Origin of the sequence: Bradyrhizobium sp. 141 (assembly GCF_023074055.1) — a bacterium.
Classification (GTDB): domain Bacteria; phylum Pseudomonadota; class Alphaproteobacteria; order Rhizobiales; family Xanthobacteraceae; genus Bradyrhizobium.
Genome location: NZ_JADPKR010000013.1, coordinates 401,426 through 514,415, shown reverse-complemented (window position 1 = coordinate 514,415; position 112,990 = coordinate 401,426). Strand labels below are relative to the sequence as shown.

Genomic DNA, 112,990 nt, shown 5'->3' with positions numbered 1-112,990 from the left:
GAGGCGCCGCTCGAATGCGCGATGGAGCAGAACGCGGTGCTGACCAAGACCGGCCAGACCATCGTCCTCGTCAACATCCGCATCGCGCCCGACACCCGCACGCCGGTTGCATTGCTGCAATTGCCGCTCGGCCTCAATCTTCCCGTCGGCGCCAAGCTTCAGGTCGACGAAGGCAAGACGGTCGATCTCCAGATCCAGACCTGCGAGAACCGCGGTTGTTACGCCTCGACCCCGATCGCGGCCGACCTGCTCGCGGCCTTGCGATCGGGCAAGCAGCTCAAGGTCTCCTTCCAGAACATGGCCAAGGAGATCATCGCGATCCCGATGCCGCTGGGTGATTTCGCGGCAGCTTACGACAAGATCAAGTAACAAGCTTCCAGCTACTGCCGCGCCATCCCGCTGTCAGCCGATGACGTCGTTTGCCCGGAGCAGCGTCGTGAAGCCGCCATAGATCATGCGCTTGCCGTCGAACGGCATGCCCTCCATCTTCAGCCGCGGGTCTGCCATCACCTTCTTGTTGACGGCATCGCGGGTCTCCCGGTCGCGGTAGACGATCCAGGCGAACACCACGACCTCGTCCTCCTTCGCCATCACCGCGCGCGGAAACGACGTCAGCTCTCCATAGGGAACGTCGTCAGCGATGCATTCGACATAATCGAGCGCACCGTGCTCCATCCAGAGCGCGCAGGCGGCCGTCGCCAGCGACTTGTAGGCATCGACCTTGTCCTTCGGCACGGCCAGAACGAAACCATCGACATAGGGCATCACGGATCTCCTTGGGTTGATGGCCCAAGGACGATGGAGCGCACAGCGATCCGACGGCGAGATGCGATTTTCAGATGAGGCAAACCGTCGCGAGCGGCGCCGCGACCAACGGACCTCATCCTATCGAACGGCATACCGAGGGAACTGCGACCCGTGCAAAAGTGCCCGGAACTGGCTGGGGAACCTGGATTCGAACCAAGACAAACAGAGTCAGAGTCTGTTGTGCTACCGTTACACCATTCCCCACCGAAGCGCTTGAAATCACTAAGCTTTCTTCGGAAGTTCTGCGAGGCAGGCTGAAAGTTTTGCAAATCAGCGGCTTGCAGGCCGCTGATATAGCCGCGCTGATCTTCGCGGTCCAGTCCTTCTGTGCACATCGTCAGCTTGTTCTTGCTGCGTTCGCATCAACCCTTCCCGACAGCTTCACGCCGGTCCAATTGCCATGAGGAATCCAGTGGCGCTTTGCGGTTGTAGAAGAGCGAGCGGCGCGCCCGATCAATCCACCGCTGGACCGTGAATTCGAATGCGAGCGCGACGACTGTGGATGCGAGCAGGATGCCCAAAGTCTGAAACAGAATTCGCCAATGGCTCACAATGTGCGGATTGGTCAGCGTGATCGGATCAAACAGCTGCAAATTGATCGCGATCTGTATGAAGAGAAAATGCGAGAGATAGACGCCGTAGGAGGCGTCGCCCAATGCGGTCGACAGCGGTCCGTTGACCCTCGCGAAGAGCGTCGGAATCACGATGCTGGTTGCGACAACCAGCATCACGCCCTGAACGATGCCCCCGTGATAGTCGACGTCGGCATACACGTCGCCCAGGAGATAGAGGCTGTAGAGGCCGGCGAGCCAGTAGCCCACACGCGTCGACCATGTCAGGCGATCCCGCAACGAGAAAAGCACAACCCCAGTGCCGAAATAGCCGATCTGGCTGTAAAACGGGAAGTAAGCCCATTTCCATTCGCAGAAGTGAAGAATGACCAGCTTGATCGCGAAGGCAGCGACCACCAACCCGGCGAGCCGTTTTCTGTTGAGTAGGAGCAAGGCTGGCAGTAGCGCGTAGAAGACGATCTCCGCGCTGATCGACCATGCTTGAGGAACCAAGAGATATGTGGTGCTGTGCATGGCCGAATAGAGATCGAGACCCACCAGCGACAGGTTGATCACATAGGGCCGCTCATCCGTTCGCAGAGAATCGAAGATGCCGCTCTCGTTCGCCGGGTTCCACAAATGCAGTGCGAACGTAGCGATCAGGACAGTCAGGTAGAACGGGTAGAGCCTCGCAAAGCGGCTGGCCATGAACGCAGCAGGCCGCCCCGGATAGTGCCGCTCATAGGCGGCGGCCATGTAGAAGCCACTGATGATGTAGAAGACCTCTACCGCGGCCAGGCCCCCGATTGTTTGGTGGATGACGCCAAACTGGCAATGAAATCCAACGACGATCGCCGCCAGCAGAAAACGAACTGTCCCCATCAGCCCCGCACCCGTTGGCCTGCGAACCTAGACCTGCAATCGACACTGAACAAGCGGCCCTCGAAGGCGCGACTAGATCACAACGTGATCGAAGTCGGCGGCGATCCGGGTGTTCGGAAAGATCCTCGACGCCTCGGCCAGGATATCGTCGTCCTCGTATCGTCCCGACATATGGGTGAGCACGAGCTGACGGACGTTGTTCGCGGCAGCAAAGGCGGCCGCTTCCGCCGCGGTGAGATGGCCGTAATCCCGCGCGGTTGCGGCGTCGCGATCGAGGAAGGTCGCCTCGATCACCAGCATATCGGCGTCAGCAACGTAACTGGACAATCCGTCGGTGGTTTCGGTGTCACCGATCACGACGAGCCTCTTGCCGCCGCTCGGCGGGCTTAGGACGTCTTCCGGATCGATCGTTCGATCGGCGATCACGACCGGCCGTCCTGCAGCCAGTTCGCCGCGCATGGGACCATCCGGGACGCCAAAGGCCGCAAGGCGATCGGGCCGAAGGTGGCGACGTGCAGGACTTTGAAACACGAAGCCAAAGCTGTCGGTGTCGCGGTGGCGGACCGCAAAGCAGGCGATGGTGTAGTCGCCGGCGTCGATGACCTGTCCTTCGCTCAGGGCAGCGAACTCGACCGCGATCGGCGCCCTGCCCGCACCCCACAAGCCTGCGAGCATCCGGATGACGAGGTCGAGCGTGCCCTGCCCGCCATGAATTGTCATCATTTCGGCGCTCTGCCGCAAGCCCAGGGTCGAAAACAGTCCGGGGATGCCCAGCACGTGATCGAGATGAGCGTGCGTCAGCAGCACGCGGTCGAGCCGCCGAAAGCCGGCGCCGCTGCGCAGCAGTTGGCGCTGCGTGCCCTCGCCGCAATCGACCAGGATGCGCTTGCCCGCGGCTTCCACCAAGAGCGCCGGATGGTTGCGCTCCACTGAGGGAACGCTGGCCGAGGTTCCGAGAAATGTCAGGGCGAACATGGTCGTTACGTGTCCGGCGGTGGACGGTCTCACCGCCCCCAATGCCACGCGAGCAGCAGCGCGTACAGACCCATCGACGCCGCATAGAGCGCGGCAAGCAGTGCATATCCCGCGATCTGGCGACTGATCGCCGCCTTCGGCCTGACCCACCAGTCGAGTGCCCTGAAGGCGGCAGGCACCAACCACCAGCCGAGCAACTGGGTGCTGACGAGATTGCCGACGAAGAGCGATAGCCAGACCGGCACGCCGTGACTGTCGATCAGCGGCCCGCTGACAAAATAGCCCCAGAGGTAGACCACGGGATAGAGCACCAGCAGCACAATGAGGTTGCTCTTCCAGATCAGGCTTGGGCTTTGCTCCGGAGCCTGGGCCTTGCCGGCAGGGAACCAGAAATTGAAGCCGTAGCTCGCCCGCTTCACGTTCATGCCCGCGTTGAAGCGCTCACCTTCCCTCAGCAGCGTCTGCCGCAACGGCGAGTCGAGCCATGCGTTGAGGTTGGCATCGCTGTCGAACGTCAGGATGACGATCCACTCGTCGTGAAGGCCCGGAATCGGCCGCTCGATCTTGTGGCGCAAGAACCCCTTGAACTCGGCCTCCGCAGCCTGGATGCGCTGCTGCCATTTGAGGAACGCGTCTTCGAGTCCATCCGGCACATTGAAGGAGATGACGGCGGAGACCGCATTGTCACGCTGGACGCCGCTGTCGGGCAGGATATGGACGTCCTCCGAACCGACGAAGAAGCGCTGCACCTCGCCGATCAGCCGCGTCCGCTCCTCGCTTTGAAGCCAGGCGCGCGCTGCAGCCGGGCTTGCGAAACGCAGGACCGTCACCCAATCAACATGGGCCGGCGGCCGCGGCGGCACGACCTCCTGGCCCAGGAATCCGGGCCAGGCCTTGAGTGCCTCGCCGACTTCGCCATTCCAGCGCGCGAACGCGGCAAAGCCGTCATCGGCAATGCGGCGCTGGATGACGAGGGCGACCGGCTGTCCGGACGTATCAGGAGATGCGCTCATCGGCGGCCGTCCGCTTCAGTTCTTCTTGTAGAGACGCTTGCCCATCACCCAGGTCTCGTCGACGCAGCGATCGTCGCCGACCATCATGACGGCGAACAGCATGCTCGCGGCCTCGTCCATCGTACGCGGGCCGGCGCCATCGGCGATCAGCGACTGGTGCCACGCTTGCGCGACTTGCCCACCGTTCGGATCGAGCGCCACGAAATCGGCCTCCTTGCCGGGCTCGAAATTGCCGAGCTTGTCGTCGATATAGAGGCCTTCGGCGCCGCCGAGCGTGATCGACCAGAAGCCACGATAGGGCGAGAGCTTGTTGCGCTCGGCCTCGGCGAGGTCCTTGCGGCTCGGATCAATGCTGCCGTCGAGCAGCGTGTTGTTGCACATGCCGACCTTGTAGGCGTCGTCGAGCACGGAGATCATCGAGAAGCGATTGCCGCCGCCGACATCGGTGCCGAACGACATCTTCACGCGGTGCTCCGGATCGGTGGCGCGGCCGAGGCGGAACAGGCCGCTGCCGAGGAACAGGTTCGAGCACGGGCAGAACACCACCGCGGCGCCCTTCTTCGACATGCGGCGAAACTCGTTGTTCGAGAGATAGACGCCGTGACCACCGGAGAATTTCGGACCGACCAGGTCGAACTTCTCGTAGACGCCGAGATAGTCCTGGCAGTCGGGATGCTCGACCAGCACGCCGCTGCATTCGGCCGGGTTCTCGGAGATGTGGGTGTTGACCCAGCAGTCCGGATGCTCATGCTTGAGGCGCTGGCACGCCTTGAGCAGCTCCGGCGAGGCGCCGAAGGCGAAGCGCGGCGTGATGGCGTAGAGGTTGCGGCCCTTGTTGTGGTACTGCGCGATCAGCCGCTTGCTGTCGCGATAGAAATTCTCGGGGGTATCGATGAAATCCGCCGGCGCGTTGCGATCGATGCCGGTGAGGCCCGCGATGACGCGCATGTTGCGGCGGGCCGCTTCCTCGAACAATTCCTCGGTTGAAACAGGCGAAGAGCTCGTGAAGGCCTGGCAGGTGGTGGTGCCGGACGCCAGCAGCGCGTCGAGGAAACGCTTCACGCCCTCGCGCGCGTAGTTGCGATCTCGATATTTGAGCTCTTCCGGATAGACCCACTTCTGGAGCCACGGCAGGAGCTGCTCGCCATAGGCCCCTAACACGCGGGTCTGTGGCAGATGGATGTGACCGTCGATGAAGCCGGGGACGATGATGCGGTCCTCGATATGAGTGATCTCTACGCCGGGATGGGCAGCGACGATCTTGTCATGGGGACCGAACGCCTTGATCACGCCGTCGGTGACGACCATGAGGCCGTCCTGGTGAAAGCGCGCGGCGGCCTGCTCGTTGCCGACGTGCTTCCAGGGATCGTCGACGAAGTCGAAGAACGTGCCGCGAATACCGACAGTGGTCATGAATTGGTTCCTTCCTCAGGTCTGTGTGGCGTGGCGCACTGACGGCAGCGAGATCGCAAGCAGCGTGCCCGCAACAGCGCAGAGGCCGAGATAGAGCCATCCGATCGGCGCCTGCGTCGCCTCGGGCAATACCGCCGTGATCGCCATGGCGCCGCTGACGGCGAGATAGCAGAGCGCGCTGATGAGACCGCCGATCAGGCCGTGGTCACGCTCGAACAGGCCGAGCGCCATGCCGTACATCATCGGACACAGCACGCCGCAGCCGCCAAGCACCAGCGCGCCGCCGATCGTGATCGACGCAAAGTCGAGGCCGAAGATCATGCCTGTTACGGTCAGGACCACTGATCCGGCAAGAAATAGCGCGAATGCGCCGAACCCCAGCATGCGCGCCGGCATGAAGCGCGCAAAATGCGCGCACCCGAGCTCGCCGGCGAGATTGACGCCGCCAAGGCCGAGCGCGATGAGGCCGTAGATGGCCGCGGAATAGCCGAGGCCGGTCTGGTAGAAGAACGTCGCGACGACGCCGAATGCCAGCTGCGCGCTCGCTGCTGCGGCAAACACCAGCACAAAAGCCAGGAAGCCCGGACGCAGCAGCGCATCGCGCAGGATGCCGGCCGTGCGGCGCGGATCGAACGGTGCCCGCCGATCAACGGGCAGCGTCTCGGGCAGAAGACATACGACGATGGCGGCAACGATCGCCGCGGCAACGGCGATGATGACGAAGACGCCACGCCATGACGTCAGCTCGACGATGAAGCCGCCGGCCGCGGGCGCAAGCACCGGCGCGAGCCCCCACGCGGCGCCAAGCAGGCCGGAGATCGCCGTGAGCTCGCGTCCGCGAAAGCAGTCGGCCGCAACGGCATAGGCGACGACGAGACAGGTGCAGCCGCCGACGCCTTGCAGGAAGCGCAAGCCAAGCAGCAGCCAGGCGCTGGTGGCGAGCGCACAGGCGATGCTCATCGCGATGAGCACGGACAGGCCTGCGAGCAGAACGTTGCGGCGGCCGAGTGTGTCGGAGGCGATGCCGACCGGCACCAGCGCCAGACTCATGCCGAGCATATAGGCGGTGACGGTGTTCTGCATCGAGGCCGCGTCCGTGGCGAGATCCACCACCATCTGCGGCAGGCCGGGCGTGTAGGCATCGAGCGGAATCTGGCTGAACGGCACGACGCACAACAGGATCGGCACGATCCCACCCTTCAGGCGACCGGCGTCCGAAGCGAGTGCAGTCATGGATTACGCCCCTCGGTTCCCGCGGGCCCCGTCTTTTCGTACGCGCAATAAGAGGCGGCGATGCGGGTGGCGGACATTGTCGCGCGGAAGGTGCCAGAACTGTGTGTAAGAATTCTTAGGAGCGCTCGTATCGACACGGCCTCTGACGGCTGGTGCTCCGGCCCGGGGGACCTCCAAACAAAAAACGCGAAAACAACCCCATGCAAAGTACAAATCATCGAAGAATCTCGCGCCGCACGGCGCGTGGCCTGCCCGCGCGGACGTTTGACACGTCGGGCAAAGCAGGCGCAGATTTGCATGATGGCCGATCGTCAGTTCCGCCGTCGCGCCGATCCGTTAACGGGTCGGAAGGCATAGCTGCTTTGAAGCCCGGCCTCCGCATCGGTGCCACCGGCAAGCAGATCTGGTGCCCATTGCGCCGCCTCCTCATCCGGCTTTCAAAATTGCATGTTCGGTGCCCGGATCGGTTTGCATCGGGAAGTCTCGACACAGCGATGTGACAATGGAATTCGTGATGACCGCAGATGGCGTTGCGTGGGATTACGGCTCGATCAGCACACTTCTGGGCGCCCTGCAGGCGCGCAAGATCTCGGCGTCGGAGCTGCTCGAACATACGATTGCGCGCATCGAGGCGCTGGACGGGCGGATCAACGCCGTCATCGTTCGCGATTTCGACCGCGCGAGAGACGCTGCGCGCGTCGCCGATGCCGCGCTTGAGCGCGGCGAGCGCCAGCCGCTGCTCGGCATTCCCGTGACCCTCAAGGAGCCGTTCAACGTTGCCGGCCTGCCGACCACCTGGGGCTTTCCGCATTTCAGGGATTTTCAACCGGCGGAAGATGCCCTCGTGGTCTCGCGGTTGAAGGCGGCGGGCGCCGTCATCATCGGCAAGACCAACATCCCGATCGGGCTGCGGGATTTCCAGAGCTATAACGAAATCTACGGAACGACGAACAATCCGTGGGACCTCCGCCGGTCGCCCGGCGGCTCATCGGGCGGATCGGGCGCGGCGCTGGCCGCAGGCTTCGGTCCACTCTCGATCGGCTCGGATATCGGCGGCTCGATCCGGGTCCCCGCGCATTTCTGCGGTGTGTTCGGGCACAAGCCGAGCCTCGGCCTGGTCCCGCTGCGCGGATACAGCCTGCCGCCGGCACCGCCCGTCCCCGGCCAGGGCGATCTGGCTGTCGTTGGGCCAATGACGCGTACGGCCTCGGATCTCGCATTATCGCTCGACGTCATTGCCGGCCCCGACGAGACGCGCGAGGGGATCGGCTACCGCCTTGAGCTGCCCGCCCCGCGGCATGACAATCTCAGGGATTTCAGGATCCTCGTGATCGATACCCATCCGCTGATGCCGACGGGTGACGCCGTACGTTCTGCCATTGGGCGATTGGCCGACCGGCTCGACAGATCGGGCGCACGGGTCGCGCGCGCGAGCACGTCGCTGCCCGACCTCGCCGACTCCGCGCGGCTCTACATGAAACTGTTGAACGGAGCGCGGAGTCCGCGGCTGACACCGGCCGCGCTCGCAGAGGCGCAAGAAGTTGCCGCAGCACTGGTGCCCAACGACCGCAGTCTGCAAGCCGAACGCGCCCGCGGCTGGGGCATGCTGCATCGTGAATGGCTCGCGACCGATGCGGCCCGCCTGCAGCTGCAGCGGCGGTGGCAGCTTCTATTCCGCGAGTTCGACGCGGTGATCTACCCGTGCGCAGCGGTGCCGGCCTTTCCGCAGGACCAGTCCGAGCCGTTCGACGCGCGACAGCTCGACATCGACGGCAAGCACTACAATTACGCCGATGCGTGCTTCATCTGGGCGGATCCCGCCTCGACCTGCGGACTTCCTGCAACTGCCGTTCCGATCGAGCGCACGCCTTCGGGTTTGCCAATAGGCGTCCAGATCATCGGCCCCTATCTCGAGGACCACACGACGATCGCGCTCGCCGCGCTGATCGAACGCGAGTTCGGCGGTTTCGTCCCGCCGCCGGGGCTGCCTGCAATGCAATCCGCGAGATGACGGAGATCGATTACGTTCTGTCGGCCGACTGCGCCTCGACCGCCTGCACGGCGACGCTCGCCACCTGCCGCAGCGCTTCGCGATCCGCGCCGGATGACGCCATCACGCCCATGCCGACTGACACGGCCAAGACATAACGCGCGAGCGCGGCGGGATCGGAGCTCGGCTTCAGATCGCCTTCGGCCTTCGCGCGGATGAAGCGGTCGCGGAGCTGGTCTTCGTTCTGGGCGCGGCGGGCGGCGAGCTCGAACGGGACATTCTCGGAGCCGGTGCCGCAGGCGATGCCGCCCTGCACGAGCAGGCAACCGGGCGGATTGGCGGGATCGGTCTGCTTGTCGGCGATGCCCATCAGCATCCGCTCGGCGACGTCGCGGGCGGTGGCGGCTGCGACCACCTCCTCCATCCAGACACCGCGCAGCTTGCTGTAACGATCGAGCGCGGCTTTGAGCAGGCCTTCCTTGTTGCCGAAACAGGCATAGAGGCTCGGGGGATTGATGCCCATGGCCTCGGTCAGCTGCGCGATGGTGGCGCCCTCATAGCCATGGCGCCAAAACACTTCCATCGCCTGGTCCAACGCCATTTCGGCGTCGAATTCGCGGGGGCGTCCCATGCCCATGTGCCTATCTCCTCGGAATCGGCGTCCCATGTCAGCTAACGCCGGATCCTATCTATTTGTTCTGGCTTTCTTTTTCTTGTGTCTTCCCATTGTCGCGGTATCGGCGTACAATTTTCTTAGTGAATGTTACATAAGTATCTTGCATTGCGATATCCAGCTCCACATCTGTAGTGAACACTACATATCTGGAGCGCGCAAATGCACCCCACTCAAAATACCTCCTCTGCCGGCCGCCTTCGCCGCCTCCTCGGCGGCGTCGCCATCGTTGGCGTCCTTGCCGTGGCCGGTACGATCGCGGCCAGCCACTATTTTCGGCCCGCCCAGGCAACCGCAACGGCCGCCGCGGCTGAACAGGCGGTGCCCGTCACTGTCGCCATGATCGAGCCGCGGCAGACTGCGCTGTGGGACGACTTCTCCGGCCGATTGGAGGCCATCAACCGCGTCGAGCTCCGCCCTCGCGTCGCCGGCGCGATTCTTGCGACCAAGTTCACTGAAGGCGCACTGGTGAAGGCCGGCGACGTCCTGTTCAAGATCGACCCGGCGCCTTACGCGGCAGAGGTCGACAAGGCCAACGCTCAGCTCGAGGCGGCGAAGGCGCGCGTGGTGTTCACCACCAGCGAGGTCGAACGCGGCGCGCAGCTCGTCGGCAACGCGGTCGTGACACGCCGCGATTTCGATCAGCGCGAGAACGCCAACCGCGAAGCGATCGCCAACGTGAAGGCGGCCGAGGCAACGCTCCAGACCGCAAAGCTCAATCTCGATTACACCGAGGTGCGCGCGCCCGTGGACGGCCGCGTCGGCAAGATCGAGGTCACCGTCGGCAATCTCGTCGCCGCCGGCACCGCCTCCCCGGTGCTGACCTCGCTGGTCTCGGTCAATCCGATCTATGCGTCGTTCGATGCGGATGAGGAGGTCGTGCTGCGTGCGCTGAACTCGATCGCGGATGCCAAGGGCCAGCGCGGCAAGCTCGACCAGATTCCGGTGGAGATGACGACCTCCGGCGGTCTCTCGGCGAAAGGCCATATCCAGCTGATCGACAACCAGGTCAACGGCCAGAGCGGCACGATCCGTGTCCGCGCGGTCTTCCAGAACGAGGACGGGCGTCTCATCCCCGGCCAGTTCGCCCGCGTGCGCATGGGTCAGCCGAAGCAGCAGACGCTGGTGATGATCGACGAGCGCGCGATCGGCACCGACCAGGACAAGAAATTCGTGATGGCGGTCGGGGACGACAGCCGGGCGGTCTACCGGCCGGTCACGCTCGGCGGCGCCGTGGACGGATTGCGCATCGTGACCGAGGGGTTGAAGTCCGGCGACCGCATCGTCGTCAACGGCTTGCAGCGTGTGCGTCCAGGCGCCTTGCTCAAGACCGAGGTCGCCGCAATGGGTGCGCGTGGGCCACAGCAGGCTTCCAACCACAGCAACCAGGACGTGGTGCAACGCTAGCGTTCTCCGTCATTCCGGGGCGCGCGGGCAGCGCGACCCCGGAGTGACGCAGTCATAGAACACCAAGACATCACTTCTGGATTCCGGGTTCGCGGGCTTCGCCCACGCCCCGGAATGACGGGAGAGCTGTCTCTCGCGCAGGGGCAAAGCCATGAATCTCTCAAAATTCTTCATTGATCGTCCGATTTTTGCAGGCGTTCTCTCGGTCCTGATCTTCCTTGCCGGCCTGATCTCGCTGTTCGCGATGCCGATCTCGGAATATCCCGACGTGGTGCCGCCGTCCGTCGTGGTACGCGCCACCTATCCCGGCGCCAATCCCAAGGTGATCGCGGAGACGGTGGCAACGCCGATCGAGGAGCAGATCAACGGCGTCGAGAACATGCTCTACATGTCGAGCCAGGCGACCACTGACGGCGCCATGACGCTCACGGTGACGTTCCGGCTCGGCACCGACCCCGACAAGGCCACCCAGCTGGTACAGAACCGCGTGCAGCAGGCCGAGCCGCGCCTGCCCGCCGTGGTGCGCCAGCTCGGCATCATCACCAAGAAGTCGTCGCCCGATCTCACCATGGTCGTTCACCTGCTGTCGCCGAACGGCCGCTACGACATGACGTATTTGCGCAACTACGCCGTGCTCAACGTCAAGGATCGGTTGGCGCGGATCGACGGCGTCGGCGACGTGCAGCTCTATGGCGCCGGCGACTATTCGATGCGGGTCTGGGTCGATCCGCAGAAAGCCGCCGAGCATGGACTGACCGCGAGCGACATCGTGCGGGCGATCCAGGCGCAGAACGTCGAGGCCGCCGCCGGCGTGGTCGGCTCCTCCCCGAACGTTGCGGGCATCGATCTCCAGCTCTCCGTCAACGCGGAAGGCCGGCTTGCGAACGAGGAACAATTCGGCGACATCGTGGTCAAGACCGGTGCACGCGGCGAAGTGGTGCGGCTGCGCGATGTCGCGCGCATCGAGTTAGGGGCCTCCGAATACGGCCTGCGCTCGCTACTCGACAACAAGCAGGCGGTGGCGATCCCGATCTTCCAGGCGCCGGGCTCCAACGCGCTGCAGATCTCCGACAACGTCCGCGCCACCATGGCGGAGATCAAGAAGAACATGCCCGAGGGCGTGTCCTACCAGATCGTCTACGATCCCACCCAGTTCGTGCGCTCCTCGATCGAGGCGGTGATCCACACGCTGCTCGAGGCGATCGCGCTGGTGGTGCTGGTCGTGATCTTGTTCCTGCAGACCTGGCGCGCATCGATCATCCCGCTGCTGGCCGTGCCGGTGTCGATCGTCGGCACGTTTGCCGTGATGCACGTGTTCGGCTTCTCCATCAATGCGCTGAGCCTGTTCGGCCTTGTGCTTGCGATCGGCATCGTCGTCGACGACGCCATCGTCGTAGTCGAGAACGTCGAGCGCAACATCGAGGCCGGGCTGTCGCCGCGCGATGCCACTTATCAGGCGATGCGCGAGGTCTCGGGGCCGATCATCGCGATCGCCATGGTGCTGATCGCGGTGTTCGTGCCGCTCGCCTTCATCTCCGGCCTCACCGGGCAGTTCTACAAGCAGTTTGCGCTGACGATCGCGATCTCGACCGTAATCTCCGCCGTCAACTCGCTGACGCTGTCGCCGGCCCTGTCGGCGCTGCTTCTCAAGGGCCACAACGAACCGAAGGACAGGCTGACGCTCATCATGGAAAAGAGCCTTGGTTGGTTCTTCCGCGCATTCAACAAGGCTTTTACGCGCTCCTCGGAAAATTACGGCGGCAGCGTCACCAGGGTGATCTCGGGCAAGGCCGCCGTGATGGGCCTCTACGCGGTTCTGGTCGGCCTCACCGCTCTCCTGTTCCAGCAGGTGCCGAGCGGCTTCGTGCCGGGCCAGGACAAGCAATATCTGGTTGGCTTTGCCCGCCTGCCCGATGGTGCCACGCTCGACCGTAGCGAAGAGGTCATCCGCAAGATGAGCGACATCGCGCTGACCCAGCCCGGTGTCGAGAGCTCGGTCGCCTTCCCCGGCCTGTCGATCTCCGGCTTCACCAACTCGTCCAACGCCGGCATCGTGTTCTCGACATTGAAACCGTTCGACGAGCGCAAGAGCCCGGCCCTGAGCGGGAATGCAATTGCGGCCGATCTGAACAAGAAATATGCCGGCATCCAGGAAGCCTTCATCGCCATGTTCCCGCCGCCGCCGGTCAACGGCCTCGGCACGATCGGCGGCTTCAAGCTGCAGATCGAGGACCGCGCCGGTCTCGGCTATGAGGCGCTGAACGAGGCGACCAAGGCGTTCATGGCGGCGATGCAGAAGGCGCCGGAGATCGCCGGCGTGTTCTCGAGCTTCCAGGTCAACGTGCCCCAGCTGTTCGCCGACATCGATCGCACCAAGGCGCTGCAGTTAGGGGTGCCCGTGCCGGAAGTGTTCAATACGCTCCAGATTTACCTCGGCTCCTACTACGTCAACGACTTCAACAAGTTTGGCCGCACCTATTCCGTTCGCGTCCAGGCTGACGCACCGTTCCGCGCCCGTGCCGACGACATCAGGCAGCTGAAGGTACGCTCGTCCTCCGGCGACATGGTGCCGTTGTCGGCGCTACTCACAATCCGCCAGAGCGCGGGGCCGGAGCGCGCGATCCGCTACAACGGGTTCCTGTCGTCCGACATCAACGCGGCAGCGGCACCTGGTTTTTCATCGGGCCAGGCGCAGGAGGCGGCGACGCGGATTGCGGCGGAGGTGCTCCCGCCCGGCTTTGCCTTCGAATGGACCGACCTGACCTATCAGGAGTTCATCGCCGGCAATTCCGGCCTCTGGGTGTTCCCGCTGGCGATCCTGCTGGTGTTCCTGGTGCTGGCCGCGCTCTACGAGAGCCTGACCTTGCCGCTCTCGATCATCATGATCGTGCCGATGGGCCTGCTCGCTGCCATGTTCGGCGTCTGGATCTCCAAAGGAGACAACAACGTCTTCACCCAGATCGGGCTTATCGTCCTCGTAGGACTCTCGGCCAAGAACGCGATCCTGATCGTCGAATTCGCGCGCGAGCTCGAATTCGCAGGACGCACGCCGATCCGGGCTGCGATCGAGGCGAGCCGCTTAAGGCTGCGCCCGATCCTGATGACGTCGATGGCGTTCATCATGGGCGTGCTGCCGCTGGTGCTCTCGACTGGTGCGGGCTCGGAGATGCGGCGCGCCATGGGTGTCGCCGTGTTCTCCGGCATGATCGGCGTCACCGTGTTCGGCCTGTTCCTGACGCCGGTGTTCTACGTGCTGCTGCGGACCGTCACTGGCATGAAGCCGCTGACGCACCACGGCAGCGACACCAGCGCGGCGCCGGTCCAGACTGTGGGTCACTAGACCAGGGAAATCCCTGAGAGCAGCAACAGAACGAGCACGGTCTTGCGAAAGACCGTCTCGTTGACGCGGTGGAAGGCGATCACGCCGAGCGCTGATCCGGCAAACAGCGCCGGCAGGCTGACCGCGAGGTCGACGAAGACTTTTGACGACAGGTCCTGGTGTCCGACCAGCAGGACGATCGCGAAGAGCTGCATCGCGGCGATGAAAGGCTGCACCAGGCCGCGCTGCTCGCTCTTGGGCATGCCGCGCATGTCACACCAGATCGTCGGGATTGCACCCGGCATCGCCGTCAGCCCGCCGACAAGCCCTCCTCCGAACCCGATCAGCGCGACCCAGTGCCGGCCGACCGTCTCACCGGCCGTCACCAGCGTCGGGCGCAGCAGCATGTAGGCCGCATAGAGCGCGACGATGATGCCGAATCCGCGCCTGAGCAGATGAGTATCCGCGCTCTGCAACAGCGACACAGCGATGGGTACGCCGATCAATCCGCCGACGATCAGCAGCAGACTGCCCTCCCAGCGGATGCTGCGTCGGAGCGCCCACAGATTGGTTGCCTGCACGCCGATGCTGCACGCCATCATCAGCGGCACGGCTTCGAGCGGCTGAAACACCCGCAGCAGGATCGCACCCGCGACGGCCGAAAACGCGAAACCGGAGAGCCCAGAAACGAAGGCGCCGGCGAATACGGCAACGCTAAGCAGAATCAGAGTCGTGACATCAGGCACGGACCGTCCTCCGGTCAATCGTAGGGGATCTGCGGGACAACAGGATCGGGACTCTCGGTGCAGACGGCCGCCTCGCGCGGAAACGACACGTGCATCGCGTGCGCGTGGGATCGTTCCAGAAGCGCCAGTCCGACCAGCTGAAGTGCAACAAGCGCCGCGGTCAGCACGATCGCGACGATGTTGAAATTACGCGCGCTCGAATGCAGCTTGGCTGGCGTCGCGCTCGCGCGCATCAAATCCGTAGGCATTTCCTGAAACATCCTCTTCCTTGCCGGCCGGAATGATTTCGTTCAAAGGCAATGCTTCGTCCGGCTGCGCCAGCAGATGGTGATAGCGCTGCAATGCGCGCCGCGCGTCGATCTTACGCTGCTCGCGAAGCACGGCCACGACGCGAGCGACGATGTCACGGAACTGGTCGGCCATCGCAAGTGACGTCCTTCGCATGACGACCTCATCTCAACCTGTACGAGAGAATGATGGACTTCACACCAACCTGCTGTGAGTTGCTTCACACAAACTCTGATACGCCAGAACAAGTAATCGTGTGACGTGTCTCTAGAAGAGAACGCAAAAAATCGCGTCATTCGATCGAATGACGCGCGATAACTTTCTAATGATGTCTATGTTTGAACCTGCCGCGAGCTGCAGCGATCAGTCCGCGACGCGCGTGCGCGTCAGTGCAGAAGCGGATTGGAAAATCCCGCCGCAAGCTTGACAAGATCGGCCTGACGGGAAACGCCGGTCTTGGCGAAGACACGATGCAGATGCGTCTTCACCGTCGTCTCGGCGATCCCCAGTGCAGCCGCGGTCTCCGGCACACCGCCGACCTCGACGATTGACTGCAGAACGCGCAGTTCCGCAGGCGTCAATTCGAACGTGCGGTCGATCAGGCCTGCACATGAGCGACTGTCGAGTTCCGCTTTCCAGACAAGCAAGGCCCCTACGGCCGACGTGCGCTCCGTCGCACCATCGCGCAGCAGCGAGGGCAGCGCAATCACGTGTGCGACGTAGTGCGATCCGTCATGCGACGTCAGAGGGATCTTTCGGCCGTCAGCCGCCGCCACGGCAACCTCTCCCGGATCACGGAAGATATTGCGCAGGGCGAGGTTAGCCTCGGAGGATCTCGTCACCAGCCGACCCGAGATGGAGCGCAGGACATCGTCGGCGGCCAGGATCGTTTCCGCGGCCGGATTGCTGTGGACGATATGGCAGGCTGAATCGAGCAGGATGACGCCCGCATTCAGACGGTCCACGACGTCGGCCAGTGCGGTCGCCCGTTGCTGCTTCCGCTCGATCGCGCGGTTGATCATCAGAGCCCGGCTCGCATGCGGGACCAGGAACTGCATGCGCGCGCGCTGCTCGGCGTCAAGCATCTCCCTGCCCGGGATGACGGTCATCAGCATCGGACACGGCGACTTCGATTGCTCCAGCACCACGTTGGCGACGTCGACGCAGCCCTGGGGACGCAGCCATTCCTGATAGAAGCGCCCGCGGCGGTACTCGTCGAAATTCACGAGGTCCGGAATGTTGCGCACCTCGCCATACCCAGGAAGCCGGGCGAGCGGATCGTACCGGGAATAGGTTTCGGAATAGAGTTGGATGTAATGCGGATCGACCCCGCAATAATAGTGCGTCGCGCCGGACTTGCTGACCGTATCCTTCGAAATCAGACCGCAGGCCTGGCTGCCGATGAACGCATTGAGCATGACGACGACATCGCTCCACAGCTCAGGGTGGAGCCCCGCATCATAGATGCTCTCGATCAACTCGGAATGACCTGGAGGTCGGGGCATCGGAACAGCCAATGATGTCAAAGCTGGAGATTTGCGGAATGTTCTTCGCCCGGCGGCTTCTGTGAGTCTGCCGCCGAAGCAAAAGGTTCAACGCCGAGAGCGATCTACCGGTCAGTGGACGAGCGGATTGGCAAATCCCGCCCCGAGCTTGACGAGATCGGCCTGCCGGCGCACGCCGGTCTTGGCGAAGACGCGATGCAGATGCGTCTTCGCCGTCGTTTCTGCTATGCCCAGCGCGGCCGCCGTCTCCGGGACACCGCCGATTTCGACGATCGACAGGAACACGCGGAGCTCTGCCGGCGTCAAATCGAACGTCCGCGCGATCAATTCGCCACAGGATCGTCCATCGAGCGACACCTTGCGCACAAGCAGCGCACCGGCGGCATCGACGACGCGCTCGCTGCCATTGCGCAGCACGGAGGACAACGGCAGCAGATGAGCGACATAGCGCTCGCCCGTGGGTGACAGCAGCGGCATAGCATGGCCGCCTGCGGCAAGCAGCGTACCGTCGCGGCGGCCCGCAAGCGCGTCGCGAAGCGTCTGATTGGCTTCAGTGCTGCAGGTCACGAGCTGTCCGGCAACAGACCGAACGACGTCGTCGGCAGCGAGCAAGGCGTGACCGGCCGAATTTGCATGCACCAGGCGGCAGAAGACATCGAGCAGGAAGATTCCGGCCGTCAGATTGTCGAGGACATCAGCCAGTGCCGTCGCCAGCGTCAGTTGCGCGGTCATGGCGCGGTTGATGAGGAGCGCGCGGCTGGCGTGCGGCACAAGGAGCGAGAGGCGCTGCTTCATGCCTCGATCGACCATGCGGCGGCCCGACAGCACGGTCATCATCACGGGGCAGCTCGCATTCGACATCTCGAGCACGACATTGGCCGCATCGCTGCAGCCCTGCGGCTGCATCCATTCCTGGTAGAAGCGTCCCTTGCGATATTCCCCGAAATCGACGAGGTCCGGAATGCTTACAATCTGGCCGTGTGGCGGCAGGACAGTCAGCGGATCGAACTTCGAATGGGTCTCGGAATAGAGCTGGATGTAGTGCGGGTCCGCTCCGCAATAGTAATGCGTGACACCGGATTTGCTGATCGAGTCCTTCGAAAACAATCCGCAGGCCTGGCCACCGACGAAATCCCGGATGCCGGCCACGACGTTATTCCACAGCGAGGGATCGAGCCCGGCATCGTAGATGGATTCGACGAGGTCTGGCAGTTTCTGCGGTCTGTGCATGGCTCAAAATGGCACTGAATGATCAATGCCGGCGAGAATAACACAACCGTAGCATGCGACATCCTCCGATCGGAGGAGGCGCCGGCCGGGCGGATGGCACCCGGCCGGCGGGCGTCGTGTTCGAACCGCCAGGGCTGATGCCGGCTCAGAACGCGACGCGAACGCCGCCTTTCGCGGTGCCGGTGCGGCTCTGGTCGGACATCATCATGCCCTCGACCGCGCCGAACACGGACACGTTGCGGCTGGTGCGGTAGTCGAAGCCGAGGCCGACCACCGCGCCGACAGTGCTGCGGCTGCCGGGCGTGACGAACGACAGGTTCTGTCCGAGCAGCGCCGTGTTGATGGTGGCGTCGCCGACGCGCTGGAGCGCGATCACGCCGCCATGGATGTTGGCCTTGAGCTCGCCGCCGGCGAGACTGGTGACACGCGAGAGGTCCACCTCGCCGCGCTCCTCAAAGTCCTGCAGCGTGCGGCCGCCGACCGACAGGCCTTGCGCCGACCCGGTCTCGCTGTAGCCGTCGAACCGGCCGGCGACATATCGCAACCGCGCCGTCGGCGTCAGCACATAGCCGTTGCCGATGTTGAGCCTGTAGCCGTAGGCGACTTCCGGGCTGATGTACCAGCCGCTGTAATTCGCCCTCGCCGTCTCCATGCCGCCGACCGCGGCATTGTTCAGCACCAGACGGCGCGACCTGTTGTCGGCATTGCCGCCCTGGATCGTGAAGTCGAAGACCTGTGAGGCCCACTCGAAGCGGCTGTAGGCGCCGGCGAACACGTAATTGGTGTCGACCGACTGCGAGTTGAGGTCGACCGAGAGGCCGCCCTGCCCGCCGCCGAGGAAGGCGCCGACCAGCCAGTCCGGCCGCACCTTGCGGTCGATGCCGATCGCTCCGCCCCAGGCGGTCGAGGTCGCGCGCAACGTCGAGGCGGTCTCGTCCTGGATGCGCTGGCCGCCAAAGCTGTTGGCCCAGACCGTGATCGGGGCTGGATCGGTCCACAGGCTGCGCGGCGCCTTGGAGAAGGGACCGGCCTGCGCCGTCTCGGGCGCATAGGCCATCGCCATCATGTTGCTTCCGACCGGCACCGCGCCGCCGCTCAAGCGGCCCTGCACCAGCGAGGAGACGCCGCCCGTAAAATCCATCAGCGTACGATCGGTCAGCGCCAGCGCGGTGGGATCGAGGGTTGCGAGCGTGGTGCCGGAGACGACCGACGGACCGTTGAAACGACCGCCCGACACGCTGGTGTTGATGGTGCCATTGAAGTTGATGAAGGTCGGCAACGAGATCGTCGTCAGCGACGACACCCGCGTCGCCGGCGCGACGAGGTTAACATTGACTACGTCGGCCCCGAACCCGAAATCGACGACACCGTTGATCTTCGAACCCGGCAGCAATGTCAGGATGTCGGCATCGCTCGACAGCTTCATCGCCGTGCCGCCGGTGCCGGTGATCGTTCCGGAGTTCGTGATGTTGGCGGCGCCACCCGACTGGATTCCCAAGGTGCCGGCGATGGAGCCACCATTGTTGAGGTTGACGAAATTCGCACTCACGGCGACGCCGCCGGGAACATTCCCTCGAATCGTGCCGGCATTGACGATGTTCAGCGATCCGGCTGACACTATTCCGGAACCGCCGATGATACTGCCTGACGCCGTGTTCGCGATCGCCAAGGCTGCATCCGTGCTGGCGAAGTGCAGTATTGCCGCCCCGTCTGCCGCGATGCTCCCTGAATTGACGATCGTTCCGCCTCTGCCGATTTGAATGCCGACCGATCCCCCGCCAGCTCTGATCGTTCCGGAATTGTCCAGATCAATCCCGCGTATTGTAGCTATTGCAAACCCGGCACCCGACGCTTCGATCAGGCCGGAATTCCTGACGGTGGCATCGCTGGCAATTATTCCGAGATTGCCGCCGGAGATCGTGCCTGAGTTCGAGACCGATAACCTGTCGACAACGGAAATCGCCTGGAAGCCGGAGATTGTCCTGTATTCTGAATTCTGGCGGCGGTGCTGAGAATGGCTATGCCTGTTGCGCCCGCTGCGACGATTGTTCCAGAGTTCGTAATCGCGGCATCACTGGCGTCGATGCCCCTCGAGTCTCCTTGAACCAGGCCGGAATTGTCGAAGGTGATTACGCCGATGCTAATGCCCCGACTGTTCGCCCCCTGCGCAATGATCTGCCCGGCGTTCGAGCCATTGAGGCTTATCCCCAATATGGCGGCTCCGTTCGCGTCAAGCTGCACGATCTGACCCGTTAAGCCGTTCGTGAGATTTAGGGTGTTGGCGCCAATCGCGGTGAACCCGCCGGCGATCACACCGCTGTTGGCGACGGTCAGGAAGATGCTGTCGATCGCGAATCCGCCCGGAACAAGAGCACGAATGCCGCCGGAATTCGTGACCGTGAGACCTCCGTTACTAAGGACGGCAAATTTAGCCGCGTCGATCGAGCCTGTGTTGATGAGCTCACTTCTGTCGCTGCCTCCTGCCTTGATGCCGATGCCGTCTACCCCGGTTACAACGATGTGGCCCTCGTTGCGGATATGCAGCTCCTGTCCTGCAATCGCCGAGGCATTGTCGGCATTGGAGAAGATCTGGGATGAAGCCCCGAGATTATTGATTACCGCGTTGCTGCTTGCCCGAACTGCGACGTCACTTCCCTGGATCGAACCGAGATTGTTCACCGTGCCGCTGTCGAACACAAGTCCCGTGCCCGTACCGTTCAGGCTCCCCCCTGCGTCGATGTTGTAGGTATTGCCAACGTCTGCGGCTGTGCCATAGCCATTCGTCCCATTGGCGTTAGTCGTCGTCCCGGTGCAGTTGACGGTCGCATTGTTCACCGGCGCCGTCGGCGTGCATGCAGCCTCGGCCCGGTCGACCACGAGCAACGGCGTCATCAGCAGCGCCGGTGCAAGAAGTCGTATCGGTCGCCACACGAAACGCCATCGCCTAATGCTGTCCCGACCCGTCGCATTCATTTTCACTTCCTCGGTCGCCGTCATTTCGCCTCGCGGCCCACAGGCACATTGCCCCCGGCCTCCTCCGATCGGAGGACGCCGGCTAACACGAATTGGATTCGCTGAACGCCAAGGTAGAAAAGCCCGTCGCATCCGACTTGGACTGATACGACCGGGTCTCGGATCAGAACGACCCGATGCCGTTTCGCCGCGCACTGATGCAAAGTTGTGACATTGTCGCCGGGGCGCTTATGCCTGGTCCCAGCCGACCTTCTCCGCACTCTCGGACCAGACCTCGGCGCGATAGATTTCGCGCCCGCTATTGTCGCGGACGCGGATCCAGGCGTCGCGATCGCGCAGGTCGTCGCGCCAGACGAACAGATGTCTGGCCATCTCGTCGGCAACGACGAACGTCGCGTTGGATTGCTCGAAAATCATGCCGCCCGGATCGATCTTCACGACATTGCCGACCAACAGGTCAAAGAAAAAGCGGCGCATGCAACACTCCAACTACTGACAGCGCACGCCCGCGCCGCCCCTAAAATCGAGATTTGAATTGAAATCTGGTCGAACGCGGTCACGCCACCTCGCCGCTCCTGACATCGCTCGGCGTCGCGTTATAGGTCCGCCGAAAGCAGCGGTTGAAATAGGAGAGATCGCCGAAGCCGACGTCGTAGGCGATCGAGCTCACGGTGCGCTCGGCATATCCGGGTTCCCGCAGCATGCGATGGGCGCGCTTGACGCGTTGTTCGGTCAGAAAGGAGGAGAACGTCTTGCCGCCGGCTTCGAACAGGCGCTGGAGATAGCGCGGCGTCACGCCAAGCTCCTGGGCAACCGTCGCCACCGAGAGGTCCTGCCGCCAGCAATTGTTGGCAATGGAGACTTTCGCCTTCTGGAGCCGGGCCGCCTTGACGCCGCGCCGTCCGGCCAGTTCTCGCGTCTCACCGGTCGCACCGAGGACGAGCGCCAGCAGATCATGCAGGTGTCCGACCCCGAGCTGCCGGAGCTCGGGCGTCGCGAACGCCTTCTCCCGCACCAGCGTCACCGCGTAGTCGACCAGCAGCCCGAGTCCGGCGGAACCTTCCGGCATGACGCGCATCACGGCATCGTCGACGTCCACGATCATCGGCGCCAGCACCCGCCTCGGCACACGCAGCGAGAAGCAGCTGCCCAATGACAACCGCTCGAACGTCGTGACGTCTTCCGCGCTCGTCAGGACCGCCTCTCCTGCATGGAGCCTCAGATCGTGCCCTCGCTCGGATATTCCGAGAACGCCGGACCGGTTCACGATCAGGGCGAGACTGTCGTCGCCATCGGCCACCAGGTGCTTGGTGCGAATGACCCGCGCTCCGCGCAATCCTCCGATCAACAATTGGGCTTCCGGCAGGACGTGGGACGTGAAGCTCGCCGCGGCCGGCTTTCCTTCCCTTGCCTCGACCTCGGCCTTCAATACTCCGCGACAATAGAAATCGCGAAGCATCGGGATGCGGTCACCCTCGGGAATGTCGTTCGTTGAAACATTGAGAACGGAAAAATCAACCATGCTGCTCACTGCAATCTCTCCAACCGACGAGCAGGCCGGCCATACGCTGTCGTTTCCTCACACGCGCGTTCAATGCCGTCGCGGCATGTCCGTGCGGCGCACGCTGCTCTTCTTTTCACAAGCGCGATATACGAAAGTCCTAGATGACTCGCGTCCTGCGTTCGGAGGACCCGCGAGCTCGGCTCATCACAATGGATTGAGAGCGCGGCATGGAATAACGAGCCATGTGAGAACGAACTACCTGGCTCCGTCATCGCCATTCGTTCGCCGCGCGAATGGCACGGCAAAGCCGGCGGCGATCTTCACCAGATCGGCCTGCCTGCCAGCACCCGTTTTCTCGAACAAGCGGCCGAGATGCGTTTTCACCGTCGTCTCGGCAATGCCGAGCTTTGCAGCGATGTCGGGAACGCCGCCGATCTCGATGATTGCCATCAGCACGCGCAATTCGGACGGCGTCAGCCTGAAGGCCGCTGCGATCGCGTCGGCTGCGAGCAATGGCAGCATGGAGGCTCTTTGAACGAAGAGCATCGTGGCTGCGATGTCCCGTGGCGGGCTGCGATCCCGCTTCAGAGGAAAGGCATGGACCAGATAATGCTGCCCATCAGCCGACGTCGCAAGCTGGATCTGACGACGAGTGCTTCCATCGATTTCGCACAGGCCGCGGAATATCTTGTCGGTCTGGGTGTTGCGCGCCACGATCCGGTCGCCAACCATCGCGAGCAGATTGGCATCGGCGAACAACTGGCGGCATGCGGCGTTGGCATGGACGACCCGGCCGCCTGCGTCGAGCAGACAGATCGCCGTGTTCAGTCCGTCGAGGACATCGGCCAGGTCATCCACTGTATGGGAACGGGCCCTGATCTGCCGACCCATGATCTGCGACCGCTGGATGTGCGGAGCAAGCAGCCGCATGCGCTCACGCATCACGTCGTCGACGGTTCCGCGGGAGCGATGGCGCAACACCTGCAGGATCGTGGTGCGGGCGCGCGTCTTCTCGAGCGCGATCGTCGCAAGGTCTACCGCCCCTTGCGGTTCCACCCACTCGCGATAGAAACTCGTCTCCAGAAAATGCGCATGGGGCATGATATCGGTCACGCCGATCGTCTGTTCGGGGGCGAGAGTGAGGTGACGATCGAGCAGAGGGTCGAACTCCACGTACCGGTCACGATAAAGCTGACGGAAGTGGGCATCGATTCCAAAATGCTGGTGAATCTCGATCGAAAGCCGCGCAGAATCCCTGGACAGGATCATCGCGGCGCAGCCGCCGACGAAATGCGAAACCTGTTCCAGTGCGCTGCTACGCAGCGCGGGATCGACCGCCGCATCGTAAATCTCGCCGATGAGGGACGAGAACCGATTTGCCTGGTGGATCGTCATCGGACGGACGACGCAATCGGCGTGTGGCCCGCGCGAGGGGGAGAACTCGCGATCCGGGAACCGGCGGAGAAGACGGGCCGGTCAATTGCCGCCTTCGACGAGGAAAAAACGTTGCAGCCAGATGCTGGAATATCGAACATCGTCCTTGCGTAACGTCAACCGCAGGGTGCGGCTTGGACTGTTTCGCCAAAGACTAGGATAAATGCGAACAGCGCGCGGACTGTGTGCGATGAGTCACGCGCCCGTTCGTTGCAACCCGCTCATTGCCGTCGCCCTGTCGGCTTCAAAGCCGGCATCGGCAATCTATTTCCGGTTCTCCTCGCAGAACTTCAACGCCGCCAGCGCTTCGCCGGCACGCGGCATCTGCATCTCGATACTGTCGTCGTCATCGTCCTCGAAATCGAGCGTGAGGCGCTTGGCCTTCGACAGGCGATCCATCATCGACTGGTCGTACTCGAAGATGCCGCGCACGGTGGTCTTGTCCATGACCTCCCACTTTGCCTTTTTCATGATGTCCGCATCGTCAGTGCCGACATCAGCCCGAAGGATCTCGCCGACCTTCTCCCATTCCCAGCCATCGTAGATCATCACGATCACGATCGCCTTCTCGGAATAGGTGATCACGATGACGTAGTCGCGGTTCTCGTCATCCTTGTCCTTGTCGCCACGGCTCGCATTGCAGTGCGTATCCTGCGTACGCTTCTCGATGGTCCAGTCGGCGACCTTGGATTGTTGCGCAAGCGCCGGCCCGGCGCCTTGGGCGACCGCGGCCAGCAAAACGGCAAGAAGGAATCGTTTCATGTCAGCCTCCAGCGCGTTCCCCGGGCCGAGATGACCACCTCTGCGGGAGACCCGCAAGGGCCGGCGCCGGCTGCAAGAGGTGCCAGGGTCCTATCCCGCCGCGGCATTTGGCGGGCCCGCAGTGCACAAACCCACCCCGGGGGTTCCCCCGCGAAACCGCATTCCCGATGCGACGAAACACGCCTGAAACAGATCGCCGGTTAAGTGGTTGTCAAAATAAATACAGGGACGGCCACCATGCAATTCTTCCTCGACCTGATCTACGAATATTCCTGCTGCCAGAACCTCGTTGGCCAACCAGCGCGGGAGGACGAGCTATGATCGAGCTGATCTCCGCCCTGCTCGCCCTTTGCAGCGTCGGCGTCTTCGCGGCGCATGCGTTGGATGCCTACCGCACGACGCACTACTGAGCGCTCCGCCATTTCCGGCGCTAGAACGGCCGCCGGTAAAAATGCTCCGAATGGGTAGCCGGCGGAAACCGGTTGGCGAGCGCCAGTGCGCCCCTTTCGTCGGTCTCGAGCGCAATCTTTTGCGCCAGCATGACGTCGCCGGGCACCAGGAAGCCTGACGGGACGAAGCACCATCCCATCGTCGCCCGGCCTTCACCGTCGATTTCGTGGACGTTGGCGGCGGTGCCGTAGTGAATGCGATAAGCCTTTCCCGTGTCGCAGCCGACAACGTCGAAATACCGGTGCTCCTCGAATTGCGCGCGTTGTGCGGGCGAGAGCCATTCGAAGAGCAGCCGGCGGCCGCGGGCATCCGGCGTGTTCTCGCCGAAGAAGCGCCGATAGAGTTCGCGCAGCGCATGCAGGCGCGCACGCGCCGGGGCGCGGAGCCAAACTGCCGCGATCATGAGCAGCTCAGATCAACCGCCGACCAGACGGGGATAGAACAGCGTTTCCTGCGCGGTCGGATCGAACGATCGGATACGGGTCACCTCGCCCGGCCCGGTCCGCAGCGCGGCGGTGAAGCCGGCTCCGGTCAGCTCCCGAAAGCGCCGTTCGGCTCGCGCCAGCGCTTCGGCATTGCCAGGATCAAACTCGTGGCGCGTGTCGCCCGTCTGATCCAAAACGATTTGGGTTGCCATGGTGAGTCTCCTCATGCCCAGCCCCGAACCAGATCAAAGCAAACCTCGTGCCGTCAGTTCCCGATGGCAACAACTTTCTCATGCCGGCGCATCACGCCTTGCTGAACGATTTAACGCGAGGCCGCGGTCCCTCCGCCTTCGTCGATCTGCCGGCCCATCAGTGCGATGGCTTTCTGATAGACGCCGGCGGCATTCCAGGCCTCGATGGCGGCGAAATTCGGCTCGCCCGGCTGGTACCCGGCTCCCGCGCGCCAGCCATGGCCTTTGAGGAAATTCGCCGTCGAGTTCAGTGCATTGGCCGCAACTTCGAGATTGCCGGTGCCATATGCCAGGATATTCTTGGGCATGAACTGGGTCTGGCCGACCTCGCCGTGCATGGAGCCGCGGGTCGCCCCCGACAGCGTGCCGCGGTCGATCAGCTTCAGGGCGGCGTAGAGCTGGTCGGTGAAGAATTCGGGACGGCGGCAGTCATAGGCAAGGGTTGCGATCGACGACAGCATGTTCTGGTTGCCGCGCTGGCTGCCGAAGCCGGTCTCCATGCCCCAGATCGCGATCAGGGGCCCGGGCGGGACGCCATAGCGCTGCTGGATCGAGGCGAACAAGGCAGCCTGCGATTGCTTAAGCTGCCGCCCCTTGGCAACGATGGTGGTGGCGCCGCGCTTGGCGAGGAACTGATCGAGCGTGAGCTGGAAGCTGCGCTGGCCGCGGTCGGCCGCGATGGTGGCGCTGGCGTAATTGGTCTGCATCAGCGCCGCGAGCGCAGTCTGGCCGACGCCCTTGCCTTGCGCCTCCGCACTGAATTCCCGCTTCCAAGCTTCAAAGCCGGCCGGCGAGCTGCCGCACTGCGCGGCCTCGGCGGTGGGGGCCAGGCAACCAAGCAGCGCCACCGCGCCAAAAACCGCCCCCGCAACAGCCCTGCCCCTGGTCATACCCAATCTCCGTCCTGTACCGATCTGGCGCAATCCTACCCGTGCGAAGGCGCCGACTCCATGGCCTGATCATAGGACAATTCAAGGCCTTCCAGATTGCCTTCCTTCCGCCATTTGTCGAGCAGCCGCAGGAACGCCACCGGCCCGCGCCAATATTGGCTGTTTCTTGCCGCGATCGGATCGAACACGCCTTCGTTGTTGTAGTATCCGGGCGTGCATTCGGCGAGATAGGCCTGCCGGCCGACCGCGGCCTTGACGACCTCCTCGACCCAGGCGTTCACGGCGGCGACCGTCGGCTCCAGCGTCCGCGCTTTGCGCTTGCGCGCCTGGGCGATCACATAGGCGATGTGCTGCGATTGCTCGTCGATGATGTGCGGGAAGTTGGCGCTCTGGCCAGCCTGCACCGTGACGATCAGAAAGCAGTTCGGGAAGCCGCGGCTGTAGAAGCCATGCATCGTCTTGACGCCGTCCTGCCAGCGCTCGGACAGGCTGACGCCATCACGGCCATAGACCTCAAAGCCCATGCGGCGGGCGTAATCGGTGCCGACCTCAAAACCGCTGGCGTAGATCAGGCAGTCGAGCTCGTAGGCCTTGCCGCCAGCCACGACGGCGTTCTCGGTGATGCGCTCGACGCCTTGCCCCCTGGTGTCGACGAGATGCACGTTGGGACGATTGAAGGTGTCGAGATATTCATCGTGAAAGCACGGCCGCTTGCAGAACGCCTTGTACCAGGGCTTGAGCGCGTCCGCGGTCGCCTCGTCCTTGACGACCGCATCGACGCGGGCGCGGATCTCCTCCATCTTGCGGTAGTCGGCCTGCTCGATGACCTTCAGCGCCTCCTCCATCGAGGTCACCGGTTGCGGCTGACGACGCGGCGCCAGCAGTATCTCGCCGAGCAGGCCGGTCCAGCCGTCCTGCACCAGATCCCGTTCGAACGGCTCGCCTGATATCACCGACGTAAAATTGTCCATGCGCTCGCGTTGCCAGCCGGGCTCGAGGCTCCGCGCCCAGCCTTGATCCGTCGGCCGGTCGTCGCGCACGCCGATCGCCGACGGCGTGCGCTGGAAGACGTAGAGCTCCTTCGCCGAACGGCCGAGATGCGGCACGCATTGCACGGCGGTGGCACCGGTGCCGATGATGCCGACGCGCTTGTCGGCAAGGCCGGCCAGACCACCATCCGCATTTCCGCCGGTATAGCCGTAATCCCAACGACTGGTATGAAAGCTGTGGCCCTTGAAGGTCTCGATGCCGGGTATGCCCGGCAGCTTCGGCCGGCTGAGCGGACCTCCGGCTAGAATGACGAAGCGTGCGCGGATGCGATCGCCGCGATCGGTCTCGACCAGCCAGCGCGCTGACTGCTCCTGCCACACCATCCGCGAGATGACGGTCTGAAACAGCGCGCGCTCGTAGAGACCGAAATGACGGCCGATGCGCCGGGAGTGCTCGTAGATCTCCGGGGCCCGGGCGTATTTGCGCACCGGCATGTAGCCGGTCTCTTCCAGCAGCGGCAGATAGATGTAGCTCTCGGTATCGCAGGCAGCTCCAGGATAGCGATTCCAGTACCAGGTGCCGCCGAAGTCGGCAGCCTTTTCCACGATGCGGAAATCATCGATGCCGGCCTCGCGCAAGCGCGCGCCACAGAGAAGCCCGCCAAAGCCGCCGCCGACCACGAGCACTTCAGTCTCTTCACTGACAGCTGCGCGCGCAAACCCGGGATTGGCCCAGGGGTCGTCGAGGTAGCGGCCGAAATCGCCTGCTACCTCGACATACTGCGCCTTGCCCTCGGCACGCAGACGGCGGTCGCGCTCGTCGCGATAGCGCGCGCGGAGAGCTGCAATATCGACCGTAGGTTCGCCGGCTGCACCGGTCTTGTGTCTTTCCGCTGACATGCATTTCCTCCACGGAGAGCGCTGCTTCGCCGGCAGCTCGGATCAGTTAGCCCCGAAAAAGCGACGCTTGCAATCACGTCTCATCTTTTTGCGTGAACGCCAGGCGACGTTCCGCTAACCTCAAGCGCAAATCGCAAGCGTACGCCACGCAACGACGTGGCTCTGGAGGAGACCATGCAGGGATTGATGATGGACATGCCGCTTCTGATCAGCGGCCTGATCCAATACGCCGCCGACTATCACGGCGAAGCCGAGATCGTCGCGCGCGAGATCGAGGGCGACATCCATCGCTACACCTATGCCGACGCTCATCCACGCATCAAGCGCATGGCGCTCGCGTTGAAGCGGCTCGGCATGAATCGCGGCGACCGCGTCGGCACGCTGGCCTGGAATACGCATCGTCATTTCGAGATGTTCTATGCCGCCCCCGGCATGGGCTATGTGCTGCACACCGTCAACCCGCGGCTGTTTCCCGAACAGCTGGTCTACATCATCAATCACGCTGAAGACCGCCTGCTGTTCATCGACCGCGCCACGCTGCCGATCGTCGAGGCGATCGCGCCGCAGCTCAAGACGATCGAGGCTTACGTCGTGATGTCCTCGCGCGAGCGCATGCCTGAGACCAAGCTTGCCAACGTGCATTGCTACGAAGAGCTTCTGGACAACGAGAACGACGCCGGCTTCACTTGGCCGGAATTCGACGAAAAATCCGCCTCCACCATCTGCTACACCTCGGGCACGACCGGCAATCCCAAGGGCGTGATCTATTCGCACCGCGCCGCTATCCTGCAGACCATGACCTGCTGCAATTTCGACTTCCTGCCGGGACATGTCGAAGGCGTGCGCGAGGTGATGATGCCGATGGCGCCTCTCTTCCACGGCAACGGCTGGAACATGCCGTTTACCGCGCCCTATACCGGCTCGAAGCTGGTGCTGCCCGGCCGCAACTACGAACCGGACAAGCTCTATGAACTGCTCGAAGGCGAGAAGGTGACGCTATCGGCGGGCGTGCCGAGCTTCTGGCTGATCCTGCTCGACTGGCTCGGCCGCACCGGCAACAGATTCTCGACGCTACGCGCAACATTGTCGTCGGGCTCGGCGCCGCCGCGCGCGATGATCGAGAAGCTGAAGCGCGACTATGACATCGACTACATCCAGGCCTGGGGCATGACCGAGGCCCTGGGCTGCTCGATGCCGGGCCTGCGGCCGGGCTCGGAGCATCTCAGCGAGAGCGAGACATTCGACCGGCGCCAGGTCTCCGGCCGCGCCTGTTTCGGCACCGCCTTACGCATCGTCGACGATGCCGGCAGCGAGCTGCCGCGCGACGGCAAGACCGTCGGTCATCTGCGCGCCCGCGGGCCGTGGGTCGCCTCCGGCTACATGAAGCTCGACGAAGGCCTCGACCGCGACGGTTGGCTGATCACCGGCGACATGGCCGTGATCGATCCTCAAGGCCACGTCACGCTGACCGACCGCTCCAAGGACGTGATCAAGTCCGGCGGCGAATGGATCTCCTCGATCCAGCTCGAGGACGTTGCCTTGTCCCATCCCGATGTGCTGCAGGCCGCCGTGGTCGCGATCAACCACGAGAAATGGCAGGAGCGCCCTCTCCTCCTCGTCGTCCGCAAGAAGGGCGCGACGGTCGACGGCAAGACGCTGCTCGACCACATGCGCCCGAAGATCGCGAGCTGGTGGATGCCGGATGCCGTCGAATTCCTCGACGAATTCCCGATGACCGGGACCGGCAAGGTGCTGAAGTCGGCCCTGCGCGAGAAGTTCAGGGAATACCGCGTCGCGTGACCCTATGCGATCGCGCACGGGCCTCTCCGTGCGCGATCGTCTTCATCTTTTGGTAGATTTGAAGGCGATATAGCGAAACGTCGCTAATCCCTTATCGAGGACACCATGGCGTTTTCCGGATTGGGCCTGCATCTCGGCAATCTATCGCGCCTGTCGGATGCGCAGACGCGCTCGATCAGTCCCGAGAACTTCACCGGCGAGAAGGGCAAGGGCGGCATGTCCGTCGACGGCCCCGCCGCGCGCCAGGCGCGCGATCTCGGACAGGGCTGGAAGGTCTCGCCCTATGTCGTCATCGAACCGGGTACGACCTTCACGCTCGCCGACATTCAAGGTCAGGGCGCGATCCAGCAGATATGGATGACGCTGGCGCGCGGGCGGCTGCGCCACTCGATCCTGCGCATCTACTGGGACGACCAGGAACAACCGAGCGTCGAATGCCCGGCCGGAGATTTCTTCGCCTGCGGATGGGAAGAGTTCGCGCAAGTGTCCTCGCTCGCCGTTTGCGTCAACCCGGGCCGCGCTTTCAACTGCTATTGGGAAATGCCGTTCCGCAAGCGTGCGCGCTTTACGCTGGAGAACCGCAGCGAGGAGCAGCTCACGGTCTACTACCAGATCAACTACGCCCTGACCGACGTGCCCGAGGACTGCGGCTATTTTCATGCGCAGTTCCGTCGGACCAATCCACTGCCTTACAAGGAGGTCTATGGCATCCTCGACGGCATCAGCGGGGCCGGCCACTATGTCGGCACCTACATGGCCTGGGGCGTCAACAACAACGGCTGGTGGGGCGAAGGCGAGATCAAGTTCTTCATCGATGGCGATAGCGAATTCCCGACGATTTGCGGCACCGGCACCGAGGACTATTTTTGCGGCGCCTACAATTTCGATCCCCATGTCGCGCATGCCGGCCAGGGCCAATCCCGCTACGTGGAGTTCACCACGCCCTATGCCGGCCTGCCGCAGGTGATCCGCCCCGACGGCGTCTACAAATCGCAGCAGCGCTTCGGCCTATATCGCTGGCACATCCCCGATCCCGTGCGCTTCCGCTCCGATTTGCGGGTGACGATCCAGGCGTTAGGCTGGCTGCCGGGCGCGAAGGACGGAAAGTACCTTCCCTTGCAGGACGACATCGCCTCGGTCGCGTTCTGGTATCAGACGCTGCCGACCGCGCCATTCCCAAAACTGCCCAGCCCGGACTATCTCGAAATCGGCTGATCCTGTCGCCGATCGATCAAGGAGACCAGAGATGCTCTATCCGATGTCGCCAAAAGTCGTCGAGCTCAAGCGCAAGCTCGAGAGCTTCATGGACCGGCACATCTATCCGAACGAGGAGCGGTTCTATCGCGAGGCGGAGGAGCTTGGACCCTGGAAGGTCTATCCCGTCGTCGAAGAGCTGAAGCCGCTGGCGCGCGCGGAAGGCCTCTGGAATCTATTCCTGCCGGAGTCGGGCCATGGCGCAGGCCTGACCAATCTCGAATACGCCCCGCTCTGCGAGGTGATGGGCCGCTCGCATCTCGCGCCGGAGGTGTTCAACTGCTCGGCGCCCGATACTGGCAACATGGAAGTGCTGGAGCGCTACGGCACCGAGAAGGACAAGGAGCGCTGGCTGAAGCCGCTGCTATCAGGCGAGATCCGCTCCTGCTTCGCCATGACCGAGCCTGCGGTCGCATCATCCGATGCGACCAACATCGAGAGCTCGATCGTGCGCGACGGCGACCACTACGTGATCAACGGGCGCAAATGGTACACGACCAACGCGACAGATCCCCGCTGCAGGATCTGCATCTTCATGGGCAAGACCGATCCAGATAATCCCGACCGGCACAAGCAGCAATCCATGATCCTGGTGCCGATGGAGACATCAGGCATCGAGGTCAAGCGCCCTCTGCCCGTGTTCGGCTTCTACGGCGTGCCCGACCGCGCATCCGAGGTCGTCTTCACCAATGTCCGGGTCCCGAAGGAAAATATGCTGCTCGGCGAGGGCCGCGGTTTCGAGATCGCGCAGGGCCGTCTCGGTCCCGGCCGCATCCACCACTGCATGCGGCTGATTGGACTAGCCGAGCGCACGCTGGAGAAGATGTGCCGCCGCGTGCGCAACCGCGTCGCCTTCGGCAAGCCGGTCTCCGAGCAGACGGTGACGCAGGAGCGCATCGCGGAAGCCCGCATCATGATCGAGCAGGCCCGGCTGCTGACGCTGAACGCGGCCTACGCGATGGACACGGTCGGCAACAAGGTGGCGAAGGCGGAGATCGCCATGATCAAGGTCGCCGTGCCCAACATGGCCTGCCAGGTCATCGACTGGGCGATCCAGGCCCATGGCGGCGGCGGCACCTCGAACGATTTCGGTTTGACCCAGGCCTACGCCACCGCGCGGTTGCTGCGCCTTGCCGACGGCCCGGACGAGGTTCACAGAAACCAGATCGCGCGGTTCGAGCTGAAGAAATATTCGAACGCTTAGGCAATTCGATGGCCCTTCCCGATCCCGACATACGTCGCACCTGGCTCTTCGGGCCCGGAGCGGATCGCGCTGCGCATGCGAAGATGCTGGAGAGCGACGCGGATGCTCTCATCGTAGATCTCGAGGACTTTACGCCTCCCGCACGACGCGGGGAGGCACGCGGACTGCTCGACGGTTTCGTGAGGGAATGCCGCGGGCGGCAACGCCTTGCCGTCATCCGCATCAATGCCCTGGAGACCGATGGGCTGCTGGATCTTGCGGCCGCCATGACGGCGCGCCCCGATGTCGTCGCCTATCCCATGAGCGCCAGGGCGGCCCAAATGCATGCCCTGGACGCAGCGATCTCGCATTGGGAAAGCCATCTCGGCCTCGACAAAGGCAGCACGGAAATCCTACCCGTCTGCGAAACCGCGTTGGGTGTTGTCGAGGTCCGCACGCTGGCCGCGGCCAGCCGCCGCGTTCGTTGTGCGCTCCTTGGAGCCGAGGACCTGGCCAATGATCTCTGTGCCGAGCGGGGCGCGGATGGCCTCGAGCTCGACTATGCTCGAAGGCGCTTCATAGTGGAAGCGCGTGCAGCAAACATCGAACCGATCGATGCACCCTATACGTTCAGCGACGTCGGGGGCGCCGTTCGCGAGGCAACTCTATCCCGTCGCCTCGGTTACCGTAGCAAATCCCTGGTCCTGCCCGAGCATGCGAAGTGCCTCAATGATGTGTTCACGCCGGGAGCTGGCGAGATCGCGCACGCCGACGCAATCGTCGCGGGCTTCGACGCGGCACGCAGCCGAGGCGAAGATCGCGCGCTGGTGAATGGCCTGTGGGTGGAAGTGCCGACCTATCGCAACGCATGCAGGCTGTTGGAACGCGCGCGTCGCCTGGGTGCGCTTCCGAGCGCGCCCTAGTTCAGCACCTCGACCGTCATGCCGCCCGGTGCGGCAGGCCGCCCTCGCCTCAGTTCACCACGTACACATCGGGATCTGCGCTTGCGCTCGGCTTCTTGAAGGCGTTGCGCAGGGCCGGCGACATCGGGACGTTGTAGTTGAGACCGTTCGGCGGCGTCGGCGATTGCAGCCATTTCTTGTAGAGCACCTCGATCTCCGGGCTTGCATAGAGCTCCGCCGTGGCGCGATCGGCGAGCGCCTTGAACGGTGCGTCCTCTCTCCGCAGCATGATACCGTAAGGCTCGGGCTTCGAGAACGCCTCCTCGCTGATCATGTAGGCTTGCGGCTCCTTGGAGCGCGCGATCGCAACCGCCAGCTGCACGTCATCGAGTGCGTAGGCCTGGGCGCGGTCGGTTTCCAGCAGCAGGAAGGCTTCGGCCTGGTCCTTGGCCGGCATCACATTGATGCCGAGATTGCGTTCCGTATTGACCTTGGCGAGCTGCGTCAGGTTGACCGAGCCGGCCACCGCCGTGACCGCCTTGCGCTTGAGATCGTCGATGGTGTTGATCTTTGCGGCCTTCTTGGCTGCAAATCGCGTCGCACTGAGGAAATGCGTGTTGGTGAAGGCGACCTGCTTCTGGCGATCGGCGTTGTTCGTGGTCGCCGAACAGTGCAGATCGAGCGTGCCGTTGACCATCAAGGGAATCCGGTTCGACGAGGTCACGGCGAGCGTGTCGACGGCGATGTCGGGCATATCGAGCTGTTTTTTCACGGCATCGACGATCGTGAGGCAGATGTCCATGGCGAAGCCGACCGGCTTCTGGTTGCCGTCCAGATAGCTGAAGGGGACCGATGCCTCCTGATAGCCGAGCGTGATTTTCTTGGTCTCCTTGACCTTCTGGAGCGTGCCCGACAGATCTTCGGCTGAGGCTGCGCCGGCAAGACATGTGAGGGCCAGGAGAACGGTGGGTAAACGCATCGGCTCCTCCTAAGGGGCTCGCGCCTCCATGCCGGGCGCGATCGCGGGAGTTGATAGCGCAGGCGTGCTCCAGCCGCCAGACGTGCCTGCGCCTATCAGCTATCACAGCTTTCGATACGGCGAGCGGCTGTTCGTTTGCGCCGAAAGGGTCCCGCCCGAACAGCGAGATAGCTGTTACGCCTCGATGCCGCGCTGGACCAGGATGCGCTCGGCGCTGTCGTTCCAGACGTCCATCTTGGTGATCTTGCCATTGCGCACCACGAAGCGGTCGACGTAACGGTTGCCCTCGAACGGTGTCCCATCCGTCCATTCGCCGTAGAGCGTGCCGACGCTGTAGACCACGGTCTCGCCGTCGCCGGGGCAGACATCGAACCGGTCCATCTTCTTCTTGACCCAGCGGTAGCGCTTGGCGTTGAAGGCGGTGGGGCCGCGCGGATGATCGAACTCGCGCCCGCCGGTGAAGGTGATCACCGTACCCGGCGCCATATAGGCCGCCGCAGCGTCCGGATCCGGGATCATCGATGCCGTGAGATAGGCCTCCACGATCGCGGCGTCGGACATTGGTGCGGCTTCGGCTCTTGCGGCAACGGACATGGCTGGTTCTCCCGGGATTCGCGGAATACTAGCGCCAGTCTCGCAAAATCCATGCATATATTTTGAACATTTGCCCGGCTACACTGCCGACAATCTGGAGCCGCCGATCCCAGTTGATTGCTCTAAATTCTGTCCGCAAGAGCCATGACCACCGAGCCCGCCTTCGACCTGATCTTCCGTAACGCGCTGTTGCGATCCTTCGCCGCGCCCGTCGACATCGGCGTGAAAGCCGGCCGGATCGCCGCGATCGAGCCGAAGCTCGCCTGTGAAGCAGTCGAGGTGGATATCGGCGGGCACCTGGCCCTGCCCGGTTTCGTCGACACCCACATTCATCTCGACAAGGCCTGCCTGCTCGACCGCTGCGGGCACAATCACGGCAGTCTCGGTGACGCCATCCGGGCCGTCTCGGCCATGAAACGCGACTTCACCGTCCAGGACGTCTACGCCCGCGGCGCCAAGGTGCTTGAACGCGCGATCATGCACGGCACGACGCGCATACGCACGCATGTGGAAATTGATCCACGGATCGGCCTGCGGAGCTTCGAGGCGGTGCAGGCGCTGCGGCGCGATTACGCCTGGGCGATCGACCTATCGCTCTGCGTCTTCCCGCAGGAAGGCCTGACCAACGACCCCGGAGCCGAGGACCTGCTGGTCCAGGCCTTGCGTGACGGCGGCGACGTGATCGGCGGCTGTCCTTATACCGACACCGACCCGAATGCGCATCTCGAGCGCATCTTCGATCTCGCGCAGGAGTTCGACGTCGACGTCGACCTCCATCTGGATTTCGATCTCGATCCCTCCTGGTGGCATCTCGACGACGTCTGCCGGCAGACCGAGCGGCGCAACTATCAGGGACGGGTCGCGATCGGCCATGCGACAAAACTCTCGGCCCTGCCGCCGGAGCGGATGAAGGCTGCCACTGCGCAACTCGCAACAGCCGGCATCGCCGTCACCGTGCTGCCCGCGACGGATCTCTATCTGATGGGACGCGACGCCACCCACAACGCGCCACGCGGGCTGACACTCGCCCACAGGCTCGCGGGCGACGGCGTGGTGTGCTCCGTCGCGACCAACAATGTGCTCAATCCCTTCACGCCGTTCGGCGACGCCTCGCTGCTGCGGATGGCAAACTTCTACGCCAATGTCGCGCACGCCTCGGTCGCCGATTTCGACACCTGCCTCGATCTCGTGACCGAACTGCCGGCGCGGCTGATGAACCTCGACGATTACGGTATCAAGCTCGGCAATCCCGCCGATCTCATCGTACTCGATACAAAGGATAGCCGCTTCGCCATCGCCGAGCTGCCCGATATCGTGATGGGCTTCAAGAGCGGCCGACAGACCTTTGTGCGGCAGCGGCCCACTCTGTTCCGGCCCTGAACGGTTTCCGGCGGAATTTCCAACGGTAAAATCGTCGGGGACACGGCTGATCATCGCACCGCTTCCTCCGGTTTTGCTGCCGATTCCGCCCCAAATCCGAGTCCGGTAGAATCCCGGACCGTAGCTGTGCGCATTGAACAAGAGGCCGCCCAGATCATACTAAGGGGGCGCTCTGAGCCATCTGGGTTCAGTCGGGAAGTATGTATTATGTCCAACGCATTCAGTAGCATCGATTACCGCTCCATTCGGGCCAACACGCCCGCGGAAACAGCCGTCAAGCGGCTGAATGGAATCGGCGAAGTTCTATCCGACCTCGATATCTCGGCGATCCACACGCAAGCCGACATGACCCGCGCGCTCTTGACGCTCGATACCGCCGACAAGTGCATCCGCATGATCCTCACGGAGTTCCGCACGGCGCCTGCCAGGGAGGAGATCGTCCGCAAGGCCAAGAGCCTGGTCGATCTGATCGAGCTCGCCCGCGACGAGATCTCGAACAATCGCGACGTCGGCGCGGTCTTAACCTGAACGCACGCGTTCGACGTCAGCGCTTGATCTTCGCCAGTATCCGGTCTGCCTCGGTCCGCCAATCATCGCTGCGAGCGAACTCCTTGGTGCCCCTGGCGCCAAACAGCCCTTCATCGGCAAGATCGGCGACCCATGCCTGACGCTCGGCGGTGCCCTCCGCGGACCATGGCGTCAGCCCGGCCTCGCGCACGGTCTCGGCGACCTCACGCACTTCCTCGGCACGGCGGCGACCGTGCTCGATCACGCGCTGGAAACAATAAGCGCCCTGCTCCTCCCAATTGATGGCAGGGAACGTCTCCGCGAGCGAGGCCAGCACCGCATCCTCGACCCCATAGGCGCGCGCGGTGGTGAAGCTCTCGATGACCATCGCCTCCAGACCCTTGATCATGGTGCTGCGGCACATCTTCACCGCTGAGGCCACGCCGAGCTTGTCGCTCGCAACCTTCGCCGCAAAGCCGATCGCGTTCAGGAGCGGCTCCAGCTCCCTCGCGCCGGGACCGCCGAGCAGCAGCGGCACCTTGATGCGATAAGGCGGCACCGAGGTCATCACCGCACCCTCGACATAGCGCCCGCCTCCGCCATCGATCACTGCCGCCGCGCGCTGCTTGGCGCCGGGCGATGCCGAGTTGAAGTCGAGGAACCAGGTGCCCTGGTTGATCGCAGCCGCACAGGCCTTCGCCACCGGCACAGCCTGGCTGGCGGTGACCGCGGAGATGATGAAATCGCATTTCGCGGCCAACTCGGCATGAGAGGCTGCGAGCGTCACGCCGAATTTCGCCGCATGCTCCTTCAGCGGTGCGCCCTGCTCGCTTCCGAGCTTGATATCATAGGCCGCGACTTTGATGTCCTGCTGGCGCAAATCCTCGGCCAAAATCCGGCCGACCTCCAGCCCGATCTGCCATCGCTTCGGATCCGCCATCAGTTCAATCCCCGCGTCGTTTCGTCGAACAGCTCCTCGACCGCATAGCGGCGCGGGATCAGCGCCTGCTGGAATGCGTAGTCGACGATCAGTTCGAGCGGCTTCCTGTTTGCCTCTACCCCGAACGGGACGAGATCCGGCGAGGCCGCAGGCCCCATCTGCTCTTTGTTGCGCTTGAGCAGATCATAGACGCCCGCGACCGCGTCGGGGCGCGATTTCGCGAATTTCTCAGTCACGACCACGAGATGGTTGACCGGCACGACACCGCGGCGGCCGTACCATTTCGCGGCCTCCGCGGCCGGATCGGGGAAGAGCAGCTTCAGATTCGGATCGTTGGAGGCCTCGCCGAGGACAGCGTCAAGCTCGCCGTCGAGCAGCATCTGCAGGATCTTCTTGTCTTTCGGCGCTCGCTCGGTGGTGTCGACATATTCGGCGACATGCGGATCCTCGAAGGTGATCCAGCGGATCTTGTCGAGATTGACGCCGTAGTCGTTGGCGAGAATGCCCCTGATCCAGGCGCCTGTCGTCGTCGTGAACGAGCGGATACCGACGCGCTTGCCTTCGAGATCGGACGGTCCGAGCAATCCCCGTGCAGGATTGTAGAGCGCATAGGAATGCTGGAAACGGCCAAGCATGGTCGCCGGCAACAGCACCAGCGGCTTGCCATGCGCCTTCGCCATCAGATAGGTGACGATCGCCATCTCGCAGACGTCGAAGGCCTGCTCCCGCACCATCGGCTTGAACGCGGTGTTGGTGGGCGTGTGCTCGACGAAGTCGAGATCGAAGAGTTCGGAGCGGAGCTCGCCACTCTTCACAGCCTGGACGTGGGGGTGACTGCCGAGCACGGCCTTTAGCTTGACGCGATTCATCCGCCCACTCCCACCGTTGCCTTAGACGTCCTCGGCGTTGTCGGCATAGACGAGACCCGCCTTCGCCAGCGCCTCGCGCATGCTGTACATGTCGAGACCCAGCTCGCCAGAGGCAAGCCGCTTGCGCTTGCCGCCTTCGTCCGCGTTGCGCTTCTTCGCCTTCTCGGCGACCTCGGCGGCATAGCGCTTGGGCACCACGACGACGCCATCGTCATCGGCCACGACGATGTCGCCGGGATCGACATTGACGCCGGCGCAGACGACGGGAATGTTGACCGAGCCGAGCGTCGCCTTGACCGTGCCCTTGGCGGAGACCGCGCGCGACCAAACCGGAAACTTCATCTCGTGCAGCGCTTTGACGTCGCGGCAGCCGGCGTCGATGATCAGACCCTGCACGCCGCGCGCCTGCAGCGAGGTCGCCAGCAGTTCGCCGAACATGCCGTCGGTATTGTCGGTGGTGCAACCGACGACGAGGATGTCACCCTTCCTGCATTGCTCGACTGCGACATGGATCATCCAATTGTCGCCGGGCTGCGCCAGCACGGTGACGGCAGGACCCGCAATTGCCGCGCCCGACCAGACCGGCCGCAAGTAAGGTTTCATCAGGCCGACGCGCCCATAGGCCTCGTGCACGGTCGAGACGCCGTATTCCGCCATGCCGGCGGGATCGGCTCGCTCAATGTTGCGAACGACGACCGGCTTCATGCCAGTTCCTCCGCGACGGTCGGAAACAGGCGCTGATAGGCCTCGCCATAGGTCATGGGCACGCCGGTGTTGCGGCTGCCCTGAATGCCGCGATTGAGCGCGACGCGCTCGTAATAGCCCCAGAGATGTTTCTGCGCGGCCAGGATCTGGAACGCCTCGTACTTCTCCTTCCAGACCTCGTCGATCTTGAGGAGCAAATCGGGCTTGTAATTGCACTGCTCGGGCTGGTGCGGCTCGAACAGAAACACCGGCGGCGCCGAATATTTGTACTGCGCGCCGGGCTTGTGGCCCATCGCCTGCGCGACCACACGCGTCTCCTGCGCGAAATGCGCCGCGTTGGGATGGTCGAAATTATAGGGGTCTTCCAGCGCGTGCGTCAGCACGAAGCTGGGGTTGAGCTCGCGGTAGATGTCGACCATGCGGTCGAAATGCGCTTCGGTGAGCTTCAACGGATAGTCGCCGCAGTCGAAGAACTCGATCTCGGCGCCCAAAAGCTTCGCCGCCCGCTCCGCCTCGTCCTTGCGGCCGGCCTTGACCGATTCCAGCGTCGCGCCCTTTTCCTTCCAGGCGAACTGGCTTTCGCCGCGCTCGCCGAAGGACATGCAAACGATCTTCATGCGATAGCCCTTCTTCGCATGCAGCGCGATGGCGCCGCCGGCGCGCCAGACGAAATCGCCGGGATGGGCTGTGATCACAAGTCCTGTTTTCATGGGACACTCCTTTCGTTCGTATGCATCCCACGCAGCTTGTGGGCCGAGCAACGTCATCAGTCGAACTCGAACAAGCGTGCGGGATTGTCGACCAAGATCTTCTGCTGCAACTCCGGCTCCGGCGCGAACAGCGGAATGAGGTCGACGAGGTCGCCGTCATTCGGCATCGCCGTGACGTTGGGATGCGGCCAGTCCGTGCCCCAGATGACGCGATCCGAGGCGGTTTCGACGATCTTGCGGGCGAACGGCACCGCGTCGGTGAACGGCGGACCGCGCGAGGACACGCGCTCCGAGCCGCAGATCTTGACCCAGCATTTCTCGTCGCGCTGCATCAGCTCGATCAGGATCCTGAACGGGAACTGGTCGAGCCCCTCGGACGCCTTCACCCGTCCCATATGGTCGATGGTGTAGCTCAGCGGCAGTTTTGCCAGCATGTCGGCATAGTCAGGCAGGTCGATCGCGTCGAAATGCAGATCGATATGCCAGCCGAGCGGCGCCACCATGGCGATGACGCGATCGAACACACCCTTGTCAGGCACGCCGCCAAGATGGCGGACGAAATTGAAGCGGCAACCACGAAAGCCACCCTCGTGCAGCACGCGAAGACCGCGCTCGGTGATGGTGTCGTCGATATTGGCAACGGCCCGGTAGGCGCCGTTGCTCTGCGCGATGGCATCGAGCGCCACCGTGTTGTCGGTGCCGTGCACGCTGGCATTGACGATGACGGCGCGCTCGACACCGAGCTTGGCATGCAGCGCGCGGAAATCCTCCAGCGGGGCATCCGGGGGCGTGTAGGAGCGACCGGGCGCGTAAGGGTACTTCGCGCCGGGACCGAAGATGTGGCAATGCGCATCACACGACAGCTTCGGGAGCGTGAATTTCGGCGTGCGCGTATTCGCATCGGGCGGCGGAATGGTCGGAATGTACATCATCGTCATCAGGTGAACCGCCGAAGCGAGACGCTCGTTCAAGACTTGCTGCTGACGACCGGCCGCCGCCGCGCCGGCGCGGCATGATCGAGCGGCGGCGCCTGGAATGCGGCACCGGTGGCCTGCACCAGTTGCTCGATCGCGCTGGCGGCATCGCCGCCGTCGGCCTCGCCGCGCGACAGGCGCGAGACGCGGTCCGGCGTCACCAGCGAATAATAGAGCGCGCCGAGCAGGAAGTGGCTGCGCCAGACGATATCGGTGCGCGGGATATGCGGCAGGCTCTCGTGGATCGCATCGATAAAGGCGTGGCTGGTGTCGTCGAATGTCTGCGCGATGATTTTTCGCGCGACCTCGTTGCCTTCGGCCGACATCACGGCGCGCAGCCGCGTGAACCGCGCCCCGCCGCCGGCGAGATCACTTCCCGAGGTGAAGGCCGGGACCACATAGGCACGCACGATCGCCTCCAGCCGGTCCTGGAGATCGCGCACGCGCCTGGCGGCAGCGAGCAGCTCCGAACGGCGCAGGTTCATCGGCCCGCAATGGCGCCGGTAGATCTCCAGCAGCAGACCGTCCTTGGTCTTGAAATGATAGGTCACGCTGCCGGGATTGGCCCCGGCGGCGTGCGCGATGTCGCGCACCGAGACGGCATTGAAGCCGTTGGTCGCGAACAGCTCCTCGGCCACGGCGAGGATCGCCTCGCGCATGTTCGGCTTGCGGGCCATTTCCTTGCTGGTGGACTTGCGTACCATGTGATTTGTACTATCGTACAAAAGATCAGGTCTCGTCAACAAAAACCATGGGCGGCGTTTCGGACGGCTCGAAAGACCGACGCCAGGACGCGAACGCCCGCAAGGAGTGCTGGGAAAATGCTGGGTTTGAACAAGAGAATTGGCGGTCTGATACTGGGTGCCGGTCTGCTGCTGGCCGGCGGCGCCGCTCAGGCGGCCGACAATTATCCGAGCAAGCCGGTTCACATCCTGGTGCCTTACGCGGCCGGCGGCGCGGTCGATGTGCTCGCGCGCACGCTGGGCCAGGCACTGGCCAAGACCTGGGGCCAGCAGCCGGTGGTCGACAATCGTCCCGGCGCCGGCGGCATCGTCGCCTCGCAGGCGCTGACGCAGGCCGCGCCCGACGGCTACACTTTGATCCTGGTCGCGAGCGGCCATCCCCTCAACCAGTTCATCTATCCGAGCGTGCCTTACGACACATTCAAGGACTTCACGGCAATCACCGAGGTCGCTTCCTCGCCGCTCGCGATCGTCGTGGCCAAGGACAGTCCCTACAAGACACTCGGCGATCTCCTGGCTGCTGCGAAGAAGGAGCCGGACAAGCTCTCCTACGGCATGTCAGGCAACGGCACCTCGGCGCATCTGGCTGGCGAGTTGCTCAAATATATGTCCGGCACCAAGATCGTCGCGATCCCCTACAAGGGCGGCGCGCCGGCGCTGACCGCGGTGATCGCCGGCGAGATCCCGCTCAGCATCAATCCGCTCGCCGAAGCGATCGGCCAACTCGAAGGCGGCCCGGTGCGTGCGCTCGCCGTGACCTCGGCCGAGCGCTCCAAAGCGCTGGCCAACGTTCCGACGATCGCGGAAGCGGGCGTATCCGGCTATGACGTCTCGGTCTGGTGGGGCGTCCTCGGCCCGGCAAAGATGCCGCCCGAGATCGTGGCAAAGCTCGAGACCGATCTCAAGGCAGCGCTGCAGGATGCGAATGTGCTGTCGACGCTCGGCAAGATCGGCGCAACCCCGGTCGGCTCCTCCGCCAAAGACTTTGACGCCCATATGCGCGCCGAGGCGACCAAATGGGAGCCGGTGCTGAAGGCGGCCAACATCCGCGCGCAGTGAGGTTCTTCAGATGCACGCCGCGGTCAGTTACGTGCACTCGCCCGCATTTTCTCCGGCGGCGCCGGGCCTCGCATGAAGTCGGCATCATCGCCTCCGCCCGACGGGATCAGGATCGCCCGCTCGCGCGGCAAGGCTTCCGGCATCTCGTCGCGGATGAAGGCCACCAGCTTTTCCCGGATCTCGCAGCGCAGGTCCCAGGATTGCGGCGCGTTGCGCGCGCTGACCAGCGCGCGAAGCTCGATGGTGCGTGCATCCGCATCGATCACCTGGAGATTGACCACGGCGCCATCCCAGAGCTTGGAGTCCTTCACCGCCTCCTCCAGCCAGCGCCTGATGCGCGCCACGTCGGCACGATAATCGACATGAAGCGCGATCACACCGATCAGGGATGCAGTGTCGCGAGTCCAGTTCTGGAACGGTTTTTCGATGAAATAGGAGAGCGGCACCACCATGCGGCGCCAGTCCCACAGCCGGATCACGACATAGGTCGCGGCGATATCCTCGACCCATCCCCACTCGTTCTCGATGATCACCGCGTCCTCGATGCGGATCGGCTGGGTGATCGCGATCTGCAAGCCCGCGATCAGATTGCTCAGCAGCGGCCGCGCGGCAAGACCGACGATGATACCGGCCGCGCCGGCGGAGGCGAATAGGCTGACGCCGTATTGCCGGACCGAGTCGAACGTCATCAGTGCGGTCGAGACCGTGATGATGACGATGATGGTGTCAGTGACGCGCTTGAACACGCGAACCTGCGTGACGTGCTTGCGGGCGACGAAATTCTCGGTGACGTCGCGAAAGTTCTGCAGATAGCGCGCCGCACTCATGTCGACGATCCTGATCGAGATCCAGCCGATCAGCGCGATGACAGCCACCACGAACAGGCGCATCAGCGGCGTGCGGATCGTGTCGTCGAGCGGCGCGAGCGGCAGGACCAATGCGACCGCGCCAAGACACAGCGCCAACTGAGCTGGGCCCGTCGTGCGCTCGATGAACACGCTCAAGAGCGGGAGACGAGTTCCGAAGGCGCGATTGAGAAACCAGGCCGCAAGCCGATGGAGGGCAAGGGCCAGCAGGATCGCGCCGAGCACCAGGCTGAGGCCGACAAACCACGACGGTATCCAGCCGAACATCCTGTCGATGTCGGCCATGAGGGCCCGCCAATTCATTGCTGTCCCCGTCCTTGCATTCGCGTAGCCGGCTCAACGCCTCTCGGCCGGCTTCGCTCCCCCGCCCTGTGCAACGCAGCATTCCACAGGTGCAACCGTTGCCGAACTGAGCTAGTTTGGGGCGCTCATGACTCGACGTAGCGGCAGCGCCGATCTTCCCTTGCACACCGGACGGGTTCCGCCGTGGCTGGCAAGCCGCATGGCCTCGCTCGGGTCGATCGTCACGCAGGCGATTGTGCATCATTATGGCCGCGATGCGTTCCTCCAGCGGCTGTCCCATCCGTTCTGGTTCCAGTCATTCGGCGCGGTCATGGGAATGGACTGGCACTCCTCGGGCATCACGACCTCCGTGATCGGCGCACTGAAGCGCGGGCTCGGGCCACTTCAGGACGAGCTCGGAATCTATGTCTGCGGCGGCCGCGGCCAGCATTCGCGCAAGACGCCGGATGAGTTGATGCAACTCGGCGACCGCGTTGGATTCGACGGCGCAAAGCTGACCCGCGCTAGCCGCCTGGTGGCGAAGGTCGACAGCGCAGCCGTGCAGGACGGCTTTGACCTATATTTGCACGGCTTCTTCGTCACCGCCGACGGCAAATGGACGGTGGTGCAGCAGGGCATGAACGGCGACAAGCGGCAGGCACGACGCTATCACTGGCATTCCGAGGCGCTGAAGAGCTTTGTCGATACGCCGCATAGCGCGATTGACGGGCCTCAACAGGGCGAGATCGTCAATCTCACCGACCATCGCGCCGACGTTTCACGCACCGCGCAGCTCGATCTCCTGGGTGATCTCGGCCCTGATCGCATCGTCTCCGAATTCGAACGGCTCATGGGGACCGCGCCCGAGCCAGCACAGGCCATGCTGCCGCACCTGATTATGCCGGGGCATCACGATGTCAGGCCCAAGGACGTGTTCGCGCGCCGCCTGCACGGCACGCTCGCCGCAGCAGCCGAGCGGGGCCCGGTCGATTTCCCGGAACTGCTGCTGACGCCGGGCGTCGGCGCGCGCACCGTACGCTCACTGGCGATGGTCGCGGAGGTCGTGCACGGCGCGCCCTACCGATTCAAGGACCCCGCGCGTTTCTCGCTCGCCCATGGCGGCAAGGACCGACATCCCTATCCCGTTCCGATCAAGGTCTATGACGAGACCATCCGCGTGTTGAAGGGCGCAATCCATAACGCGAAGCTCGGACGTGACGAGGAGATGCAGGCGATCAAGCGCCTCGACGACCAGGCGCGGCGGCTGGAACGCACAGCGAGCGGACCGTCGGTCGAGGCCTACATCGCCGGCGAGCGCGCGGCTTCGCCGGATCTCTACGGCCGCTCCGTGTTCGGCTGGGAGCGCTACCTCGCGTCGACAAAAAAGCGGACCGGCTGAACACCGGTCCGCGAGTTCAGCGGAAGGAACGCGCGCCCTCAGGTCTCGTCGGCCTCCGGCTTCTCGTCGAGTCGGTTGGCTGCGTGATCCTGGTACTGTTCGGTCTGGATGGACTTGCCGTCCATGCCGCGAATGTCCGAATGCTGCTTCTTGTCGCGGTTGGAGAGCACCATGTTGTCGCCGATCTTGTCCTTGGGGATATCGGCCATGGCGCCGGTGCCGTCGCCCTTGCCATGCATGCCCGATCTGAAGTGCGTCTTGCTGCCGTGCCCAGCTGGCATCGGTTTCTCCTCTTTCAGTGATCTTCCGAAGACTTAGTGCTTCTGTTGCGCCGGTGTCGGTTTCAGCGGCTTGTGGCCACTCTGGCCGGCGTGATTGTGCTTGTTGTGGTCGCTCTCCTGGTTGAGACCGCCGCGGCTCACCGGAAATTCGCTCTGCCGCGCTTCAGGCTGCGCACGATGGATGGCAGCATCCTGGGGATTGCGACCGACGGCCTGATCGAGCTCGCGCCCGTCAGGGACGGCGGGTTTGCGCTCGAGAATGCGCACCTGCTGTTCGTGGGTTTTTTTGCCTTGCATTCGGGGTCTCCAATCTTCACCTGCCTCCGCCCTTGCCGGACGTGTCGTGCGCGTGATGAGAATCGTGCTCGCCTCCGCCACCCGAGACGCGGCTGTGGCTGCGCTGTGAATCATCCGCAGGCGGCTTCTTCACCTCCAACGGCGCCTTCGCGTTCTCATGTGATGCGCCGGGGCCGCCCTGACGAATGCTGTTTGGTGTCTTGGTGGATGTCGACATGGAATGTCGCCTCCTCAGCGGTCTTGCTGGTATCCCTGATTGGTCGTGTTCTGCTTGATGTTGCCCTGCTGTCCCTGCTGGTCCGGATTTTCCGCGCGCTGTTGGCCGCGCGGAGTTTGATCAGGCGACATTTGTTTGCCGTCGCCAGTTCCCTTCCGGCTCTGATTGTCCGGCGGAACATTCGGCATTTTGCTGGTCATGATCCAACCTCCGTGAGATCTGGGAAACCTCGGGGCACGAAGTTCCGTGGCGCGCCCGCGGTCCCGGAGGACAACAGCAAGCGCTGCGCACCGTTCCTGGTAGATCACAATCAGCGACGATTTGCCGAAAGCAGAAAGCTCAATCCGCCCGCGCGAGGGAACGATCAACTATCGTTCCGTCAGACGCCGCGGCACGTAGTCCACCTGGCGTGACAGGGAGCTTTGCGATGGCGCGAAGGCCCGGCCGTCTGCGCCAGTGGACCTGTGCAGGATCGACGGCGAGAGCTAGTTTCGGCCATCGCACGAACAGCGCCTCCAGCGCACAGGCCGCCTCGATACGCGCCAGCTGATGGCCGAGGCAGAAATGGATTCCTGTTCCGAAGGAGACGTGTCTGTTAGGTTTGCGCTCGAGATCAAGCCTCTCCGGACGATCATGCATCGCCGGATCCATGTTGGCTGCGGCGAGCATCACCATGACGCGATCGCCCTTCTTCAGGCGAACGCCCTCGATCTCGACATCTCGCCGCACGTAGCGCGGCTTGGAGAATTGCACCGGGGAGACGAAGCGCAGGAACTCCTCCACCGCGAGCCCAACGCGGCTCCAATCCTGTTCCAGCCAATCGCGCAGGCCCGGACTTCTGAGGAGCTCATAGGCGGAACCGCTGATGAGATGCGTGGTCGTCTCGGAGCCGGCCGCGAGCAGCAGAAACACCATCGAGACCATCTCATCCGGCGTGATCTGGCCGCCCTCGCGCTCGACCTGGATCAGCTCGGCAATCAGGCCTTCGCCGCCCTGCGCACGCGCGATCTGCAATTGCCGTTCGAGATAGGCGCGCATCTTGCGGAACGCGAACAGCAGGCGGAAGAAGCTGACGACATTGGTCAGCGAGGACATCGCGTTGGCCCAGGCGATGAATTTTGGACGATCGGCCAAGGGCAGGCCCAGGAGCTCGGAGATCACCGCGAGCGGCAGGATGCGCGCGTAGCGCTGGACGAGGTCAGCAGGATCTTCATTCGCAAACAGCTCGCCCGCGAGACCGTCGGCGATGGCACGGATGCGGGGCTCCATCGCGACGATCGCGCGACGACGAAAGGCCTCATCCACGATGCTGCGCAGCCTGGTATGATCCGGCTCGTCCATCGTCAGCATGTTGTTGGCAATGGTCCGGACGTATCTCGGCATCCACCAGCGCAGACCGGCGACGTCACCGTCCTCCTTGCGCAGCGTGAAGGTCGCGCCATCCTTCAGAACCTGCGCGGTGGCGTCATGGGTCGTGGTGATCCAGACGTCGCCGACAAGAGGAAATCGTGTCGCGACCACGGGGCCGGACATGCGCAGCGTTGCAATCGCCTTGGGCGGATCGCGAAAGAAGGCCTCGCTGGTGAAATCGAGGCGCACTGTCATGGCATCACCGGGCTGATTGCTGGCGTTTCACCCAGATGGTGGGCCGCTCCGCCGGTGCAAGGGAGCTGCAAACGAGACGCGTCTATCCGCGTCCCGGCGAGCGCTGGCCGGTCTTGCGCTGCTGCTGCGTGTAGGCGTCCCAATGGCTCCAGCTGCCATTGCTGAGGCTTTGCTGGTCAGTGGCGAGCGGACGGCGCGTACGCTTGTCGTGATCGGCGATCGCACGCTCGGATAGCCCGATCTTCCGCTTGAGTTCCGCGACCGCCTTCTGGGTCTGGCCGTTCCGCTTCGACGAGGCGATCTCGCCCATCGTGAAGCGCGCGGTCTCCAGCGCCTTCAACTCGGCGCGGTTCTTCTTCAACTGGACCCGGTGCCAGGCGATGTTGCTGTCGCTGTCCGCAACCATGTGGGAACTCCGCTGATTCGCTCCCACAGTGTATCAAGCGCCGAATCGGCGCTGCAACGGGCCCCGCGCGGCGAAAATGCGGTCTTATTGCGCGGGAATTCCGAGTTATCGCTCGGCAAAGGCCTTTTCGACCACGAATTGGGCCGGCTCGCCGTGATTTCCTTCGACGAAGCCTCGCTCACCCAGGAGCACGCGGGTATCAGCCACCAGCGCCGGGCTGCCGCAAATCATGACGCGGTCGTGGGCGGCTTCCAGGGCCGGCAGGCCTATATCGGTGAACAGCTTGCCCGAGGTGATCAGATCGGTGATGCGGCCGCGATTACGGAAGGGATCGCGGGTCACCGTCGGATAGTAGATCAGCTGGTCGCGGATGTACTCGCCGATCAGCTCGTCCTTCGGCAGCGTCTCGTTGATCATCTCGCCATAGGCGAGCTCCTTCACGTGACGGCAGCCGTGCAGCAGCACGACCTTCTCGAACCGCTCGTAGGTCTCGGGGTCCTTGATCACGCTCAGGAACGGCGCCAGGCCGGTGCCGGTGCCGATGAGGTAGAGGTTACGCCCCTCCTCGAGGTTGTCGATGACGAGCGTGCCGGTGGCCTTGCGGCTGACGATGATCTCGTCGCCTTCCTTCAAATGCTGGAGGCGCGAGGTCAGCGGTCCGTCCGGCACCTTGATGGAGAAGAACTCCAGCGTATCCTCGTAATTGGCGCTGGCGACGCTGTAGGCCCGCAGCAGCGGCTTCTCGCCGATCTTGAGCCCGATCATGGTGAATTCGCCGTTGCGGAAGCGGAAGGTCGGGCTGCGGGTGGTCTTGAAAGAGAACAGCGTGTCGGTCCAGTGGTGGACGCTCAAAACGCTTTCCTGATTGAAATTGCTCATCTCACCTTCCCTGTCGCTTCCAATGCGGTTTTCGAGGCGGTTCAGCTATGCGTCGTTTGTACACGATCATTCGTGTACTAATGAATAATCCTGCTTGCTCCCGGGGTCAAGGCTGCCCAAGATCGCGAGCGTTGCAGTTAGGAATAAGGAGCCCCTTCCATGGCGCATGACGCACCCCAGGCCACCGGACCCTCGAAGCTCGTGATCCGGAATATCGGCCTGATCCTGTCCGGCGCGCTGGAAAAGCCGATCCTGGACGGCGACACCATCGTCGCCGAGAACGGCAAGATCACCGCCATCGGCCGCTTCAAGGACCTCAACACCGAAGGCGCGACCACTATGGTCGAGGCCAACGGCACCACGGTCGCACCCGGCCTGATCGACAGCCACGTCCACCCCGTGGCGGGCGACTGGACGCCACGGCAGAACCAGATCGGCTGGATCGACAGCAATTTGCATGGCGGCGTCACCACCATGATCTCGGCCGGCGAAGTGCACATGCCCGGCCGCCCGCGCGACGTCGTCGGGCTGAAGGCGATGGCGATCTTCGCCCAGCGCGCCTTCTGGAATTTGCGGCCTGGCGGCGTGAAGGTTCATGCCGGCGCGCCCGTGATCGAATGCGAGATGGTCGAGGAAGACTTCAAGGAGCTGGCCGCGGCCGGCGTCAAGCTGCTCGGCGAAGTGGGCCTCGGCGGCGTCAAGGACGGCCCGACCGCGCGAAAAATGGTCGGCTGGGCGCGCAAATACGGCATCCAGAGCACGATCCACACCGGCGGCCCCTCGATCCCCGGCTCCGGCCTGATCGACAAGGACGTGGTGCTGGAGGCCGACACCGACGTGGTCGGCCACATCAATGGCGGCCACACGGCGCTGCCCGACGACCAGATCCGCTGCATCTGCGAGGGCTGCAAGCGCGGCCTCGAGCTCGTGCACAACGGCAATGAGCGCTCCGCCCTATTCACGCTGCGCATTGCGCGTGAGATGGGGGATCTGCACCGCGTCATCCTCGGCACCGATGCGCCCGCCGGCTCCGGCGTGCAACCGCTCGGCATTCTGCGCATGGTCTCGATGCTGTCCTCGCTCGGTGATCTCCCGGCCGAGATCGCGTTCTGTTTGGCCACCGGCAACACCGCGCGAATGCGCGAGCTCGATTGCGGCCTCATCGAAGTCGGCCGTTCCGCCGACTTCGTCATCATGGACAAGGCGCAGCACTCGCCGGGCAAGAACATTCTGGAAAGCGTCCAGCTCGGCGACCTCCCGGGCATCGGCATGACCATCATCGACGGCATCGTCCGCACCCAGCGCAGCCGCAACACCCCGCCAGCCGGCAAGGTGCCGGAGGTGGTGGCGAAGTGACGCGGCCGGATGGCGCGGTGCGCCGCGTGGCCGCTCGAAGGCGTTGAACGAGTCTCCTGCCTGCTGCGTCTAATGCGGACAGCCCGCGAGGGCCATGCATTGCTGGAGAGCCGAGGAGACATGAAGAGTTCGTCGCGGATTGCCGCCGGCGTCGCCGGTGCGGTGGCGGGCTATGTCGCGATCTTTCTGGTGTTTTCTCTCCTCGATCTGGGCAACCGGGCGGACCCGATCACATCGGGCCTGCTGGCGCTGTTCGTTTACTCTCCCATGGGCGCGGTCGGCGGCGCGGTGTTCGCCAGCTGGCTGGTATCGCGTCCAAGCAAGAGCGCAAGCAATGGAAGCGTCGCGCGCAACAGCCTGAAGTCGCTCGGCGTCGTCGCCCTCCTCTGCGTCGCAGCTGCCGGCACTTATCTTGTTTACGCATATGCGACCGCGACGCCGTGGCTCAACCCTAACGCGGCCAATCCCCTTCTCGTGTTTGAGGTTCGACTTCCGCCGGGGGTCAAAGTGCCGACATCGGCGGAGGGGATCACCATCGAACTGCAGACCGACATCAACACCATGCCCGCCGAGCTGACGCCAGCCGGCTTCCGTCATGATGGCGAGCAAGCGGTCATCACGGGCGAAGTCGAACTCGCCTTTCGAACCTCGCACCGACAACTCGCCGTCAACATCGAGGGACAGCCAAGCCGGATCTACCCGATCGGATTGTCGGCCAGAGCGCCGCATACCGCGGACTTCGGAACGTGGCGTCCCCTGCCCGACGGCAGCGAGATCCGATATCGCGCCAAATGGCCGGGAAAAAGCTGACCGACACGGTCAGCGCCGCTTTGGGATTTCACAACGCACATAGAATTGCCGCTTGGCCTGTCCGACAGGGCCGTTCTCGATCACCAGCCGGCCGTCCGCAGCGACCGATATCCTGGGATTGGACCGAAACTTCTCGCCCTCACCTTCGCAGGCGAGCCGCATCTTCCAGCTCTGCTTGCCGTCGGCAACGATCTCGCCGGCGCGGCATCGCGTCTCGTACCAATAGAGGCGGTTGCCGCCTTCGATGCTCATGCGGTTGGGGCTGTCGTCGTTGCGGCAATCTTTCTTGGCCGAGGCCCAGAAGCCTTCGTAGGCTTGGGCCGCCAGGGCAGGAGCACATGCGCCCGCGAGCGCCGCGCTGAGCAAGACCTTCGCAAATTTCGCCGCGTCTCTCATGACCCAAAACCTAGACAAACCCTTCATCGAGGTTAGTCGCCAGTCCGCGCACCTCGTTCAACTGCCGTAGGGTGGGCAAAGGCGCAAAGCGCCGTGCCCACGATCTTTTCCTGATTGAGAATGATGGTGGGCACGCTTCGCTTTGCCCACCCTACGGCACCTTCTTCACCGCAGCTTGTTCAACAGCGCCATCAGCATCTCGCGCTCTTTCGCCTCGAGAGGCGCCAGGGTCTCACGGGTGATGGCGAGCGCATTCGGCGCGACCTTCTCCGCAACCTGCTGACCGGCACGCGTCAGGCTCACCAGCAGGCGCCGTCCGTCCTCGGGATCCTGGCTGGTCTCGGTCAGGCCGCGCGCCGTCAGGCGGTCGATCACACCTTTGATGGTCGCAACGTCCATCGCGGTCAGCCGGCCCAGCTGGTTCTGCGAACACGGCCCGGTCTCGGCGAGTTTCGACAGCGCCGCCCATTGCGTCGGCGTCAAATTGGTGCCGATATCGCGAGCGAAGATCGAACTGTGACGCTGCCAGACCTGGCGCAGAATGAAGCCGACCTGCTCGTCGAGCACGTAAGGCGGTTTTGCCGGTTTGAGGCTCTTCTTCGCCGTGACGCTTCTCGCCATTCGTTCCCCGCCCTCACAACGACAGATGCGCGTCGCGGATATCCGGACGCGCGTCGAGCTCGGCCATGGTGCCGCCGAAGCAGACGCGGCCGCGCTCGATGATGTAGGCGCGATCGGAGATCAACCGCGCGAAATGCAGATTCTGCTCGGAGACGACGATGCTGACGCCCTCCTTCTTCATGGTCAGGATGGCATCGACCATCTGCTCCACGATCTTCGGCGACAGGCCTTCCGAGGGCTCGTCGAGCATCACCAGCGACGGATTGCCCATCAGCGTGCGGGCAATGGTGAGCATCTGCTGCTCGCCACCGCTCATGCGGCCGCCCGGACGATTCTTCATCTCACCCAGATTCGGGAACAGCGCGAACAGCTTTTCACGGGTCCAGTGCGGGGCGTTCGGACGCTTCGGCTGGCGGCCGACTTCGAGGTTTTCCTCCACCGTCAGGTCGGTGAAGATGCGCCGCTCCTCCGGCACGTAGCCGAGCCCTTCGCGCACGATCTCATGCGTCGGACGCAGCGAGACGTCCTTGCCCTCGAACATGATGCGGCCGGTTCGCTGCGCGACGAGACCGACGATCGAACGGAACGTGGTCGACTTGCCGGCGCCGTTGCGGCCGAGCAGCGCCACCACCTCGCCCTCGCCGACCTCGAAGCCGATGTCGAACAGGATATGCGCCGGGCCGTAATGACTGTTGAGCCCCTCGACCGTCAGCTTCATGCCGAGGCTCCCTCGCGGTGGCGGGCATCGTAGACGAGGCCTTCGCCGAGATAGACCGCCTGCACCTGCGGATTGCCGCGCACCTCGGCCGGCGTGCCTTCGGCGATCAGCGTGCCGCGATTGAGCACGATGATGCGGTCGGCGTGCTCGAACACCACGTCCATGTCGTGCTCGGTAAAGAGCACCCCGATCGACTTTTCGCGGGCGATCTGCGCGGTGAGCCGCATCAGATCGACCCGCTCGCGCGGCGCCATGCCGGCGGTCGGCTCGTCCATCAAGAGCAGCTTCGGCTGGTTGGCGAGTGCGACCGCAAGCTCTAGCCGCTTGAGATCGCCATAGGCGAGCTCGCCGCACGGACGATCCGCGTAGCCGCTCATGCCGACGAGCTCGAGCAGCCGGCCGGCCTCGCCGCGATCGAAGTTCGGTGCCGAGCCGAAGAGGTTGAACAACTGTTTCTCATGCGAGATCAGGGCGACCTGGACGTTCTCGCGCACGGTCATGGTGGCAAAGGTCGCGGTGATCTGGAAGGTGCGCCCAACGCCGAGGCGCCAGACCTCACGCGGCTTCCTAGCCGTGATGTCGTCGCCGAGCAGGCGAACTTGGCCGGTATCGGGCTTGTTCTGGCCGTTGAGCATGTCGAAACAGGTGCTCTTGCCGGCGCCGTTCGGTCCGATCAGCGCCAAAATCTCGCCGGCGCGCAACGAGAACGACACCCCGCGCACGGCGTGGATGCCGCCATAGGATTTGGTCAGACCTTCGACCGCAAGAAGTGGGGATGCGATGCTCATTCGGCGGACTCGATCGGCTTGGCAAGCAAGGGCGATCCGGGCGGTGATGCTTTCTTGCGGCGCTGCGCCAGCATCTCCAGCATGCCGACGATGCCCTTGGGGAAGACGACGACGATCAGCATGATGAAGCCGCCAAGCACGAGCTTCGACAGATCGGTTTGACTGACCAGCCAGATGTTCAGCGCCTTGTAGACGATGGCGCCGATCACCGCGCCCGACACCGTCTCGACGCCGCCGAGCAGCACCATGACCAGCGCATCGACCGAGAGCGAGATGCCGAGATTATCCGGGAAGACGCTGCCCTTGAGATAGGCGAACAATGCGCCGCCGATGCCGGCGGTCGTGCCGGCGATCACGAAGGCCGTCCATTGGATGCGCTTGGCGTTGATGCCGATCGCTTCAGTGCGCAGGAGCGAGTCGCGCGTGGCCCTGAGCGCATAGCCGAACGGCGAGAACACCATGGCCCGCAGCGCGACGGTCACCAGCGCGGCGACGCCGAGCGCCAGCCAGTAGAAGTTCGACGGGCTCGCCGCCCATTTTTCCGGCCATACGCCCAGAATGCCGTTGTCACCGCCAGTGACGCTCACCCATTGGAACGCGATCGACCAGACGATCTGCGCGAAAGCGAGCGTCAGCATTGCGAAATAGACGCCGGAGAGCTGCACGGCGAAGAAGCCGAACACGGCCGCGCCCATGCAGCCGAGCAGCGGGCCGAGCAACAGGCATACGATCATCGGCAGCCCCGCCATCTTGGCGAGGAAAGCGACGCCATAAGCACCGAGGCCGAAATAAGCGGCATGGCCGAAGGACGCGAGCCCGCCGACCGACATCAGGAAGTGCAGGCTGACGGCGAAGATGACGAAGATCGCGATCTCCGAGCCGACGGTGAGCAGATAATTGCCGGCGAACAGCGGCAGCGTCGCTGCGATCACGAGCGCCGCAAGCGCCGCGAGCCGCTCATTCGATGTCAACGGCCGCCAGGGATTGACGGTGAGACCCGGCGTCTTGCGCGCGGGCGCCTCCGGTTTGCCAAACAAACCCCAGGGGCGCACGATCAGCACCACCGCCATCACCAGGAAGACCAGGATGATGGAAATCTTCGGGAAGATCAGGATGCCGAAGGCATTGAGCTCGGAGACCAGCACCGCCGCGACGAAGGCGCCGACGATGCTGCCGAGGCCGCCGATCACGACGACGACGAAGACCTCGACGATGATGCGCAGGTCCATGGCATGATGCACGGCATCGCGCGGGATCTGGAGCGCCCCGCCGAGCGCGGCCAGGAAGACGCCGACCGCGAACACTGACGTGAACAGCCATTTCTGGTTGACGCCGAGCGCTGCAACCATGTCGCGGTCCTGCGTCGCCGCGCGCACCAAGACGCCCCAGCGCGTGCGCTGGAACAGCAGCCAGAGAATGCCAAGCACGACCGGGCTGAGCCCAATCAGGAACAGGTCGTAGCTCGGGATGTTCTGGCCGAAGAAATCGATGGCGCCCCTGAAGCCCGGCGCGCGGCGACCGACGAGATCGTCAGGCCCCCAGATCAGAACGACGAGGTCCTCGACCATCAAGGTCAGGCCGAAAGTTGCGAGCAGCTGGAACAGTTCCGGCGCATGATAGATGCGCCGGAGCAGCACCATCTCGACGAGCACGCCAATCAGCGCCACCGCAATCGCGGCCAGCACGATGCTGCCCCAGAAGCCAAAGGCACCCGAAAGCCGCTCCGTCAGCGTGAAGGCGATGTAGGCGCCGATCATGTAGAAGGCGCCATGCGCGAAATTCACGATCCGCGTCACGCCGAAGATGATCGACAGGCCTGAGGCCACCAGAAACAGCGACGCTGCGCTGGCGAGACCGGTCAGAAACTGTACGACATAAAAGGCCATCGGCGGTCCGGGTTGGGTTTGAAGTCACCTCTCCCCGCTCTTGCGGGGAGAGGTCGGATCGCCCTTGCGATCCGGGTGAGGGGCTCTCTCCACCAGCGCAGGGCGTGGAGAGAGCCCCTCACCCAACCCTCTCCCCGCAAAGAGCGGCGAGAGGGAGAGACAAAGATAGATCAATCCTTCGGCCGCAGCTTCTCGACTTCGGCATCACCAGGCAGATAGTCCGCGCCCTTCTTGTAGGACGAGTCCACCATCACGCCCTTGCCGTCCTTCAGCGCGGTCTTGCCGACGAAGGCACCGAGCGTCGACTGGTGATCGATCTTGCGGAAGGTGATCTCGCCGAACGGCGACGGCACGGAGAGGCCTTCCGCCGCGGCAATCAGCTTCTCCGGATCGCTCGAGCCGGCCTTCGCCAGGATCGCAGCCGCCGACTTGATGGTCTGATAGCCGACGATCGAGCCGAGACGCGGATAGTCGTTGTACTTGGCCTGGTAGGCCTTCAGGAACGCGTCATGCTCGGGCGTCTTGATCGAGTACCAGGGATAGCCGGTGACGATCCAGCCCTCGGGCGTCTCGTCCTTGAGCGGATCCAGATATTCGGGCTCGCCGGTCAGGAAGGACACGACCTCGCGTCCCTTGAACAGGCCGCGGGTGTTGCCTTCGCGCACGAGCTTGACGAGGTCGGCGCCGAAGGTGACGTTGAGGATCGCTTCCGGGTTGGCGGCGGCAACGGCCTGCACCACGGGACCTGCGTCGATCTTGCCCTGCGGCGGCCATTGCTCGTCGACCCACTGGATGTCCGGACGCTTCTCCGACATCAACTTCTTGAACACCGCAACCGCCGACTGGCCGTATTCGTAGTTCGGCGCGATCGTCGCCCAGCGTTTGGCCGGCAGCTTGCTCGCCGCTTCAACCAGCATCGCCGCCTGCATGTAGTTGGAGGGACGCAAGCGGAATGTGTATTTGTTGCCCTTGGACCAGGTGATGGCGTCCGTGAGCGGCTCGGCCGCGAGGAAGAACACCTTCTTCTGGTTGGCGAAGTCGCTGACGGCGAGGCCGATGTTCGACAGGAACGTGCCCGTCAGCATCGCGACACCCTCGCTCGACACGAGCTCATTGGCCGCGGTCTGCGCATCCGCCGGCTTGCCGCCGTCGTCCTTGGAGATGACGACAAGCTTCTTGCCGTTGATGCCGCCGGCCGCGTTGACCTCCTCGACAGCGAGCTGCCATCCCTTGCGGTAGGGCTCGGTGAAGGCCGGCAGCAGCGAATAGCTGTTGATCTCGCCGATCTTGATATCCTGCGCCATGGCCGAATGAGCCATGCCACCCGCCAACAGCGCAAACGCCGCGCCGACGAAATAGTTCTTTGCTCGCATCCCAACCTCCACCGTTAAAATTATCTTAGACCGTCTTCGCCTTTGATCTCCGCAACCGTCAGCCCGCCGACGCGCGGCAAAGGCCGGCCGCTGTCGGTGACGGCGACCGCGACCATGATCTCATTCGCGCGCGGCGCGTCGTTGATCTGTACTTCCATGCCGTCGAAATGACTACGCACGAAGGCTGCGTCCTTGTGACCGAGGGGAATGTCGAGCGTGGTGCCGGGCCCGCTGCGCTTCTTCGACGACGGAATCAGCGCGGCACCCTTGGTCAGCACCTTGCGTACTGGCGCGCCCATCTTCGGGTGAAGAATTGCAGCGGCATGTTCCAGCTCGCCGTTCTCGCCGACAGCCGCGGCCTTGCCATAGCTGTGTGCCTTCGCGCCATCGATGCCGAGCGCAGCCACCGCGCGCTTCGACAGCAGCTCGCCGAGCTCCTCGCCGATCGAGACGAGCGGCGAAAGGTCTTCGACATATTGCCCCGCGAAGGGATTTTCGATCACGGCGATCGCCGCGGCACGCCGGGTCGGCGGCGACACCTGACGCCCCATCTCCATTTGCGTCTCTTCGACGACGGTGACGATCTTGCGGATGATCGCGCTCATGATTGTGTCCTCAGGTTCTTCCCTGCTCAGGCATGAACCGCGTTCTCCAACTTACCTGGGCGCGCTTCTTGCCGTTCAATATCTTTCGGTCCGATGACAAGCATATCACCACAAAGCTGCAATACGGCACCCTCGATCAATCCGCGATCGAACAATTGGCGTGCACATTCCGCGCCAGATTCAAGCGCCGTCGCGATCTCATCGTGCGACAACCGGCCGACATCGCGGGTGACGAGACATGGGCCAAGATCGCTGTCGGGCTGAAGCTCGCTGGCCGGCTGCCGGATGATGGCAGGATGTCCCGGCATATCCACGGCATTGGCGATGACCGTCGCCGCCGCATCGGCTTGCGATGCCGTTGCCGCCAGCACCGTCACCGCGTCGGCAATCCCGAGCGAAAAGCTGCGGCCATGGCGCCCGCTGGTCGCGACGCCCCGCACCGGGTCATCGGCATCGACCCTCAAAGCTCGCATCACGCCACCACGATCGGGGCGATCCATCAGGCCAATCGAAAAATGCTCGCACCCGCCGAGATGAAGGGCGATGTCGCCGCCATTGTTGACATAGGCCTGATCGAGTGTCGCCGCGCCCAGCATTGCGCCGAGAATCTCCTCCGCCACACTGCCGGCAACGGCGGCCATCGGCGTGATGAAGCAATCGGCGGCAAAGGGCGCGACCGCGGCGTGCATCCGGCGCGCCACCACGCCCCGCAGCGAAGTCCGCTCCTCGGCGGCCGCCCGCAATTCCGGCAGTTCCGCGCAGAGCTCGTCGAGCAGCCCCGTGAACCGCTTTGCCGCAGCCTCGTAGGCCGCACGCACAGCGTCCGCGCGCCCCCTCGCCTCAATGACCAGATCAATCGGTCCATCCTGCAAATGCAGCCGCCGGCCATCAGACAGCAATGCGATTTGCGGGAGCCTGGTCATGCCCGAGGTCCCGGAATCGGGTTCTGCCAGGGCAATTGCCGGACATCGTCACCGCCCTGCACCTCGGACAGCGGCTTCACGTAATCCATGTGCCCGCCGAGCGCAGCATAGTCCGACAGCTTCATCGTGAACTCGATCGGCGCGACCAGCGCCGGCGTCGGCACATAGCCAAACGCGCCCGCCGGCATCTGCGTCACATCGACCATGTAGGTGATGCCGCCGCCTGGCCAGACATAGACCGGCGCACCGCCACTGGTGACGCGCGTCAGCGCGTCCTTCACCGAGCGCGTCAGCCGCACCGGATTGTCGGTGACACCAGCGCGCAGCGAGCCGCCGGCGCCGGCCATGAACAGCACTGTGCACAGCGCCGGCTCGCAATTCTCCTGGATGCGCTCGACTGAGAATTTCAGGTCGGCCGGCATCGCGGTCTCGACCGGCTTCAAAGCCTCGTCGAGCACGTAATAGGACGAATGCTCGCCGGTGGTGGAGACCATCAGCATGGTCAGGCCCGGTCTTGCCTCCTTGGCATCGAACGGGCCGAGGATCGCCAAGGGATCGGAAATGTTGGTGCCGCCCCACCCCGTCCCGGGATCGGCGACCTGGAAATAGCGGCCGGGCGTCGAGCGCCGGCCCTTCATCTTGATGCCGGTGTCGGCGATGTCGAGCAGCTTGCCGGCCTGGTGCTCACTGAGCACGCCGGTGATGTGGTCGTCGACCACGACGACCTCGTCGACCTTGCCGTGCCATTGCTTGGCGAACATGCCGATCGTCGCCGAGCCACAGCCGACGCGCATGCGCTCTTCTTTCACCCCGTTGACGACCGGCGGCTGGCCGGCCTGCACGACCACGCTCGCACCGCCGTCGATGGTCAGCTCCACCGCCTTGCAATTGGCGAGGTCCATCAGCGTGTCGCAGGTGACGCGGCCCTCCTTCTTGGAGCCGCCGGTCAGATGATGCACGCCGCCGAGCGACAGCATCTGAGAGCCGTATTCGCTGGTGGTGACATGGCCGACCGCCTCGCCCTGCGCGCGCACCGTCGCGGTTTCGGGGCCGAGATAGCGGTCGGTGTCGATCTTCACCTTGATGCCGCAATAGGAGAAGATGCCCTCGGTGACGACGGTCACCATGTCGACGCCCTCGACCTCCGCGGAGACGATGAAGGGCGCCGGCTTGTAATCGGGATAGGTCGTGCCCGCGCCGATCGCGGTCACGAAGGTCGAGTGTTCGTGGACGATCTTGCCGTCCCAGTCCTCGGTGCGGCTGAACGGGACCAGCTTGCCGCCATGTGAGACGGTGCGCTCCAGGATGACATGCGGATCGACGCGGACGAGCTTGCCCTCGTGATTGGCGTAGCGGTCGCAGGCACCCGCCGCGCCCGGCTTGATGTAGCACATCACCGGACAAGCATCGCAGCGGATCTTGTCGATGGCAGCGCTCGTTGTTTCCATCACCATGTGAGAAGCCGGCGGACCGCAGTTATCATTCGTATACGAACGATGGTGCGCGCGCACCGGATGGCTGTCAAGCGGCGGTGCGGCGCAAAAGATGCGGCTGCCGCATAAAACCTCATTTGCCTATCCGCTCTGTCCACAAAGAAGGCAGTCGCGCTGCACTGCGGCATGCACGGCTTGCACGTTTGTGTACAAACGGTATCGTCGCGACGTAAATTTGCGAGCACAGGCCGCGAGCTTGGGAACGAGGATGACGCAGGCACCGATCCGCCTCACCGTGAACGGCAGGATCCACGAGATCGCAGCGGCGCCAGAGACGGCGCTGCTCTACGTGCTGCGCAACGACCTCGCGCTCAACGGCCCCAAATATGGTTGCGGTCTCGGCGAATGCGGCACCTGCACTGTCCTGATTGACGGGGCCGCGGCCCGCTCCTGCGTGATCCCCTTGAGTGGCTGCGCCGGCCGCGACATCGTGACGCTCGAAGGGCTCGGCACGCGCGACAAGCCTGATGTGGTGCAGCAGGCCTTCATCGACGAGCAGGCCGCGCAATGCGGCTACTGTCTCAACGGCATGATCATGACCACCAAGGCGCTGCTCGCGATCAACCCGCGACCGAGCGAGCAGGAGGCGCTGGCGGCGCTGCGCTACAATCTCTGCCGTTGCGGCACCCATGTCGAGATCCTGCGCGCCGTGATGCGCGCGTCGGGCCAGCTCGCCGAGGCCGGTGATTGATGACCTCCCCTGTCCCTGATGGAGCTGAGCGGCAATCCGGTTCGCTCGTCGTCGTCCGCACCGTGGACGAGGTCACCTCCGAGACGTTCGTCCGCATCACCGCAGACGGATCGGTCACGGCCTATAACGGCCATGTCGATCTCGGCACCGGCATCCGCACCGCCCTCGGCCAGATCGTCGCCGAGGAGTTGGATGTGTCCTTTGCGCGGGTCGTCGTGGTGCTCGGCGACACAGCGGTGGTGCCGAACCAGGGCGCGACGATCGCGAGCGAGACCATCCAGATCACCGCCGTCCCCCTGCGCAAGGCGGCAGCGCAAGCGCGTCACTTCTTGATCGCGCGCGCGGCCGAGCGGCTGGAGCTGCCGGAGTCCGATCTCAGGATCGAGGACGGCCTCGTGCGCGGGCACGACAACCGCAGCGTCAGCTATGGCGAGCTGATCGGCAGCGAGACCATTCGCCTCGAGCTCGCCGACGACGTCGTCCTGAAACCCGTTGGTGACTATGCCATCGTCGGCCAGTCGGTGCCGCGCGTCGACCTGCCCGCCAAGGCCACGGGCGAGCTGACTTTCGTGCACGATATCCGCGTATCAGGCATGCTGCACGGCCGCGTCGTGCGCCCGCCCTATGCCGGCGTCGATGCCGGTCCTTTCGTCGGTACCAGCCTGATCGCCGTCGATGAATCCTCGGTGCGCGACGTCCCCGGCATCATCGCCGTGGTGCGCATCGGTGATTTCGTCGGTGTCGTCGCCGAGCGCGAGGAGAATGCGATCCGCGCGGCCGAGCAACTCAAGGTCGGCTGGAAACCGACGCCCACCCTCACCGATCTCGCCGACGTCGCGACCGCGCTGCGCGCCAATCCGTCGACGCCGCGCACGCTGATCGACAAGGGCAACGTCGATACGGCGATATCTGGCGCGGCCAAGCCGATCCAGCGCACTTACGTCTGGCCATATCAGATGCACGCCTCGATCGGCCCGTCCTGCGCCGTCGCGGATTTTCAGGACGGCGATATCCGCGTCTGGTCGGGCACGCAGAACCCGCATGTGCTGCGCAGCGACCTTGCCCTGCTGATCGAGCGCCCCGAGAGCGAGATCGAGGTCATCAGGTTGGAGGCTGCCGGCTGCTACGGCCGCAACTGTGCGGATGACGTCACCGCCGACGCGCTGTTGCTGTCGCGCGCGGTCGGCCGGCCCGTGCGCGTGCAGCTGACGCGCGAGCAGGAGCATGCCTGGGAGCCCAAGGGCACCGCGCAGCTCATCGACGTCAATGGCGGCCTGAACGCCGATGGCGGCATCGCCGGTTACGACCTTGCCACGCGCTATCCCTCGAACGCCGCCCCGACGCTGGCGCTGTTGCTCACGGGCCGTATCTCGCCCGATCCTGTCGTGCTCCAGATGGGCGACCGCACCGCGATCCCGCCTTATGACTATGACCACATGCGCGTCGTCGCCCACGACATGGCACCGATCGTGCGCGCGTCCTGGTTTCGCGGCGTCTCGGCGCTGCCGAACACCTTTGCGCATGAATCCTACATCGACGAGGCCGCGACCGAGGCCGGCGTCGATCCGATCGAATACCGCCTGCGTTACCTGAAAGACCAGCGTGCGGTCGATCTCGTCAATGCAGTGGCCGAGCGCGCCGGCTGGACGCCGCGCCCGGTTCGCGAGGAGAAGGACGGCGAGGTCGTGCATGGACGCGGCTTTGCCTACGCGCTCTACGTCCACAGCAAATTTCCCGGCTATGGCGCGGCCTGGTCGGCGTGGGTCGCCGACGTCGCCGTGAACAAATCGACCGGCGACATCAGCGTCACCCGCGTGGTTGCAGGCCAGGATTCCGGCCTGATGATCAATCCGGACGGCGTGCGCCACCAGATCCACGGCAACGTCATCCAGTCCACCAGCCGCGCGCTGATGGAGGAGGTCTCGTTCGAACGGGGCGCGGTGGCGGCACGCGAATGGGGCGCCTATCCGATCATCCCCTTCCCCGACGTGCCCAAGATCGACGTGCTGATGCTGCCGCGTCAGGACCTGCCGCCGCTCGGCGTCGGCGAGTCCGCCTCGGTGCCGAGCGCTGCGGCGATTGCGAACGCGATCTTCGATGCCACCGGCGTGCGCTTTCGCGAGCCGCCGTTCACGCCTGAACGCATCCTGAAGGGGCTGCACGGCGGGATGCCGGCGACACCGCAAGCGTTGCCCGCGCCGGCCGTGCCGCTGCCGTCTCGCATCTGGGAAAGCCCATTCGCCAAACGCGCCGGCCTCTTCGCGACGATTGCAGCCGTTTGCACCGCCGCGATCGGCGTCGGTGCCGCGCTTCTGCCCGGGCGGGCGATTGCGCCGATCGCACGCCCCGACACATCCGTCTATTCCACGGCGACCATCGCGCGCGGCCAGCAGCTTGCCGCGCTCGGCAATTGCGCGGAGTGCCACACCACGATCAATGGTGTGCTCAACGCCGGGGGCCGCGCGCTGGAAACGCCGTTCGGCACCATCCACAGCACCAACATCACGCCCGACGTCGAGACCGGCATCGGCGCCTGGTCCTATCCCGCCTTCGAACGGGCGATGCGCGACGGATTGCATCGCGACGGCCGCCAGCTCTATCCCGCCTTCCCCTACACGCACTTTTCAAAGACTGATGATGCCGACATGCAGGCGCTCTACGCCTACCTGATGGCGCAGCCTGCGGTGCACGCGACGACGCCGGCGAATGCACTCACCTTCCCGTTCAACCTGCGCCCGCTGCTTGCGGGATGGAATGCGCTGTTCCATCAGACCAGCGAGTTCAGGCCCGATCCCGACAGAACCGAGCAATGGAATCGCGGCGCCTATCTCGTCGAGGGCCTCGGCCATTGCAGCGGCTGCCACTCGCCGCGCAACGCGCTCGGCGCCGAGCAGCGCGAATCCTATCTGGCCGGCGGCTTCGCCGAAGGCTGGGAAGCGCCGCCGCTGACCTCGCTCTCGCATGCGCCGATCCCTTGGAGCGAGGACGAACTGTTCACCTATTTGCGCACAGGCCATTCGCGCTATCACGGCGTTGCCGCCGGTCCGATGGCGCCTGTGGTCAGGGATCTCAAAGCCCTGCCCGATCAGGACATCCGCGCGATGGCGGTCTATCTCAACTCGTTCAACGACAGCACAGCCGAGACGCCGGACGCGCTTGCGGCACGGCTCGAAAGCGCGACCCAGATCACAGTCGCGCCGTCCAGCGGCGCGCGCCTCTATCAGGGCGCCTGCGCCGTCTGCCACGAGGTCGGCGGTCTGCCGCTGTTTGGCAGCCGGCCCTCGCTCGCGCTCAACAGCAATCTGCACAGCGCCACGTCGGGCAATCTCGTGCAGGTGATCCTGCACGGTGTCACCGAACCGGTGTCGAGCGATCTCGGCTACATGCCCGCCTTCAGAAACAGCATGAGCGATGCGCAAATCGAGGAGCTCGTCACCTTCCTGCGCAGGCAGTTCGCGCCGGACAAGCCGGCGTGGACTGGCGTGCGCGAGACGATCGCGCGGGCGCGCAATTCAGTCCACTAGGCGTGCTTCTTAACCTCTACCGGCGGCGTGCCGTGAGTGTGGAAGGACTCGATCGTCTTCAGCCCCCACGCCTGGCCCTTCTTGCGCTCCTCCTCGGTCCACACGATCGGCTTCCAGTCAGGCGCGAGGATGAGGCGCGCGCCGGCATTGGCGACTTCGACGCGGTTGCCGCCGGGCTCGTAGACGTAGAGGAAGAAGGTCTGCTGGATCGCGTGCTTGTGCGGGCCGGTCTCGATGTGGATGCCGTTCTCCAGGAAGATGTCGGCGGCGCGCAGAATCTCCTCGCGGCTGTCGAGCGCGTAGGTGACGTGGTGAAAGCGGCCCGGCGTGCCGGAATGATCGAGTGAATAGGCGAAATCGTAGCTCTTGTTCGACATCGTCAGCCACATCGCCGCTTCCCTTCCGTCGTTGAGCACGATCTGCTCGGTGAGGCGGCAACCGAGGTAGTTCTCGAAGAATTCGCGGTTGGCCTTGATGTCGACGGCAAGGCAATTGAGATGATCGAGGCGGCGCACGTTGACGCCGCGCGCGGGGAAGCGCTGGGCCTGGTTCTTCAGCGCCGGCTTCAGCTCGGGCGGCGGCTGATACCATTCGGTCTCGTAATAGAGCTCGACGATGTGCCCGTCGGGGTCGCGGCAGCGGAAGGTCGGCCCCTGCCCCATGTCGCCGTCGATCCAGCCGATGTCGAACCCGGATCCTTTCAGCGCAGCGACGCGGCGCTCGAGGGCCTGCTGGCTGCGCGCGCGCAGCGCCATGTGCTCCATGCCTGACGTCTTGGACGCCGTGAGCTTGAGCGAATAGCGCTCGTAATCGTCCCAGCCCCGCAGGTAAACCGACTCGCCCTTTTGGCCGCTGACGGTCATGCCCATGACGTCGACGAAGAATTTCAGGCTCTCGTCGGGCTTGGGCGTCAGCAGCTCCATATGGCCGAGATGAGCGAGATCGAGGATCGGTTCGGGCTGCATGCTTTCCTCCAGGCAAAGCTTGCGATCCGTTGGACCGGATCGTGCAATCGGGCGCAGGGCCGCAACGCGCCCGCTTTGCCCGAAGGCGGCATCATAGCCGCCGGTTCATTTGTACTAATGTACAAATGATTAGGTCTCGTCAACAAATCAAACATCACCCTGAATCGAATGAGGTTCCGGCTCGAAAACCAGCCTCCCCCGAACGGCGGACCGACTGGCCGGATGGTAAACTATTGCTTAACTGCTTCCGGCGCCAACGGTCCGGAATTGCAGTATTTTCCCGCCGTTTCTGACCATACGGATGCAACGGAACAAACCTCGTGACCGAATTGTCGCGGATTTAACGAAGCGCCCGCGCCCGCCGTTTAACCGTTTGTGCAGCGACGGCCGCGCATAGTCCGGGGCAAATCCCTTGCTCTTGCCAGGTTCATTGATCGTGACATCCTTTGGACGCGTGATTTCGGTACGCGGATCGCTCGCCCGGGTCGGGCTCCTGGCGGAAAGCCAAATGCCCATCTCGGAAGTTCGGGCGACCGTCGGGCGCTTCGTCAGTATTCGCAGCGCCAGTTCGGTCATCGTCGCGATGATCACGGAGGTGTCCTGCGAGAACCTGTCGGGCAGCGACAACTATATCGCGGTCGCCTCGGTCGACCTGCTCGGCGAGATCCTCAACGCCGCCGACAAGCCGAAATTCCAGCGCGGCGTCACCAACTATCCGACCATCGGGGATGCCGTCGATCTGATTACCAGCCAGGAGCTGCGCACGATCTATGCGCCGACCGGCTCGGACCAGATCAATGTCGGTTTTCTCCAGCAGGACCGCTCGGTCATCGCCTATGTCGATGTCGAGGAAATGCTGTCCAAGCATTTTGCGGTGCTGGGGTCGACCGGCGTCGGCAAATCCACCGGCGTGTCGCTGCTGCTCAACGAGATCCTGAAGGCGCGCCCGAACCTGCGCATCTTCCTGCTCGATGTGCACAATGAGTATGGCCGCTGCTTCGGCGACCGCGCGCTGGTGCTCAACCCGCGAAATCTGAAGCTGCCGTTCTGGCTGTTCAATTTCGAGGAAATCGTCGACGTGCTGTTCGGGGGCCGCGCCGGCGTGCCGGAGGAGCTCGACATCCTCGCCGAGGTGATCCCGCTCGCCAAGGGCGTCTACACCCAGTACCAGAACGCCGACCGCATCGGCCTGAAGCGCATCGATCCCAAGCAGATCGGCTACACCGTCGACACGCCGGTGCCCTATCGCCTGGTCGACCTGATGTCGCTGATCGACGAGCGCATGGGCAAGCTGGAGAATCGCTCCTCGCGCATCATCTATCACAAGCTGATCTCACGCATCGAGGCCGTGCGCAACGACCCGCGCTACACCTTCATGTTCGACAACGCCAATGTCGGCGGCGACACCATGGCCGAGGTCATCAGCCATCTGTTCCGCCTCCCGGCGAACGGCAAGCCGATGACGGTGATGCAGCTCGCCGGCTTCCCGGCCGAGGTCATCGATTCCGTCGTGTCGGTACTCTGTCGCATGGCCTTCGACTTCGGCCTGTGGAGCGACGGCGTCTCGCCGCTGCTGTTCGTGTGCGAGGAAGCGCATCGCTACGCTTCCGCCGACCGCAACATCGGCTTCGGGCCGACCCGCAAGGCGGTGTCGCGCATCGCCAAGGAAGGCCGCAAATACGGCGTCTATCTCGGCCTCATCACCCAGCGTCCGGCCGAGCTCGACGCCACCATCATCTCCCAGTGCAACACGCTGTTCACGATGCGGCTTGCCAACGAGCGCGACCAGGCGCTGCTCCGCGCCGCCGTGTCGGACGCCGCCGCGAACCTGCTCTCCTTCGTGCCCTCACTCGGCACGCGTGAAGTGCTGGCCTTCGGCGAAGGCGTCGCACTGCCGACGCGCTTGCGCTTCAAGGAGGTGCCGCCGCATCAACTGCCGCGCGGCGAAGCGACCATCAGCAGCGTACCGTCCGTCACCTCCGGCCACGACATGCACTTCGTCAGCGCCGTGCTCGAGCGCTGGCGCGGTGCCACCTCGCAGCGCGACGTGCCGAACGACCCGGTGTTCTCGGCCCCTCCGGCCAAGACGCTCTCCAACGTCGAGGCCCCGATGCTGCAGCCCTCGATGGGGCTCGATCCGGACCGCTTCTCGCTCTTGAAGAAGCCGCTGCGGTAAGGCGCGGACACCGCTTCCACAGATTGCGCTGTCATGCCCCGGCTTGATCGGGGCATCCAGTACACCGTGGCCTCTCGATTCAATCAGTTCTGTCTCTGGAATACAGGATCGCCCGATCAAGTCGGGCGATGACTGCGAGTGCGTGGCGGGCAACTCGGCACATTGAGGCCGCCGCCCGCATCGACTATGTTTCCGGCGCGAAGCCGGCTTCCTGACCATAACAAAGCCCGCGCACTGCCTGATGCGACGAGTGCGGAAGAAGTGACAGACAAGACATGACCGAGCTGGACTGGCCCGAAATTCTGCTGCGTCTCGGAGCCGCGACGCTCGCCGGCGGCGCGATCGGCCTGAACCGCGACCTGCACGGCAAGCCGATCGGGCTGAAGACGCTCGGCATCGTCGGGCTCTCCACTGCGACCGTGGTTCTGCTCGCACTGCAGCTTGCTGAACCGACCAAGGTCGCCGACGCCGCCAGCCGTGTCATCCAGGGCATCCTCACCGGGATCGGCTTTCTCGGCGCTGGCGTCATCGTGCACCAAAGCACGGGGTTTCGCGTTCGGGGCCTGACCAGCGCCGCCTGCACCTTCCTTGCCGCCTGCCTCGGCATCGTTTGCGGCGCCGGACAATGGAAGATCGTCGTCGTCGCCTTGGCGCTGGCCTTCATCCTGCTGACCGTCGGCCGCCGCCTCGAGCGCCGGCTGCATCGGATGCTTGGCGGCAAGGACGAAGCGCACGACGTCGAAAGCGGCCCGAAAGGGCAGCACCCATAACAGCCCGGTCGACGGTTGCGCCGTCAGTGCGAGCGACCTGCGCGATGCCAATTGAAGACTGCAAGCGCGACCGGCAACGAAAGTGCCAGCCACGACAGCCCATCCCAGATCCCATCTCCAACGAGTGCCAGACCGAGTCCCGCGGCGCAGACTAAGCCGACAAGGAGTGGAATACGGAACACATCCCAGGCACGTCTGTGATTCCGGGCCCGGTTCGAAACGTCCGTCTTGGAAACGGAAGAGAGCATGGGACTAGGCACCGGCTGCTGCAGTCTGGCCTGCGCCGGGCGGCTTGCGGCGGACCGACGACCTTCTTCTTGCCGCCCAGAGATAGATTCCACTGACGAGGACGATGATCGCAATCACGTCCAGCAGCGCCCAGACGATCTTCAGCGGAAGCCCGCCGTAGTCGCCGAAATGCAGCGGGCGCGAGACCTGAAGCGTCTTCAGATACCACGGCACTTCGGGCGCAACGATCGTCTTGCCGTCGTTGGCGTCGACCAGCATGGGCTGGAGCATGCGCGCCGTGAAGGGCGTGGCGCCCTTGGTCCAGACGACGAGGTGCTGCGGGCTGCCGAAGCGCGCCGACGTCGGCATCGTCACCGAGGTGACCAGGCGATCCGGAAATCTTGCACGGACGAGCTCGACAGCGGCCTGAACCGACGGGATCGGAGCCACGGGCTTGCCCAGATGAGGCGCCAGCAACACGGGAATGAGCTGCGCCCGCCACAGGTCGAACAGCGGCGTCGCCAGCGTGTTGATCATGCCGGTGAGGCCCACCGCCATCGTCCAGGTCACGGTGACGATGCCGAGGAGATTATGGGTGTCGAGCCATTTGACGCGGGGCGACGATCGCCGGCGGATCGTACCGAAATCCAGCCGGCGCATGAACGGCCAATAGACCACGACACCGGATATGATCGACACAGCGAACACGAGCCCCATCGCCCCGAGAAACAGCTCGCCGGGCAGGCCTGCAAACATATCCTTGTGGATCCGCAACACGATATCCATGACGCCTTGATGCGGCGCCTCCTCGCCAAGCACGGTCGCCGTACGCGCATCGAGAGTGAGCCGATGGAAGTTGCCCGGCGCCGGGACGGCGGTCGGAGAGACCGCAGCCGTCACCAGCGGCTCCGTCTGCTTCAGGTTGAGAAGCAGGACGTACTGACCGGGAAAGCGCGCCTGCGCCGCCGCGATCATCCGGTCGAGCGAGAGCCGCGGCGTTCCTTCCGGCATGGCGGGAGCTGCGATCTCATCCTCGAGCAGATCGTCGATCTCGTCGTGAAACACCAGCGGCAGCCCCGTCACGCACAGCATGAGCAGGAACAGCATGCACACGAGCGAGGTCCAAGTGTGAACGCGGGACCATAGCCGGATTGTGCGCGCTTGAACCATGGCCTCTACCAGCGATAGCTGACCGTGCCCGTGACGGTCCGCGGGCTGGTGTACTGGCAGCCGCCATTCGTCGTGCAAGCGAGAGTGACGCGATCGGCGATGTTCTTCACGTTCAGCGCCAGGTTCACACCCTTCGGCTGGCGATAATGCAGGCCGGCGTCGAACACGACGTAGCCCTCGTTGACGATGGTGTTGGCCGGATCGGCGAAGGTCGGCCCGTTGTAGCGGACACCGCCGCCCAGCCCCCATCCGTCCCATGTCCCGCCCTGCACCGTGTAGTCGAGATAGGCCGATGCCATCTGGCGGGCCACGAGTGTCGGCACCTTGCCAAGGTCGGCCCCGGTGGTTTGCGTCACTCTGACGTCTTGGTTGGTGTAGGTCGCCACGAGATTCAGCCCTGGCATGATCTGCGCCAGCGTCTCGAACTCGACGCCGCGCGAGTTCACTTCGCCGAGCTGGACCGAGCTGCCGAGGTGAGCCGGATCGGTCGTCAGTGAATTCTGCCGCGTCAGGTCGTAGAGCGCCACCGTCATCAGCAAGGTCCGCGACGGCTGATATTTCACGCCGACCTCATGCTGCTGTGATGTGGTCGGCTTAAACGGACTTCCGGCAAAATCCGTGCCTGGTGTCGGCAGGAACGATTCCGAATAGCTGTAGTAAGGCGCGACCCCGGAATCGAACACGTAAGAGACGGCCCCTCGCTTGGTGAAGGCGGAATCCTTGGTGTCGGTGGTCTTGTTGGTCATCAGCGCAAATGTGTTCTGCTCGGATGAATCGTAACGGCCACCCAGCGTGAATATCCAGTTCTGGAGCTTCATCTGGTCCTGCACGTAGACACCGACCTGGTCGATCGTCTGGTTCGCCGAGGGGATGAAGAGTGAGATCGGAACCACAACGGTCTGGTCGTAGACCGGATTGATCCGGCTGAGCGAGGGCGCGCTACCAGAATAGGTCCGGTTGGCCATGTCGAGCGTCAGATAGTCGATGCCCGAGACCACCGTATGCTGAAGCGGCCCCATGCTGAACTTGCTGATCAGATGGTTGTCGGTCGACAGTGAATCGGACTGCTCCACCGTGCGCACCGCGCGCCGTCCAAACACCGTGAAGGTGTCGAGCGGATTTCCGGAGAACGTCAGATAGCGATAGTCGAGCTCGCTGTGGCCGTATCGGGCCTTCGATTCGAAGATCAGATTATTGCTAAAGCGATGTTCGAACTGGTACCCGACCCGCTCCTGCTCCTGATCGAACTTGTTGTAACTGGGATCGCCGAGAAACAGCGGCAGCGCCGTGATATTGGTGATCTTCGCACCAGTCAAATGAAACATCGACAGCGGAAACGCATTGCCGGTCACGTCGTGGGTGTAGTCGGCAAGAATGGTCAGGGTCGTATCGTTGGTCGGCTTCCAGGTCACGGCGGGAGCGATATAGGTCCGGTTGTCCTTCACGAAGTTCGAGAAATTGGCGATCTGTGCATCGGAATCCCTGAACACGCCGGTCAACCGGTAGAGCAAGGTGCCATCCTTGGTCGCGGGACCTCCGACGTCGAATGCGCCCTGAAACCGGTCGTAATTGCCGAACTGACCGACGATCTCGCCGAAGGCACGCTCGGGCGGCCGCTTGCTGATGACGTCGACGAGGCCGCCCGGTGCGCCCTGCCCGTACATGACCGAGCTCGGTCCCTTGATGACGTCGATGCGTTCGAAGCCGTAGGGCTCGTTGCGGAACAGCGAGAAGAAAGCGGGATCGCCGACCTCGCGCAGTCCGTCGCGATAGGCGCCGTAGCCGTTGTTGTCGAAGCCGCGGATGAAGACGTTGTCGAACCGCGGGTCCTTGCCGCCCGGTTGCACCGCGAGCCCCGCAACATACTGTAATCCTTCGGCGAGCGTCGTGACCGAGCGGGCGTCGAGCTGATCGCGGCTGACGACCGAGACGGATTGCGGTGTCTCGAGGATCGGCACGTCGGACTTCATCGCGGCCGAGCTGACGACGGGTACGAACCCCCTCACCGGATCCGTGCCGCGTTCCGCAGCAACGGCGGCCTGTTGAGGGGCACCCTGGGCCGGCTGTCGTGCCGCCCGTGAGCGCGCGCGTCCGGTGCCGGCGGATCGCGCGTTGCGCGGCGCAGTAAGCTGGCGCTTGTTCGCGCCGCTTTGCTCGACCACGACCGGCGGAAGGACCGATGCTCCGCTCGCGCTCTGCGCGTGCGCGCTACCGCCGAGGGCGATGGCAGATGGAAGGGCGAGAAGACCGCACAACATTGACACGCGCCCGCGCTTCGTTGCGCGTGCGTCAAACACAAATTCCAGCATTCCCAGTCCCCGAATTTACGGGAACGACCATGCAGAGACTCCGAACGCACAATCAAAGTCTTTTGGACGTTCGTGTCGTAGAATCTATGTAGACTGGATCTGTTCTAATGAAATGGCCTTAGCGTCTCGCGCTCGCCTTCCTCTGACTGCATGAATTCCCGCCGCTGACGATCCACCGCCGCACTCGCCGCGATGACCGGCCGAACCGCCACGTTCTGCCTTGCTCACGTCTTCCGCCGCAGGCTCCAGAGACTTCCAGCGCCCACGATGGCCGTCACGAGCAGGACGGCGACAAAGGTCTGAATGATGGTGAAGTTCAGGGCATCACGCGCGACGAACAGCGCGGTGACCGCGCCGGCGATGATAAAGACGATGCGAAAGATGAGGCTCATTGTGATGTCTCCAGTCAGCATGACCTGGAGCCCACCTCGCCCTCGACACCGGGGCGCAACGCTGCTTCGACAATCATGCAGGCGGACAGTACCGACCGGCACGGGCACGCATTTGCGGCATGTCAAGCCGTGCCTGGGACGCGATGTCGCTGGCCCGTCGAATTCAGCCGCCCCTTGCTTGCTCCAAAGACAGTCCGCGAGCAGCGCGGCCGCAGACGATGGGCGTGTAACAATGACGCCGCCAGCAAGGAAATAAAGTTCCCGCCTAACGGGAACCGAATCAATTCTACAATCTCACACGCTTTATTAAGAGTCTCGCCCCCTACTAGCGCAAACACTTCGGCACAACCTCTACAGTTTCCGCCAAGACCACGGGCGGAGATGCGGACGAGTCGTGCCTGCTAAAGGGCGCCATCTCATGAACCTGCGAGCATCCATCATCGCGACGTGCATCGGCGCAGCATTCTTCGGAGTTGGCTACGCGTGGAACTTTCAGCCCGACGTCATCAATCCCGATGAAATATGGAGCATGCTTCAGTCTGAGCATCGCAAGGCCCGAGCGGCGGTCTCTCGCATGCTCATCGAGCCGAGTTCGGCTCATTTCAGCGGCCTGCGAACAGTCGAGGCAGACGCTGCGCGATACGTATGCGGCGCGGTGAAAGCGAAGAACAAGGCCGGCCACTCCATCGATGCCGCGTTCGTTTACACCGTCGCCAGCGACTTCGCCCGGGTCGACGACGACGGCCGGATTACCTCCCAGCACTCTCCCTACAAGTCGTGCCCAACCGCGGCCGATGTCAGGACTGCCGAACAACAAATGCCGATAGCACCCGGCGCGCTGGCGGTGGCCAAGGTCGTCGGAAAGGTCATCCCTCAATCCACCGGCGGGACAATGGAGCAACAGCTTGGCCAACTCGCCGCGCAGACAGCAGCGGTCGCGCCAGGATCGGGCCCCTCGTCGGGTCCGGTCGGGACAGGACCGGCGCCGGCAGGGCGGCCTTCAGGTTCGGAGGTGAAGGCCGCACCGGAGAGCGAACCCATCTGGCAGGCCGATCGGCCGCCGGTCGCATGGCCGGCGCTCGCCTCGGGCCAATGCCCGGTGAAATCGGCGCAGGAGCGAACAGCCGCTGAGGCCTTGGCGCTTGCAAAGGATATCGAGGCCCGCTGGGAGCAGTCGAGAAAATTGCAGGCTCCGACGAAGCGTGTGTCATCGGAAGAGATCAAGCAAGCACGCTGCGCGCTGCTTGCGATCGATCCCGCCGGCAAGGAGTATCCGCAGGCCTGGGCAGCCTTCGTGCGGCTGCGGACCATCGATCGAGACGGGGCCGGTTGAAGCCATAGGCTCGCGCGCAGCGATGCAATCGCCGCGCTTCGGCGGACGCTCTAATCGTCGTCCGCCGGACCGCACCAGCGAGGCGCTTTGCCGCTAGCGCTTCGCCATCAACTCGAGTGCCGGAGCAAAGCGCTCTGCGAACGTCAACGACTTGGCGTGATGAACGGCGGCAAACGATGCCGAGATTCCTGCCGAAGCAACCGCGAGCAAGGCAATTACGAAAACCAGACGGCGCATGTTCGCCTCCTGTGTGAGCTCGTCTACACCATAGAGATGGGACGGCTCTGTTTCAGGACGGTTTCGTGGACGCAGATTTTGATTTCGCTCAAGCGGCTGTGATGAGACGCGGCTTATCTGGGCGCGTGCCGTAACCAACTAACAATGGTCGACGTATTTTGCAGCAGATCGCCGGCATGTCGAGAATTGTGCGGCTGCGGCCCCAAAGGCGACAAGCAGCGTTCGCTGGAACGGGAGTCATCAAGGAATACTCAAATGAAAGTCGTGATCCAGAAACTCAATGGCCTGTGGCACCTCATCGTCGGGTCGTGCCGGATCCGAACGCCGTTCCTGGACACCCAGGACCGCGCGCTGGTGATCACCTACGCCCGCCGCGCCTACCCCGGCGCCAGGATCTTCCAGCGCGACTGACGCGAGCGGCCGCGCATAATGGTCAGCTCACTAGAGGCACGGGGTGAATCACAACACCCGATTCCTGATACCTCTAATCATCGTCCGCCGGACCGCACCAGCCGGGCAGATAGATCGCATCCTTGCTCTTGGCCGCGGACATCCCCTTCTCGATGGCCTTGTCGAAATCGGCCTCCACCACCTTGCGCGAGAGTTTTCGGCGCAGGAAGTCGGCCCACAGAAATTCGGAGAACGGCGTGGTATCCTTGGCGAAGCCGCCCATGCGGCGCAATTCGCCGGCAAGGCTGCGGAACGGATCGTCCTTGAGATCGGCGATCGATTTCGGCAGGTCGCGGAACCCCCGCCGCCCGCCCTTGGCGTCGTAAGGGTAGACCCAGCGCTTGTTGTCCATCACACCCCAGAACGCCTCGCGCTCGACCATGCGGAGGTCCCCGACGATGGTCACCAGCACCTGCTTGACGCCTTCATCGTGCAGCGCGCGGCCGAGATGATGATGGTCGATCACGTAGTAGCGCTCGTCCGGACCATAGACGACGGGGATCATGTGCTTGCCGAGCAGATCGGCCTGCTTCTTCTTGTCATGCTCGCGCCAGCGCTGGCGCTTCTCCTTGACCTCGCGCATGCCGACCGTCATCTGCGTCGGCCGGAGCGACAGGATCGGGACCGGATGCACTCTCGGCTCGCGCGCGTTGGTCGTGGTCATGGTCGAAGGCCCCTCGCATGGTTGGGACTGGTGATCTAGGTTCCCTCGACTATGACATGGGCGTTGCGGCGACAACACGTGTTCGGAAGGACGCGGAGATCACAAGCCCATGTAGACGGGAACGAAGGCGTGAAGTCCTTGGCCATCGCTATGCCCGTTGTTGCAACGCAATCCTCGGTCCTGCCGCCGATATGACGGCTGGTTCCGCGATCGCTCCACACTGATCCATGTACAAATAGTGCAAGCGCACGAATGCACGCAGGCATTGAGAAGATTTTCTGCCACGCGTTCACCACCTATGCTATCTAAAACCGCTGCTTCGGAGTGATCCCAGCCCCATGAATAGCCAGCGGCCCATAAGCTCTGACGACGAGCACCGGGTGCTCCAGTTCAGGCCGCGCAACTCCCCTTCCCCGACGGCCCACCGCGGCGGCGGCACCGTGCAGCCGTTGCGCGTCGCACCCGAACCGTTGGACCTGTCACGCTACGAGCAGCCCCGTGCCGAGCCGGACGACTTCCGCCGTCGCATGCTCGCCAACATCGCGGCGCTGGCCTTTACCATCGCGCTGACTGCAATCGGAATTTGGCTCGCGGTCAGCATCGCCGACCTGCGCCGGACTCAGGATTGCGTGCTGATGGGCCGTCGCGACTGCGTCAAGATCACGACGCCACATATCTAGGCTCAATCTGCTCTAGGCCCGATCTGCCGCCGGCCCCGGCGGAAAGGGCTCCGGCGGGCGTCCCCAGCCCCGTCTCCTCGCCTGCCCGGCTCCATTGAACTCAGGGCGGCGCTCCGATATACGGGCTTTCGACCCGGCCAGAGGGGGGTTTGAGGGCGTCATCAGGGGCGCGATGCCCACCCACCGTGCCACTCTGGATAACCTGAAAAATATCCGCAATATATCAAAGGCTTAGTGATGTCTTCCACATTCGATCAGGTCGCCACGATCATCGCTGAAACCTGCGACATTCCGCGCGACACGATCACGCCAGATAGCCATGCCATCGATGATCTCGGCATCGACAGCCTCGATTTCCTGGACATCGCGTTCGCGATCGACAAGCAGTTCGGCATCAAGCTGCCGCTGGAAAAATGGACCCAGGAGGTCAACGACGGCAAAGCGACCACCGAGCAGTATTTCGTGCTGAAAAACCTGTGCGCCCGCATCGACGAACTGGTTGCGGCCAAGGGCGCGAGCGCCTAAGCGCTCGGTCATGCAACTCGAATACTTCCACATGATCGATCGCATCGTCGACCTCAAGGTCGACGAGAAGACGATCGTCGTCGAAGCCTTGGTCCCGAAGGAGAGCACCATCTTCGAGGGGCACTTCCCGGGCTACCCCTTGATGCCCGGCGTGCTCCTGATCGAATCGATGGCGCAGGCCTCGGGCTGGCTTCAGCTCGGCGTGTTCAAGTTCGAGCGCATGCCGATCCTTGCCGCCGTGAAGGAGGCCAAGGTCCGCGGTTCGGTCTATCCGGGCGATCTCATGAGCATCGAGGCGAGCCTCACGCATGAAGGCTCCGGCTACGCCATGACCGAAGCCAAGATCAGGGTCGGCGGCAAGCTGCGCGCCAACTCGGCGCTGACCTTCACTCTGATTCCCTTCCCCAATGCGGATATGCGCGGGTACATGGCGAAAGTCGCCGAGCGCGTCGGCTTTCCGCAACAGGCCGTATAGCCATGACTGACACTTCCGCTACGAAGCCAGACCAGACCGAAGTCTGGATCACCGGCATTGGACTCGCCACCTCGCTCGGCGAGGGCCTGGACGCCAACTGGGCCGCGCTTCAGGAGAAGCGCATCAATGTCGACGAGAAGGGTTTTGCCCCCTACATCGTGCATCCCTTGATGCCTGTTACCTTCGACAGCCAGATCCCGAAGAAGGGCGACCAGCGCCAGATGGAAGCCTGGCAGCGCATCGGCACCTATGCGGCGGGCCTTGCGCTCGATTCCGCCGGGATCAAGGGCAACAAGGACATCCTGTCGAAGATCGACATGGTGGTGGCCGCCGGCGGCGGCGAGCGCGATCTCAATGTCGACACTGGCGTGCTTACCGCCGAGGCCAAGGGGGCGAACGCGCCCGGCTTCCTCAACGAACGGCTGATGAGCGATTTGCGCCCCACTTTGTTCCTGGCGCAGCTCTCCAACCTGCTCGCCGGCAACATCGCCATCGTGCACGGTCTTGGCGGCACCTCGCGCACCTTCATGGGCGAAGAGGTTGCCGGCGCCGATGCCGCCCGTATCGCGCTGTCGCGCATCGCCTCGGGCGAGAGCGACATCGCGCTGGTCGGCGGCTCGCACAATGGCGAGCGCAAGGACCTGCTCGTCCTCTACGAATTCGGCGACTTCAACCTGAAGGACAAGTTCGCCCCCGTGTGGGCACGCAAGGACCATCCCGGCTTCGCACTCGGCTCGGCCGGCGCCTTCCTGGTGCTGGAGTCGCGGGCACATGCGGAAGCGCGCGGTGCAAAGCCGTTCGCGAAGCTGTCGAGCGTCGTTGCCGATCTCGCCCGGCGCAAGCAGAGCGGCGACATGACCGCGACGCTGGAGCAACTGTGGGCCAAGCTGCCCAAGCGCGAGGGTAAGGGCGCGATCATCTCGGGCGCGACGGGTGCGGAGCCCGCGACCTCGGAGGAGCGCGGCTTCTTGAAGGCCCACGCCGACTTCCCGGTGCGCTCGACCGGCACGATGTTCGGTCACACCATGGAGACGCAATTCCCGCTCGGCATTGCGCTCGCCGCGCTGTCGATCTCGCGGGGTGCGCTGTTCCCGCCGAACGATTCCACGGGCACCGAGATTGAAATGCAGGGAGCGCCCACCCAGATTGTGGTGGTGGGAGCCGGACACTGGCGCGGCGAAGGCATGGCGCTGGTCGAGGCAGTTAGCTAGCTCACTCGGGGGATCGACATGACTGCACCACGCGACAAACTCGGGCGCCCCGTCGTCGTCGTCACCGGCATGGGCATCATGACCTCGCTCGGTGCCGGCAAGGCCGACAATTGGGCGAAACTCGTCGCCGGCGAATCCGGCATCCGTACCATCACGCGCTTTCCGGTCGACGGTCTGAAGACCACGATGGCGGGCACTGTCGATTTCGTCAGCGTCGATCCGTTCTCGTCCACCGGCCTGTCCGAACGGATGGCTGAATTGGTGACCGAGGAAGCGCTCGCGCAGGCCGGCATTGGTGCCAAGGCCGACTTCCCGGGCCCCCTCTTCCTCGCGGTCGCACCGGTCGAGGTGGAATGGCCGCAGCGCCGCGAGCTCGGCCGCGCCGTCGGCGCGCCCGATTTCAATTACGACGATCTGCTGCGCATCTCCGGCGGCGGCAAGTACAGCGCCTATCACCACCGCTTCATGTTCGGCTCGGTGGCCGCGTACCTCGCCGAGACCTTCGGCACCAAGGGCTCGCCGATCTCGCTGTCGACGGCCTGCGCCTCGGGCGCGACCTCGATCCAGCTCGGCGTCGAAGCGATCCGCCGCGGCGAGACTGACGCCGCGCTCTGCGTTGCGACCGACGGCACCGTGAATCCGGAAGCGCTGGTGCGCTTCTCGCTGCTCTCGGCGCTGTCGACCCAGAACGATCCGCCGCAGGCGGCCTCCCGCCCCTTCTCCAAGAACCGCGATGGCTTCGTCATGGCCGAAGGCGCAGGCGCCCTCGTGCTGGAGAGCTACGAAGCCGCTGTCGCGCGCGGCGCAAAAATCCTCGGCGTGATCGCCGGCTGCGGCGAGCTCACCGATTCCTTCCATCGCACCCGTTCCTCGCCCGACGGCAAGCCGATCATCGGCTGCATGAACAAGACGCTGGCCGATGCCGGCATGACGCCGGACCAGATCGACCACATCAACGCGCACGGCACCGCGACGCCTGAGAACGACAAGATGGAGTTCAACACGACATCGGCCGTGTTCGGTGAACTCGCGCAGAAGATTCCGGTCACCTCCAACAAGTCGATGGTCGGCCACACCATCTCGGCCGCCGGCGCGGTCGAGGCGATCTTCTCGCTGCTCACGCTCGAGCATCAGCGCATCCCGCCGACGATCAACTACGAGACCCCGGATCCGACGATCCTGTTCAACGTGGTTGGCAACACGGCGCGCGACGCCCGCGTCACCGCTGTCATGTCGAACTCGTTCGGCTTCGGCGGCCAGAACGCCTCGCTGATCCTGACCCGCGAACCGGCCTGATCGGACGCATGGCGCTGATTCCTATCAGCACGAAGATTCGCGCGCGGAATGCAGCCAAGTCGGTCAGCGGAGGCCTGATCGGCGCCGCCACCGTCGCCATGCTGCGGACCACACGCTATTTCGATCCGGTCAAGACCTCGGACTTTTTCGCGCGCGTCACCAAGACGATCGGCCCGCGCCTGCGCGAGCACCGCATCGGTCGCGCCAACCTCACCGCGGCATTTCCGGAAAAGTCGGCTGAAGAGATCGAAGCCATCCTGATGGGTGTCTGGGACAATCTCGGCCGCGTCGGCGCCGAGTTCGCCCATATGGACCACGTCTGGGACTACGATCGCGACCATCCGGAGAAGAGCCGGATCGAACTCCCCAAGCGCAGCATCGAGCTGTTCGACCAGATCCGCGACGACGGCAAGCCGGCGCTGATCTTCGCCGCGCATCTCGCCAATTGGGAATTGCCGGCGCTCGCCGCCGTCGCGCACGGGCTGGATACCGCGATCCTCTACCGCCGTCCGAACATCGCCTCGGCCGACCGCATCATCCAGGAGATGCGCCAGGTCAACATGGGTACGCTGATCCCTGCGGGCCGCGATGCGCCGCTGCGACTCGCGCAGGCGCTGAAGGACGGCAAGCACGTCGCCATGCTGATCGACCAGTACCTGACCGGCGGCGTCGAGGTCACCTTTTTCGGCCGCAAGACCCGCGCCAATCCGATGCTGGCGCGCCTCTTGCGCCAGATCGAATGCCCGATCCACGGCGCCCGCATCATCCGCCTGCCCGGCGGCCGCTTTCGCGGCGAGCTCACCGATGAGATCAAGCCGGTCCGCGATGCCGACGGCAAGATCGACATCCAGGGCACGACGCAGGCGATCACGAGCGTGGTGGAAAGCTGGGTCCGCGAGCATCCGGAGCAGTGGCTCTGGCTGCACAGAAGGTGGCGGTAAGCGCGTCACTGCGAGGTGCGAAGCAATGAAGCAATCCAGAATGCCTCCGCAGAGATTCTGGATTGCTTCGCTTCGCTCGCAATGACGAGTGCAGCCCCTCACCGCCCCGTCTTCACCTTGGTCCACAGCCGGTTGATGACCCGCTGCGTCGCCGGCTCGCGCGCGGTGATGACGAACAATTTTGCGAGTGTCGCCTCGTCCGGATAGATGTTCTTGTCGTTCAAAATTTTCGGATCGACCAGCTTCTGGCTGGCGAGGTTGCCGTTGGCGTAGGACAAAAAGTCCGAGTTCTTGGCGGCGACGTCGGGACGGTAGAGATAGTTGATCAGCTCGTAGGCTTCGCTGAGGTTCTTGGCATCCGCGGGGATCGCGAGATTGTCGAAGAACATCTGCGCCCCCTCCTTCGGGATTGCGTAGCCGATCTCGATGCCGGTCTTGGCTTCGGCGGCGCGGGCGCGGGCCTGCATGATGTCGCCGGACCAGCCGACCACGAAGCAGATCTCGCCGGTGGCGAGCGCGCTTAAGTATTCGGACGAGTGAAACTTGCGCACGGACGGGCGGACTTTTGCGACGACATCGGCGGCCTTCTCGAGGTCGGCCTGCTTGGTCGAGTTCGGATCGAGCGCGAGATAGTTCAGCGCCGCCGGAAAGATGTCGTCGGCGGAGTCGAGCATGTGCACGCCACAGTCTTTGAATTTTGCCAGGTTTTCCGGCTTGAAGACGATGTCCCAGCTGTCGATCTTGGCATCGGGCCCCAGGATCTGCTTCAGCTTGGCGACGTTGTAGCCGATGCCCGTCGTGCCCCACATGTAATTGGCGGCGTAGACATTGCCGGGGTCGTAGGTCGCAAGACGCTGGTTCACCATCGGCCAGGCATTGGCCAAGTTCGGCAGCTTCGACTTGTCGAGCTTCTGGAAGATGTTGGCCTTGATCTGGCGCTGCAGGAAATAAGCGGTGGGCACCACGACGTCATAGCCGGACTTGCCGGCCATCAGGCGCGTCTCCAGCGTCTCGTTGGCGTCGAAGGTATCGTAGACCACCTTGATGCCGGTCTCCTTGGTGAAGGCCTCAAGGACATCCGGCGCCATGTAGTTGGACCAGTTGTAGAAGTTGACGACCCGCTCCTCGGCCCCTGCGGGAGGTGAGAGCAACGTCAGCGCGGCGGCAATTGCAAAAGTAAGGCAAAGCCCGGAGCGACCGACGTTCGTCATCTGGATCTACCTCTTGCGTCCGCGCACCGCGTCCGACAGCCGCTCCAGCGCGGTGTCGAGCGTCTCGTCCTTCTTGGCAAAGCAGAAGCGCACCACGGAGGTCACGGGGTCCTGCTCGTAGAAGGCCGAGACCGGGATCGCCGCAACCTTGTAGTCCTTCACGATCCGCCAGCAGAATTCGGTGTCGCTCTCGTTGAGCCCGAGCGGCGACAGGTCGACGGTGAGGAAGTAGGTGCCTTGCGACTTCAGCACGGGGAAGCCGAGGCTCTCCAGCCCCCTGGTCAGGCGGTCCCTGCTCCGCGCCAGGTCCTTGCGCATCGACAGGAAGTACTCGTCCGGCTTGCCGAGGCCGTAGGCAACGGCGGCCTGAAGGTTCGGCGCGGTCGTGAAGGTCAGGAACTGGTGCACCTTGGCGGCGACGCGCAGCAGCGGCGGCGCGGCACAGACGAAGCCGATCTTCCACCCGGTCAGCGAGAAGATCTTGCCGGCCGAGCCGACCTTGATGGTGCGCTCGCGCATGCCCGGGAGGGTGATCAGCGGGATGTGCTTGTGCTCGTCGAAGGTGACATGCTCCCAAACCTCGTCGCAGATCGCGATGACGTCGAATTCCTGGCAGTAGCGCGCGAGTAGTTCGAGATCCTCGCGCGGATAGACCACCGCGGACGGATTCAAGGGATTGTTGAACAGCACCGCCTTGGTCTTTGAATTGAAGACGCTTTTCAGCATGTCCTCGTTCAGCCGCCAGTGCGGCGGCTCGAGGCGGACGAGGCGCGGAATGCCGCCGGCCTGGCGGATGATCGGCAGATAGGAATCATAGACCGGCTGGAAGCACACCACCTCGTCGCCGGGCTGCACCACCGCGAGGATGGCCGAGGTCAGCGCCTCGGTGCCGCCGGAGGTCACCATCACCTCGCTCATCGGATCGAGCTTGAGGCCGTGCCAGTGGCCGTAATGGGTCGCGATCGCCTGGCGCAGCTCTGGCAGGCCCATCATCGAGGGGTACTGGTTATAGCCGTTCAGCGAGGCGTCGGCCGCAGCACGGCGGATGTCCTCGGGGCCGGGATCGTCAGGAAAGCCCTGGCCGAGATTGATGGCGGCATTGTCGCGCGCGGCCTGCGACATCGCCTCGAAGATGGTGACGGGAAGGTCGGCGAAGACCTTGTTCAGCGAGGAGCTCTTGGTCGTCATCGCGAGGTCAGCCACCGACCTTGCTGGGAAGACCCGCCGCCTTCCAGCCCAGCATGCCGCCGGCCAGATGCTTGTCGTAAGGCAGGCCCGCCGCCTGCGCCGCCAGCGAGGCCGTCACCGAGCGCTTGCCTGAGCGGCAGGCGAACACGACCTCCTTGCCTTGCGGATCGGGGATCGCCTTGGGATCGAAGGTCGAGAGGGGCACCACAACGCCGTAGGGGTAGGCCTCGGCTTCGACCTCGTTCGGCTCGCGGACATCGACGAGCAGATAGCGCCCTTCCGCGACACCCTTGGAGACCTCGTCCGGGGTCAGATCCTGTACCTGGTTTGCCACATCATCCTCCAACATCGCGAGCCGCGTGCCGGGGCGTCCCCGGCCGGCGGCAACCTCGCCTCTCGGCTTGTTAAAATCAAGCACTACAAAGGCTTGAGCCGCCCGGCGCAAGTTAAAGCTAAATCGCAGCGACTTGAAGTGCGCTTTGAATCCTGGGCCTAGATCGTCACCTGGGTGCCGACCTCGACCACACGGCCCGAGGGGATCTGGAAATAGTCCGTGGCGTCGTTGGCGGAGCGGCTGAGCGAGATGAACAGCCGGTCCTGCCAGCGCGGCATGCCGGAATGCACCGCGGGCTTCAGCGCCCTGCGCGACAGGAAGAACGAGGTCGACATGATGTCGAACTGCCAGCCGAGCTTGCGCGCGATCGCCAGAGCCTTCGGCACGTTGGGCGATTCCATGAAGCCGAATTTCAGCGTCACCTTGGAGAAGGTCGGTGAGATCTGCTCCAGCCTGACGCGCTCGGCCGGATCGATCCGCGGCGTCTGCGCGGTCTCGATGGTGAGAATGACATTCTTCTCGTGCAGCACCTTGTAGTGCTTCAGACTATGCATCAGTGCGGTCGGCGCGCTGAGCGGGTCCGAGGTGAGGAACACGGCGGTGCCGGGCACGCGCTGCGGGGGCCGCTTCTCCAGCATGGCCACGAGGTCGGCGAGCGGGAACTCGAGCTTGCGCGACTTCTCGAACAGCAGCCGGCTGCCGCGCCGCCACGTGTACATCAGGATGATGATGAGCGCACCGAGCGCCAGCGGCATCCAGCCGCCCTCGAACACCTTGAGCAGGTTGGCCGCCAGGAAGGTCAGGTCGAGGAACAGGAACGGCGCGATCAGCGCGGCGGCGGCGAGCGGCGACCACCGCCAGACCTTCCAGATCACCACGAAGCCCATCATCGCCGTGACCACCATGGTTCCGGTGACGGAGATGCCGTAGGCCGAGGCCAGCGCGCTGGAGGAGCGGAACAAGAGCACCAGCAACACCACGGCGAGCAGCAAGAGCTGGTTGATGCGCGGGATGAAGATCTGGCCGGAATGGGCTTCAGAGGTATGACGAATTTCGAAGCGCGGCAGCAGCCCAAGCTGAATCGCCTGGCGCGTCAGCGAATAGGCGCCGGTAATGACCGCCTGGCTCGCGATGACGGTCGCCATGGTGGCGAGCACGACCATGCAGCCGCGGAAGAAGCCTTGCGGGAACAGCTGGAAGAACGGGCTCACGATGGCGCCGGGGTCGCTGAGCACGAGCGCCCCCTGCCCCAGATAGTTCAGAGCCAGCGAGGGCAGCACGATAGAGAGCCAGGCGAACTGGATCGGCCGCTTGCCGAAATGGCCGAGGTCGGCATAGAGCGCCTCGGCGCCGGTGACCGCCAGGAATACGGCGCCCAGCGTGACAAAGCCGATGATGCCGTGGTGGAACATGAAAGACACGGCGTAGAGCGGGTTCAGCGCGTAGAGGACTTGCGGCTGCTGAATGATCGGATGGATTGCCGCCGCCGCGATAACTACGAACCAGACGCACATGATCGGACCGAAGAACGCGGCGACGCGGGCGGTTCCGCGCGACTGCACCGCGAACAGGCAGACCAGGATCACCACCGTCAGCGGCACGATATATGGCTCGAACCGGAGCGTGACGTCCTTCATGCCCTCGATCGCCGACAGCACCGAGAGCGCCGGCGTGATCACAGCATCGCCGTAGAACAGCGCACCGGAGATGATGCCGAGCAGGACGATGGTCGCCCCGCCGGTGCCGACCGCGCGCTGGGCCAGCGCCATCAGTGCCAGCGTGCCGCCCTCGCCATTGTTGTCGGCACGGAGCAGGATCACGACGTATTTGAGCGTCACCACGACGATGAGCGCCCACAGGATCAGGGAGAGCACGCCAAGCACCGCTGCCGGCGTCGGCAACCCCTCTGCGCCCGAGGCGGCCATCACCGCCTCACGGAACGCATATAGCGGGCTGGTGCCGATATCGCCGTAGACGACGCCGATGCTGCCGAGCGTCAGCGCGCCGAAACGGGCGGTGGTGTGGGCCTCGCCATGCCCATTGGCCGCCGCCGTTTCCGGGGCGGAAATCGCTACATCGCTTGTCATGGAGAGCCCGGTGGCCTCTAAAATGCTTCACTGCACAATGGCGGAAGAGCGCGCGGCTTATAGTCCTGCGCTACCGGCATAGCCTAGCCCGATTCCGGAGCCTAGCCATGCAAATTCGCATGACTTGGCCAGTTGCGTTCTAGATGGTGACCTGGGTTCCGACTTCAACCACCCGCCCGGTGGGGATTTGGAAGTAATCCGTGGCGTCGTTGGCGGACCGGCTCAGCGCGATGAACAAATGGTCCTGCCACAGCGGCATGCCCGATTGCGCCGACGCTTTCAGCGACCTTCGTGACACGAAGAACGACGTGGACATGATGTCGAACTGCCAACCCTGCTTGCGCGCGATCGCGAGCGCCTTGGGCACGTTCGGCTGCTCCATGTAGCCGAAGCGCAGACGGACCTTGGAGAATTTCTCGCTGATCTTCTCCATGCGGAACCGCTCCGACAGATCGACCCGCGGCGTATGCGCGGTCTCGATGGTCAGGACCACGTTGTGCTCGTGCAGCACCTTGTTGTGCTTGAGATTGTGCAGCAACGCGGTCGGCACGAACGAGGGATCGCTGGTCAGGAACACAGCGGTGCCCTTGACGATGTGCGGCGGCCGCTTTTCCAGGCTCCGGATCAGATCGTCCAGCGGCACCTCGATCCGGCGCGTCTTCTGAATCAGAATCCCGGAGCCTTTCCGCCAGGTCCAGATCGTTCCCGCCATGACCACCCCGAACAGCAGCGGTACCCAGGCGCCCTCAAGGAGCTTAAGCAGATTGGCGCTGAAGAAGCTCAGGTCGACGACGACGAAGGGCACGATCACGGCCGCAGCCGTGGCCGCGCGCCAGTTCCACAGTTTCCAGATCACGACAAAGCCCATGATGCCGTCGGCGACCATGGTGGTGGAGACGGCGATGCCGTAGGCCGAGGCCAGATTGCTGGGGGTGTGAAATAGCAGCACCAGCAGCATCACGCCGATCAGCAGCAGCCGGTTCACCCGCGGAAGATAGATCTGGCCGGCATGGGTCTCGGACGTATAACGGACCTCGAAACGCGGCAGCAGGCCGAGCTGCACCGCCTGGTAGACCAGCGAATAGGCACCGGTGATCACCGCCTGGCTCGCAATCACGGTCGCTGCGGTCGCAAGCCCGACCAGCGGCAGCACCAGACTTTCAGGCACCATGCGATAGAAGGAATGCTCGATTGCGCTCGGATCGGACAGCACCAGCGCGCCCTGCCCGAAATAGTTGATCAAAAGCGCGGGAAGTACGAAGAACATCCAGGCCAACTGGATCGGCTTGCGGCCGAAATGGCCAAGATCGGCATAGAGCGCCTCGCCCCCTGTCACCGCCAGGAACACCGCGCCGAGCGTCACAAGGCCGATCGTGCCGTGCGACAGCACGAACTGCACCGCGTAGTAGGGATTGATCGCCGCCAGCACCGAGGGGTCGTCGGCGATGTGGACGGCCCCCATCACCGCGATGACAGTGAACCAGACCATCATCACCGGCCCGAAGGCCGAGGCCACCAGCGCGGTCCCCTTGCTCTGGACCGCGAACAGCAGCACCAGGATGAGCACGGTGAGCGGCACCACGTAGTGCTCGAGCGCGGGGGTTGCGAGCTTCAGGCCCTCGACCGCCGACAGCACCGAGATCGCCGGCGTGATCATGGAATCGCCGATGAACATGGAGGCGCCGACCACGCCGAGCGCGAGCAGAACCCAGCTTCGCCGCCCGAGCGCGCGCTGGCCGAGAGCCATCAAGGAGAGCGTGCCGCCCTCCCCGTTATTGTCGGCGCGCAGCAGCAGCAGGACGTATTTGGCGGTGACGACGATCAGCAGCGCCCACAGGATCAGCGAGAGCACGCCCAGCACGATGACCCGCGAGACCGGCTCGCCATGGGCCGCGGCCTTGACAGCCTCGTGGAATGCATACAGGGGCGAGGTGCCGATATCGCCGAAGACGACGCCGATGCTCCCGAGCGTAAGGGCCCAAAAACCTGAGGTGACCGGTTGCCCATCCTGGGTCTCGGCCTGTGTGATGCTCGCCGTCATGAAGGTGGAAAACGCTTCTTCCCTGGAATTGATCCGGCGCCTTTCGACGCTTCCGGCGCGCCTGTCAATCAGACCATCACCATAGCAGGCGTCCAGACAGAAGCTGTGACACCGCAGCAACGTTCGTCGCCCGCGCGACGACATGCCTCAGGTAAAATGGTAACGCAAGAGGACTTATTTTCCGAGCATGATCTCGTCGGAAAATCGGTGCCCACTTTACCGGATCATGCTCAGGGCTTCAGATTTGGCGGCAGCGGCGGATCTTCGCGCATCAGGGTGATGGTCACCCGCCGGTTGGCCGCGAGCGAGGGATCGTCCGGAAACAGCGGCTGGGTGTCCGCCTTTCCGGAGACAGCGAAGATGTGCGACGGCGGCAGGCCTTCGCGTTCGAGGATCTGGCGCACGGCATTGGCGCGATCGGCCGACAGATCGAAGGCGCCATACTCGCTGCGGGTCGGCACGAAGCCCGCCGCGGTATGGCCGGCGATGGAAACGCGCAGCGGCGTCGCCTTGAGCGGGATCGCGAGCTTTTCGACCAGACGGCGGGTGCGGTCATAGGGCACCTTGGAGCCGTCGGCGAACATCGAGCGGCCGTCCTGGTCGACGATCTCCAGGTTGAGACCCTGCTTGGTCTCCTCGAACATGATGTGCTTGGACATCTCGGTCAGCTCCGGCATGTCCTGCAGCGCCTGGCGCAGCGAGGCCGCGGCGAGCGCGAAATTGCGGTCGACCTTGATCTTCGCTCCCGACGTGCGGTCGCGATCCTCCTGGTCCGGCGTCGGCGTGTTGGAGGCATCCTCGGGCTGGATATGGTCGACATTCTTCAGCCGTGGGCGGGTCGGCAAACCGTCGGACTCGACGATGCCGGCATAGCGCGCTTCGCTCTGCACACCGAAGGCGTCGCGCATCGATCCCGCGACAATCTTCAGCTTGTTGGCGTCCTGCGTCGAGAATGCGACGAGCATCACGAAGAAGCTCATCATCAAGCCCATAAGGTCGGCGAAGGTCACGAACCAGCCGTGACCGCCTCCGTGCGCATCGCCGCGTTTCTTCTTGGCCATGGCTGAAAATCCCGGCGGGCGGTCTTACGCCGGCACCGGCTCACCCTCGGCGTGACGATGCTTCTCCGGCAGGTAGGCCAGCAGCATTTCACGCACGAGCGTCGGGCTCTTGGAGTCGCGGATCATCAGGATGCCATCGATGATCAGGGTACGATTGGTTTCCTCGTCCAGCAGCTTGCCGTGCAGCTTGTCGGCGATCGGCAGACAGAACAGGTTCGCAACCAGCGCGCCGTAAAGCGTGGCGAGCAGCGCGGTCGCCATGAACGGGCCGAGCTTGGAGGGGTCGGTCATGTTCGCGAACATCTGCACCATGCCGATCAGGGTGCCGATCATGCCGAAGGCTGGGGCGCAGTCGCCGATGGCACGATAGATCTTGCTGCCCTCGTCCAGGTGCATCAGGAAGTTGTCGCGGTCGCGCTCGAGATTGTCGCGGATGAAGTCGAGGTCGTAGCCGTCGGCGACGTAGCGGATGCCTTTGGCGAGGAACGGCTCGTCAGTCTCGACCTTTTCGAGGCCGACAGGACCCTGCTTGCGGGCGATCTCGGCGATGCGGGCGAGCTCGTCAACGAGGTCGTGGGCCGACAGCCGGCTCATGGTGAAGGCGAACTTGGCGCCGAGCGGGAGGCCGTGCAGGAGCGCCGAGAGCGGAAAGCGGATCATGGTGGCGGAGACCGAGCCGCCGAAGATGATGATCATCGCATGTTCGGAGATGAACATGTGGAGGTCGCCGCCCATGAAGATCATCGCAGTGATGACGATGATGCCCGCCGTGAGCCCGACGCTCGTCATGATATCCATGGGATACTCCAACGCGTACGCAACAACGGCCGTCCTGGCCGCTGGCGCGGCCCAACCCCGAACCGCATCGGAAACCCTAGAGTGCCGCCCTTAAAGCCGCGTAAAGGTTAAGTTGAGCCCGCGCGCCAGACCGGCGTAGCGCATCGGGAGGAAGCCGGCTTTGCCGGCTGCCGACACGAATTTCAACACTTTGCTAACCATGATTGCGGCGCGACGGCGCGAGGAAGGCCCGGCGTCTAGTTGAACAGATGCGAGAAGGTTTGCTCATCCTCCGGATGGAACGACTGCGGCCCTGCGCCACGGGCGAGACGAAGGATGATCTGCTATTCTCAGCCCTGCGGCATGCTCCAGCGCAGGAGCCTATTGCAATGTTGACGCTGTTCAGTCTTCTCACCGCGCTGCCTGCGGTGTTGGCGCTCCACCTGCTCGAGCCGGAGCTCGTTCTGCCGGCCTTCAGCCTTGCGCTCTTTGCCGAGGCCGTCTTCGCAGTGATCGCAGCGCGCTTGATTCACCTCCCGGACAATGCGGAGGACATCACGCTGTGGGATCTTGCCGGCGGCTTCACCCTGATCGGATGCGCCGCCGCGGTGTTTGGCGAGCCGGATCAGGCCGCCCTGTTTCTGACGGAACAGGGCAGCCCACGGCTGGCGTCGCGGCCGTAGGCCGTTCAGTCCCGTCAGTGAATTTCCGCCGAGCGCTTCAGCGCGGCCTTCAGCTTCTCCAGCGAGAAGTCGGGGCTGCGGGCGATCTCCAGGATCGGCGTCTCGCGGCGGCCACAGAGCTCGGCAGCCTCGGGCAGCTTTGCGGCGACATCGACCGGGATCACGATGGCGCCGTGCTGGTCGGCATGAATCAGATCGTCCGACTTCACGGTCATACCGGCAACGCGCACCTCGCCGCCGAAGCTTTCCGCATGCACCCAGGCATGCGAGGGGCCGATCGAGCCGGCCAGCGCCTGGAAACCCGGGGCCCATTGTGGGATGTCGCGGATCGAGCCGTCGGTGATGACGCCGAGGCAGCCGAGCGCCTTGTGCACGTTGCTCTGCACCTCGCCCCAGAATGCGCCGTAGCCGACGTCAGGACCGTCGATGTCCTGGATCACCGAAATGCGCGGGCCATGGCCGGTGCCGACATACTCGTAATATTCGATGCGGCGCTCGGACTGCTCTTCCGCCGGCAGCGAGGATTTCAGCACCGAGCGGATCGCGACCGTGCGGGCATAGCCGACGATCGGCGGCAGATCGGGGAACGGACAGACCAATTGCTTGGTGGTGTAGCCGATCAGCCGGCGCTCGGGCGCCACGATCTCCATGGCATTGCAGATCGTCGGCGTGTCGTAGCGGCCCAGCGCTTCGAGGACGGAAGCGGGCAGCGGCCCGGTCGCGGAATTGGTCACGGCGTTCTCTCCCAGATTGGCGGCCGCTGTTGGCGCGGTGCCGCCGGCACGGGGCGATATAGCTGAGATCGAGCCTCGACCCAACTCAACGCACTCTCATGGCAGATATCCGCGAAAAAGCTCAATGCAGCCGTCCGGGCCGGTCGTCATCCGGCGGCGGCTCCGACAAATTCGCCAGCGTCGGCGCCGAAGGCGGCGATGAGACCTCGCCTCCCGATGACGCCGTGGCTTCCATCGCGCGCGCCTGGTCGCGGTAGGATTTGTAGCCGAGCGGCAAGCAGAGCAGATACAGCACCGTGCCGATCGACAGCACGTGCCAGGGATAGGCGATCAGCAGTGCGATGAAAACGATCACGGCGACGAACGCCGGCAGCACCAGCTCGGGCGGCACGCGCATGCGCTTGGTCTTGCCGGAGAACACCGGCAAGCGCGACACCATCAGGAAGGCGATCAGGAGCGTATAGGCCGCCGTCACCGCAGCCGGAGTGCGGCCGAGATCGAGGAACGCGACGTAGATCGGCAGCAGCACGGTGATCGCGCCGGCCGGCGCCGGCACGCCAGTGAAGAAATTGGCCGCGAAGGCCGGCTTGTTGGGATCGTCCATGGTGGCGTTGAAGCGCGCCAGACGCAGGCCGCCGGAGATCGCGAACACCATGGCGGCGATCCAGCCGGCATTGCCGAGCTCGTGCAGCTGCCAGAAATACAGCATCAGGCCGGGCGCGACGCCGAAATTGACGAAATCGGCGAGGCTGTCGAGCTCGGCGCCGAACTTGGATTGGCCCTTGATCATGCGCGCGATGCGGCCGTCGATGCCGTCGAGGGCCGCCGCGAACACGATGGCGTAGACGGCGAGCGACATCCGTCCCTCGATCGACAGCCGGATCGAGGTCAGGCCGGCGCAGATCGCCAGCAGCGTGATGACGTTGGGCACCAGCATCCGCACCGGAATCGGACGGAACCGCCGGCGGCGCGTGTCGGGATCTTTGAAGTCATAGGGCGTCATGGCTGTCCTCACCTCAAGGCGAGATATAGCAAGCCGCGTCCCCCTCCGCCATTGCGGCGGAAGGCCCTCGTGGACCGACTATTGGTTAATTGGCGCGGTAGGCGCGGCTGGGATCGTCCCCGGCAAGATCGGCCAAAATCGTCTCGCCGGCGATGGCGGTCTGCCCTTCCGAGACCAGCGCTTTGGTACCCACAGGCAGATAGACGTCGAGCCGCGAGCCGAAGCGGATCAGACCGAAGCGCTCGCCGGCGCCGATCGCCTGGCCTTCCCTGACGAAGCAGACGATGCGCTTGGCGACGAGCCCTGCGATCTGGACCACGCCGATCCGCGCCGTCGGTGTCGAGATCACCAGCGAATTGCGCTCATTGTCTTCGCTGGCCTTGTCGAGCTCGGCATTGATGAAGAGGCCGGGGCGGTAGGCGATGCGGTCCACCCTGCCCGCTAAGGGAGCGCGGTTCACGTGGCAATTGAAGACGCTCATGAACACCGAGATGCGTGGCAACGGCCGGTCGCCGAGCCCGAGCTCAGCCGGCGGCAACGCCATGGTGATCATCGAGACGCGGCCGTCGGCCGGCGACACCACCAGCCCCTCGCGCACCGGCGTCACGCGCACGGGATCGCGGAAGAACAGCGCGCACCACACGGTCAGGATCGTGCCGATCCAGCCCAGAGGCGACCACAGCCAGAACAGGATCAGGCTGGCCAGCGCAAAGCCGCCGATGAAGGGATAACCCTCCTTGTGGATCGGTGGGATCTGACGCTGGATCGAATCGAGAATGGACATCGCTATCTGCCGGTCGGAGTTAATGGCACGGGTCGTCGCGCGGGCTTGTTTAGGCCAGAGTTGGGACCGGAGACAAGGTCACTCCGCCGCCGCGGGTGCCGTCAGGGCGTCATTGACCGCCGGCGGCTCCCGGTTGGGGGCCTCGCCGGTGTCGGCCATCTTGGCCAGTTTCTCGCGCGCCGCCTCGGCCTCGCGCTGCCTGTTCCACATGCTGGCATAGAGGCCGCCATGCGCGAGCAGCTTGGCGTGGGTCCCGCGCTCGGCGATGCGGCCCTGGTCCAGCACGATGATCTCATCGGCCCCAACGATGGTCGAAAGCCGGTGCGCGATCACCAGCGAGGTGCGGTTTTTCGCCACCCGGTCGAGCGCGCCCTGGATCTCGTGCTCGGTGTGGGTGTCGAGCGCCGAGGTCGCCTCGTCCAGCACCAGGATCGGCGGCGCCTTCAGCACGGTGCGTGCGATCGCGACGCGCTGCTTCTCGCCGCCGGACAGTTTGAGCCCGCGCTCGCCGACCTGGGTCTCGTAGCCCTTCGGCGACATGCGGATGAAATGGTCGATCTGCGCCAGCTGCGCCGCTTCCTCGACTTCGGCATCGTCGGCGTCCCAGCGGCCGTAGCGGATGTTGTAGCGGATGGTGTCGTTGAACAGCACGGTATCCTGCGGCACCATGCCGATCGAGGCCCGAAGTGAATCCTGCGTCACCGCGCGGATGTCCTGGCCGTCGATCAGGATCTTGCCGCCGGAGACGTCGTAGAGGCGGAACAGGAGGCGCGAGATCGTCGACTTGCCCGCACCGGACGGGCCGACGATGGCGACGGTCTTGCCGGCCGGCACCTCGAAACTGATGCCCTTGAGGATCGGCCGCGTCGGCTCATAGGCAAAGCGCACGTCCTCGAAGCGCACGGTGCCGGCGGAGATGACCAACGGCTGCGCATCGGGCGCGTCCTTGATCTCGGCCTCGCGGCCCAGCACATTGAACATCTTCTCGATGTCGATGATCGCCTGCTTGATCTCGCGATAGACCATGCCCATGAAGTTCAGGGGCTGATAGAGCTGGATCATCATGGCGTTGACCAGCACGAAATCGCCGACCGTGTTGGTGCCGTTGCGCACGCCGATCGCGCACATCAGCATGGTCGCGGTCAGCCCCAGCGTGAAGATCACCGCCTGGCCGGTGTTGAGCACCGCGAGTGAGGTGTAGGTGTGGACGCTTGCCTCTTCGTAACGCGCCACCGATTTGTCGTAACGCTGCGCCTCACGCGCCTCGGCACTGAAGTACTTCACGGTCTCGTAGTTGAGCAGCGAGTCGATCGCCTTCGTGTTCGCCTCGGTGTCGGAATCGTTCATCTTGCGGCGGATGCCGATCCGCCACTCGGTCGCGATGTAGGTATAGTACATGTAGAGCGTGACCGTGATCAGCGTCGCGACCACGTAGCGCCAGTCGAACTGCCAGAGCAACACCGCCATCAGCAGCGTGACCTCGACGATGGTCGGGATCAGCTGCAGGATCACCATGCGCACGATGACCTCGATGCCCTCGCGGCCGCGCTCGAGCACGCGCGTCAGACCGCCGGTCTTGCGCTCGAGATGAAAGCGCAGCGACAGCTCGTGCATATGGATGAAGGTGATGGTGGCGAGCTTGCGCACCGCATGCATGGCGACGCGCGCAAAGATGCCGTCGCGCCACTGCGTCAGCAGCGCCATCAAGATGCGCATCGTGCCGTAGCTCACGGTCAGCAGCAACGGCGAGGCAATCACCCAGAGGTGCCAATTGTCGGCCTGCAGCGGCGCCGTATTGGCGCCGGTCAGCGCGTCCGTCGCCCATTTGAAGCTGAACGGTACCGTCAACGTGATCAGCTTGGCAGCGAGCAGCAGCACAAGCGACCACACCACGCGCATCTTCAGGTCGAAGCGGTCGCCCGGCCAGATATAAGGCCACAGATGCGCCAGCGTGCCCATCAACGTGGCCCGCTCCGCCGGGCCGCCGGCAGGATCGGGAACGTTGGCGCCGTCGAACGATTGAGGTTGGTCCATCAAAAAGCCTGAAATCCCGCCGGATGCGGGCGTCGCTGCGATTAACGATTTTCGCCTGTCATATAGAGCCTTCCCGATGTCAACGCACCCCGCCAGATGGCGAATCTTCGATTGTTTGTCGCCATTTACCGGTAGATTTCCGGGAGTATCGAATCACCGATTGGACTTGACGCCTCTTCGCTGCAATGCATCATGGCACCAATGAGCACGATCAAAACCGTCTGTGTCTATTGCGGCTCCGGCCCCGGAACCAATCCCCGCTTCACCGAAGGCGCCAAGGCGTTCGGCAAGGCGCTCGCCGAGAACAACATCCGCCTCGTCTATGGCGGCGGCTCGCTTGGCCTGATGGGCTCGGTCGCGACCTCCGTGCTCGATCACGGCGGCACCGTCACCGGCATCATCCCCGACTTCCTGCGGATGCGCGAGAACGCGCTGACGCGCGTACAGGAGATGATCGTCACCCCCGACATGCACGAGCGCAAGCGCTTGATGTTCGAACGCTCCGACGCCTTCGTGGCGCTGCCGGGCGGCGTCGGCACGCTGGAAGAATTGGTCGAGCAGTTGACCTGGAAACAGCTCGGCCGTCACGCCAAGCCGGTGCTGCTCGCCAATATCGACAATTTCTGGGAGCCGCTGTTCTCCCTGCTGTCGCACATGCGCCAGACCGAGTTCATCCGTGCCGGCCTTTCGGTCGACATCCTCAAGGCCGATCGCGTCGATGACATTTTGCCGAAGCTGAAGGCGGCCGCGGCCCAGATCGACGAGGCCGAGAAGAAGCTTGCGCCGGAAGTGGCGCGCAAGCTCTGAAGATTGGTTTGGCTTGATCTGGCCGCGGGCTCGGTAACCTCTCCCGCTCGCGGGAGAGGTCGCCGCGTAGCGGCGGGTGAGGGTTCTCTCCTCTTGGGGGTCCTCGCCCGCGGAGACACCCCCACCCTAGCCCTCCCCCGCAAGCGGGAGAGGGAGCGCAGCTCCTTCGTGGCGATAGTGAGTCCTACTCCGCCGGAAACGTCACCGCCTCGATGCGGTTGCCGTCGGGATCGAACACGAAGGCCGCGTAATAGCGCACGCGATCGTGCGGGCGGATGCCGGGCGCGCCGTCGGAGGCCCCGCCTGCGGCGAGAGCGGCCGCATGAAACGCATCGACCTCGTCAATCGTCTTCGTCCGCAGGCAGATGTGGACGCCGCTCCCCGCTGGCACACGCGCCATGTTCTCGCGCAGATTGATCCAGAACTCGGGATAGGCCTTGCCGAAGCCGACCGTCCGCGGTCGTGTGACGAGGCGTGTGAGGCCGAGAGTCGCGAGCGTGGCCTCGTAGAATCTTGCGGCGCGCTCGATGTCGCTGACGCCGACGGAGATGTGGTCGATCATGCGTGCTCCCTCCCCCCGTCATTGCGAGCGAAGCGAAGCAATCCAGAATGCCCTCCCCGGAGACAGTCTGGATTGCTTCGTCGCCTCGCTCCTCAATGACGGCGTTTGTAGCTGCCGCCGTTTCCCTACGCCGGCGCCCCCGACTTCACGAGCTTGTAGATCACCGAATCCATCAGCGCCTGGAACGAGGCGTCGATGATGTTCGGGGAGACGCCGACCGTGGTCCAGCTGTCGCCGTTCTCGTCCTCGCTCTCGATCAGAACGCGCGTGACCGCGCCGGTGCCGCCGTTGAGGATACGCACACGGTAGTCGATCAGCGTCAAGCCCTCGATGTATTTCTGGTACTTGCCGAGATCCTTGCGCAAGGCAACATCGAGCGCGTTGACGGGACCGTTACCTTCGGCCGCCGAGATCAGGTGTTCGCCGGCGACATCGACCTTCACCACCGCGAGCGCCACGGTGACGCGCTCGCCGTGCGAATTGTAGCGCTGCTCGACATTGACGTCGAACTGCTCGACCTCGAAATAATGCGGCACCTTGCCCAGCGTGCGGCGCGCCAGGAGCTCGAACGAAGCGTTGGCGGATTCATAGGCGTAGCCGGCCGCCTCACGCTCCTTCAACTCCTCGACGAGGCGGGTCAGCTTCGGATCGCTTTTCTCGTAAGGGATGCCGGCACGGTCGAGCTCGGCGATGACGTTGGAACGGCCGGCCTGGTCGGAGACCAGGACCTTGCGGTGGTTGCCCACCGTCTCCGGCAGCACGTGCTCATAGGTTTGCGGGTCCTTCAACACCGCGGAAGCATGGATACCGGTCTTGGTGACGAAGGCGCTCTCGCCGACATAGGCCGCATGCCGGTTCGGCACGCGGTTGAGCATGTCGTCGAGCGTGCGCGAGACCTTGACCAGGGTTGCCAGCTTCTCGGCGGTGACACCGATCTCGAAAGCGTCGGCAAAATCCTTCTTCAATTTCAGCGTCGGGATCAGCGAACAGAGATTGGCGTTGCCGCAGCGCTCACCAAGGCCGTTCAGCGTGCCCTGGATCTGCCGGGCGCCGGCGCGCACCGCGGCGAGCGAGTTGGCCACGGCCTGCTCGGTGTCGTTATGGGCGTGGATGCCGACGTGATCGCCAGGGATGTGTTTTGTGACTTCGGCGACGATGGCCTCGACCTCGTCAGGCATGGTGCCGCCATTGGTGTCGCACAGCACCACCCAGCGCGCGCCGGCGTCATAAGCGGCCTTGGCGCAGGCGAGCGCAAAGCTGGCATCCTCCTTGTAGCCGTCGAAAAAGTGCTCGCAGTCGAGCATGACCTCGCGGCCAGCGGCCTTTGCCGCCGCGACGCTGTCCCGGATCGAGGCGAGGTTCTCCTCCTTCGTCGTCTCCAGCGCGACGCGCACCTGATAGGCCGAGGATTTTGCCACGAAGCAGATCGCGTCGGCCTTCGCTTCGAGGAGCCCGGCGACACCGGGGTCGTTGGAGACCGAGCGCCCGGCCCGGCGCGTCATGCCGAAGGCGGTGAAGCGCGCATGATTGAGCTTCGGCTTGGCCGCGAAGAACTCGGTGTCGGTCGGATTGGCGCCGGGATAGCCGCCCTCGACATAGTCGATGCCGAGATCATCGAGCATCGCGGCGATGACCTGCTTGTCCGTCAGCGTGAAGTCCACGCCATTGGTCTGCGCGCCGTCGCGCAGCGTGGTGTCGAACAGATAAAGGCGCTCCTTGCTCATTGCCCCGCTCCGAGCGTCTTCTTCATGGTGGTGTTGGCGAGCCACTCGTCGTTGATGGTGACGCTGTTGCGCTGCTGGGCGGTGTAGCCGCGCTTGGCGAAAAACCCCTGTGCGGTGTCGCTGGCATCGACAGAAAGGCTTGTCGCGCCGCGGCCGCCGGCGAGTTTCTCCAGCGCATCGACCAGCAGGGTCGCGATGCCCTGCCCGGCTACCGCCGGATGCACATAGAGCATGCGAATGTGGTCGTTGCCGCGCAGCGAGGCGAAGCCGATGGGCGAGCCATCGAGCGTCGCAATCAGCGTCAGGTCGGAGGCGAGCCGCTTGCCGAACTCCTCGTCCTCGGCCGCCTCCATCCAGGCCTGCTGCTGCGCCTCGCTATAGTCGTCGCCGGTCAGCTCCTCGATGCTCGCGGTGAAGATCGCGGCGAGCACCGGCACGTCATCAGGCAGGAACGGCCGCAATCCGGGCTTCGGCAAAGTCTGTCCCATCGTCGTCACCACATCCCATATAGCTTGAGCACCAGCGCCACGGCGCCCGCGAGCAGCGCGATCTTCAGCGCGATGTAATAGAGCCAGTGCCGCGGGAAAGGCGTGTCGGGCCGTTTCATCGCGCAACCTCCCACGTCGTTCCTTCCTTGGAATCCTTGATCGCAACGCCCATCGCAGCGAGCAGATCGCGGATGCGGTCGGACTCCCCAAAATCCTTACGCGCACGCGCAGCCGTCCGCTCCGAGATTAGGCGCTCGACTTCCCCGGCATCGACGCCGCTCGCCTGCTGCTTGCGGCTTTCCCACTGCCCGGCGCTCTCGGACAGGAAGCCGAGCAGCCGCAACGAGCCCGCCAGAGCACCGATATCACCACCACGCAGGCCGTGCAGCGCCGCGATCGCCAGCGGCGTGTTGAGATCGTCGAGCAGCGGCTCGACCACGGACGCGGCCGGCCTGCCGGGTTCGACGTCGGCCGCGGTGCGATACCAATCGTCGAGCGTCTTGGCGCTCTCCTCCAGCGACTTCATGGTCCAGTCGATCGGCGAGCGGTAATGCGTCTTGAGCATGTTCAGGCGCAACACCTCGCCGGGCCAGTCCGCGAGCAACTCATGGATGGTGATGAAGTTGCCGAGGCTCTTCGACATCTTCTCGCTCTCGACCTGGAGAAAGCCGTTGTGCATCCAGTAGTTCGCCATGCGCTGCTGGTGGAAGGCGCAGCAGGTCTGCGCGACCTCGTTCTCGTGATGCGGAAACACGAGATCGATGCCGCCGCCATGGATGTCGAATTGCTCGCCGAGATGCTTCCAGGCCATGGCCGAGCACTCGATGTGCCAGCCCGGACGCCCCTCAGCCTTGATGCCGGCTGGCGATGGCCATGACGGCTCGCCCGGCTTGGACGGCTTCCACAGCACGAAATCGGTGTTGCCCTTCTTGTAGGGCGCGACATCGACGCGGGCGCCGGCAACCATCTCGTCGAGCGAGCGATTGGACAAGGCGCCGTAGCGCGGCAGATCGGAATTTCCCGCGTTCATCGCCTGCGGCGAGAACAGCACGTGATCCTCGGCCACATAAGCAAAGCCGCCCTTGACCAACCGTTCGATGATCTCGCGCATCTCGCCAATATGCTCGGTCGCGCGCGGCTCGACGCTCGGTCGCAATGCGCCGAGCGCGTCGACATCGGCGTGAAACTGCTTTCCCGTTTGCTCGGTAACCTTGCGGATCGCCTCGTTCAGCGGCAGGCCGGGGAAATCGCGCGCGGCACGGTCGTTGATCTTGTCGTCGACGTCGGTGATGTTGCGAACATATTTGACATGCGCCTCGCCATAGAGATGGCGCAGCAGCCGAAACAGCACGTCGAACACGATCACCGGCCGCGCATTGCCGATATGGGCGAAGTCATAGACGGTCGGTCCGCAGACATACATGCGGACGTTCTTCGCATCGAGCGGCACAAAGGGGCGCTTTTCCCGGCTCAGCGTATCGTAAAGGCGCAATTCCATATGGATACCCGTCGGCTGTTGGCCGGGCGTCCAGGGCTCTCAATGTGTTTGAGAAAAGACGGCTCCAGCCAGCGAATCGCTAGCTCGTAATCTCGCGGCAAATGGCGCAAATGGCGAGGAGACCGTTCATGCGGAACATATGGGCTATGAGGCGCCCCCGCGTCAATAGAGCCGCGAAATGCTGCTTTATCTCGGCAAAGCGCGCCGCCCGTCATGATGGTTCATGATCCTCTAACCATTTGAGCCCATTTTGGAACCGGCGGTTCCCCTTTTTTGCCCCCGGTGCATTTTCATGCGATTCTTGCCCGCGCTCATTTCCAGCGCCTTCATCTTTGCGGCCTCCAGCGCCTTCGCCGAGAGCCGCGTCTTCATCATCGCCAACCAGGCAGACGGCTACGGCATCGACCAGTGCCTGGCTAAAAGCGACAAATGCGGCGCCTCCGCCGCCCGCACCTATTGCCAGTCACGAGATTTTGCCCAGGCATCGAGCTATCGCCGGGTCGATCCCGACGAAATTACCGGCTCTGTCCCCAAATCCGGCACAAATTGCTCCCATGGCCATTGCGACGAATATGTCGCAATCACCTGCCAGCGCTGAATTCGCTCGGAGCTGGCGTAGCTTAGGCCCGGTGCTTTGGCGCCCGAAACGACGTGACGATGCCGCAGGAAGCGGCTATGGGAGGGCGCGCTTCGGCCCTCCAAAGTCATGCCGGGCCGTGACCTCGCTAGAATGGCGGATATGCCTGAATTTTTGTCCCTGTCCCGTGCCCGCCTCCTCCATGCCTGCACCGTGCTTTTGAGCACCGTCGTGCTCGCCACTGGCGCTTTCGCTCAGGCCGGCCCGCCCGGACCGCCGCCTCAGCCGGGCCAGAACGGGCTTGGCCCCAATCCGATGTGCGTGCGACTGGAAGGCCAGCTCGCCGCACTCGATCGCGGCGGCGGTGGTGACCCCGCGCGCGAAGACCAGATCCGCCGTTACCAGGATTCCCAGGCCAAGCAGCAGGCCGAGCTCGATCGCGTCACCATGCAGGCCAAGCGCATGGGCTGCGATTCCTCCGGCTTTTTCTCGCTGTTCAACGGCCAGTCGGCCCAATGCGGCCCGGTCAACACCCAGATCCAGCAGATGCGCGCCAATCTGGATCAGATCACCGGCAATCTCGAGCGGCTGCGCGGCGGTGGCCCCGGCGGCTTCAGCCCGGAACGCGACAATCAGCGCCGCTCGGTGCTTGCGGCGCTGGCGCAGAACAATTGCGGCCCGCAATACGCCAACGCCGCGCAGTCGCAAGGCGGCGGCAATTTCCTGAGCAATCTGTTCGGCGGCAACAACGCGGGCAATCCGCAAGGCGTGCCGCCGTCCGATCTCGGGCCGCAATCCGGCACCTACCGCACCGTCTGCGTGCGCACCTGCGACGGCGCTTATTTTCCGGTCTCGTTTGCGACGGTGCCAGCGCGCTTCCCCGACGACGAGAAGACCTGCAAGGCGCTGTGCCCGGCCGCGGAAGCCGTGCTCTACACCCATCGCAATCCCGGCGAAGACATGAACTCCGCGGTCTCGATCGGCGGCCAGCCCTACACGGCGCTGCCGACCGCGTTCAAATTCCGCAGCGAGTTCAACCCGTCCTGCTCCTGCAAGGCCGCAGGACAGACCTGGGCAGACGCGCTGAAATCGGCCGACGACAAGGCGGCGGCCGAGCAGCAGGGCGACATCATCGTCACCGAGGAGAGCGCCAAGAAGATGCAGCAGCAGCGGCTCAACAAGGGCACGCCTGCGAATGCCAAGAAGGGCGCAGCTCCCGCGCCGACGACGGCCAATGCACCGGCTGCGACACCGCCGGCGGAGGCGGGCGCGGCGGCCAACTCCGAGAACAAGCCGATCCGCTCGGTCGGGCCGACCTTCCTGCCCCAGCAGCAGAAGTAGGTCGTTTTTCTTTGTCATGTCCCGCGAAGGCGGCCGCCCCGCGCGGCCGTTTCGCTGTTACTGCTCGCCCTCGCGGCTCCACGGAAAGAGATTTGCCGGAAAGTCCGCCGCGTAGCGCCTTCCCTTCGGCCGCGGTGGAAGTTCGTCCGGAGGATTCGGATTCGGCTCGACCACCCTCCGATAAAGATGCCAGGTGGCATGACCGAGCACCGGCAGGACGACAGCGAGACCGACGAAGAGCGGCAGCGAGCCGATCACCAGCAGCGCCGCGACGATCAGCCCCCACCCCGCCATCGCAACCGGATTGGCAGCCACCGCCCGCAGCGACGTTCGGATCGCATCGATCGCCGTCGCATGCCGATCGAGCATCAACGGAAACGATACGACGCTGACGCATAGGGCCGCGACCGCAAACAGGAAGCCGACACCGCAACCGACGATGATGAGCGACCATCCTTCCGGTGTCGTCAGCACACGGGTTGCGAAGTCAGGAATGCTTGCAGCCGCCGCGTGACCGAAGATGGCGACATAGATTGCGTTCGCGACGCCGATCCAGGCCCCGAACAGGACGAGCAGGAGCACGCCGAGCTCGAGCATGGCGCCGAACGACGGTGCACGCAGGACCTTGATCGCGTCCCATGCCTCGACCTTTTCACCGCGCTCGCGGCGACGGCTGAGCTCGTAGAGACCGATCGCGGCAAAGGGACCGATCAAGGCAAACCCGGCCGCCAGCGGAAACAGCAGCGGAAGGACCGAATAGCCGAGGACCATCCTGAACAGGACGAGACCGAGAACGGGATAAATCAGGCATACAACGAGCGCGTGACTCGGCATCGCCTGGAAATCGTCCCAGCCCAGGCGGAGCGCCTCTCTCAGGTCGGACAAGCCGATCTTGCGAATGGGATAAGAGGCGGCCTCGCCGAACAGGTGCCGCCTTACGATGTTGTCGGAATAAAGAGTGGCCATGGACACACCCTCCTCTGCTGAAAGTCGCGGCGGCGATCAGCGCGCTTTCCGGCCACGCGTATCCGCCCTTAGGTGCGGGAGACGCGATCGAGCTGAGTACGGCAGTTCCAGGCTCAACGAGGAAGGAGCTTAGCCGGACGAAACCCGTCGCGACCTGCGCCCCAAGCTTAGCGCGCGCGACCTGGAATGACCAGCACTCCCGGCTGAGTGAATTGTGCGTCGCATATGTTTGTGCGATGCATCACATCGAGAATGCGACCGACGCGCCAGCTCGCACGGCAACTCCCCACGACGTCTTAAGCGCGTTGACATGCTATTGACGCCGGGTTCGCGGGGGATCATTTTAAAAGCCTGGACGCCCCCCAGCGGTCGCGACGTTTCTCTTGGATATCGCGACCGGTTGAATGGGCGAGGCAAGAGGCGCGGCGATGGCGTGCAGGCCAACGCAGCTATCGCGACAGACGTGAGCTCCGCCCCGGATTCGTATCCGCAGCCTTTGATGGCTAGGATGGATCAGGATGGCTGTCGCATTGATACTGCTTCTGGTCGCGATCGGCTCGGTGCTGTTTCACATCTACAGCCCGTGGTGGTGGACGCCGATCGCCACGAACTGGGAATATATCGACCACACCATCAACATCACGTTCTGGATCACGGGCTTCGTTTTCGTCGCGGTCATCGCGTTCATGGCCTATTGCGTCCTCCGCTTTCACCACAAAGAGGGAAGACGGGCTGACTACAATCCGGAAAACAAAAGGCTCGAATGGTGGCTGAGCGTCGGGACCGGCATCGGCGTCGCCGCCATGCTCGCACCCGGCCTGGTGGTCTGGCACCAGTTCGTGACGGTGCCCGCGGATGCCACCGAGATCGAAGTCATGGGCCAACAATGGCAATGGAGCTTCCGCCTTCCCGGGAAGGATGGTCGGTTGGGCACATCCGACGTCCGCAACATCAGCACCGACAATCCGATGGGACTCAATCGCGACGATCCGCATGCGCAGGACGACGTCGTGATCGAGAACGGCGACCTGCACCTTCAGCTGGGAAAGCCGGTCAAGGTTCTCCTCCGCTCGGTTGATGTCCTGCACGATTTCTACGTGCCCGAATTCCGGGCCAAGATGGACATGGTTCCAGGCATGGTGACCTATTTCTGGATAAAGCCGATCCGAACCGGAACGTTCGATGTTCTCTGCGCGGAGCTGTGTGGCGCTGCGCATTATCAGATGCGGGCCAAGGTCATCATCGACGAAGAGCGTGAATATCACGCTTGGCTGGAACAACAGAAGACGTTTGCAGAATTGTCGCCAGGAAACGCCGTCGTGAAGGCGACCTATCAATCCGGCGGCAAGTAGCAAGGCGGCGCCGCGAAGATCGATCGGGTGCGTGAGGCCAACTCGTCGCCCCCGAAGGAAACGACCGAGGAGGTATTCTATGGTCGATGTTCCATATGATGGGATCACAGGCATTCCGCCTGCCGAAGTACCTGAAGTCGAGCTTTACCATCCGAAAAGCTGGTGGACGCGGTACGTCTTTTCGCAGGATGCCAAGGTCATCGCCATCCAGTACTCGCTGACAGCCTCCGCCATCGGGCTCGTGGCGCTGGTGCTGTCGTGGCTGATGCGGCTGCAACTGGGGTTTCCAGGCACTTTCTCCTTTATCGATGCCAACCAATACCTCCAGTTCATCACCATGCACGGCATGATCATGGTGATCTATCTGCTCACCGCATTGTTCCTCGGAGGCTTCGGCAACTACCTGATCCCGCTCATGGTCGGCGCACGGGACATGGTCTTCCCCTATGTGAACATGCTGAGCTACTGGATCTATCTGCTCGCAGTCCTGGTGCTGGCTTCGACCTTCTTCGTGCCCGGCGGCCCCACCGGCGCCGGCTGGACGCTGTACCCGCCGCAAGCAATCCTCTCCGGAACGCCCGGGCAGGATTGGGGCATCATTCTCATGATGTCGTCCCTGATCCTGTTCATCATCGGCTTCACCATGGGCGGGCTGAATTATGTGGTCACGGTGCTCCAGGCGCGCACCCGCGGCATGACGTTGATGCGCCTGCCCCTGACGGTGTGGGGCATTTTCACGGCAACCGTCATGGCTTTGCTGGCATTCCCTGCACTCTTCGTTGCCTCGGTCATGCTGCTGCTCGACCGTCTCCTGGGAACCAGCTTCTTCATGCCCTCCCTCGTCGAGATGGGCACGCTGTCGAAATATGGCGGCGGCAGCCCGCTGCTGTTCCAGCACCTGTTCTGGTTCTTCGGCCACCCCGAGGTCTACATCGTCGCCCTGCCCGCCTTCGGCATCGTCTCCGATCTGATCAGCACGCATGCGCGCAAGAACATCTTCGGTTATCGCATGATGGTCTGGGCGATCGTGGCCATCGGCGCGCTCAGCTTCATCGTATGGGCGCACCACATGTATGTGAGCGGCATGTTCCCGCAATTCGGGTACTTCTTCGCCACCACGACGCTCATCATCGCCATCCCCACCGCGATCAAGGTCTACAACTGGGTGCTGACCCTGTGGCGCGGCGACATTCATCTCAGGGTGCCGATGCTGTTCGCCCTCGGCTTCATCATCACCTTCGTGAACGGCGGGCTCACCGGCCTCTTCCTCGGCAACGTTGTCGTGGACGTGCCCCTCTCGGATACCATGTTCGTGGTCGCGCATTTCCACATGGTGATGGGCGTAGCGCCGATCATGGTCGTGCTCGGCGCGATCTATCATTGGTACCCCAAGGTCACCGGGCGGATGCTGAACGACGTCCTGGGCAAGTTTCACTTCTGGGTCACCTTCCTCGGCGCCTACCTGATCTTCTTCCCCATGCACTATCTTGGACTGCTCGGCGTTCCGCGCCGGTATTTCGAACTGGGGGATACGTCGTTCATCCCGCCCTCGGCCCATTCACTGAACGCCTTCATCTCCGTGGTGGCCTTGACCGTCGGCTTCAGCCAGATGGTGTTCCTGTTCAATCTTGCCTGGAGCCTGTTCAAAGGTGAGGCCTCAGGTGGCAATCCATGGCAGGCGACGACGCTAGAGTGGCAGACGCCGGAGACGCCCCCCGGGCACGGCAACTGGGGCAAGGAGCTCCCGGTCGTGTACCGCTGGGCCTATGACTACAGCGTACCCGGCGCCGCGGAGGACTTCATTCCGCAGAACCAGCCGCCGCGCGCAACGCAGCTCGTGCAGGGAGCTGCTTCGTGAGCGCCATCATCCTGTTCCTGGCTGTGCTTGCGGTGATCGCCGGATGGTGGCTGTCGCAGCAGCGGCTGACGGCCAAGCCCTGGCTGGAGGAAGGCCCGATCGGTGACTTCCCCGGCGGCGATGCCATGACCTGGCCGGCAGCAAAGGTCGGACTTGGCGTGTTTCTCGCTGTCGCGAGCGTGTTATTCGTCCTCTTCATCAGCGCCTACTCGATGCGCATGGACGTGGCGGACTGGCGGGCGCTGCCCGTGCCGCGGCTGCTGTGGTTCAACACGGGCGTCCTGGTCCTGAGCAGCGTCGCGCTGCAATGGTCCTACGTTGCCGCGCGCCGAGACGATGCTGAAGGCGTCATGATCGGCCTGCTCGCGGGCGGCGCGGCTGCCGTGATCTTCCTCGGCGGACAGCTCCTAGCCTGGCAACAGCTCGGCGCGGCCGGATACTTCGTGGCGTCCAATCCGGCGAACTCCTTCTTCTACCTGTTGACCGCAGTGCACGGGCTGCATCTGACGGGCGGCCTGGTGGCGCTTGGCAGAACCACGACCAAGATGTGGCGTGGCGCCGGGATCGCCGACATGCGCTTGAGCGTGGAGCTGTGCGCCATCTATTGGCACTTCCTGCTGCTGGTCTGGCTTGTCCTGCTCGGGCTTCTCACGGGCTGGACCGACGATTTCGTCAACATCTGTCGCCAATTGCTGAGCTAGGGAGGCGAGACCAGATGGCTGAGACCGTGCTGACAAATCCGGGCCATTCGACTGCGCGGCTTGAAGGCTGGCGCGGCATCGCCGCCGATTGGGCGTCCGATCAGCGCGCTTTCAAGAACGTGTCCTGGGGCAAGGCCATGATGTGGATCTTCCTCCTCAGCGACACCTTCATCTTCAGTTGCTTCCTGCTCTCCTACATGACGGCGCGCATGTCGACGACCGTGCCGTGGCCCAACCCCAGCGAAGTCTTCGCCCTCAACATCGCCGGCAATCACATTCCGCTGATCCTGATCGCCATCATGACCTTTGTCCTGATCAGCAGCAGCGGGACGATGGCGATGGCCGTCAACTTCGGCTATCGCCGCGATCGCGTCAGAACCGCAGCCTTGATGCTGGCCACGGCGGCGTTCGGCGCAACCTTCGTCGGAATGCAGGCCTTCGAATGGACCAAGCTGATCATGGAGGGCGTCCGGCCCTGGGGCAATCCGTGGGGCGCGCCGCAGTTTGGTGCGAGCTTCTTCATGATCACCGGCTTCCACGGCACCCACGTGACAATCGGTGTGATCTTCCTGCTCGCCATTGCGCGGAAGGTCTTGCGCGGCGACTTCGACGTCGAGAGGCGCGGCTTCTTCACGAGCCGCAAGGGCTATTACGAGATCGTCGAGATCACGGGCCTGTACTGGCACTTCGTCGATCTCGTTTGGGTGTTCATCTTCGCATTCTTCTATCTTTGGTGAGGTCGGCGCATGACAAACGCGGCGGTACACATGGAAGGACAGCTCCACGCTCCGGCGCATGGCGCAGTCGCAACGGCAGCCGTTCACGCCAGCGGTCAACAGCACCCGATCAAACTCTACCTCGTGGTCTGGGGCTGGTTATTCGTCCTCAGCACATGCTCCTACCTCGTCGACTACTTTGGCCTGCATGGCTATCTGAGGTGGTCGCTGATCCTGCTCTTCATGGTGCTGAAAGCCGGCCTGATCGTCGCCGTCTTCATGCACATGGCCTGGGAGCGACTGGCCTTGGCCTATGCCATCCTGCTGCCGCCGATCGCGGTATTGGTATTTGTGTCGATCATGGTGCTCGAATCCGAATACACGCACTTTCTTCGGGTGCTGTTCTTCGCAGCCCCGTCGTAGCACCGGCAAGCCCAGTCTCTGACGTTATCCCTCGAACGCGTCGATCGAGGCGCGGCTCCCGCGCGAGACCAGCGTCTCGTCCGCCGCGGGCAATGGCTCTCCCCGATCGCGAAAGCGGTTGGTGATGGGATAGCGGCGGTCGCGGCCGAAATTCCGAGGTGTCACCTTGACGCCGGGCGCGGCCTGGCGGCGCTTGTATTCGGCGACGTTGAGCAGGTGGTCGATGCGGGTGACCGTCTCGCGATCGAAGCCGGCGGCAATGATCTGATCCAGCGGCTGCTCGCGCTCGACAAGTCGCTCCAGGATGGCATCGAGCACGTCGTAAGGCGGCAGCGAGTCCTCATCACGCTGGTTCTCGCGCAGCTCCGCGGTCGGCGGACGCGTGATGATATCGGGGGGAATGACCTCGCCCGCCGGCCCGAGTGCACCATCCGGCTTCCAGCCGTTGCGCAAGCTTGCCAGCCGAAACACCTGGGTCTTGTAGATATCCTTGATCGGATTGAAGCCGCCATTCATGTCGCCATAGAGCGTGGCGTAGCCGACCGACATTTCCGACTTGTTGCCTGTCGTCACCACCATCAGTCCGGTCTTGTTGGAGATCGCCATCAGCAGCGTGCCGCGGGTGCGGGCCTGGAGGTTTTCCTCGGTGATATCTGGCGGCAGATTCTTGAAGATTCCGGACAGGATGGTTTCAAAGCCGGTCACGGCCTCCGCGATCGGCAAGACCTCGTAGCGGATGCCGAGATGACCGGCGAGCTCGCCAGCGTCCGCAATCGAGCTTGCCGCCGTGTAGCGATAAGGCAGCATCACGCCGTGCACCTGATCGGCGCCGAGCGCATCGACCGCGATCGCCGCGCACAGCGCGGAATCGATGCCGCCGGAGATGCCGAGCAGCACACCGGGAAAGCCGTTCTTGGCGACATAGTCGCGCAAGCCCAGCACGCATGCGGCGTAGTCGGCCTTGTCGCCCTCGACCTGCTCCGCAATCTGACCCGTGCAGCGCCAGTCAGCGCCGTTGCGGGTAAAGCGCAGCGTGACGATGCTTTCTTCAAACGCCGGCAGTTGCGCCGCCAGCGAGAGGTCACCGTTAAGCGCGAACGAGGCGCCGTCGAACACCAGCTCGTCCTGGCCGCAGACCTGGTTGAGATAGACCAGCGGTAGCCCGCTCTCGGTCACGCGCGCCACGGCAACCGACAGACGCACATCGTTCTTGTCGCGGGCGTAAGGAGAGCCGTTCGGGACCAGAATGATCTCGGCGCCGGTCTCGGCCAACGTCTCGACCACGTTCTCGTAGTCCTCGGACTCCTCCAGCCAGATGTCCTCGCAGATCGGGACGCCGATGCGCACGCCGCGTACGGTCACGGGACCAGCGGCAGGACCACGTGAAAACAGCCGCTTCTCGTCGAACACGCCGTAGTTCGGCAGATTGCATTTGAAGCGCAGCGCCGCGATACGGCCGCCGTCGAGCAGGGCGCAGGCATTGTAGAGTCTGCCGTCCTCAAACCAGGGGGTGCCGACCAGCATCGCCGGGCCGCCATCGGCAGTCTCGCGCGCCAGCGCTTCGATCGCGGCGCGGCAGGCAGCTTGGAAGACCGGCTTCTGCACGAGGTCTTCCGGCGGATAGCCGGCGATGTACAATTCCGGAAACAGCACGAGATCGGCGCCGTCGACGATAGCTCGCGCGCGCGCCGCGCGTGCCTTGGCAGCGTTGCCCTCGATGTCGCCCATGGTCGGATTGAGCTGGGCGAGCGTGACCGTGAATGCGTTGAGACGTTCGGTCATGGCGCTCCGATCCCAAGCTAGAGGAAACCCAGGCTAGAGGAACCCCAGCCGCTCGATAATGGCGATGATCCAGAACGCGCCGGCCATCAACAGCGCCACGCCGACAGCCGCCGAGCCCATATCCTTGACCCGGCCGATCTGCTTGTCGTGGTCCATGGTCAGGCGATCGGCGAGTTTTTCGATCGCGGTGTTGAGCAACTCGACCGTCAGCACGAACGCAACCGAGCAGACCAGCTCGACCGCGCGCATCGCGGTCGAGCCGATGAACCAGGCGAGCGGCACCGACAGCAGGAGCGCAAAGATCTCCTCGCGGACGGCCTGCTCCGACCGAAACGCAAAGGCCAGACCGTTACGGGAATTGATCGTGGCCTTCCAGATCCGCAGCAAGGTCTTAGAGCCCCGCTGCGACCGGCATCGGCTTGGGCTTGCCGGCGCGCTCCTGCTTGAGGAGCTCCGCGACCAGGAAAGCCATGTCGATGGATTGCTCGGCATTGAGACGGGGATCGCAGACCGTGTGATAGCGGTCGTTGAGGTCCTCGTCCGTGATCGCGCGGGCGCCGCCGAGGCATTCGGTGACGTCCTGGCCGGTCATCTCCAGATGCACGCCGCCGGCATGGGTGCCTTCGGCGGCATGGATCGCGAAGAACGACTTCACTTCGGACAGGATGCGGTCGAACGGCCGCGTCTTGTAGCCTGACGTCGAGGTGATGGTGTTGCCGTGCATGGGATCGCAGGACCAGACCACCACCCGGCCCTCGCGCTTCACGGCGCGGATCATGTTCGGCAGATGCTCGCCGACCTTGTCCGAGCCGAAACGGCCGATCAGGGTCAGCCGGCCCGGCTCATTGTCGGGGTTGAGCACGTCGATCAGCTTCAGCAGCTCGTCCGGCTTGAGCGACGGGCCGCACTTCAATCCGATCGGATTCTTGATGCCGCGAAAATATTCGATATGGCCGTGATCGAGCTGGCGGGTGCGATCGCCGATCCAGATCATGTGGCCCGAGGTCGCGTACCAGTCGCCGGTCGTGGAATCGACCCGGGTCATGGCCTGCTCATAGCCGAGCAGCAGCGCCTCGTGGCTGGTGTAGAAATCGGTGGCGCGCAGCTCGGGGTGGGCCTCGAGATCGAGGCCGCAGGCGCGCATGAAGTTGAGCGCGTCGGAGATGCGGTCGGCCAATTCCTTGTAGCGGCGGGACTGCGGCGAATCCTTGAGGAAGCCGAGCATCCATTGATGCACGCTACCGAGATTGGCGTAGCCGCCGGTGGCGAACGCACGCAGCAGGTTCAGCGTCGCGGCCGACTGGCGATAGGCCATCAGCTGGCGCTGCGGATCCGGCACGCGCGCTTCCTTAGTGAAGGCGATGTCGTTGACGATGTCGCCGCGATAGCTCGGTAGCTCGATGCCATCAATCTTCTCGGTCGGCGACGACCGCGGCTTTGCGAACTGGCCGGCGATGCGGCCGACCTTCACCACCGGCACGGCGCCGGCATAAGTCAGCACCACCGCCATCTGCAACAGCACGCGGAAGAAATCGCGGATGTTGTTGGCGCCGTGCTCGGCGAAGCTCTCGGCGCAGTCGCCGCCCTGGAGCAGGAACGCTTCGCCCGCCGCAACGCGGCCCAGCGCCTTTTTCAGATTGCGCGCCTCGCCCGCGAACACCAGCGGCGGAAAGGTCGCAAGCTGCGCCTCGACGTCGGCCAAGGCTTTGGCGTCGGGATAGTCGGGCACCTGTAGCACCGGCTTGCTGCGCCAGGACTCGGGCGTCCACCGCTCAGACATCGCAATCTCTCCGTGAAGCAAAAAGCGCAACCTGATCTGTGGGTTGCGAGGGCCGCCTTATACACAGGCTGGCGCCGCCCCGCCAGTTGTAAATCCATTTGGCGCGGCAAACCCTTGCGAGGAAAGCCAAATTCGCATTTGCTGGGCGGGCGAGGAAACTGGCAGGATACCTTGCGCCCATGGACGCGGCACTTGACGACGTTTTCATCGACGAGATCAGCTTCCCGGCGACCGACGGGTATGCGCTGACCGGCACCCTGTTCCTGCCGCGCGGCACCAAGCGCCATGCCGTGCTGATCAATTCGGCCACCGCGGTCCCGCGCAAAATCTACCGCGGCTTTGCCTCCTATCTCGCCCATCGCGGCTGCGCGGTCCTGACCTACGACTATCGCGGCATCGGCGATTCCCGGCTGCCGGCGATGGTCGGCTACAACCAGCCGAAATCGCTGGTCGGCTTCAAGGCCTCGATGTCGGATTGGGCCGCGCTCGACGTCACCGCCGCGGTGCGCTGGATGCGGGAGCGGTATCATGGGCTGGAGCTCGCCTATGTCGGCCATTCCTTCGGCGGCCAGGCGCTGGGGCTGATCGCGAACAACACGGAAATCTCACGCGCCGCGTTCGTGGCCTCGCAGGCCGCGACTTGGCGGCTGATGACCTCGCCGGAAAAATACCGCGTCTTCGCCTTCATGAATTTTGTCGGCGTGCCGCTGGTCCACGCCCTCGGCTACGCGCCCGGCTGGGCCGGCGTCGGCGAGGACCTGCCCAAGGGCGTCTTCCTGCAATGGGCCGAGTGGGTCTCGAACCCCCGCTATCTCTTCGATTCAAAGCTGCCGGCGCTGGATAATTTTGCGAATTTCAAGGGCCAGCTGCGCGCGCTCTGTTTCTCCGACGATCCCTGGGCGACGCGACCCGCGGTCGAGCTGCTCGCGAGCGGGTTCACTGCGATCAAGCCGGAGGTGCTCAACGTCAAGCCGTCCGATGTCGGCGCCAAAACGATCGGCCATTTCGGCTTCTTCCGCCCCGATCACCGCGACACGCTGTGGCGCGGCGTGGCGGAATGGATTCAGGGCGAGTGAAGCCTCAGCGAATGATCGTCGTCAGAGACGAGTAGCGTTTGTTCGGCTTGGCTTCACCCGGCGCGAATTGCGCAAACGCATCGCTGACGCGGACCGCCGGCGGCGTGCTGCTCGCAAAGCGGAATTCCTTCGGCCGCGGCGCGTAGAAGCTGGCGCGGTAATAGGCGTCGTCGAAGCGTGCCTCGCCGACCCCGAACAATGCGTCGCAAACGAACAGGAGCGCGTAGACTCCCGCGACCGCAGCGATGACCTCCTTGAGAACAGACATTGTGATGCCCCACCCTTTTGCGGGAAGGATGCACGCCGGTTCCAAAGGCCTGGTTTAATACCGCGCGGTTCTTGTCCGCAGGGTTTGCCACCACTGAGCGGATTGCGGACAATTTTATCAATGTCGAAAAGAGAGCCCGTCTGACCGGACGATCAGGCAGGCTCCAGGCTGGCCGCTCAGGAGATCTCAGACGGCCAGGTTCATCAGCCGTGGCCGGCCTGCTTGCGATGGCCGCTCTCGCTGAGGCGGTCGACCCAGGCAATGCCGATCGCGGAGATGATGAAGGTCAGGTGGATCAGCACCTGCCACATCACGCCGGTCTCGGTGGAATTGCTGCGCGTGGTGCCGAGATTGCCGGCCTCGATGAAGGTCCTGAGCAGCGAGATCGAGGAGATGCCGATGATCGCCATCGCCAGCTTGATCTTGAGCACGCTGGCATTGACGTGGCTGAGCCATTCCGGCTCGTCGGGATGACCGGTCAGGTTCAGCCGGGAGACGAAGGTCTCATAGCCGCCGACGATCACCATGATCAGAAGGTTCGAGATCATGACGACGTCGATCAGCCCGAGCACGACCAGCATGATCTGCTGCTCGCTGGCGTCGAACGAGTGCGCAACCAGGTGCCAGAGCTCTTTCAGGAACAGCAGGACATAGACGGCCTGCGCGACGATCAGGCCGACATAGAGC

The 112,990-nt window shown here is 63.9% G+C and carries 110 protein-coding genes and 1 tRNA gene (2 of these 111 cut by a window edge); 36 read left to right on the top strand and 75 right to left on the bottom strand.

The features are described 5' to 3' along the window. Positions 1-369 carry the 3' portion of an invasion associated locus B family protein gene (locus IVA81_RS04670; protein WP_247312905.1) on the top strand. It extends 204 nt beyond the left edge of the window, so the window shows 369 of its 573 coding nt (coding positions 205-573); its start codon lies beyond the left edge, outside the window; its stop codon occupies positions 367-369. A 33-nt stretch (positions 370-402) separates the two neighbouring features. On the opposite strand, the gene IVA81_RS04665 is transcribed toward IVA81_RS04670, so the two are convergent. The 7 genes from IVA81_RS04665 to IVA81_RS04635 all read right to left on the bottom strand — a co-directional run bounded on the left by IVA81_RS04665 (position 403) and on the right by IVA81_RS04635 (position 6,874). Then, complete coding sequence (locus tag IVA81_RS04665) at positions 403-765, bottom strand: DUF1428 family protein (RefSeq protein WP_247312902.1); 363 nt, start codon at positions 763-765, stop codon at positions 403-405. 172 nt (positions 766-937) lie between these two features. After that, positions 938-1,011, bottom strand: a tRNA-Gln gene (locus IVA81_RS04660). A 158-nt stretch (positions 1,012-1,169) separates the two neighbouring features. Further along, complete coding sequence (locus IVA81_RS04655; protein WP_247312900.1) at positions 1,170-2,240, bottom strand: acyltransferase; 1,071 nt, start codon at positions 2,238-2,240, stop codon at positions 1,170-1,172. A 72-nt stretch (positions 2,241-2,312) separates the two neighbouring features. Beyond that, complete coding sequence (gene rnz, locus IVA81_RS04650; protein ID WP_247312896.1) at positions 2,313-3,215, bottom strand: ribonuclease Z; 903 nt, start codon at positions 3,213-3,215, stop codon at positions 2,313-2,315. Positions 3,216-3,244: 29 nt separating this feature from the next. Beyond that, positions 3,245-4,228 carry an antibiotic biosynthesis monooxygenase gene (locus IVA81_RS04645; RefSeq protein WP_247312893.1) on the bottom strand — a complete coding sequence of 328 codons (984 nt, stop codon included), beginning with the start codon at positions 4,226-4,228 and terminating at the stop codon, positions 3,245-3,247. Positions 4,229-4,243: 15 nt separating this feature from the next. After that, positions 4,244-5,641, bottom strand: coding sequence for a guanine deaminase (guaD, locus tag IVA81_RS04640; RefSeq protein ID WP_247312890.1), 1,398 nt, complete (start codon positions 5,639-5,641; stop codon positions 4,244-4,246). Positions 5,642-5,656: 15 nt separating this feature from the next. Next, on the bottom strand, positions 5,657-6,874 hold the full coding sequence (locus IVA81_RS04635) for a multidrug effflux MFS transporter (protein WP_247312887.1): 1,218 nt from the start codon (positions 6,872-6,874) through the stop codon (positions 5,657-5,659). A gap of 502 nt (positions 6,875-7,376) precedes the next feature. Between IVA81_RS04635 and IVA81_RS04630 the strand changes: the two genes are divergently transcribed. Beyond that, positions 7,377-8,885 (top strand): amidase, encoded by a 1,509-nt coding sequence (locus IVA81_RS04630; RefSeq protein ID WP_247312884.1) that lies wholly within the window; start codon positions 7,377-7,379, stop codon positions 8,883-8,885. 10 nt (positions 8,886-8,895) lie between these two features. On the opposite strand, the gene IVA81_RS04625 is transcribed toward IVA81_RS04630, so the two are convergent. Further along, positions 8,896-9,501, bottom strand: a complete 606-nt coding sequence (locus IVA81_RS04625; RefSeq protein ID WP_247312882.1) for a TetR/AcrR family transcriptional regulator — start codon at positions 9,499-9,501, stop codon at positions 8,896-8,898. A 198-nt stretch (positions 9,502-9,699) separates the two neighbouring features. Between IVA81_RS04625 and IVA81_RS04620 the strand changes: the two genes are divergently transcribed. Both IVA81_RS04620 and IVA81_RS04615 read left to right on the top strand, forming a co-directional pair. Next, positions 9,700-10,944 carry an efflux RND transporter periplasmic adaptor subunit gene (locus IVA81_RS04620; protein ID WP_247312878.1) on the top strand — a complete coding sequence of 415 codons (1,245 nt, stop codon included), beginning with the start codon at positions 9,700-9,702 and terminating at the stop codon, positions 10,942-10,944. Positions 10,945-11,095: 151 nt separating this feature from the next. Next, positions 11,096-14,284, top strand: coding sequence for a multidrug efflux RND transporter permease subunit (locus tag IVA81_RS04615; protein ID WP_247312875.1), 3,189 nt, complete (start codon positions 11,096-11,098; stop codon positions 14,282-14,284). On the opposite strand, the gene IVA81_RS04610 is transcribed toward IVA81_RS04615, so the two are convergent. The 15 genes from IVA81_RS04610 to IVA81_RS04540 form a co-directional block, all read right to left on the bottom strand. Continuing rightward, positions 14,281-15,009: a sulfite exporter TauE/SafE family protein gene (locus IVA81_RS04610; RefSeq protein WP_247312872.1), complete on the bottom strand. Its 729-nt coding sequence runs from the start codon at positions 15,007-15,009 to the stop codon at positions 14,281-14,283. The genes IVA81_RS04615 and IVA81_RS04610 overlap by 4 nt on opposite strands. Before the next feature lie 14 nt (positions 15,010-15,023). Next, a complete protein-coding gene (locus IVA81_RS04605) occupies positions 15,024-15,242 on the bottom strand; it encodes a hypothetical protein (RefSeq protein ID WP_247312869.1) in 219 nt (72 codons plus the stop codon). Then, on the bottom strand, positions 15,196-15,432 hold the full coding sequence (locus IVA81_RS04600; protein ID WP_247312866.1) for a hypothetical protein: 237 nt from the start codon (positions 15,430-15,432) through the stop codon (positions 15,196-15,198). Before IVA81_RS04600 ends, IVA81_RS04605 begins: the two co-directional genes overlap by 47 nt. Before the next feature lie 251 nt (positions 15,433-15,683). After that, a complete protein-coding gene (locus tag IVA81_RS04595) occupies positions 15,684-16,802 on the bottom strand; it encodes a helix-turn-helix transcriptional regulator (RefSeq protein WP_247312863.1) in 1,119 nt (372 codons plus the stop codon). A gap of 111 nt (positions 16,803-16,913) precedes the next feature. Further along, a complete protein-coding gene (locus IVA81_RS04590; protein WP_247312861.1) occupies positions 16,914-18,032 on the bottom strand; it encodes a helix-turn-helix transcriptional regulator in 1,119 nt (372 codons plus the stop codon). Positions 18,033-18,177: 145 nt separating this feature from the next. Next, the gene (locus IVA81_RS04585; RefSeq protein ID WP_247312858.1) at positions 18,178-19,701 is read right to left on the bottom strand and encodes an autotransporter outer membrane beta-barrel domain-containing protein; all 1,524 of its coding nucleotides are present in this window, start codon (positions 19,699-19,701) and stop codon (positions 18,178-18,180) included. Positions 19,702-19,925: 224 nt separating this feature from the next. After that, positions 19,926-21,029, bottom strand: coding sequence for a hypothetical protein (locus IVA81_RS04580; RefSeq protein ID WP_247312855.1), 1,104 nt, complete (start codon positions 21,027-21,029; stop codon positions 19,926-19,928). Positions 21,030-21,233: 204 nt separating this feature from the next. Beyond that, the gene (locus IVA81_RS04575; protein WP_247312852.1) at positions 21,234-21,482 is read right to left on the bottom strand and encodes a hypothetical protein; all 249 of its coding nucleotides are present in this window, start codon (positions 21,480-21,482) and stop codon (positions 21,234-21,236) included. A 79-nt stretch (positions 21,483-21,561) separates the two neighbouring features. Further along, positions 21,562-22,527 (bottom strand): helix-turn-helix transcriptional regulator, encoded by a 966-nt coding sequence (locus IVA81_RS04570; protein WP_247313329.1) that lies wholly within the window; start codon positions 22,525-22,527, stop codon positions 21,562-21,564. Positions 22,528-22,764: 237 nt separating this feature from the next. Then, a complete protein-coding gene (locus IVA81_RS04565; protein ID WP_247312849.1) occupies positions 22,765-23,904 on the bottom strand; it encodes a helix-turn-helix transcriptional regulator in 1,140 nt (379 codons plus the stop codon). A gap of 303 nt (positions 23,905-24,207) precedes the next feature. Beyond that, a complete protein-coding gene (locus tag IVA81_RS04560) occupies positions 24,208-24,705 on the bottom strand; it encodes a hypothetical protein (protein WP_247312847.1) in 498 nt (165 codons plus the stop codon). A 430-nt stretch (positions 24,706-25,135) separates the two neighbouring features. Further along, positions 25,136-25,558 carry a hypothetical protein gene (locus tag IVA81_RS04555; RefSeq protein WP_247312844.1) on the bottom strand — a complete coding sequence of 141 codons (423 nt, stop codon included), beginning with the start codon at positions 25,556-25,558 and terminating at the stop codon, positions 25,136-25,138. Between the two features lie 12 nt (positions 25,559-25,570). Next, a complete protein-coding gene (locus tag IVA81_RS04550) occupies positions 25,571-25,792 on the bottom strand; it encodes a hypothetical protein (protein ID WP_247312841.1) in 222 nt (73 codons plus the stop codon). 110 nt (positions 25,793-25,902) lie between these two features. Continuing rightward, complete coding sequence (locus IVA81_RS04545; RefSeq protein ID WP_247312838.1) at positions 25,903-26,721, bottom strand: lytic murein transglycosylase; 819 nt, start codon at positions 26,719-26,721, stop codon at positions 25,903-25,905. 35 nt (positions 26,722-26,756) lie between these two features. Next, the gene (locus IVA81_RS04540) at positions 26,757-28,610 is read right to left on the bottom strand and encodes an NAD(P)/FAD-dependent oxidoreductase (RefSeq protein WP_247312835.1); all 1,854 of its coding nucleotides are present in this window, start codon (positions 28,608-28,610) and stop codon (positions 26,757-26,759) included. A gap of 174 nt (positions 28,611-28,784) precedes the next feature. On the opposite strand from IVA81_RS04540, the gene IVA81_RS04535 reads away from it, so the two are divergent. The 4 genes from IVA81_RS04535 (at position 28,785) to IVA81_RS04520 (ending at position 33,770) form a co-directional block, all read left to right on the top strand. Continuing rightward, positions 28,785-30,410 carry a long-chain fatty acid--CoA ligase gene (locus IVA81_RS04535; RefSeq protein WP_247312832.1) on the top strand — a complete coding sequence of 542 codons (1,626 nt, stop codon included), beginning with the start codon at positions 28,785-28,787 and terminating at the stop codon, positions 30,408-30,410. A gap of 105 nt (positions 30,411-30,515) precedes the next feature. Continuing rightward, entirely contained in the window at positions 30,516-31,625 is a 1,110-nt protein-coding gene (locus tag IVA81_RS04530; RefSeq protein WP_247312829.1) for a glycoside hydrolase family 172 protein, read from the top strand. Positions 31,626-31,656: 31 nt separating this feature from the next. Beyond that, positions 31,657-32,868: an acyl-CoA dehydrogenase family protein gene (locus IVA81_RS04525; protein WP_247312825.1), complete on the top strand. Its 1,212-nt coding sequence runs from the start codon at positions 31,657-31,659 to the stop codon at positions 32,866-32,868. Between the two features lie 8 nt (positions 32,869-32,876). Further along, positions 32,877-33,770: a CoA ester lyase gene (locus IVA81_RS04520; protein ID WP_247312823.1), complete on the top strand. Its 894-nt coding sequence runs from the start codon at positions 32,877-32,879 to the stop codon at positions 33,768-33,770. 49 nt (positions 33,771-33,819) lie between these two features. On the opposite strand, the gene IVA81_RS04515 is transcribed toward IVA81_RS04520, so the two are convergent. Beyond that, positions 33,820-34,728, bottom strand: a complete 909-nt coding sequence (locus IVA81_RS04515) for an amino acid ABC transporter substrate-binding protein (protein ID WP_247312820.1) — start codon at positions 34,726-34,728, stop codon at positions 33,820-33,822. Positions 34,729-34,902: 174 nt separating this feature from the next. Continuing rightward, positions 34,903-35,322, bottom strand: a complete 420-nt coding sequence (locus IVA81_RS04510) for a nuclear transport factor 2 family protein (RefSeq protein WP_247312817.1) — start codon at positions 35,320-35,322, stop codon at positions 34,903-34,905. A 144-nt stretch (positions 35,323-35,466) separates the two neighbouring features. Between IVA81_RS04510 and IVA81_RS04505 the strand changes: the two genes are divergently transcribed. Next, positions 35,467-36,702 (top strand): amidohydrolase family protein, encoded by a 1,236-nt coding sequence (locus IVA81_RS04505; protein WP_247312814.1) that lies wholly within the window; start codon positions 35,467-35,469, stop codon positions 36,700-36,702. Between the two features lie 207 nt (positions 36,703-36,909). After that, positions 36,910-37,230, top strand: a complete 321-nt coding sequence (locus IVA81_RS04500) for a hypothetical protein (RefSeq protein WP_247312811.1) — start codon at positions 36,910-36,912, stop codon at positions 37,228-37,230. Between the two features lie 16 nt (positions 37,231-37,246). Here IVA81_RS04500 and IVA81_RS04495 read toward each other — a convergent pair whose 3' ends face one another. The 6 genes from IVA81_RS04495 to IVA81_RS04470 are packed head-to-tail and all read right to left on the bottom strand — an operon-like array spanning position 37,247 to position 42,111. After that, on the bottom strand, positions 37,247-38,152 hold the full coding sequence (locus IVA81_RS04495; protein WP_247313327.1) for an NAD(P)-dependent oxidoreductase: 906 nt from the start codon (positions 38,150-38,152) through the stop codon (positions 37,247-37,249). Further along, positions 38,149-39,018, bottom strand: coding sequence for a hypothetical protein (locus IVA81_RS04490; protein WP_247312808.1), 870 nt, complete (start codon positions 39,016-39,018; stop codon positions 38,149-38,151). The genes IVA81_RS04495 and IVA81_RS04490 overlap by 4 nt, the downstream gene beginning before the upstream one ends. A 21-nt stretch (positions 39,019-39,039) precedes the next feature. Beyond that, positions 39,040-39,723 (bottom strand): 4-carboxy-4-hydroxy-2-oxoadipate aldolase/oxaloacetate decarboxylase, encoded by a 684-nt coding sequence (locus IVA81_RS04485; RefSeq protein WP_247312805.1) that lies wholly within the window; start codon positions 39,721-39,723, stop codon positions 39,040-39,042. Next, a complete protein-coding gene (locus IVA81_RS04480; RefSeq protein ID WP_027517331.1) occupies positions 39,720-40,433 on the bottom strand; it encodes a PIG-L deacetylase family protein in 714 nt (237 codons plus the stop codon). The genes IVA81_RS04485 and IVA81_RS04480 overlap by 4 nt, the downstream gene beginning before the upstream one ends. A gap of 56 nt (positions 40,434-40,489) precedes the next feature. Next, positions 40,490-41,371, bottom strand: coding sequence for an amidohydrolase family protein (locus tag IVA81_RS04475; RefSeq protein ID WP_247313326.1), 882 nt, complete (start codon positions 41,369-41,371; stop codon positions 40,490-40,492). 29 nt (positions 41,372-41,400) lie between these two features. Beyond that, positions 41,401-42,111 (bottom strand): TetR/AcrR family transcriptional regulator, encoded by a 711-nt coding sequence (locus tag IVA81_RS04470; RefSeq protein ID WP_247312802.1) that lies wholly within the window; start codon positions 42,109-42,111, stop codon positions 41,401-41,403. A gap of 117 nt (positions 42,112-42,228) precedes the next feature. On the opposite strand from IVA81_RS04470, the gene IVA81_RS04465 reads away from it, so the two are divergent. Then, a complete protein-coding gene (locus IVA81_RS04465; RefSeq protein ID WP_247312798.1) occupies positions 42,229-43,209 on the top strand; it encodes a tripartite tricarboxylate transporter substrate binding protein in 981 nt (326 codons plus the stop codon). A gap of 23 nt (positions 43,210-43,232) precedes the next feature. Here IVA81_RS04465 and IVA81_RS04460 read toward each other — a convergent pair whose 3' ends face one another. After that, positions 43,233-44,378, bottom strand: coding sequence for a mechanosensitive ion channel family protein (locus tag IVA81_RS04460; RefSeq protein WP_247312795.1), 1,146 nt, complete (start codon positions 44,376-44,378; stop codon positions 43,233-43,235). 127 nt (positions 44,379-44,505) lie between these two features. Here IVA81_RS04460 and IVA81_RS04455 point away from each other — a divergent pair, with 127 nt between their 5' ends. Beyond that, entirely contained in the window at positions 44,506-45,756 is a 1,251-nt protein-coding gene (locus IVA81_RS04455) for a DUF763 domain-containing protein (RefSeq protein WP_247312792.1), read from the top strand. Positions 45,757-45,794: 38 nt separating this feature from the next. Here IVA81_RS04455 and IVA81_RS04450 read toward each other — a convergent pair whose 3' ends face one another. The 7 genes from IVA81_RS04450 to IVA81_RS04420 all read right to left on the bottom strand — a co-directional run bounded on the left by IVA81_RS04450 (position 45,795) and on the right by IVA81_RS04420 (position 49,441). Further along, positions 45,795-46,037, bottom strand: a complete 243-nt coding sequence (locus tag IVA81_RS04450; RefSeq protein ID WP_247312789.1) for a hypothetical protein — start codon at positions 46,035-46,037, stop codon at positions 45,795-45,797. A gap of 33 nt (positions 46,038-46,070) precedes the next feature. Then, positions 46,071-46,334 (bottom strand): hypothetical protein, encoded by a 264-nt coding sequence (locus IVA81_RS04445; RefSeq protein ID WP_247312786.1) that lies wholly within the window; start codon positions 46,332-46,334, stop codon positions 46,071-46,073. Positions 46,335-46,350: 16 nt separating this feature from the next. After that, positions 46,351-46,551 carry a hypothetical protein gene (locus IVA81_RS04440; protein ID WP_247312785.1) on the bottom strand — a complete coding sequence of 67 codons (201 nt, stop codon included), beginning with the start codon at positions 46,549-46,551 and terminating at the stop codon, positions 46,351-46,353. A gap of 14 nt (positions 46,552-46,565) precedes the next feature. Beyond that, positions 46,566-46,751 (bottom strand): hypothetical protein, encoded by a 186-nt coding sequence (locus tag IVA81_RS04435; protein WP_247312782.1) that lies wholly within the window; start codon positions 46,749-46,751, stop codon positions 46,566-46,568. Between the two features lie 139 nt (positions 46,752-46,890). Further along, positions 46,891-48,156: a cytochrome P450 gene (locus tag IVA81_RS04430; RefSeq protein WP_247312779.1), complete on the bottom strand. Its 1,266-nt coding sequence runs from the start codon at positions 48,154-48,156 to the stop codon at positions 46,891-46,893. An 82-nt stretch (positions 48,157-48,238) separates the two neighbouring features. Beyond that, positions 48,239-48,562, bottom strand: coding sequence for a hypothetical protein (locus tag IVA81_RS04425; protein ID WP_247312777.1), 324 nt, complete (start codon positions 48,560-48,562; stop codon positions 48,239-48,241). Between the two features lie 105 nt (positions 48,563-48,667). Continuing rightward, positions 48,668-49,441 carry a ferredoxin--NADP reductase gene (locus IVA81_RS04420; protein WP_247312774.1) on the bottom strand — a complete coding sequence of 258 codons (774 nt, stop codon included), beginning with the start codon at positions 49,439-49,441 and terminating at the stop codon, positions 48,668-48,670. Positions 49,442-49,600: 159 nt separating this feature from the next. Here IVA81_RS04420 and IVA81_RS04415 point away from each other — a divergent pair, with 159 nt between their 5' ends. Both IVA81_RS04415 and IVA81_RS04410 read left to right on the top strand, forming a co-directional pair. After that, positions 49,601-50,797 carry an amidohydrolase family protein gene (locus tag IVA81_RS04415; RefSeq protein WP_247312771.1) on the top strand — a complete coding sequence of 399 codons (1,197 nt, stop codon included), beginning with the start codon at positions 49,601-49,603 and terminating at the stop codon, positions 50,795-50,797. Positions 50,798-50,917: 120 nt separating this feature from the next. After that, complete coding sequence (locus tag IVA81_RS04410; protein WP_247312767.1) at positions 50,918-51,607, top strand: hypothetical protein; 690 nt, start codon at positions 50,918-50,920, stop codon at positions 51,605-51,607. A gap of 9 nt (positions 51,608-51,616) precedes the next feature. Here the strand turns inward: IVA81_RS04410 and IVA81_RS04405 are convergent, their stop codons facing one another. The 9 genes from IVA81_RS04405 to IVA81_RS04365 form a co-directional block, all read right to left on the bottom strand. Then, positions 51,617-52,003: a hypothetical protein gene (locus IVA81_RS04405; protein WP_247312764.1), complete on the bottom strand. Its 387-nt coding sequence runs from the start codon at positions 52,001-52,003 to the stop codon at positions 51,617-51,619. A 165-nt stretch (positions 52,004-52,168) separates the two neighbouring features. Then, positions 52,169-52,624 carry a MarR family winged helix-turn-helix transcriptional regulator gene (locus tag IVA81_RS04400; RefSeq protein WP_247312763.1) on the bottom strand — a complete coding sequence of 152 codons (456 nt, stop codon included), beginning with the start codon at positions 52,622-52,624 and terminating at the stop codon, positions 52,169-52,171. A 13-nt stretch (positions 52,625-52,637) separates the two neighbouring features. Further along, positions 52,638-53,342, bottom strand: a complete 705-nt coding sequence (locus IVA81_RS04395) for an ABC transporter ATP-binding protein (protein ID WP_247312761.1) — start codon at positions 53,340-53,342, stop codon at positions 52,638-52,640. After that, the gene (locus IVA81_RS04390) at positions 53,339-54,130 is read right to left on the bottom strand and encodes an ABC transporter ATP-binding protein (protein ID WP_247312759.1); all 792 of its coding nucleotides are present in this window, start codon (positions 54,128-54,130) and stop codon (positions 53,339-53,341) included. Before IVA81_RS04390 ends, IVA81_RS04395 begins: the two co-directional genes overlap by 4 nt. Next, positions 54,127-56,016 carry an ABC transporter permease gene (locus IVA81_RS04385; RefSeq protein WP_247312756.1) on the bottom strand — a complete coding sequence of 630 codons (1,890 nt, stop codon included), beginning with the start codon at positions 56,014-56,016 and terminating at the stop codon, positions 54,127-54,129. Before IVA81_RS04385 ends, IVA81_RS04390 begins: the two co-directional genes overlap by 4 nt. A gap of 170 nt (positions 56,017-56,186) precedes the next feature. Further along, complete coding sequence (locus IVA81_RS04380) at positions 56,187-57,389, bottom strand: ABC transporter substrate-binding protein (RefSeq protein ID WP_247312754.1); 1,203 nt, start codon at positions 57,387-57,389, stop codon at positions 56,187-56,189. Between the two features lie 20 nt (positions 57,390-57,409). Beyond that, the gene (locus IVA81_RS04375) at positions 57,410-57,994 is read right to left on the bottom strand and encodes an amino acid synthesis family protein (protein WP_247312750.1); all 585 of its coding nucleotides are present in this window, start codon (positions 57,992-57,994) and stop codon (positions 57,410-57,412) included. Between the two features lie 26 nt (positions 57,995-58,020). After that, positions 58,021-58,917: a UPF0280 family protein gene (locus IVA81_RS04370; RefSeq protein ID WP_247312747.1), complete on the bottom strand. Its 897-nt coding sequence runs from the start codon at positions 58,915-58,917 to the stop codon at positions 58,021-58,023. After that, positions 58,914-60,371, bottom strand: a complete 1,458-nt coding sequence (locus IVA81_RS04365; protein ID WP_247312744.1) for a 6-hydroxynicotinate reductase — start codon at positions 60,369-60,371, stop codon at positions 58,914-58,916. Before IVA81_RS04365 ends, IVA81_RS04370 begins: the two co-directional genes overlap by 4 nt. 247 nt (positions 60,372-60,618) lie before the next feature. On the opposite strand from IVA81_RS04365, the gene IVA81_RS04360 reads away from it, so the two are divergent. Next, positions 60,619-61,101 (top strand): (2Fe-2S)-binding protein, encoded by a 483-nt coding sequence (locus IVA81_RS04360; protein WP_247312741.1) that lies wholly within the window; start codon positions 60,619-60,621, stop codon positions 61,099-61,101. Continuing rightward, on the top strand, positions 61,101-64,625 hold the full coding sequence (locus IVA81_RS04355) for a molybdopterin cofactor-binding domain-containing protein (protein WP_247312738.1): 3,525 nt from the start codon (positions 61,101-61,103) through the stop codon (positions 64,623-64,625). The genes IVA81_RS04360 and IVA81_RS04355 overlap by 1 nt, the downstream gene beginning before the upstream one ends. Here IVA81_RS04355 and IVA81_RS04350 read toward each other — a convergent pair. Continuing rightward, positions 64,622-65,590, bottom strand: a complete 969-nt coding sequence (locus IVA81_RS04350) for a catechol 2,3-dioxygenase (RefSeq protein ID WP_247312736.1) — start codon at positions 65,588-65,590, stop codon at positions 64,622-64,624. The genes IVA81_RS04355 and IVA81_RS04350 overlap by 4 nt on opposite strands. Before the next feature lie 436 nt (positions 65,591-66,026). Here IVA81_RS04350 and IVA81_RS04345 point away from each other — a divergent pair, with 436 nt between their 5' ends. Further along, on the top strand, positions 66,027-67,766 hold the full coding sequence (locus IVA81_RS04345) for a DUF87 domain-containing protein (protein ID WP_247312733.1): 1,740 nt from the start codon (positions 66,027-66,029) through the stop codon (positions 67,764-67,766). A gap of 275 nt (positions 67,767-68,041) precedes the next feature. Further along, positions 68,042-68,536, top strand: a complete 495-nt coding sequence (locus IVA81_RS04340) for an MgtC/SapB family protein (RefSeq protein ID WP_247312730.1) — start codon at positions 68,042-68,044, stop codon at positions 68,534-68,536. A 252-nt stretch (positions 68,537-68,788) separates the two neighbouring features. On the opposite strand, the gene IVA81_RS04330 is transcribed toward IVA81_RS04340, so the two are convergent. The 3 genes from IVA81_RS04330 to IVA81_RS04320 all read right to left on the bottom strand — a co-directional run bounded on the left by IVA81_RS04330 (position 68,789) and on the right by IVA81_RS04320 (position 72,635). Next, the gene (locus tag IVA81_RS04330) at positions 68,789-69,934 is read right to left on the bottom strand and encodes a PepSY-associated TM helix domain-containing protein (protein ID WP_247312725.1); all 1,146 of its coding nucleotides are present in this window, start codon (positions 69,932-69,934) and stop codon (positions 68,789-68,791) included. Between the two features lie 5 nt (positions 69,935-69,939). Next, complete coding sequence (locus tag IVA81_RS04325; RefSeq protein ID WP_247313324.1) at positions 69,940-71,904, bottom strand: TonB-dependent siderophore receptor; 1,965 nt, start codon at positions 71,902-71,904, stop codon at positions 69,940-69,942. A gap of 563 nt (positions 71,905-72,467) precedes the next feature. Next, positions 72,468-72,635, bottom strand: coding sequence for a hypothetical protein (locus IVA81_RS04320; protein WP_247312722.1), 168 nt, complete (start codon positions 72,633-72,635; stop codon positions 72,468-72,470). Positions 72,636-73,053: 418 nt separating this feature from the next. Here IVA81_RS04320 and IVA81_RS04315 point away from each other — a divergent pair, with 418 nt between their 5' ends. Continuing rightward, the gene (locus tag IVA81_RS04315; protein WP_247312719.1) at positions 73,054-73,968 is read left to right on the top strand and encodes a hypothetical protein; all 915 of its coding nucleotides are present in this window, start codon (positions 73,054-73,056) and stop codon (positions 73,966-73,968) included. Between the two features lie 93 nt (positions 73,969-74,061). Here the strand turns inward: IVA81_RS04315 and IVA81_RS04310 are convergent, their stop codons facing one another. Next, on the bottom strand, positions 74,062-74,205 hold the full coding sequence (locus IVA81_RS04310; RefSeq protein ID WP_167443344.1) for a hypothetical protein: 144 nt from the start codon (positions 74,203-74,205) through the stop codon (positions 74,062-74,064). Between the two features lie 255 nt (positions 74,206-74,460). Between IVA81_RS04310 and IVA81_RS04305 the strand changes: the two genes are divergently transcribed. Continuing rightward, on the top strand, positions 74,461-74,616 hold the full coding sequence (locus IVA81_RS04305) for a hypothetical protein (RefSeq protein ID WP_247312716.1): 156 nt from the start codon (positions 74,461-74,463) through the stop codon (positions 74,614-74,616). 73 nt (positions 74,617-74,689) lie between these two features. Here the strand turns inward: IVA81_RS04305 and IVA81_RS04300 are convergent, their stop codons facing one another. Continuing rightward, entirely contained in the window at positions 74,690-75,319 is a 630-nt protein-coding gene (locus IVA81_RS04300) for a ParB-like protein (protein ID WP_247312713.1), read from the bottom strand. A 338-nt stretch (positions 75,320-75,657) separates the two neighbouring features. Here IVA81_RS04300 and IVA81_RS04295 point away from each other — a divergent pair, with 338 nt between their 5' ends. The 6 genes from IVA81_RS04295 to IVA81_RS04270 all read left to right on the top strand — a co-directional run bounded on the left by IVA81_RS04295 (position 75,658) and on the right by IVA81_RS04270 (position 80,447). Continuing rightward, positions 75,658-75,999, top strand: a complete 342-nt coding sequence (locus IVA81_RS04295; protein WP_247312710.1) for a hypothetical protein — start codon at positions 75,658-75,660, stop codon at positions 75,997-75,999. 237 nt (positions 76,000-76,236) lie between these two features. Further along, a complete protein-coding gene (locus IVA81_RS04290; protein ID WP_007592476.1) occupies positions 76,237-76,524 on the top strand; it encodes an acyl carrier protein in 288 nt (95 codons plus the stop codon). A gap of 10 nt (positions 76,525-76,534) precedes the next feature. Next, a complete protein-coding gene (locus IVA81_RS04285; RefSeq protein WP_247312707.1) occupies positions 76,535-76,999 on the top strand; it encodes a 3-hydroxyacyl-ACP dehydratase FabZ family protein in 465 nt (154 codons plus the stop codon). 2 nt (positions 77,000-77,001) lie between these two features. Further along, positions 77,002-78,210 (top strand): beta-ketoacyl-ACP synthase, encoded by a 1,209-nt coding sequence (locus IVA81_RS04280; protein ID WP_247312704.1) that lies wholly within the window; start codon positions 77,002-77,004, stop codon positions 78,208-78,210. An 18-nt stretch (positions 78,211-78,228) separates the two neighbouring features. Further along, positions 78,229-79,506: a beta-ketoacyl-ACP synthase gene (locus tag IVA81_RS04275; protein ID WP_247312702.1), complete on the top strand. Its 1,278-nt coding sequence runs from the start codon at positions 78,229-78,231 to the stop codon at positions 79,504-79,506. Between the two features lie 8 nt (positions 79,507-79,514). Then, the gene (locus IVA81_RS04270; protein ID WP_247312699.1) at positions 79,515-80,447 is read left to right on the top strand and encodes a lipid A biosynthesis lauroyl acyltransferase; all 933 of its coding nucleotides are present in this window, start codon (positions 79,515-79,517) and stop codon (positions 80,445-80,447) included. Positions 80,448-80,545: 98 nt separating this feature from the next. On the opposite strand, the gene IVA81_RS04265 is transcribed toward IVA81_RS04270, so the two are convergent. The 7 genes from IVA81_RS04265 to IVA81_RS04235 all read right to left on the bottom strand — a co-directional run bounded on the left by IVA81_RS04265 (position 80,546) and on the right by IVA81_RS04235 (position 89,167). Next, entirely contained in the window at positions 80,546-81,658 is a 1,113-nt protein-coding gene (locus IVA81_RS04265) for a polyamine ABC transporter substrate-binding protein (protein WP_247312696.1), read from the bottom strand. Positions 81,659-81,664: 6 nt separating this feature from the next. After that, entirely contained in the window at positions 81,665-82,846 is a 1,182-nt protein-coding gene (locus IVA81_RS04260) for an aminotransferase (protein WP_247312693.1), read from the bottom strand. A 7-nt stretch (positions 82,847-82,853) separates the two neighbouring features. After that, positions 82,854-83,180: a rhodanese-like domain-containing protein gene (locus IVA81_RS04255; RefSeq protein ID WP_008139644.1), complete on the bottom strand. Its 327-nt coding sequence runs from the start codon at positions 83,178-83,180 to the stop codon at positions 82,854-82,856. A gap of 158 nt (positions 83,181-83,338) precedes the next feature. Next, the gene (locus tag IVA81_RS04250; protein ID WP_247312690.1) at positions 83,339-85,267 is read right to left on the bottom strand and encodes a potassium transporter Kup; all 1,929 of its coding nucleotides are present in this window, start codon (positions 85,265-85,267) and stop codon (positions 83,339-83,341) included. Between the two features lie 139 nt (positions 85,268-85,406). Beyond that, entirely contained in the window at positions 85,407-87,308 is a 1,902-nt protein-coding gene (locus IVA81_RS04245; protein WP_247312688.1) for a potassium transporter Kup, read from the bottom strand. A 230-nt stretch (positions 87,309-87,538) separates the two neighbouring features. Continuing rightward, entirely contained in the window at positions 87,539-88,369 is an 831-nt protein-coding gene (locus IVA81_RS04240; protein ID WP_246919562.1) for a flagellar motor protein MotB, read from the bottom strand. Positions 88,370-88,393: 24 nt separating this feature from the next. Continuing rightward, a complete protein-coding gene (locus IVA81_RS04235) occupies positions 88,394-89,167 on the bottom strand; it encodes a MotA/TolQ/ExbB proton channel family protein (RefSeq protein ID WP_247312685.1) in 774 nt (257 codons plus the stop codon). Positions 89,168-89,535: 368 nt separating this feature from the next. On the opposite strand from IVA81_RS04235, the gene IVA81_RS04230 reads away from it, so the two are divergent. Next, complete coding sequence (locus tag IVA81_RS04230) at positions 89,536-89,829, top strand: hypothetical protein (RefSeq protein ID WP_247312682.1); 294 nt, start codon at positions 89,536-89,538, stop codon at positions 89,827-89,829. A 14-nt stretch (positions 89,830-89,843) separates the two neighbouring features. Here IVA81_RS04230 and IVA81_RS04225 read toward each other — a convergent pair whose 3' ends face one another. From IVA81_RS04225 to IVA81_RS04210, 4 genes are all read right to left on the bottom strand, one after another. Beyond that, positions 89,844-90,563: an RraA family protein gene (locus tag IVA81_RS04225; RefSeq protein WP_247312679.1), complete on the bottom strand. Its 720-nt coding sequence runs from the start codon at positions 90,561-90,563 to the stop codon at positions 89,844-89,846. A gap of 121 nt (positions 90,564-90,684) precedes the next feature. After that, positions 90,685-91,566, bottom strand: a complete 882-nt coding sequence (locus IVA81_RS04220; RefSeq protein WP_247312676.1) for a phosphatidylcholine/phosphatidylserine synthase — start codon at positions 91,564-91,566, stop codon at positions 90,685-90,687. 85 nt (positions 91,567-91,651) lie between these two features. Further along, positions 91,652-92,356 (bottom strand): phosphatidylserine decarboxylase, encoded by a 705-nt coding sequence (locus IVA81_RS04215; protein WP_346659364.1) that lies wholly within the window; start codon positions 92,354-92,356, stop codon positions 91,652-91,654. A gap of 72 nt (positions 92,357-92,428) precedes the next feature. Continuing rightward, positions 92,429-94,384, bottom strand: coding sequence for an ABC transporter ATP-binding protein/permease (locus IVA81_RS04210; RefSeq protein ID WP_247312671.1), 1,956 nt, complete (start codon positions 94,382-94,384; stop codon positions 92,429-92,431). Between the two features lie 201 nt (positions 94,385-94,585). On the opposite strand from IVA81_RS04210, the gene IVA81_RS04205 reads away from it, so the two are divergent. Beyond that, a complete protein-coding gene (locus IVA81_RS04205) occupies positions 94,586-95,191 on the top strand; it encodes a TIGR00730 family Rossman fold protein (RefSeq protein WP_247312667.1) in 606 nt (201 codons plus the stop codon). 184 nt (positions 95,192-95,375) lie between these two features. Here IVA81_RS04205 and IVA81_RS04200 read toward each other — a convergent pair whose 3' ends face one another. From IVA81_RS04200 to cysS, 4 genes are all read right to left on the bottom strand, one after another. Further along, positions 95,376-95,753 (bottom strand): VOC family protein, encoded by a 378-nt coding sequence (locus IVA81_RS04200; protein ID WP_247312664.1) that lies wholly within the window; start codon positions 95,751-95,753, stop codon positions 95,376-95,378. Between the two features lie 125 nt (positions 95,754-95,878). Further along, positions 95,879-97,477 carry a citramalate synthase gene (cimA, locus tag IVA81_RS04195; protein ID WP_247312661.1) on the bottom strand — a complete coding sequence of 533 codons (1,599 nt, stop codon included), beginning with the start codon at positions 97,475-97,477 and terminating at the stop codon, positions 95,879-95,881. Next, positions 97,474-97,965, bottom strand: a complete 492-nt coding sequence (locus tag IVA81_RS04190) for a GNAT family N-acetyltransferase (RefSeq protein WP_247312659.1) — start codon at positions 97,963-97,965, stop codon at positions 97,474-97,476. Before IVA81_RS04190 ends, cimA begins: the two co-directional genes overlap by 4 nt. A gap of 115 nt (positions 97,966-98,080) precedes the next feature. Further along, positions 98,081-99,463, bottom strand: coding sequence for a cysteine--tRNA ligase (cysS, locus tag IVA81_RS04185; protein WP_247312656.1), 1,383 nt, complete (start codon positions 99,461-99,463; stop codon positions 98,081-98,083). A 292-nt stretch (positions 99,464-99,755) separates the two neighbouring features. Here cysS and IVA81_RS04180 point away from each other — a divergent pair, with 292 nt between their 5' ends. Together IVA81_RS04180 and IVA81_RS04175 are read left to right on the top strand one after the other, a co-directional pair. Continuing rightward, positions 99,756-100,061: a hypothetical protein gene (locus IVA81_RS04180; RefSeq protein ID WP_247312653.1), complete on the top strand. Its 306-nt coding sequence runs from the start codon at positions 99,756-99,758 to the stop codon at positions 100,059-100,061. A 132-nt stretch (positions 100,062-100,193) separates the two neighbouring features. Then, on the top strand, positions 100,194-101,381 hold the full coding sequence (locus IVA81_RS04175; protein ID WP_247312650.1) for a DUF2865 domain-containing protein: 1,188 nt from the start codon (positions 100,194-100,196) through the stop codon (positions 101,379-101,381). Positions 101,382-101,438: 57 nt separating this feature from the next. On the opposite strand, the gene IVA81_RS04170 is transcribed toward IVA81_RS04175, so the two are convergent. Continuing rightward, the gene (locus tag IVA81_RS04170) at positions 101,439-102,347 is read right to left on the bottom strand and encodes a DUF2189 domain-containing protein (RefSeq protein WP_247312647.1); all 909 of its coding nucleotides are present in this window, start codon (positions 102,345-102,347) and stop codon (positions 101,439-101,441) included. A 518-nt stretch (positions 102,348-102,865) separates the two neighbouring features. On the opposite strand from IVA81_RS04170, the gene IVA81_RS04165 reads away from it, so the two are divergent. The 5 genes from IVA81_RS04165 to IVA81_RS04145 all read left to right on the top strand — a co-directional run bounded on the left by IVA81_RS04165 (position 102,866) and on the right by IVA81_RS04145 (position 107,397). Further along, on the top strand, positions 102,866-103,699 hold the full coding sequence (locus IVA81_RS04165; RefSeq protein WP_247312645.1) for a cytochrome c oxidase subunit II: 834 nt from the start codon (positions 102,866-102,868) through the stop codon (positions 103,697-103,699). A gap of 79 nt (positions 103,700-103,778) precedes the next feature. Beyond that, positions 103,779-105,557, top strand: coding sequence for a cbb3-type cytochrome c oxidase subunit I (locus IVA81_RS04160; protein WP_247312642.1), 1,779 nt, complete (start codon positions 103,779-103,781; stop codon positions 105,555-105,557). Continuing rightward, positions 105,554-106,258: a cytochrome c oxidase subunit 3 gene (locus tag IVA81_RS04155; protein WP_247312639.1), complete on the top strand. Its 705-nt coding sequence runs from the start codon at positions 105,554-105,556 to the stop codon at positions 106,256-106,258. Before IVA81_RS04160 ends, IVA81_RS04155 begins: the two co-directional genes overlap by 4 nt. A gap of 14 nt (positions 106,259-106,272) precedes the next feature. Continuing rightward, positions 106,273-106,995 (top strand): heme-copper oxidase subunit III family protein, encoded by a 723-nt coding sequence (locus IVA81_RS04150; protein ID WP_247312636.1) that lies wholly within the window; start codon positions 106,273-106,275, stop codon positions 106,993-106,995. Positions 106,996-107,004: 9 nt separating this feature from the next. Continuing rightward, entirely contained in the window at positions 107,005-107,397 is a 393-nt protein-coding gene (locus IVA81_RS04145; RefSeq protein WP_247312634.1) for a cytochrome C oxidase subunit IV family protein, read from the top strand. A 24-nt stretch (positions 107,398-107,421) separates the two neighbouring features. Here IVA81_RS04145 and IVA81_RS04140 read toward each other — a convergent pair whose 3' ends face one another. From IVA81_RS04140 to IVA81_RS04130, 3 genes are read right to left on the bottom strand one after another with little or no spacing between them, the layout of a single operon-like run. Next, positions 107,422-109,179, bottom strand: coding sequence for an NAD+ synthase (locus IVA81_RS04140; RefSeq protein WP_247312632.1), 1,758 nt, complete (start codon positions 109,177-109,179; stop codon positions 107,422-107,424). Positions 109,180-109,212: 33 nt separating this feature from the next. Next, positions 109,213-109,566 (bottom strand): diacylglycerol kinase, encoded by a 354-nt coding sequence (locus tag IVA81_RS04135; protein ID WP_247312627.1) that lies wholly within the window; start codon positions 109,564-109,566, stop codon positions 109,213-109,215. Between the two features lie 4 nt (positions 109,567-109,570). Further along, positions 109,571-110,959: a 3-deoxy-7-phosphoheptulonate synthase class II gene (locus IVA81_RS04130; protein WP_247312624.1), complete on the bottom strand. Its 1,389-nt coding sequence runs from the start codon at positions 110,957-110,959 to the stop codon at positions 109,571-109,573. Positions 110,960-111,138: 179 nt separating this feature from the next. On the opposite strand from IVA81_RS04130, the gene IVA81_RS04125 reads away from it, so the two are divergent. Next, positions 111,139-112,035 (top strand): alpha/beta fold hydrolase, encoded by an 897-nt coding sequence (locus IVA81_RS04125; protein ID WP_247312621.1) that lies wholly within the window; start codon positions 111,139-111,141, stop codon positions 112,033-112,035. A 4-nt stretch (positions 112,036-112,039) separates the two neighbouring features. Here the strand turns inward: IVA81_RS04125 and IVA81_RS04120 are convergent, their stop codons facing one another. Next, a complete protein-coding gene (locus IVA81_RS04120; RefSeq protein ID WP_247312618.1) occupies positions 112,040-112,303 on the bottom strand; it encodes a hypothetical protein in 264 nt (87 codons plus the stop codon). 203 nt (positions 112,304-112,506) lie between these two features. Further along, on the bottom strand, positions 112,507-112,990 hold the 3' portion of the coding sequence (locus IVA81_RS04115) for a TIGR00645 family protein (protein ID WP_247312616.1). The gene runs 98 nt beyond the window's last position; the window shows 484 of its 582 coding nt (coding positions 99-582); its start codon lies off the right edge, out of view — the gene reads right to left on this strand; the stop codon is at positions 112,507-112,509.

Excerpts from the sequence above, each read along its gene's own strand:
- IVA81_RS04370 (WP_247312747.1), bottom strand. The coding sequence starts at position 58,917 with ATGACCAGGCTCCCGCAAATCGCATTGCTGTCTGATGGCCGGCGGCTG.
- IVA81_RS04445 (WP_247312786.1), bottom strand. The coding sequence starts at position 46,334 with ATGCAAGGCAAAAAAACCCACGAACAGCAGGTGCGCATTCTCGAGCGC.
- IVA81_RS04440 (WP_247312785.1), bottom strand. The coding sequence starts at position 46,551 with ATGTCGACATCCACCAAGACACCAAACAGCATTCGTCAGGGCGGCCCC.
- IVA81_RS04160 (WP_247312642.1), top strand. The coding sequence starts at position 103,779 with ATGGTCGATGTTCCATATGATGGGATCACAGGCATTCCGCCTGCCGAA.
- IVA81_RS04545 (WP_247312838.1), bottom strand. The coding sequence starts at position 26,721 with ATGACCAGGGGCAGGGCTGTTGCGGGGGCGGTTTTTGGCGCGGTGGCG.
- IVA81_RS04480 (WP_027517331.1), bottom strand. The coding sequence starts at position 40,433 with ATGAAAACAGGACTTGTGATCACAGCCCATCCCGGCGATTTCGTCTGG.
- IVA81_RS04535 (WP_247312832.1), top strand. The coding sequence starts at position 28,785 with ATGCAGGGATTGATGATGGACATGCCGCTTCTGATCAGCGGCCTGATC.
- IVA81_RS04615 (WP_247312875.1), top strand. The coding sequence starts at position 11,096 with ATGAATCTCTCAAAATTCTTCATTGATCGTCCGATTTTTGCAGGCGTT.
- IVA81_RS04605 (WP_247312869.1), bottom strand. The coding sequence starts at position 15,242 with ATGCGCGCGAGCGCGACGCCAGCCAAGCTGCATTCGAGCGCGCGTAAT.
- IVA81_RS04470 (WP_247312802.1), bottom strand. The coding sequence starts at position 42,111 with ATGGTACGCAAGTCCACCAGCAAGGAAATGGCCCGCAAGCCGAACATG.
- rnz (WP_247312896.1), bottom strand. The coding sequence starts at position 3,215 with ATGTTCGCCCTGACATTTCTCGGAACCTCGGCCAGCGTTCCCTCAGTG.
- IVA81_RS04390 (WP_247312759.1), bottom strand. The coding sequence starts at position 54,130 with ATGAGCATCGCATCCCCACTTCTTGCGGTCGAAGGTCTGACCAAATCC.
- IVA81_RS04645 (WP_247312893.1), bottom strand. The coding sequence starts at position 4,228 with ATGAGCGCATCTCCTGATACGTCCGGACAGCCGGTCGCCCTCGTCATC.
- IVA81_RS04505 (WP_247312814.1), top strand. The coding sequence starts at position 35,467 with ATGACCACCGAGCCCGCCTTCGACCTGATCTTCCGTAACGCGCTGTTG.
- IVA81_RS04490 (WP_247312808.1), bottom strand. The coding sequence starts at position 39,018 with ATGAATCGCGTCAAGCTAAAGGCCGTGCTCGGCAGTCACCCCCACGTC.
- IVA81_RS04455 (WP_247312792.1), top strand. The coding sequence starts at position 44,506 with ATGACTCGACGTAGCGGCAGCGCCGATCTTCCCTTGCACACCGGACGG.
- IVA81_RS04400 (WP_247312763.1), bottom strand. The coding sequence starts at position 52,624 with ATGGCGAGAAGCGTCACGGCGAAGAAGAGCCTCAAACCGGCAAAACCG.
- IVA81_RS04150 (WP_247312636.1), top strand. The coding sequence starts at position 106,273 with ATGGCTGAGACCGTGCTGACAAATCCGGGCCATTCGACTGCGCGGCTT.
- IVA81_RS04525 (WP_247312825.1), top strand. The coding sequence starts at position 31,657 with ATGCTCTATCCGATGTCGCCAAAAGTCGTCGAGCTCAAGCGCAAGCTC.
- IVA81_RS04430 (WP_247312779.1), bottom strand. The coding sequence starts at position 48,156 with ATGACAGTGCGCCTCGATTTCACCAGCGAGGCCTTCTTTCGCGATCCG.
- IVA81_RS04540 (WP_247312835.1), bottom strand. The coding sequence starts at position 28,610 with ATGTCAGCGGAAAGACACAAGACCGGTGCAGCCGGCGAACCTACGGTC.
- IVA81_RS04190 (WP_247312659.1), bottom strand. The coding sequence starts at position 97,965 with ATGGGACAGACTTTGCCGAAGCCCGGATTGCGGCCGTTCCTGCCTGAT.
- IVA81_RS04305 (WP_247312716.1), top strand. The coding sequence starts at position 74,461 with ATGAAAGTCGTGATCCAGAAACTCAATGGCCTGTGGCACCTCATCGTC.
- IVA81_RS04595 (WP_247312863.1), bottom strand. The coding sequence starts at position 16,802 with ATGCCCCGACCTCCAGGTCATTCCGAGTTGATCGAGAGCATCTATGAT.
- IVA81_RS04375 (WP_247312750.1), bottom strand. The coding sequence starts at position 57,994 with ATGAGCGCGATCATCCGCAAGATCGTCACCGTCGTCGAAGAGACGCAA.
- guaD (WP_247312890.1), bottom strand. The coding sequence starts at position 5,641 with ATGACCACTGTCGGTATTCGCGGCACGTTCTTCGACTTCGTCGACGAT.
- IVA81_RS04420 (WP_247312774.1), bottom strand. The coding sequence starts at position 49,441 with ATGAGCAATTTCAATCAGGAAAGCGTTTTGAGCGTCCACCACTGGACC.
- IVA81_RS04205 (WP_247312667.1), top strand. The coding sequence starts at position 94,586 with ATGAGCACGATCAAAACCGTCTGTGTCTATTGCGGCTCCGGCCCCGGA.
- IVA81_RS04485 (WP_247312805.1), bottom strand. The coding sequence starts at position 39,723 with ATGAAGCCGGTCGTCGTTCGCAACATTGAGCGAGCCGATCCCGCCGGC.
- IVA81_RS04380 (WP_247312754.1), bottom strand. The coding sequence starts at position 57,389 with ATGCGAGCAAAGAACTATTTCGTCGGCGCGGCGTTTGCGCTGTTGGCG.
- IVA81_RS04295 (WP_247312710.1), top strand. The coding sequence starts at position 75,658 with ATGAATAGCCAGCGGCCCATAAGCTCTGACGACGAGCACCGGGTGCTC.
- IVA81_RS04570 (WP_247313329.1), bottom strand. The coding sequence starts at position 22,527 with ATGGTTGATTTTTCCGTTCTCAATGTTTCAACGAACGACATTCCCGAG.
- IVA81_RS04510 (WP_247312817.1), bottom strand. The coding sequence starts at position 35,322 with ATGTCCGTTGCCGCAAGAGCCGAAGCCGCACCAATGTCCGACGCCGCG.
- IVA81_RS04125 (WP_247312621.1), top strand. The coding sequence starts at position 111,139 with ATGGACGCGGCACTTGACGACGTTTTCATCGACGAGATCAGCTTCCCG.
- IVA81_RS04435 (WP_247312782.1), bottom strand. The coding sequence starts at position 46,751 with ATGACCAGCAAAATGCCGAATGTTCCGCCGGACAATCAGAGCCGGAAG.
- IVA81_RS04365 (WP_247312744.1), bottom strand. The coding sequence starts at position 60,371 with ATGGTGATGGAAACAACGAGCGCTGCCATCGACAAGATCCGCTGCGAT.
- IVA81_RS04630 (WP_247312884.1), top strand. The coding sequence starts at position 7,377 with ATGGAATTCGTGATGACCGCAGATGGCGTTGCGTGGGATTACGGCTCG.
- IVA81_RS04210 (WP_247312671.1), bottom strand. The coding sequence starts at position 94,384 with ATGGACCAACCTCAATCGTTCGACGGCGCCAACGTTCCCGATCCTGCC.
- IVA81_RS04600 (WP_247312866.1), bottom strand. The coding sequence starts at position 15,432 with ATGGCCGACCAGTTCCGTGACATCGTCGCTCGCGTCGTGGCCGTGCTT.
- IVA81_RS04475 (WP_247313326.1), bottom strand. The coding sequence starts at position 41,371 with ATGACGATGATGTACATTCCGACCATTCCGCCGCCCGATGCGAATACG.
- IVA81_RS04625 (WP_247312882.1), bottom strand. The coding sequence starts at position 9,501 with ATGGGCATGGGACGCCCCCGCGAATTCGACGCCGAAATGGCGTTGGAC.
- IVA81_RS04665 (WP_247312902.1), bottom strand. The coding sequence starts at position 765 with ATGCCCTATGTCGATGGTTTCGTTCTGGCCGTGCCGAAGGACAAGGTC.
- IVA81_RS04355 (WP_247312738.1), top strand. The coding sequence starts at position 61,101 with ATGACCTCCCCTGTCCCTGATGGAGCTGAGCGGCAATCCGGTTCGCTC.
- IVA81_RS04565 (WP_247312849.1), bottom strand. The coding sequence starts at position 23,904 with ATGACGATCCACCAGGCAAATCGGTTCTCGTCCCTCATCGGCGAGATT.
- IVA81_RS04130 (WP_247312624.1), bottom strand. The coding sequence starts at position 110,959 with ATGTCTGAGCGGTGGACGCCCGAGTCCTGGCGCAGCAAGCCGGTGCTA.
- IVA81_RS04575 (WP_247312852.1), bottom strand. The coding sequence starts at position 21,482 with ATGCGCCGCTTTTTCTTTGACCTGTTGGTCGGCAATGTCGTGAAGATC.
- IVA81_RS04385 (WP_247312756.1), bottom strand. The coding sequence starts at position 56,016 with ATGGCCTTTTATGTCGTACAGTTTCTGACCGGTCTCGCCAGCGCAGCG.
- IVA81_RS04120 (WP_247312618.1), bottom strand. The coding sequence starts at position 112,303 with ATGTCTGTTCTCAAGGAGGTCATCGCTGCGGTCGCGGGAGTCTACGCG.
- IVA81_RS04270 (WP_247312699.1), top strand. The coding sequence starts at position 79,515 with ATGGCGCTGATTCCTATCAGCACGAAGATTCGCGCGCGGAATGCAGCC.
- IVA81_RS04450 (WP_247312789.1), bottom strand. The coding sequence starts at position 46,037 with ATGCCAGCTGGGCACGGCAGCAAGACGCACTTCAGATCGGGCATGCAT.
- IVA81_RS04620 (WP_247312878.1), top strand. The coding sequence starts at position 9,700 with ATGCACCCCACTCAAAATACCTCCTCTGCCGGCCGCCTTCGCCGCCTC.
- IVA81_RS04520 (WP_247312823.1), top strand. The coding sequence starts at position 32,877 with ATGGCCCTTCCCGATCCCGACATACGTCGCACCTGGCTCTTCGGGCCC.
- cimA (WP_247312661.1), bottom strand. The coding sequence starts at position 97,477 with ATGAGCAAGGAGCGCCTTTATCTGTTCGACACCACGCTGCGCGACGGC.
- IVA81_RS04300 (WP_247312713.1), bottom strand. The coding sequence starts at position 75,319 with ATGACCACGACCAACGCGCGCGAGCCGAGAGTGCATCCGGTCCCGATC.
- IVA81_RS04220 (WP_247312676.1), bottom strand. The coding sequence starts at position 91,566 with ATGACGCCCTATGACTTCAAAGATCCCGACACGCGCCGCCGGCGGTTC.
- IVA81_RS04265 (WP_247312696.1), bottom strand. The coding sequence starts at position 81,658 with ATGACGAACGTCGGTCGCTCCGGGCTTTGCCTTACTTTTGCAATTGCC.
- IVA81_RS04145 (WP_247312634.1), top strand. The coding sequence starts at position 107,005 with ATGACAAACGCGGCGGTACACATGGAAGGACAGCTCCACGCTCCGGCG.
- IVA81_RS04405 (WP_247312764.1), bottom strand. The coding sequence starts at position 52,003 with ATGAGAGACGCGGCGAAATTTGCGAAGGTCTTGCTCAGCGCGGCGCTC.
- IVA81_RS04330 (WP_247312725.1), bottom strand. The coding sequence starts at position 69,934 with ATGGTTCAAGCGCGCACAATCCGGCTATGGTCCCGCGTTCACACTTGG.
- IVA81_RS04415 (WP_247312771.1), top strand. The coding sequence starts at position 49,601 with ATGGCGCATGACGCACCCCAGGCCACCGGACCCTCGAAGCTCGTGATC.
- IVA81_RS04560 (WP_247312847.1), bottom strand. The coding sequence starts at position 24,705 with ATGAAACGATTCCTTCTTGCCGTTTTGCTGGCCGCGGTCGCCCAAGGC.
- IVA81_RS04515 (WP_247312820.1), bottom strand. The coding sequence starts at position 34,728 with ATGCGTTTACCCACCGTTCTCCTGGCCCTCACATGTCTTGCCGGCGCA.
- cysS (WP_247312656.1), bottom strand. The coding sequence starts at position 99,463 with ATGGAATTGCGCCTTTACGATACGCTGAGCCGGGAAAAGCGCCCCTTT.
- IVA81_RS04260 (WP_247312693.1), bottom strand. The coding sequence starts at position 82,846 with ATGACGACCAAGAGCTCCTCGCTGAACAAGGTCTTCGCCGACCTTCCC.
- IVA81_RS04530 (WP_247312829.1), top strand. The coding sequence starts at position 30,516 with ATGGCGTTTTCCGGATTGGGCCTGCATCTCGGCAATCTATCGCGCCTG.
- IVA81_RS04590 (WP_247312861.1), bottom strand. The coding sequence starts at position 18,032 with ATGCACAGACCGCAGAAACTGCCAGACCTCGTCGAATCCATCTACGAT.
- IVA81_RS04465 (WP_247312798.1), top strand. The coding sequence starts at position 42,229 with ATGCTGGGTTTGAACAAGAGAATTGGCGGTCTGATACTGGGTGCCGGT.
- IVA81_RS04170 (WP_247312647.1), bottom strand. The coding sequence starts at position 102,347 with ATGGCCACTCTTTATTCCGACAACATCGTAAGGCGGCACCTGTTCGGC.
- IVA81_RS04250 (WP_247312690.1), bottom strand. The coding sequence starts at position 85,267 with ATGACAAGCGATGTAGCGATTTCCGCCCCGGAAACGGCGGCGGCCAAT.
- IVA81_RS04315 (WP_247312719.1), top strand. The coding sequence starts at position 73,054 with ATGAACCTGCGAGCATCCATCATCGCGACGTGCATCGGCGCAGCATTC.
- IVA81_RS04340 (WP_247312730.1), top strand. The coding sequence starts at position 68,042 with ATGACCGAGCTGGACTGGCCCGAAATTCTGCTGCGTCTCGGAGCCGCG.
- IVA81_RS04240 (WP_246919562.1), bottom strand. The coding sequence starts at position 88,369 with ATGGCCAAGAAGAAACGCGGCGATGCGCACGGAGGCGGTCACGGCTGG.
- IVA81_RS04290 (WP_007592476.1), top strand. The coding sequence starts at position 76,237 with ATGTCTTCCACATTCGATCAGGTCGCCACGATCATCGCTGAAACCTGC.
- IVA81_RS04555 (WP_247312844.1), bottom strand. The coding sequence starts at position 25,558 with ATGATCGCGGCAGTTTGGCTCCGCGCCCCGGCGCGTGCGCGCCTGCAT.
- IVA81_RS04395 (WP_247312761.1), bottom strand. The coding sequence starts at position 53,342 with ATGAAGCTGACGGTCGAGGGGCTCAACAGTCATTACGGCCCGGCGCAT.
- IVA81_RS04500 (WP_247312811.1), top strand. The coding sequence starts at position 36,910 with ATGTCCAACGCATTCAGTAGCATCGATTACCGCTCCATTCGGGCCAAC.
- IVA81_RS04410 (WP_247312767.1), top strand. The coding sequence starts at position 50,918 with ATGAAGAGTTCGTCGCGGATTGCCGCCGGCGTCGCCGGTGCGGTGGCG.
- IVA81_RS04325 (WP_247313324.1), bottom strand. The coding sequence starts at position 71,904 with ATGAAGTCCGACGTGCCGATCCTCGAGACACCGCAATCCGTCTCGGTC.
- IVA81_RS04165 (WP_247312645.1), top strand. The coding sequence starts at position 102,866 with ATGGCTGTCGCATTGATACTGCTTCTGGTCGCGATCGGCTCGGTGCTG.
- IVA81_RS04320 (WP_247312722.1), bottom strand. The coding sequence starts at position 72,635 with ATGAGCCTCATCTTTCGCATCGTCTTTATCATCGCCGGCGCGGTCACC.
- IVA81_RS04550 (WP_247312841.1), bottom strand. The coding sequence starts at position 25,792 with ATGGCAACCCAAATCGTTTTGGATCAGACGGGCGACACGCGCCACGAG.
- IVA81_RS04425 (WP_247312777.1), bottom strand. The coding sequence starts at position 48,562 with ATGGTTGCGGACAGCGACAGCAACATCGCCTGGCACCGGGTCCAGTTG.
- IVA81_RS04460 (WP_247312795.1), bottom strand. The coding sequence starts at position 44,378 with ATGAATTGGCGGGCCCTCATGGCCGACATCGACAGGATGTTCGGCTGG.
- IVA81_RS04200 (WP_247312664.1), bottom strand. The coding sequence starts at position 95,753 with ATGATCGACCACATCTCCGTCGGCGTCAGCGACATCGAGCGCGCCGCA.
- IVA81_RS04655 (WP_247312900.1), bottom strand. The coding sequence starts at position 2,240 with ATGGGGACAGTTCGTTTTCTGCTGGCGGCGATCGTCGTTGGATTTCAT.
- IVA81_RS04140 (WP_247312632.1), bottom strand. The coding sequence starts at position 109,179 with ATGACCGAACGTCTCAACGCATTCACGGTCACGCTCGCCCAGCTCAAT.
- IVA81_RS04175 (WP_247312650.1), top strand. The coding sequence starts at position 100,194 with ATGGCGGATATGCCTGAATTTTTGTCCCTGTCCCGTGCCCGCCTCCTC.
- IVA81_RS04285 (WP_247312707.1), top strand. The coding sequence starts at position 76,535 with ATGCAACTCGAATACTTCCACATGATCGATCGCATCGTCGACCTCAAG.
- IVA81_RS04280 (WP_247312704.1), top strand. The coding sequence starts at position 77,002 with ATGACTGACACTTCCGCTACGAAGCCAGACCAGACCGAAGTCTGGATC.
- IVA81_RS04310 (WP_167443344.1), bottom strand. The coding sequence starts at position 74,205 with ATGCGCCGTCTGGTTTTCGTAATTGCCTTGCTCGCGGTTGCTTCGGCA.
- IVA81_RS04230 (WP_247312682.1), top strand. The coding sequence starts at position 89,536 with ATGTTGACGCTGTTCAGTCTTCTCACCGCGCTGCCTGCGGTGTTGGCG.
- IVA81_RS04235 (WP_247312685.1), bottom strand. The coding sequence starts at position 89,167 with ATGGATATCATGACGAGCGTCGGGCTCACGGCGGGCATCATCGTCATC.
- IVA81_RS04350 (WP_247312736.1), bottom strand. The coding sequence starts at position 65,590 with ATGCAGCCCGAACCGATCCTCGATCTCGCTCATCTCGGCCATATGGAG.
- IVA81_RS04580 (WP_247312855.1), bottom strand. The coding sequence starts at position 21,029 with ATGACGGCGACCGAGGAAGTGAAAATGAATGCGACGGGTCGGGACAGC.
- IVA81_RS04635 (WP_247312887.1), bottom strand. The coding sequence starts at position 6,874 with ATGACTGCACTCGCTTCGGACGCCGGTCGCCTGAAGGGTGGGATCGTG.
- IVA81_RS04245 (WP_247312688.1), bottom strand. The coding sequence starts at position 87,308 with ATGACGGCGAGCATCACACAGGCCGAGACCCAGGATGGGCAACCGGTC.
- IVA81_RS04275 (WP_247312702.1), top strand. The coding sequence starts at position 78,229 with ATGACTGCACCACGCGACAAACTCGGGCGCCCCGTCGTCGTCGTCACC.
- IVA81_RS04360 (WP_247312741.1), top strand. The coding sequence starts at position 60,619 with ATGACGCAGGCACCGATCCGCCTCACCGTGAACGGCAGGATCCACGAG.
- IVA81_RS04180 (WP_247312653.1), top strand. The coding sequence starts at position 99,756 with ATGCGATTCTTGCCCGCGCTCATTTCCAGCGCCTTCATCTTTGCGGCC.